92 protein-coding genes, 6 tRNA genes and 1 pseudogene (2 of these 99 cut by a window edge) are annotated in these 115343 nt (G+C 58.8%); 52 read left to right on the forward strand and 47 right to left on the reverse strand.

What is annotated here, in order from left to right:
* Window positions 1-1117, reverse strand: partial view of a hypothetical protein gene (locus ACOBR2_RS07160; RefSeq protein WP_420239345.1) — the 5' portion only. The gene continues 260 nt to the left of window position 1, outside the view; 1117 of the gene's 1377 nt are visible here — the first part of the coding sequence; it begins with the start codon at window positions 1115-1117; its stop codon lies off the left edge, out of view.
* A gap of 128 nt (window positions 1118-1245) precedes the next feature.
* Here ACOBR2_RS07160 and ACOBR2_RS07165 point away from each other — a divergent pair, with 128 nt between their 5' ends.
* The 3 genes from ACOBR2_RS07165 (at window position 1246) to ACOBR2_RS07175 (ending at window position 3067) form a co-directional block, all read left to right on the forward strand.
* Entirely contained in the window at window positions 1246-1461 is a 216-nt protein-coding gene (locus ACOBR2_RS07165) for a helix-turn-helix domain-containing protein (RefSeq protein WP_420239346.1), read from the forward strand.
* Window positions 1462-1613: 152 nt separating this feature from the next.
* On the forward strand, window positions 1614-1865 hold the full coding sequence (locus ACOBR2_RS07170; RefSeq protein ID WP_420239347.1) for a helix-turn-helix domain-containing protein: 252 nt from the start codon (window positions 1614-1616) through the stop codon (window positions 1863-1865).
* 125 nt (window positions 1866-1990) lie between these two features.
* Entirely contained in the window at window positions 1991-3067 is a 1077-nt protein-coding gene (locus ACOBR2_RS07175) for a tyrosine-type recombinase/integrase (protein WP_420239348.1), read from the forward strand.
* A gap of 63 nt (window positions 3068-3130) precedes the next feature.
* Here the strand turns inward: ACOBR2_RS07175 and ACOBR2_RS07180 are convergent.
* Window positions 3131-3205 (reverse strand) — tRNA-Asn (locus ACOBR2_RS07180).
* 272 nt (window positions 3206-3477) lie between these two features.
* On the opposite strand from ACOBR2_RS07180, the gene ACOBR2_RS07185 reads away from it, so the two are divergent.
* Window positions 3478-4080, forward strand: a complete 603-nt coding sequence (locus ACOBR2_RS07185; protein WP_420239349.1) for an HAD family hydrolase — start codon at window positions 3478-3480, stop codon at window positions 4078-4080.
* A 110-nt stretch (window positions 4081-4190) separates the two neighbouring features.
* On the opposite strand, the gene ACOBR2_RS07190 is transcribed toward ACOBR2_RS07185, so the two are convergent.
* Both ACOBR2_RS07190 and ACOBR2_RS07195 read right to left on the reverse strand, forming a co-directional pair.
* Window positions 4191-5150 (reverse strand): L-lactate dehydrogenase, encoded by a 960-nt coding sequence (locus ACOBR2_RS07190; RefSeq protein WP_420239350.1) that lies wholly within the window; start codon window positions 5148-5150, stop codon window positions 4191-4193.
* 87 nt (window positions 5151-5237) lie between these two features.
* A complete protein-coding gene (locus ACOBR2_RS07195; protein ID WP_420239351.1) occupies window positions 5238-6029 on the reverse strand; it encodes a CAP domain-containing protein in 792 nt (263 codons plus the stop codon).
* Window positions 6030-6081: 52 nt separating this feature from the next.
* Here ACOBR2_RS07195 and ACOBR2_RS07200 point away from each other — a divergent pair, with 52 nt between their 5' ends.
* Entirely contained in the window at window positions 6082-6948 is an 867-nt protein-coding gene (locus ACOBR2_RS07200; RefSeq protein WP_420239352.1) for an ABC transporter permease, read from the forward strand.
* Window positions 6945-7421 carry a metallophosphoesterase family protein gene (locus tag ACOBR2_RS07205; protein ID WP_420239353.1) on the forward strand — a complete coding sequence of 159 codons (477 nt, stop codon included), beginning with the start codon at window positions 6945-6947 and terminating at the stop codon, window positions 7419-7421. Before ACOBR2_RS07200 ends, ACOBR2_RS07205 begins: the two co-directional genes overlap by 4 nt.
* Before the next feature lie 142 nt (window positions 7422-7563).
* On the opposite strand, the gene ACOBR2_RS07210 is transcribed toward ACOBR2_RS07205, so the two are convergent.
* The 3 genes from ACOBR2_RS07210 to ACOBR2_RS07220 form a co-directional block, all read right to left on the reverse strand.
* Window positions 7564-8499, reverse strand: coding sequence for an ABC transporter permease (locus tag ACOBR2_RS07210; RefSeq protein ID WP_420239354.1), 936 nt, complete (start codon window positions 8497-8499; stop codon window positions 7564-7566).
* Window positions 8500-8861: 362 nt separating this feature from the next.
* Window positions 8862-9836, reverse strand: a complete 975-nt coding sequence (gene ppk2 / locus ACOBR2_RS07215) for a polyphosphate kinase 2 (RefSeq protein ID WP_420239355.1) — start codon at window positions 9834-9836, stop codon at window positions 8862-8864.
* Window positions 9837-10035: 199 nt separating this feature from the next.
* Window positions 10036-11388, reverse strand: coding sequence for a hemolysin family protein (locus tag ACOBR2_RS07220; protein WP_420239356.1), 1353 nt, complete (start codon window positions 11386-11388; stop codon window positions 10036-10038).
* A 119-nt stretch (window positions 11389-11507) separates the two neighbouring features.
* Between ACOBR2_RS07220 and ACOBR2_RS07225 the strand changes: the two genes are divergently transcribed.
* The gene (locus ACOBR2_RS07225; RefSeq protein WP_420239357.1) at window positions 11508-12356 is read left to right on the forward strand and encodes a DUF4097 family beta strand repeat-containing protein; all 849 of its coding nucleotides are present in this window, start codon (window positions 11508-11510) and stop codon (window positions 12354-12356) included.
* A gap of 207 nt (window positions 12357-12563) precedes the next feature.
* Here ACOBR2_RS07225 and ACOBR2_RS07230 read toward each other — a convergent pair.
* Window positions 12564-13307 (reverse strand): annotated as a pseudogene (locus ACOBR2_RS07230) (HAD family acid phosphatase).
* 125 nt (window positions 13308-13432) lie between these two features.
* Here ACOBR2_RS07230 and ACOBR2_RS07235 point away from each other — a divergent pair.
* The gene (locus ACOBR2_RS07235; RefSeq protein WP_420239358.1) at window positions 13433-14161 is read left to right on the forward strand and encodes an HAD-IA family hydrolase; all 729 of its coding nucleotides are present in this window, start codon (window positions 13433-13435) and stop codon (window positions 14159-14161) included.
* Window positions 14162-14223: 62 nt separating this feature from the next.
* Window positions 14224-14772: a hypothetical protein gene (locus tag ACOBR2_RS07240; protein WP_420239359.1), complete on the forward strand. Its 549-nt coding sequence runs from the start codon at window positions 14224-14226 to the stop codon at window positions 14770-14772.
* Between the two features lie 155 nt (window positions 14773-14927).
* Here ACOBR2_RS07240 and ACOBR2_RS07245 read toward each other — a convergent pair whose 3' ends face one another.
* A complete protein-coding gene (locus tag ACOBR2_RS07245; RefSeq protein ID WP_420239360.1) occupies window positions 14928-15389 on the reverse strand; it encodes a hypothetical protein in 462 nt (153 codons plus the stop codon).
* 159 nt (window positions 15390-15548) lie between these two features.
* Between ACOBR2_RS07245 and ACOBR2_RS07250 the strand changes: the two genes are divergently transcribed.
* From ACOBR2_RS07250 to ACOBR2_RS07265, 4 genes are all read left to right on the forward strand, one after another.
* A complete protein-coding gene (locus ACOBR2_RS07250) occupies window positions 15549-16664 on the forward strand; it encodes a hypothetical protein (RefSeq protein ID WP_420239361.1) in 1116 nt (371 codons plus the stop codon).
* A 221-nt stretch (window positions 16665-16885) separates the two neighbouring features.
* A complete protein-coding gene (locus tag ACOBR2_RS07255) occupies window positions 16886-17629 on the forward strand; it encodes a hypothetical protein (RefSeq protein ID WP_420239362.1) in 744 nt (247 codons plus the stop codon).
* A gap of 189 nt (window positions 17630-17818) precedes the next feature.
* Window positions 17819-18157, forward strand: coding sequence for a hypothetical protein (locus ACOBR2_RS07260; RefSeq protein WP_420239363.1), 339 nt, complete (start codon window positions 17819-17821; stop codon window positions 18155-18157).
* Between the two features lie 68 nt (window positions 18158-18225).
* Window positions 18226-19290: a TIGR00730 family Rossman fold protein gene (locus ACOBR2_RS07265; RefSeq protein WP_420239364.1), complete on the forward strand. Its 1065-nt coding sequence runs from the start codon at window positions 18226-18228 to the stop codon at window positions 19288-19290.
* Between the two features lie 66 nt (window positions 19291-19356).
* Here ACOBR2_RS07265 and ACOBR2_RS07270 read toward each other — a convergent pair whose 3' ends face one another.
* Window positions 19357-20325 (reverse strand): M23 family metallopeptidase, encoded by a 969-nt coding sequence (locus ACOBR2_RS07270; RefSeq protein WP_420239365.1) that lies wholly within the window; start codon window positions 20323-20325, stop codon window positions 19357-19359.
* 448 nt (window positions 20326-20773) lie between these two features.
* Here ACOBR2_RS07270 and thiL point away from each other — a divergent pair, with 448 nt between their 5' ends.
* On the forward strand, window positions 20774-21799 hold the full coding sequence (gene thiL, locus ACOBR2_RS07275) for a thiamine-phosphate kinase (RefSeq protein WP_420239366.1): 1026 nt from the start codon (window positions 20774-20776) through the stop codon (window positions 21797-21799).
* Window positions 21800-21881: 82 nt separating this feature from the next.
* Entirely contained in the window at window positions 21882-23426 is a 1545-nt protein-coding gene (gene gltX, locus ACOBR2_RS07280) for a glutamate--tRNA ligase (RefSeq protein WP_420239367.1), read from the forward strand.
* 146 nt (window positions 23427-23572) lie between these two features.
* Here the strand turns inward: gltX and ACOBR2_RS07285 are convergent, their stop codons facing one another.
* The 7 genes from ACOBR2_RS07285 to ACOBR2_RS07315 form a co-directional block, all read right to left on the reverse strand.
* On the reverse strand, window positions 23573-24508 hold the full coding sequence (locus ACOBR2_RS07285; RefSeq protein ID WP_420239368.1) for a hypothetical protein: 936 nt from the start codon (window positions 24506-24508) through the stop codon (window positions 23573-23575).
* A gap of 59 nt (window positions 24509-24567) precedes the next feature.
* On the reverse strand, window positions 24568-25122 hold the full coding sequence (locus ACOBR2_RS07290) for a hypothetical protein (protein ID WP_420239369.1): 555 nt from the start codon (window positions 25120-25122) through the stop codon (window positions 24568-24570).
* Window positions 25123-25131: 9 nt separating this feature from the next.
* The gene (locus ACOBR2_RS07295) at window positions 25132-25611 is read right to left on the reverse strand and encodes a hypothetical protein (protein WP_420239370.1); all 480 of its coding nucleotides are present in this window, start codon (window positions 25609-25611) and stop codon (window positions 25132-25134) included.
* Window positions 25595-26131 (reverse strand): RNA polymerase sigma factor, encoded by a 537-nt coding sequence (locus ACOBR2_RS07300; protein ID WP_420239371.1) that lies wholly within the window; start codon window positions 26129-26131, stop codon window positions 25595-25597. Before ACOBR2_RS07300 ends, ACOBR2_RS07295 begins: the two co-directional genes overlap by 17 nt.
* Before the next feature lie 154 nt (window positions 26132-26285).
* Window positions 26286-27563 (reverse strand): glycosyltransferase, encoded by a 1278-nt coding sequence (locus ACOBR2_RS07305; RefSeq protein ID WP_420239372.1) that lies wholly within the window; start codon window positions 27561-27563, stop codon window positions 26286-26288.
* Window positions 27564-27713: 150 nt separating this feature from the next.
* Entirely contained in the window at window positions 27714-28868 is a 1155-nt protein-coding gene (locus ACOBR2_RS07310) for a hypothetical protein (RefSeq protein WP_420239373.1), read from the reverse strand.
* A 263-nt stretch (window positions 28869-29131) separates the two neighbouring features.
* Entirely contained in the window at window positions 29132-30085 is a 954-nt protein-coding gene (locus ACOBR2_RS07315; RefSeq protein ID WP_420239374.1) for a hypothetical protein, read from the reverse strand.
* Window positions 30086-30414: 329 nt separating this feature from the next.
* Here ACOBR2_RS07315 and ACOBR2_RS07320 point away from each other — a divergent pair.
* The 12 genes from ACOBR2_RS07320 (at window position 30415) to ACOBR2_RS07375 (ending at window position 36091) form a co-directional block, all read left to right on the forward strand.
* A tRNA-Thr gene (locus ACOBR2_RS07320) sits at window positions 30415-30490 on the forward strand.
* A 174-nt stretch (window positions 30491-30664) separates the two neighbouring features.
* A tRNA-Tyr gene (locus ACOBR2_RS07325) sits at window positions 30665-30751 on the forward strand.
* A 16-nt stretch (window positions 30752-30767) separates the two neighbouring features.
* Window positions 30768-31049: a hypothetical protein gene (locus ACOBR2_RS07330; RefSeq protein ID WP_420239375.1), complete on the forward strand. Its 282-nt coding sequence runs from the start codon at window positions 30768-30770 to the stop codon at window positions 31047-31049.
* 39 nt (window positions 31050-31088) lie between these two features.
* Window positions 31089-31164, forward strand: a tRNA-Thr gene (locus tag ACOBR2_RS07335).
* 126 nt (window positions 31165-31290) lie between these two features.
* Window positions 31291-31365 (forward strand) — tRNA-Gly (locus ACOBR2_RS07340).
* 60 nt (window positions 31366-31425) lie between these two features.
* Complete coding sequence (gene tuf / locus ACOBR2_RS07345; protein ID WP_420237592.1) at window positions 31426-32613, forward strand: elongation factor Tu; 1188 nt, start codon at window positions 31426-31428, stop codon at window positions 32611-32613.
* Between the two features lie 85 nt (window positions 32614-32698).
* A complete protein-coding gene (rpmG, locus tag ACOBR2_RS07350) occupies window positions 32699-32848 on the forward strand; it encodes a 50S ribosomal protein L33 (RefSeq protein ID WP_420239376.1) in 150 nt (49 codons plus the stop codon).
* Window positions 32849-32962: 114 nt separating this feature from the next.
* A tRNA-Trp gene (locus ACOBR2_RS07355) sits at window positions 32963-33038 on the forward strand.
* Between the two features lie 50 nt (window positions 33039-33088).
* Window positions 33089-33385, forward strand: a complete 297-nt coding sequence (gene secE / locus ACOBR2_RS07360; protein WP_420239377.1) for a preprotein translocase subunit SecE — start codon at window positions 33089-33091, stop codon at window positions 33383-33385.
* Between the two features lie 28 nt (window positions 33386-33413).
* The gene (gene nusG / locus ACOBR2_RS07365) at window positions 33414-34040 is read left to right on the forward strand and encodes a transcription termination/antitermination protein NusG (protein WP_420239378.1); all 627 of its coding nucleotides are present in this window, start codon (window positions 33414-33416) and stop codon (window positions 34038-34040) included.
* A 160-nt stretch (window positions 34041-34200) separates the two neighbouring features.
* Window positions 34201-34638, forward strand: coding sequence for a 50S ribosomal protein L11 (rplK, locus tag ACOBR2_RS07370; RefSeq protein WP_420239379.1), 438 nt, complete (start codon window positions 34201-34203; stop codon window positions 34636-34638).
* 250 nt (window positions 34639-34888) lie between these two features.
* On the forward strand, window positions 34889-36091 hold the full coding sequence (locus tag ACOBR2_RS07375; RefSeq protein WP_420239380.1) for an acyltransferase family protein: 1203 nt from the start codon (window positions 34889-34891) through the stop codon (window positions 36089-36091).
* A 9-nt stretch (window positions 36092-36100) separates the two neighbouring features.
* Here the strand turns inward: ACOBR2_RS07375 and ACOBR2_RS07380 are convergent, their stop codons facing one another.
* Both ACOBR2_RS07380 and ACOBR2_RS07385 read right to left on the reverse strand, forming a co-directional pair.
* Complete coding sequence (locus ACOBR2_RS07380; protein ID WP_420239381.1) at window positions 36101-36385, reverse strand: helix-hairpin-helix domain-containing protein; 285 nt, start codon at window positions 36383-36385, stop codon at window positions 36101-36103.
* Window positions 36386-36470: 85 nt separating this feature from the next.
* The gene (locus ACOBR2_RS07385; protein WP_420239382.1) at window positions 36471-38771 is read right to left on the reverse strand and encodes a patatin-like phospholipase family protein; all 2301 of its coding nucleotides are present in this window, start codon (window positions 38769-38771) and stop codon (window positions 36471-36473) included.
* 648 nt (window positions 38772-39419) lie between these two features.
* Here ACOBR2_RS07385 and rplA point away from each other — a divergent pair.
* The 6 genes from rplA to rocF all read left to right on the forward strand — a co-directional run bounded on the left by rplA (window position 39420) and on the right by rocF (window position 52224).
* Window positions 39420-40127: a 50S ribosomal protein L1 gene (rplA, locus tag ACOBR2_RS07390; RefSeq protein WP_420239990.1), complete on the forward strand. Its 708-nt coding sequence runs from the start codon at window positions 39420-39422 to the stop codon at window positions 40125-40127.
* Window positions 40128-40288: 161 nt separating this feature from the next.
* A complete protein-coding gene (rplJ, locus tag ACOBR2_RS07395; RefSeq protein ID WP_420239383.1) occupies window positions 40289-40822 on the forward strand; it encodes a 50S ribosomal protein L10 in 534 nt (177 codons plus the stop codon).
* Between the two features lie 231 nt (window positions 40823-41053).
* On the forward strand, window positions 41054-41425 hold the full coding sequence (gene rplL / locus ACOBR2_RS07400) for a 50S ribosomal protein L7/L12 (protein ID WP_420239384.1): 372 nt from the start codon (window positions 41054-41056) through the stop codon (window positions 41423-41425).
* 781 nt (window positions 41426-42206) lie between these two features.
* Entirely contained in the window at window positions 42207-46691 is a 4485-nt protein-coding gene (rpoB, locus tag ACOBR2_RS07405; RefSeq protein ID WP_420239385.1) for a DNA-directed RNA polymerase subunit beta, read from the forward strand.
* 222 nt (window positions 46692-46913) lie between these two features.
* On the forward strand, window positions 46914-51104 hold the full coding sequence (gene rpoC, locus ACOBR2_RS07410) for a DNA-directed RNA polymerase subunit beta' (protein WP_420239386.1): 4191 nt from the start codon (window positions 46914-46916) through the stop codon (window positions 51102-51104).
* Window positions 51105-51267: 163 nt separating this feature from the next.
* Entirely contained in the window at window positions 51268-52224 is a 957-nt protein-coding gene (gene rocF, locus ACOBR2_RS07415) for an arginase (RefSeq protein ID WP_420239387.1), read from the forward strand.
* Window positions 52225-52363: 139 nt separating this feature from the next.
* On the opposite strand, the gene ACOBR2_RS07420 is transcribed toward rocF, so the two are convergent.
* Window positions 52364-53560 carry a M1 family aminopeptidase gene (locus tag ACOBR2_RS07420; protein WP_420239388.1) on the reverse strand — a complete coding sequence of 399 codons (1197 nt, stop codon included), beginning with the start codon at window positions 53558-53560 and terminating at the stop codon, window positions 52364-52366.
* Window positions 53561-53739: 179 nt separating this feature from the next.
* On the opposite strand from ACOBR2_RS07420, the gene ACOBR2_RS07425 reads away from it, so the two are divergent.
* Together ACOBR2_RS07425 and ACOBR2_RS07430 are read left to right on the forward strand one after the other, a co-directional pair.
* Window positions 53740-54843, forward strand: coding sequence for a D-alanine--D-alanine ligase family protein (locus ACOBR2_RS07425; RefSeq protein ID WP_420239389.1), 1104 nt, complete (start codon window positions 53740-53742; stop codon window positions 54841-54843).
* A gap of 234 nt (window positions 54844-55077) precedes the next feature.
* Window positions 55078-55593 carry a hypothetical protein gene (locus ACOBR2_RS07430; RefSeq protein ID WP_420239390.1) on the forward strand — a complete coding sequence of 172 codons (516 nt, stop codon included), beginning with the start codon at window positions 55078-55080 and terminating at the stop codon, window positions 55591-55593.
* A gap of 509 nt (window positions 55594-56102) precedes the next feature.
* Here ACOBR2_RS07430 and ACOBR2_RS07435 read toward each other — a convergent pair.
* The 4 genes from ACOBR2_RS07435 to ACOBR2_RS07450 all read right to left on the reverse strand — a co-directional run bounded on the left by ACOBR2_RS07435 (window position 56103) and on the right by ACOBR2_RS07450 (window position 61192).
* Complete coding sequence (locus tag ACOBR2_RS07435) at window positions 56103-57323, reverse strand: beta-propeller fold lactonase family protein (RefSeq protein ID WP_420239391.1); 1221 nt, start codon at window positions 57321-57323, stop codon at window positions 56103-56105.
* A gap of 129 nt (window positions 57324-57452) precedes the next feature.
* Window positions 57453-58688, reverse strand: coding sequence for a lactonase family protein (locus tag ACOBR2_RS07440; RefSeq protein ID WP_420239392.1), 1236 nt, complete (start codon window positions 58686-58688; stop codon window positions 57453-57455).
* 187 nt (window positions 58689-58875) lie between these two features.
* Window positions 58876-60249 (reverse strand): beta-propeller fold lactonase family protein, encoded by a 1374-nt coding sequence (locus tag ACOBR2_RS07445; protein ID WP_420239393.1) that lies wholly within the window; start codon window positions 60247-60249, stop codon window positions 58876-58878.
* Between the two features lie 673 nt (window positions 60250-60922).
* Window positions 60923-61192, reverse strand: coding sequence for a hypothetical protein (locus ACOBR2_RS07450; RefSeq protein ID WP_420239394.1), 270 nt, complete (start codon window positions 61190-61192; stop codon window positions 60923-60925).
* Between ACOBR2_RS07450 and ACOBR2_RS07455 the strand changes: the two genes are divergently transcribed.
* Complete coding sequence (locus tag ACOBR2_RS07455; protein ID WP_420239395.1) at window positions 61186-64449, forward strand: carboxypeptidase regulatory-like domain-containing protein; 3264 nt, start codon at window positions 61186-61188, stop codon at window positions 64447-64449. The two genes, ACOBR2_RS07450 and ACOBR2_RS07455, sit on opposite strands and share 7 nt — an antisense overlap.
* Window positions 64450-64665: 216 nt before the next feature.
* Here the strand turns inward: ACOBR2_RS07455 and ACOBR2_RS07460 are convergent, their stop codons facing one another.
* Window positions 64666-65406 carry an AAA family ATPase gene (locus tag ACOBR2_RS07460; RefSeq protein WP_420239396.1) on the reverse strand — a complete coding sequence of 247 codons (741 nt, stop codon included), beginning with the start codon at window positions 65404-65406 and terminating at the stop codon, window positions 64666-64668.
* A 282-nt stretch (window positions 65407-65688) separates the two neighbouring features.
* Here ACOBR2_RS07460 and gap point away from each other — a divergent pair, with 282 nt between their 5' ends.
* The 4 genes from gap (at window position 65689) to ACOBR2_RS07480 (ending at window position 68897) form a co-directional block, all read left to right on the forward strand.
* Window positions 65689-66693 carry a type I glyceraldehyde-3-phosphate dehydrogenase gene (gene gap, locus ACOBR2_RS07465; protein ID WP_420239397.1) on the forward strand — a complete coding sequence of 335 codons (1005 nt, stop codon included), beginning with the start codon at window positions 65689-65691 and terminating at the stop codon, window positions 66691-66693.
* Between the two features lie 146 nt (window positions 66694-66839).
* Window positions 66840-68054 (forward strand): phosphoglycerate kinase, encoded by a 1215-nt coding sequence (locus ACOBR2_RS07470; protein ID WP_420239398.1) that lies wholly within the window; start codon window positions 66840-66842, stop codon window positions 68052-68054.
* A gap of 398 nt (window positions 68055-68452) precedes the next feature.
* On the forward strand, window positions 68453-68725 hold the full coding sequence (locus ACOBR2_RS07475) for a BrnT family toxin (protein ID WP_420239399.1): 273 nt from the start codon (window positions 68453-68455) through the stop codon (window positions 68723-68725).
* On the forward strand, window positions 68706-68897 hold the full coding sequence (locus ACOBR2_RS07480; RefSeq protein ID WP_420239400.1) for a hypothetical protein: 192 nt from the start codon (window positions 68706-68708) through the stop codon (window positions 68895-68897). Before ACOBR2_RS07475 ends, ACOBR2_RS07480 begins: the two co-directional genes overlap by 20 nt.
* A gap of 62 nt (window positions 68898-68959) precedes the next feature.
* Here the strand turns inward: ACOBR2_RS07480 and ACOBR2_RS07485 are convergent, their stop codons facing one another.
* From ACOBR2_RS07485 to ACOBR2_RS07500, 4 genes are all read right to left on the reverse strand, one after another.
* On the reverse strand, window positions 68960-69400 hold the full coding sequence (locus ACOBR2_RS07485; RefSeq protein ID WP_420239401.1) for a type II toxin-antitoxin system VapC family toxin: 441 nt from the start codon (window positions 69398-69400) through the stop codon (window positions 68960-68962).
* Window positions 69397-69624: a type II toxin-antitoxin system Phd/YefM family antitoxin gene (locus tag ACOBR2_RS07490; RefSeq protein WP_420239402.1), complete on the reverse strand. Its 228-nt coding sequence runs from the start codon at window positions 69622-69624 to the stop codon at window positions 69397-69399. The genes ACOBR2_RS07485 and ACOBR2_RS07490 overlap by 4 nt, the downstream gene beginning before the upstream one ends.
* A gap of 144 nt (window positions 69625-69768) precedes the next feature.
* Window positions 69769-71850 carry a M13 family metallopeptidase gene (locus ACOBR2_RS07495; RefSeq protein WP_420239403.1) on the reverse strand — a complete coding sequence of 694 codons (2082 nt, stop codon included), beginning with the start codon at window positions 71848-71850 and terminating at the stop codon, window positions 69769-69771.
* A 278-nt stretch (window positions 71851-72128) separates the two neighbouring features.
* Complete coding sequence (locus tag ACOBR2_RS07500; protein ID WP_420239404.1) at window positions 72129-73295, reverse strand: PDZ domain-containing protein; 1167 nt, start codon at window positions 73293-73295, stop codon at window positions 72129-72131.
* A gap of 249 nt (window positions 73296-73544) precedes the next feature.
* On the opposite strand from ACOBR2_RS07500, the gene guaA reads away from it, so the two are divergent.
* A complete protein-coding gene (guaA, locus tag ACOBR2_RS07505) occupies window positions 73545-75095 on the forward strand; it encodes a glutamine-hydrolyzing GMP synthase (RefSeq protein ID WP_420239405.1) in 1551 nt (516 codons plus the stop codon).
* Window positions 75096-75311: 216 nt separating this feature from the next.
* Here the strand turns inward: guaA and ACOBR2_RS07510 are convergent, their stop codons facing one another.
* Window positions 75312-75569 carry a hypothetical protein gene (locus ACOBR2_RS07510; RefSeq protein ID WP_420239406.1) on the reverse strand — a complete coding sequence of 86 codons (258 nt, stop codon included), beginning with the start codon at window positions 75567-75569 and terminating at the stop codon, window positions 75312-75314.
* 139 nt (window positions 75570-75708) lie between these two features.
* Window positions 75709-75927, reverse strand: coding sequence for a hypothetical protein (locus ACOBR2_RS07515; protein WP_420239407.1), 219 nt, complete (start codon window positions 75925-75927; stop codon window positions 75709-75711).
* Between the two features lie 584 nt (window positions 75928-76511).
* On the opposite strand from ACOBR2_RS07515, the gene ACOBR2_RS07520 reads away from it, so the two are divergent.
* Window positions 76512-77798 (forward strand): homoserine dehydrogenase, encoded by a 1287-nt coding sequence (locus tag ACOBR2_RS07520; RefSeq protein ID WP_420239408.1) that lies wholly within the window; start codon window positions 76512-76514, stop codon window positions 77796-77798.
* A gap of 199 nt (window positions 77799-77997) precedes the next feature.
* Here ACOBR2_RS07520 and ACOBR2_RS07525 read toward each other — a convergent pair whose 3' ends face one another.
* The 3 genes from ACOBR2_RS07525 to truA all read right to left on the reverse strand — a co-directional run bounded on the left by ACOBR2_RS07525 (window position 77998) and on the right by truA (window position 81785).
* Window positions 77998-79248 carry a M20/M25/M40 family metallo-hydrolase gene (locus ACOBR2_RS07525; RefSeq protein ID WP_420239409.1) on the reverse strand — a complete coding sequence of 417 codons (1251 nt, stop codon included), beginning with the start codon at window positions 79246-79248 and terminating at the stop codon, window positions 77998-78000.
* A gap of 120 nt (window positions 79249-79368) precedes the next feature.
* Entirely contained in the window at window positions 79369-80385 is a 1017-nt protein-coding gene (locus ACOBR2_RS07530; protein ID WP_420239410.1) for a pectinesterase family protein, read from the reverse strand.
* A 521-nt stretch (window positions 80386-80906) separates the two neighbouring features.
* Window positions 80907-81785 carry a tRNA pseudouridine(38-40) synthase TruA gene (gene truA, locus ACOBR2_RS07535; protein WP_420239411.1) on the reverse strand — a complete coding sequence of 293 codons (879 nt, stop codon included), beginning with the start codon at window positions 81783-81785 and terminating at the stop codon, window positions 80907-80909.
* Between the two features lie 279 nt (window positions 81786-82064).
* Between truA and ACOBR2_RS07540 the strand changes: the two genes are divergently transcribed.
* Window positions 82065-84167 carry a TolC family protein gene (locus tag ACOBR2_RS07540; RefSeq protein ID WP_420239412.1) on the forward strand — a complete coding sequence of 701 codons (2103 nt, stop codon included), beginning with the start codon at window positions 82065-82067 and terminating at the stop codon, window positions 84165-84167.
* A gap of 382 nt (window positions 84168-84549) precedes the next feature.
* On the opposite strand, the gene aroA is transcribed toward ACOBR2_RS07540, so the two are convergent.
* Window positions 84550-85851: a 3-phosphoshikimate 1-carboxyvinyltransferase gene (gene aroA / locus ACOBR2_RS07545; protein WP_420239413.1), complete on the reverse strand. Its 1302-nt coding sequence runs from the start codon at window positions 85849-85851 to the stop codon at window positions 84550-84552.
* Between the two features lie 426 nt (window positions 85852-86277).
* On the opposite strand from aroA, the gene ACOBR2_RS07550 reads away from it, so the two are divergent.
* Complete coding sequence (locus tag ACOBR2_RS07550; protein ID WP_420239414.1) at window positions 86278-87849, forward strand: hypothetical protein; 1572 nt, start codon at window positions 86278-86280, stop codon at window positions 87847-87849.
* Window positions 87850-87851: 2 nt separating this feature from the next.
* On the opposite strand, the gene ACOBR2_RS07555 is transcribed toward ACOBR2_RS07550, so the two are convergent.
* The 3 genes from ACOBR2_RS07555 to ACOBR2_RS07565 all read right to left on the reverse strand — a co-directional run bounded on the left by ACOBR2_RS07555 (window position 87852) and on the right by ACOBR2_RS07565 (window position 92059).
* Window positions 87852-89663 (reverse strand): SpoIIE family protein phosphatase, encoded by a 1812-nt coding sequence (locus ACOBR2_RS07555; RefSeq protein ID WP_420239415.1) that lies wholly within the window; start codon window positions 89661-89663, stop codon window positions 87852-87854.
* 99 nt (window positions 89664-89762) lie between these two features.
* Entirely contained in the window at window positions 89763-90518 is a 756-nt protein-coding gene (deoC, locus tag ACOBR2_RS07560) for a deoxyribose-phosphate aldolase (RefSeq protein WP_420239416.1), read from the reverse strand.
* 272 nt (window positions 90519-90790) lie between these two features.
* Window positions 90791-92059, reverse strand: a complete 1269-nt coding sequence (locus ACOBR2_RS07565) for an MFS transporter (RefSeq protein ID WP_420239417.1) — start codon at window positions 92057-92059, stop codon at window positions 90791-90793.
* Between the two features lie 70 nt (window positions 92060-92129).
* On the opposite strand from ACOBR2_RS07565, the gene ACOBR2_RS07570 reads away from it, so the two are divergent.
* The 4 genes from ACOBR2_RS07570 (at window position 92130) to ACOBR2_RS07585 (ending at window position 103658) form a co-directional block, all read left to right on the forward strand.
* On the forward strand, window positions 92130-93044 hold the full coding sequence (locus tag ACOBR2_RS07570) for a LysR family transcriptional regulator (RefSeq protein WP_420239418.1): 915 nt from the start codon (window positions 92130-92132) through the stop codon (window positions 93042-93044).
* A gap of 399 nt (window positions 93045-93443) precedes the next feature.
* Window positions 93444-93683, forward strand: coding sequence for a hypothetical protein (locus ACOBR2_RS07575; RefSeq protein ID WP_420239419.1), 240 nt, complete (start codon window positions 93444-93446; stop codon window positions 93681-93683).
* A gap of 258 nt (window positions 93684-93941) precedes the next feature.
* Entirely contained in the window at window positions 93942-103010 is a 9069-nt protein-coding gene (locus ACOBR2_RS07580) for a pectinesterase family protein (RefSeq protein WP_420239420.1), read from the forward strand.
* A 48-nt stretch (window positions 103011-103058) separates the two neighbouring features.
* Window positions 103059-103658, forward strand: coding sequence for a hypothetical protein (locus ACOBR2_RS07585; RefSeq protein ID WP_420239421.1), 600 nt, complete (start codon window positions 103059-103061; stop codon window positions 103656-103658).
* A 296-nt stretch (window positions 103659-103954) separates the two neighbouring features.
* Here ACOBR2_RS07585 and hpt read toward each other — a convergent pair whose 3' ends face one another.
* Complete coding sequence (gene hpt, locus ACOBR2_RS07590) at window positions 103955-104500, reverse strand: hypoxanthine phosphoribosyltransferase (protein ID WP_420239422.1); 546 nt, start codon at window positions 104498-104500, stop codon at window positions 103955-103957.
* Window positions 104501-104617: 117 nt separating this feature from the next.
* Between hpt and ACOBR2_RS07595 the strand changes: the two genes are divergently transcribed.
* On the forward strand, window positions 104618-105415 hold the full coding sequence (locus ACOBR2_RS07595) for a prolipoprotein diacylglyceryl transferase (protein WP_420239423.1): 798 nt from the start codon (window positions 104618-104620) through the stop codon (window positions 105413-105415).
* A gap of 101 nt (window positions 105416-105516) precedes the next feature.
* Here ACOBR2_RS07595 and ACOBR2_RS07600 read toward each other — a convergent pair whose 3' ends face one another.
* Window positions 105517-106965, reverse strand: coding sequence for a catalase (locus ACOBR2_RS07600; protein ID WP_420239424.1), 1449 nt, complete (start codon window positions 106963-106965; stop codon window positions 105517-105519).
* A 124-nt stretch (window positions 106966-107089) separates the two neighbouring features.
* Between ACOBR2_RS07600 and ACOBR2_RS07605 the strand changes: the two genes are divergently transcribed.
* On the forward strand, window positions 107090-108004 hold the full coding sequence (locus ACOBR2_RS07605) for a LysR substrate-binding domain-containing protein (RefSeq protein ID WP_420239425.1): 915 nt from the start codon (window positions 107090-107092) through the stop codon (window positions 108002-108004).
* Window positions 108005-108016: 12 nt separating this feature from the next.
* Here the strand turns inward: ACOBR2_RS07605 and ACOBR2_RS07610 are convergent, their stop codons facing one another.
* Window positions 108017-108703 carry a M48 family peptidase gene (locus ACOBR2_RS07610; protein WP_420239426.1) on the reverse strand — a complete coding sequence of 229 codons (687 nt, stop codon included), beginning with the start codon at window positions 108701-108703 and terminating at the stop codon, window positions 108017-108019.
* Between the two features lie 332 nt (window positions 108704-109035).
* Between ACOBR2_RS07610 and ACOBR2_RS07615 the strand changes: the two genes are divergently transcribed.
* Window positions 109036-109842: a TIGR03435 family protein gene (locus ACOBR2_RS07615; protein WP_420239427.1), complete on the forward strand. Its 807-nt coding sequence runs from the start codon at window positions 109036-109038 to the stop codon at window positions 109840-109842.
* A gap of 76 nt (window positions 109843-109918) precedes the next feature.
* On the opposite strand, the gene ACOBR2_RS07620 is transcribed toward ACOBR2_RS07615, so the two are convergent.
* The 5 genes from ACOBR2_RS07620 to ACOBR2_RS07640 all read right to left on the reverse strand — a co-directional run bounded on the left by ACOBR2_RS07620 (window position 109919) and on the right by ACOBR2_RS07640 (window position 114478).
* Window positions 109919-111517 (reverse strand): ABC-F family ATP-binding cassette domain-containing protein, encoded by a 1599-nt coding sequence (locus tag ACOBR2_RS07620; RefSeq protein ID WP_420239428.1) that lies wholly within the window; start codon window positions 111515-111517, stop codon window positions 109919-109921.
* 173 nt (window positions 111518-111690) lie between these two features.
* On the reverse strand, window positions 111691-112080 hold the full coding sequence (locus ACOBR2_RS07625; protein WP_420239429.1) for a TA system VapC family ribonuclease toxin: 390 nt from the start codon (window positions 112078-112080) through the stop codon (window positions 111691-111693).
* On the reverse strand, window positions 112077-112334 hold the full coding sequence (locus tag ACOBR2_RS07630; protein ID WP_420239430.1) for an AbrB/MazE/SpoVT family DNA-binding domain-containing protein: 258 nt from the start codon (window positions 112332-112334) through the stop codon (window positions 112077-112079). Before ACOBR2_RS07630 ends, ACOBR2_RS07625 begins: the two co-directional genes overlap by 4 nt.
* Window positions 112335-112406: 72 nt before the next feature.
* The gene (locus ACOBR2_RS07635; RefSeq protein WP_420239431.1) at window positions 112407-113111 is read right to left on the reverse strand and encodes an HAD family hydrolase; all 705 of its coding nucleotides are present in this window, start codon (window positions 113109-113111) and stop codon (window positions 112407-112409) included.
* Window positions 113112-113398: 287 nt separating this feature from the next.
* Complete coding sequence (locus ACOBR2_RS07640; RefSeq protein ID WP_420239432.1) at window positions 113399-114478, reverse strand: 4Fe-4S binding protein; 1080 nt, start codon at window positions 114476-114478, stop codon at window positions 113399-113401.
* 121 nt (window positions 114479-114599) lie between these two features.
* Between ACOBR2_RS07640 and ACOBR2_RS07645 the strand changes: the two genes are divergently transcribed.
* Window positions 114600-114938 carry a type II toxin-antitoxin system RelE/ParE family toxin gene (locus ACOBR2_RS07645; protein WP_420239433.1) on the forward strand — a complete coding sequence of 113 codons (339 nt, stop codon included), beginning with the start codon at window positions 114600-114602 and terminating at the stop codon, window positions 114936-114938.
* 242 nt (window positions 114939-115180) lie between these two features.
* Here ACOBR2_RS07645 and ACOBR2_RS07650 read toward each other — a convergent pair whose 3' ends face one another.
* Window positions 115181-115343, reverse strand: partial view of an IS1182 family transposase gene (locus ACOBR2_RS07650; protein WP_420236173.1) — the 3' end only. It continues 1235 nt past the right edge of the window; only the last 163 of its 1398 coding nucleotides appear in the window; its start codon lies off the right edge, out of view; the stop codon is at window positions 115181-115183.

Genomic DNA, 115343 nt, shown 5'->3' on the forward strand with positions numbered 1-115343 from the left:
TCTGCATACTGGAGTTGGTCGTTCCATTCCCCCATGTCGTATTGCCCGCCGTATTTGCCGTAGCAAACGTGTTTGCTGTACCGGAAATGCTGCAATTTGTATTGGCGCTATTGCCGAGTTGTTGCGTGTAAGGAACTGATTGCGACTGCAAGACTCGGATGGTTAACAGGTCAGCCGGTAAGTCACCGGGGCGGTCAAAAAGCGCAGCATCTATCGCCGGGTTAACTGCATAATCAGTTATTGTTATGTCGGATGTGACGCCTTGCGCTGTAACGTGTCTCTTGAACGGGTAGACCAGACCACTCACAGTCCGAAAGTCCGAGAATTCGGCTACTGCATCCCCCGAACGCGAATGATCGACGGCAGACAAGATTCTGCCTGTTTGCGGGTCAATTTTCCAGACTGTATCTCTTTGAGTTCCGGTAAGTGTGAGCCTGATTGCCCTGACTGCGACGTTGCCTAACTGTTCTTCACCCGCATATGTAACGCTGAATTGGTCGCTGTGCATGGCAATATAGGCAAGATCGAATTTCATTCCCTCGCGGATAGAAGCGAGATCGTCTCCAGTCACCAGCGAAGTGTTCTTTCCTATCCGCCTATAGCTAGTGTCATGCGTGACGACCTGAATGTAAGGCTCTGCGCCCGGTGTATTCCCGCTCATGTAGGAATCGTTGGGAAACACTCGTATTTTTTCCCATTCAAGAGTCGCGGTTTTTCCTTGAGTGGTACGGACTTCGCTGCTCTTGCTGCGAATGGCGCTTATGGATGCGATTGTCTCGCGTGAGCCAAAGGCGTTAATCGCTTTCTGTAGAAGCGACCTTGCCTCTGTGTCCGGCGAAACCGCCACGGTTGGATGTTCGCCTGCCCCCATCGCAGCAATCATGGCATCTAGGACCGATTCTCCGACGCCTGCCTTTTTCAACTCAATCAGCGATTGCGGGGACGTGTCGAACTTCACGCTCCCCTGCTTAATGGTGAGCACGATTGTTTGCTCTCCAATGCCCGACTTGACCATATCGAGCACGTCAGAATTGGTCATCAAGCGGCGAGAGTCTTGTCCAAGGGCCATCATCGAGGAGACCGCGAACAGCACAAAAGCTAGGACAGTTCTTTTCATGGCATTCCTTTCTTGCCAGTGCCTCGTATTTGCCTCAGACGCGCGCGGAGACGTGCGCCGTTTGGCTCATATTGATCGACTTAGCCTAAAGGCAAACTTAGCCGTTAGGATAAACCGACACTTGAGGAGTGGCAATAGATGTGTCCGTGCGGCTGGGCCGACGAATCCGGGAACTGAGGACTGCGCGGGGATGGCATCAGGCGTATCTGGCTGAATTGTCTGGGCTTGGGAAGATTTTCATCAGCCAGCTTGAGAACGGACGCAAGCAAGCCTCCATCGGGACAATCGACGTTCTGGCCCAGAGCTTTGAACTGACCATCTCCGACTTTTTACAGGGCGTATAGCGCCTCTGATTCACCCTCCCACCAGGCCCCAAAACCCCTCCCAACCTATTTCAAACGTGCTCAAGCTGGCAAACGCCAACAGAGAACCGTAGCCGCGCGGTCGCTACCGCCCTGCGTTCCGGCAAGCCTTGCTTGGGTGCATGGGGCAATTCATGGATAAACACATTACATTTGGCTCCGCCGATTCTCACCGCGATAATCTGCCGGAGTTTGAACCACTCCTGACCGCTGAAGAGGCCGCAATTCATCTGCGCATTCACGTCAAGACGCTGCAAAAGCTGGCCCGCGAACGGCGGGTGCCGGGAATCCGGCTGGGCAAATACTGGCGCTTTCACCTCTCCGCGCTTGACCAATGGGTGCGGGCACAGCAAAATCTATGCAGCCAGCCGCTTCGCGTGGAGTAGAGGAGAACGCCTTGACCTTTACGCGAACACGGTATCAGAACGGAAGCATACGGAGGGTCTCTCGCACGTCTGGCGCGGATGTTTGGGAATACCGCTACCGCAACCACGCGGAACCGGGAAGCCCCATGCGGCAGATAACGCTCAGCACCTTGGAGTATCCAACCGAGAGAAAGGCTCTGGTCCATTTGCAGGAAATGGTTCTGCGCATCAATGGGCCGGAAGCCTACCGGGCACAGAACACGCCCACGCTTGGACTGGTAATTGACCGATTCATCAAGGATGAGCGCATCGAGGAGATTCTGAAACAGAAACCAGGGGAAACGACCATCAAGGACGGATTCTCCTACAGCACGGCGTCCGGTTATCGCAGCTACCTCAACAACCACATCAAGCCGCGTTGGAGTAGTAAACCGCTGGCCGTCGTCAAGCCGTTGGAAGTCTCCGAATGGCTGAAGGCTTTGCCCCTATCGCCCAAAACACGCGGACAGGTACGGGCGCTGATGCACTTGCTGTTTGAAAAGGCCATGCTGTGGGGATTGATCGACCTACAGCGCAACCCGATTGAACTGGTCAAACTGAAAAGCACGAGCCGACGGCAGAGAAAACCGCAGATCATCGCGCCAGAAAAGTTTCAGGAACTGGTGGCCGTTCTGCGAGAGCCGTACAAGACGATGGTGATTGTAGCGATGTGTACCGGACTGAGGGTTTCGGAACTTCTGGCCCTGCGCTGGGAACACATCGACTTCAATACCGGCGTGATGGCGATTCAGCAGGGTGTCGTCAATGGGCGTATCGGCAAAGTAAAAACCGAAGCGTCTCAAGACGAGGTTCCGCTTGATCCTGCATTTGCCGCTGTATTGAACGACTGGAAAGGCAACCGGACGGAGGGGCTGGTGTTTCCCTCGCACGTCACGGGAGGCTGCTACTACGCGGGCATCATTCAGCGCCAGATTCTCAGGCCCAGAGGTAAGGATGTGGGGATTGAGGGGCTGGGCTGGCACACCTTTCGGCACACGTACCGTTCGCTACTGGACGAGACAGGCGCTCCGATTGGCGTACAGCAGAAGCTGATGCGGCACAGCAACGTCGCAACGACCATGAACGTATACGGCAACAGCACCCTGCAAGCCAAGAAGGACGCCAATTCCAAGGTTGTTCAGATGGTGATGAAGCAGGAAACGCCTTTGGCAGTTGCAGTGTAGGTGTTAGCGTGGGGTTTTGTGGGGATTGTGAATCTGAGGAAATGCTCTAAGTTATTGATTTATTGGCTCCTCAGGTAGGACTCGAACCTACAACCCTTCGGTTAACAGCCGAATGCTCTGCCATTGAGCTACTGAGGAGTGATTGGCAACAACTTGTCTTAATCAAAAGTATCAAACCACGAGCCTGGAGTCAAAACCCTGGAGGGCTGAAATGAGAAAAGTTGTGAAAATCTCTGAAAAAACTTGAGATGCAGCCAGGAAGGACGGAGGGAAAGTCGCTGGGGGTGGTCTGCGATACCCTGAAGGAAAGGCTTGTGCGTCCTGGTTGCAGCTTCTGAACGTGGGCTGGCTATCGTGCGCCGCCCGTTCCATCGAATCTTACCCCTTTGCGAAGGAGTTTTCTCATTCCCATGAAGCTGCAACTGCCTGCGGGTGATTTCCGCGCCTATCTGTTTGACTGCGACGGCACCATCGTCGATTCGATGCCTCTGCACTACCGCGCCTGGAGCCGTGCGCTTGGCATGTGGGGCTGCACCTTTGACGAGGCTCTGTTCTACGCCTGGGGCGGCAAGCCGGCTTCCGAGATCATTGCCGACCTGAACCAGATGCAGGGGCTGAAGATGCCCGTCGAGCAGGTGGCTGAAGACAAGGAAGAGATGTACTTTGAGATGTTGCCGTCGCTCGAAGTGATTCCGGAGACGCTGGAGCCCATCGAGGCACAGTACGGAAAGCTGCCTTTTGCGGTGGTCTCGGGGGGACGGCGCAAGTCGGTGATCAATGCGCTGACGGCGGTGGGGCTGCTCGACAAGTTTCCGGTGATTGTGGGCGCTGAGGATTACACGCGCAGCAAGCCTGCGCCGGATCCCTATTTGACCGGAGCCGCGCGACTGGGTGTTGCCCCGGAGCATTGCCTGGTCTTTGAAGACACGCTGCTCGGCATCGAAGGCGCGAAGGCTGCAGGGATGGCATCTGTGTTGATTCCCAGCCCGCAGGAGCGCGCAGCGGAAAAGTAGCGCAAGGGCTAGAGCGAAGCAGAGCTGCTGTGTTTTTTGCTCAAAAAACTACGCAAAAAGGCCGCACGTCAGGGAAGTAATCCCGGCGTGCGGCCTTTTTGGATTACGGTTTACTGTGTGCTGCGCACTTGCTGTACAACGGAGCGGATGCTGTTGGCGCTGGCGATCAGGCCGGCCTCTTCGTCGACCGTGATGGGGATGGGCAATGGTGGCTCGATGCCCGAGCGGCCCACGATGCGCGGCAGGCTGAGGCAGACGTCCTCGATGCCGTGAAAACCCTGCAGACGGCCACTGACCGGCAGCACGCGGCGCTCGTCGTGGAGGATGGCTTCCAGAATGTTGGTGACGGCCAGTCCCACGGCGTAGTTGGTTGCGCCCTTGCCCAGAATCACCTGATAGGCGGCGTCGCGCACGTTGCGGAAGATGGTTTCCTTTTCCTGCGCGGCCAGCCGTCCGTGTCCTTCCACTGCCCACTGGCTGAGCGGAATGGAGCCGATAGAGGCGCTGGACCAGAGGGGAATCTCGGAGTCGCCGTGTTCGCCGGCAATGTAGGCATGCACGTTTTGCACGGCCACGCCGCAGGAGCGCGCAATCAGAAAGCGGAAACGCGAGCTGTCGAGCACGGTGCCGGAGCCGATTACACGTTGCCAGGGCAAGCCAGTCATTTGCAGGGTCAGTTCCGTAATCACATCGACTGGATTGGTGACCATCAGCAGCAGGGCACTGGGTGCAACGCGCACAATCTCGGGCAGCAGCTTTTCCAGAATGCGCGTGTTGGCGGCCACCAGATCCATGCGCGTTTGGCCTGGATTCTGTCGTGCGCCAGCGGTGACCACGACCACGTCGGATTCGGCAAGAGACTCGGTGCTGTCGGAGCCGTCGATGGTGGCTTGCGGAGCAAACTGCTGACCATGATTCAGGTCGAGTACTTCGGCCTGCACCTTGCTCTGATTGATGTCGAACAGGCTGATTTGCCGCGCTACGCCACGAATCATTGCTGCATAGGCAATGGTGGCTCCTACACTGCCCGCGCCCACAATGCCGATTTTGGCAGGTCGTTCCCGGTCCATGAATCCTCCTTGCGGATTTTCTGCTTAGGATTTCCTGCTTGATAGATGCGCCGGGTACGGCCAGGGTTCCTTCTTGCAGACGGAATCTCAGTACAGCAGCACGGCCAGCCGGTAGACGGTGAATCCGCCTTCCGCCTGTTGGGCCGGGCAACTGGCCACCTCGGCGCGGCGATAGCGGCTTTGCTCAATCTTTTGGTGGAGTTGCTGGGGTAACTGATTCAGGTCGGGGCTTTCCCAGCGCATTACGAAGGTTGAGCCGGTGGCGGCTGCGGGCTGCATCGGAATGCCATGGTCGGTGCGGCAGGCGGCGCGGGCGGCTGTGGTGCCTGCCGTGGCCTTCACGCCCAGACGCTCAAGCTGGCCGGCCACTTTGTCTTCGGCCGTGCTGCTGCTGACGGCCTCGGAGGCGTGTTCGTAGTCGGCTACGGCGTAAAGCATGCCGTCGGCGGCCACCACTGCAATCCCCACGTGATCCACGGCGGGGTTCAGCAGGTTCTGCCGGTGGCCGGGGGAATGCATCCAACTGGTGTGAATGATGGAAGCCGTCGGGCCCTCGGCCACATTTTCTTCGATCAGGCTGAAGTGCGCGCCTGCTGCCGCAGTGCGTTCGTCCAGAGCGGCTTCGTCGGGGTAGCGGTGGGCAATGGCGTGTTCGGCGGCCATGCGCTGGCAGTGGGCCAGAGCGGCGGCGTTCAGCCCGGCATCCATCCGCAGGGGGCGCGCACCGGCCTGGGAGCGCGACTGATTGGCCATGGCCAGCAGCTGCTCCACTTCAGCAGGCATGTTGGCCGGCGCGGAATACCTTTGCGCATGGGTCTGTTGCAGAGCAGTGCAGGGAAGGATTCCACAGAGGAGCAACGCAAGAAACAATCGGTTCATAGGATCTTGAACCCGACGCCGCGCGCCAAGTCGCTGTATTCTTTCCTTGTCGATGTTTATCACGTCTATTACTCTACGCGCCCTTGTGCAGCGCGGCAGGCGTCAGCCGCTGGCCGTGGTTGGTGTGCTGTTGCTGGCTGCTTTTGTGCTGAGCGGCCTGGCCGCGCCGCTGCTTGCCCACTACAATCCTTCGTCGATTGACCTTGTGCACCGGCTGGAAGGCCCCTCGGCGGCGCACTGGGCCGGCACCGATGAGCTGGGCCGCGACACGCTCAGCCGCCTGCTCTACGGGGCGCGGCTCTCGCTGGCCATTTCGCTCACGGTGGTGGCGTTTTCTCTTGGTCTGGGGCTGGCCGTGGGTGGCATGGCTGGCTACATGGGCGGCTGGGTGGATACCGTGCTGACCACCTTCGCCATGAACACCTTTCAGGCTCTGCCCGGCATTCTGCTGGCCATTGCCTTTGCTGCGTTTCTGGGGCCCGGCTTTCTGAATCTGGTGCTGGCGCTGGCTATTGGCGGATGGGCGGGGTATGCGCGTCTGGTTCGGGCGCAGGTGATGGCTGCCCGCGAACGCGAGTATGTGGATGCGGCTCGCGCGCTGGGTGCATCGGGGCTGCGCATCTTCTTTCGCCATATTCTGCCGAATATCGTTCAGCCGGTGCTGGTGCAGGCGGCCATCGGCATGGCGGGCGTGATTCTGGCCGAGGCCACGCTCTCGTTTCTGGGCCTGGGTATTCCCGCGCCCGCGCCCAGTTGGGGAGCCATGCTGAACGACGCGCGTTCGCACCTCTTCGATTCGCCGCATCTGGTGCTGTTTCCTGCGGCAGCCGTGGCTGGAGCGGTGCTCGGCTTTAACTTTCTGGGTGACGCGTTGCGCGACCAACTGGACCCGCGTACGCGGCTGGAGCTGGGACTGTGAGCAAGGTCGTCAAACTGGGCATTGTCAGTGACACGCATGGGCTGGTGCGCCCCGAAGTTTTTTCGGCGCTTGCTGGTGTGGAGCACATTCTGCACATGGGCGACGTGGGCAAGGCCTCGGTGCTCAAGGAACTGGCCCGCATTGCCACGGTGACCGCCGTGCGTGGCAATGTTGACCGCGAAGGCTCCACAGGCGAGCTGCCCGAGACCGAAGTCTATCTGGCCGGTGAGCAGTACATCTACATGCTGCACGACCTGTACACGCTGCATCTGGACCCGGCTGCGGGCAAGTTTGCCGCCGTGCTCTTCGGCCACTCGCATGTGCCCAATTTCTATCACCGCAAGGGCGTGCTCTACTTTAATCCCGGCTCTTGCGGTCCCCGGCGCTTTGAGCTGCCCATTACCGTGGGGCTGCTGACGATTGCCGCAGACGGCGAGTTGAAGCCGGAGATCGTGCACCTGTGCGAGGAGTAGATCCACGGCTGTTTGTCGCACATTCTTGGCGAAGTCACGCGAAGCAGTCAGCCCCACCGCAGGTGGTCAGTCCCACTGCAGGTGGTTAGCCCCACCGCAGGTGGTTAGCCCCACCGCAGGTGGTTAGCCCCACCGCAGGTGGTTAGCCCCGCATGCGCGGATTCACCACGTGGTAGACGAGGTCGGTGAGGAAGTTCACCAGCACGTAGGTCAATCCGATGGCCAGCAGGCAGCCCTGCACCAGTGCGTAATCGCGGTTGGAGATGGCGCTGACGGTCAGGCGACCGAGGCCGGGCCAGCTGAAGATCGTCTCCGTGACGATGGCGCCCGCCAGTAAGGCTCCGAACTGCAAACCTACCACGGTAACAATGGGAACCAGTGCGTTCGGCAGTGCATGCCGCCAGAGGACGGCGGCTTCGCTCAGACCCTTGGCGCGGGCGGTGCGTACATAATCCTGACCAAGTTCCTCCAGCATGGAGGTGCGTACGATGCGGGTCAGGATCGCCGCCAGCGACGCGCCCATGGCCACGGTGGGCAGCACCAGATAGCGCCAGTCGATGGTGGCTGAGCCGCCGGCATTTGCGCCCGAGACGGGCAGCCAGCCAAGGCTGATCGAGAAGATGAGAATCAGCATGGGCCCCAGCGCAATGCCGGGCACCGAAAGCCCAAAGAGCGAGACAAACGAGAGCAGATGATCGGCTGCCTTGCCGCGATAGACGGCGGCCCATACGCCTGCGGGTAGGGCCAGCAGCAGGGCCAGCAGTAGCGAGGTGAGCGTGAGCACCAGCGTGTAGGGATAGCGCTGGGCAACCAGATGGCCGACGCTATCCTTCATGCGGATGGAGCGGCCCAGGTCGCCATGGGCTACGCCTGCCCAGTAATCCACGTACTGCACATGCAGCGGCTCATCGAGGTGCAGTGCGTGGCGCAGGACCGCGGTGTCGGCCACGCTGGCACCCTCGCCCAGAATCATTGCCACCGGATCGCCCGGCACCATATGAATGAGGAAAAAGACCAGCGACACTACCAGCCAGACGACGGGCAGCGTAAGGGCAAGGCGTGTGAGTGTCTGTTTCATGGGCTTCCTCCACCATAAACGACCCCGCCCCGGAGCGGGAATGGTCTGTGCTGGACGTGGAGGGCTGATTACGGTGATCTACGATTCCGGGGCTATAGCAAAATCAGGGATACTATACCCGCAAGCCACAGGTCCAAAGTTGCCGTGACCATCAGGGAACGGCAACCTTGGACGATTTTCCTGGGGCTACCTTTCCTGATTTTGCTCTAAATTTTGGTTGGGAGTGTTGCGTCTTCCCAGCGCGAATAGACCTGCGCCCATCTATCGCGAACAGCCGGTTCCTCCGCTTTGGTAGCGGCAGGAATGCAGAAATGCAAAGGGCGTGTTTCAGTGAATGAAACACGCCCTTTGGGCATTTGGAATCAGTCTTCCGTATCTTTTTCTTTGTGTTTTCCGGGCTTGGGGACGGCTTCTTCCTGATAGATCTGTGGAATGAAGTTCTGCTCGTGGATGGGCGGGCGGACGTACTTGGTTTTGACCAGCGGCGGCAGTTCCAGATGCTCGGGCGTCAGGTCGTGGTAGGAAATCTTCGACAGCAGGTGGCGGATGACGTTGAGCCGGGCGGCTTCCTTGTCTTCGGCGTTCACCACGTACCAGGGTGACTGCTTGGTATCGGTAATGGCGAACATCTCGTCCTTGGCGCGGGAGTAGTCGGCCCAGTGCTTGCGCGATTCCAGATCCATGGGGCTGATCTTCCAGCGCTTGGTGGGCTTGTTCATGCGGTCCTGGAAGCGCTTTTCCTGCTCGGCGTCGCTCACTGAGAACCAGTACTTGATCAGTAGAATGCCGGAGCGGATGAGCATGCGCTCGAACTCCGGGCAGCTCTGCATGAACTCCTGGTACTGCTCTTCGGTGCAGAAGCCCATCACGCGTTCCACGCCGGCGCGGTTATACCAGCTGCGGTCAAACAGAATCATCTCGCCAGCGGCGGGCAGGTGGTTCACGTAGCGCTGAAAGTACCACTGGGTCTTTTCGCGCTCGGTGGGCGTGCCGAGTGCCACCACGCGGCAGACGCGCGGATTCAGGCTCTCGGTGATGCGCTTGATGGCGCCACCCTTGCCGGCGGCGTCACGGCCTTCGAAGAGAACAACCACGCGCAGGCCTTCGTGCTTGATCCATTCCTGCAGCTTGACGAGCTCGATTTGCAGCTTTTTGAGCTCACCCATGTACTTGCAGTCCTGGCCCAGAACCAGGGCAGGAACCTGCTCGGCGGCCTCTACGGATTCAGGGGCAGCGGCGGCAGCCTTTTTGTTTTTTGGGGCCTTCTTGTCGTGCGGTTTCTTTCCCGTGAGTTTTTCTGTTTTATGGGTGTGTTTTTTGGCTGATTTTTCGGCCATGGGTCTTCCTCCAGAGCGCGTCAGCAACAGGCAAACGCCACTCGATGCCGGAATGGGTTGAGTGCAGAAAGAGTATTAGGCTGCTCCGGCGCATAATCGATCATTCTGCACCTGCCGAGGGGTAAAGTACACGGGAAAACATGGTCGCGTATCCGGAAAGATAGCGACATGACCCGCTTTGGGCCTGTACCGATGAATCTCAATCCGCAGGGGTGGCTTCGGTGGAGTCAAGTTTTTCCACCCGGATTCTGGCGATGCGGCGCTGTTCCATCTCGACCACGGTCAGACGGCGGTCCTCGAAGACAACCGACTCGCCAACCTCGGGAATGTGGCCGAGGCGGCTGAGCAGAAAGCCGGCCAGTGTTTCCACACCGCCATCGCGGGGCAGGTTCCACTGCATCTGGGTCTCCAGGTCGCGCAGGTTCACGCCGCCCTCCATCAGCAGTGCGCCGCTGGCGGTGGTCAGGGCCGGAACGGCGGGCGCGTCGAACTCGTCGTCCAGCTCGCCGATCAGCTGCTCGATGGCGTCTTCGGCGGTGGCCAGGCCCACAATGGAGCCATACTCGTCGGCCACAATGGCGATCTGGCGGCGGCGCTGCTGGAACTCCTGCAGCAGGTCGAGAACTGATTTGGTTTCGGGCACGATCAGCACATCGCGCATGATGTGGCGCACGGTGAGGGCGGCAAACGGGTCATTGGCAGGACCGCTCGGGCGGAAGCAGAAGAGCCGCGCCAAATCGCGTGCGTAGAGTACGCCCACAATGTGCTCGGGGCCGCGTTCGTCGTCGTAGACGGGCACACGCGAGTGGTGGCGGGCCATCAGGCGGGTCCAGGCTTCGCCCACCGGCATGGTGTCGGCCAGCGAGAAGATCTTCTGGCGCGGGGTCATGATCTCGCGCACCGGCACGTCGTCCAGTTCGAGCGAGCGGTGGATGAGTTTTTCTTCCAACTCGGGCAGAAGACCCACCCGACGGGCCGAGGTGGCTATCAGCTTGAGCTCTTCGGTGGAGTGCAGCTGCGTGCGTTCGCTCATCTCAATGCCGAAGGCGCGCAGCACAATGCCCGCGCCACCCTTGAGCAGGTGTACGGCCGGTCTGGCTGCAGCCATGAAGGCCAGCATGGGCGGAGCCACGGCCAGCGCCAGAGCCTCGGCGCGGCGCAGGGCCAACGACTTGGGCACCAGTTCGCCTGCCACCACATGGCAGTAGGTGATGAGCGCAAAGCCGAGCACCATGGATGTAACACCGGCCCACACCTGCGCGTGGGGCAGTGCTGACAGCGGTTGCAACAGCAGTCTGGCGGCCAACGGCTCACCCAGCCAGCCCAGCGCCAGAGAACAGAGCGTAACGCCCAGCTGCACGGCGGGCAAAAGCTCGTCGAGCCCCTGCTGGAGCTTTTCAACAGCGCGAGCGCCAGAGACGCGTGCCGACAGCAGCTGCTCCACGCGGGTTTCGCGGATGGAAACCAGAGCAAACTCGGCGGCCACAAAGAAAGCATTGGCCAAAATCAGCAGAACAACGGCGACAATCTGAAGCAGCAGAAGGCTTTCCATCTGTTTTCAGAGCATAGCATTGGTCGCAGTTGCAGGAAATGAAGAAAACCGGCAGAAAAGGGAACCAATCTGCCGGAGGGTGCGTAGGTTGAATCAAGATGGCTGGGAGGAAGGGAACAATGCAGAGATTTGTGAATCTTGCGGCGGTGCTGGCCGTGGCTCTGGGCTTGGGGTTGGCAGCGCATGCCGCGTATGCCGCCGAGGCCAGCTTTGATCGTACGCTGGGCGTGAATGGCAAGGTGGATCTGACCGTGACCACTGGCTCGGGTTCGATTCATCTAACCCGTGGCAACTTCAACTCGATTCACATTGTGGGGCGCGTGCGCGGCGGGTGGGGTGCAAGCGATGACCGTGTGAAGCAGATTGCCGCTGAGCCGCCTATCAAGCAGACAGGCAACATTGTGCGCGTGGGCCTGGAGCACGAAAACCTGCACAATATCAGCATCGATTACGAGATTCAAGCGCCGGAAAACGCTGCGCTGGACGTAGCCACCGGCTCGGGCGAGATCAACGACGATGGTGTGGGGCAGGGCGCCAAGCTCGGCACGGGTTCCGGCTCGATTCACGCCAGCGGGCTCAAGGGCGGCTTCAAGGTGGAAACCGGTTCGGGCAACATCTCGGCCGAGGCCGCCGACGCCGGGGATGTGAAGGCTGAAACCGGCTCAGGTTCGATGGATCTGCATCATCTGCGCGGCGGGCTCAAGGCCGAGACTGGCTCGGGCTCGATCAAGGTGGAGGGTGTGCCTACCTCCGATTGGAAGGTGGAAACTGGCTCAGGCAGCGTGGAGTTCTGGAGCAGCAACAGCAGCTTTATGCTCGATGCCGAGAGCGGTTCAGGCAGTGTGCACTCCGACCGCGAGGTGCTGGCGCAGGGCGAACTGGAGCACCATCACCTGCGCGGCAAGCTGGGCAGCGGCGGTCCACTCGTACGCCTGGAAACCGGCTCTGGCTCCATCCATATCCACTAACCACCTGCGGTGGGGCCAATCGCTTCGCGTGCCACCTGCGGTGGGGCCAACTGCTTCGCGTGGCTTTGAGTAAGAACGGTGGCAGTACAGATTCAAGCCAATCTGTCGGCAAGAAACCCTTTTCAGCCCGGTTCGTAGTCCATTGCTAAAAAACGACAGCCTCGTTCCGCACGATGAGTTGGAAGCTAGCGGCTAGTAGCTGAAGATCTACGGCAGCAGATAAAAGGGATTGGGTAGCTTGACGGAGAGTTCGGCTTGCGGTGTGCCGCGCAGGTCGCTCCACTGATCGCCCACATTCACTGCCAGCGTGTAGCCCTGTGCAACGATCTTCTGCCGTGCAGCGGACTTGTAGTCGCTGGAGTTCTCCGAGGCCGGGTGCGGCGCACGCAGAATCAACTGCTGCTAGCCTTCGTAGCCCTGCTGCTTCAGGTTTAGCGTGGTGGCTTCGCGCTCGTTTTCGGGCCGTCCGGTAAGGAAGAAGACGCTCACGCCCAACCGCTCGGCTTCATGAAAGAGCTTGAGTGTGCCGGGCAGTGCTGTGGCCTTTGCCGAGAGCTCCCACGCCTTGTAGGTGTTGGCGTGATAGCTGAAGTCTTCGCGCTGCATCTCCTCCCAGTTGGAGAGGCTGGTTTCGTCAATATCCAGCACCAACGCCAGCTTTTCGCCGGGCTTCTTCTGCGCGGCGCGGCTTTGCAGAAAGGCGATGGCGCGGTCGGTCTCAGCCTCCAGATCCGTTGCATAGCAGCCACACGTGCAGGTGCAGGCGTGGTAGGCGAGCAACTGTTCTTTCAGCGGGGCGCGCTCCGTCCATGCACCCATATTCGGGATCAGCTCAGCGCGGTCGCTCACCAGCGCTGTGGTGGTGGATGCGGAATTTTGCTGCGCGTGCAGTGGAAAGCAGGGAAGCGCGAACGTAACTGCCGCAAGCAGCAGACGGAACAGATTCTTCATGGGGATCTTCTCCTGGTCTATCTTGCAGAGGGCTTCAGCAAGGCAGACGCAGAAACATCATCGCACCTCCTCCGGCGCGAAGAAACTCCGCCCGAAGAAAACCGCTCTCGTTTTACACTGGAAGCATGGTGCGTGTCCTTCGTCCTATCCCCGTGGAGAAGCTCAAGCTTCTGGTTTTCGATCTTGATGGAACCCTGATTGATTCAGCGCAGGATCTGTGCAACAGCGTGAATGCGGCGCTGGCGGAGTTTGGCCGCGCCTGCCTGCCCGATCCGCAGATTGCCAGCTATGTAGGCAATGGCGCTCTGATGCTGGTGCGCCGTGCTCTGGCTGCCGCTGACGGCATTGCGCCCGAAGCCCTGCCCGAGGCCGAACTGAAGCCCGCCTTCGACTTTTTTCTGCGCTACTATCGCGAACACAAGTTGGACTTCACCTACGCCTACGAGGGCGTGTTGGAGGCGCTGGCCGCGCTGAAGGCCTTGCATGACGCGCCGGGCGATCCAGAGCGCCAGATGGCCGTGCTAACCAACAAACCCGTAGGCCCGGCGCGGGGAATCTGCGCTGGCCTGGGCTTGGCCGAATCTTTCTTCCGCATCTATGGCGGTGACAGCTTTGCTATCAAGAAGCCTGACCCCATGGGCCTGCGCCAGCTAATGGATGAGGCCGGCGCGCAGCCGGAACAGACGCTGATGATTGGCGACAGTCAGGTGGACGTGCAGACGGCGCGCAATGCCGGTGCCTGGGCGCTGGGCTGCTCCTTCGGCTATGGCCCACAGAACCTGATGAATGTGCCGCCCGACGTGGTAGTGGACCGGGCCGCCGAGTGGATCACTGTTCTGATTCCAAAGCCATGATTTTTCTCTTATTTAGGGAACATTTCAGGCTTTCAGTGCGTAGGTTGAGGGCAGGGAAAATTATGAAACTGCGCGGCGTATGGATTGCACTTCTTCTGGCGTTTTTTGTCTATGGCCCGGCAAGGCAGGCTTGTGCCGAGGGTGATGTTGTGCGCTTCGGACAGCGTATTCATGTGGCGGAAAACGATGCGGTAGGCGATGTGGTCTGCTTCTTCTGCAGTGTGCAGGTGGATGGCCGCGTGACCGGTGACGTAGTGGCCTTCTTCGGCGATGTGCATGTGAAGGGCCAGGCGCAGCACGATCTGGTGGACTTTTTCGGTCGCGTCCATGTAGAAAAAGACGCTCTGGTCGGCGAGGATCTGGTGAGCGTCTTCGGTTCAGTGCTACTGAGCGAAAACGCCTCAGTAGGGCAGGATCTGGTGGCGCTCTTTGGCTTTCTCAACGTGGCCGAAAGCGCCAGTGTGGGCGGCGATCGCGTGACTCTTTCCGGCTGGTTGATCGGCATACCGTTGCTGATTGTGGCGCTGATCATCTTTGTGCTGGTTCGCGAGTATCGCACGTACCGCAGGCGGCTGGCCGTGCAAGGCTACCCATTTCCTCCACGGAAATAGGGGCACTGTCGCAAACTGCGTAGGTTCTATTTTGTGTCAGGGCATGACTTTAGTCGGACCGTAATTGCTGCAAAATAAGTGCGGGCTTCAGCCCCTGTATGTATTGCTCCAACTGCTTCCCCGGTCCCGCATATGGGACCAGGGAAGCAGTTGGATTATTTTGCGGCGGGAGTTATATCGGTGACGGGTAGATCCCAGTGCCCGGCAAGAATCTCAAAGCGCCGCTGTTCTTCCTTCTTATAGGTTTCCTGATCGGGCCACAACTCTTTGATCAGCGCGGGCTCGTCTGGGTTGGGCGTGGTGGCAATGGTCGAGTTTTTGTAGACGATGGTTACGCGATAGTCCCAGCGGCCATCCTCGGTGGTGTGGTAGGTGGGAGACTCGATCTTGACCGACAGAAAACGTCCGGCGGCCAGTTCACGCTTGAGCATCGGATAGTGATTCTTCAGGAATAAATCCAGAAACTCCTGCTGATGGCCCCACTGTAGTTTGTAGTAGTACTCCACGGTGTAAGGCTGGCCGGCTGCGGTTTGCACGGGCGCGCCCTGTGCCCGCAGCGCGGTGGTGGAAGCAAAAACCAGAACGGCGAAGAGGAACAAGAGAAGTAGTCTGCGCATCGAAACCTCCGGAGATTGGCTTCTCCGCATCGTACCATTCCCGCATGCGGTTTTTTACGGCATATCTCCGGTGCCGGTGTTAGAGTGTTGCCAGACCACCACAAACCTTTTTTAAGTTATCTATTCCGCATGTGCGGCCTTTGCCGCGCTGGAGGATCCGTGAAGCGTTTGCCCGGAGTGATTGTTTCAGCCATTGTGTTGATTCTGGTTTCACTGTTGCCCATGCTGCTGGCTTTGGGCATCGCGTTTGCCGGCTTTGGTGTCCACCATATGCCGGTGGGCCGAAGTACGACCCTGCCGCCCTGGATCGATGGGGTGTTTCTGGCCGAAGGCGCGGTTTTACTGCTCATCGGCCTGTGGGGCTGGATCACGGTCTACGGGCTGCTTATGATGCGGCGTTGGGCACGTATCTCCATGCTGGTGATTGGTGGCGGGCAGGCATTTTTTAGTCTGATCAGCGCTCTGATTACGCTGTTGCTCTGCTTTGTGCCGCTACCGAGCACATCTGCCCACGGCGCAGATCCGGCGTCCGTGCAGAGGATTGTGCATGGTGTCTTTATAGGAATGGCGCTGTTTGAGCTTGTGCTGGCGGGCATCGGCGTCTGGTGGCTAGTGTATTTTCTGCGCCGCTCTGTGGTGGAATCCTTCGCCGCCGGGACGGCCGATCTGCAGCCCAGTCGCCGTCCCTTGCCGATTGCGGTGCTGGCGGTGCTGAAGGCTATCAGCGTGCTCGGCTGCCTTGCCTTGGCTTTTCTGCCGTTCCCGGCGTTTGCGGCGGGCGTGCTGCTCTCTGGCTGGTCGAAGACGCTGTTACTACTGGCGTACGTAATTGCCTACGCGTTGGCCGCCTACGGACTCTGGACCCTGCGCGAGTGGGGCAGGCGACTGGCCATGGCGCTGCTGGGCTTCGGTGTGGTGAATACTGCAATCTGGCTTATTCATCCCGGCAATATGCTTGACTATAACCGCCAAATCAATCGCTCAATGGGGCTGGGGGATCTGCCTGTACAGCCCGGCTTCGGCCCATGGCAGACGGGGTTTTCGGCAGTTGTGTTCACGCTGTCGCTGTTGGTGCTTGGGGGCATGTTCTGGGTACTGCATTCCTACCGCGCTGCTTTTCAGCCGGTGGTTGAGCTGGCAGCTGAGCCTGTTTCTGAGCCAGTTGCGGAATTGGTTGTTCCTGAGGTGGCGGAACTGCCTGCAGGCGAAGCCTCCGCGCCCGTCGTCAGCGACGAAGAAAATCCGCCGGATTCCAGCGGAGGAGCCAAGGAGTAAGCCCGCAGCAGGGGTGCGGAGTGTGCTCTAGAGCAAAACCAGAGTCCCTGTGCCCTTGTTCAGTTCATGTCAGGTTGCCGCTCCCTGGTGGTCGCGTCAACTTGAGTGGACTGCTTTCGGGATATACCAACTCTGGTTTTGCTCTAAAAACAGTGCAAAATTCGCAGGATTCAAACCACAGCTTCATCCCCCGTTGAACGAAGCCGCATTACGCTGGGCGCATGAGAACCCCAAAGGCGCTCTTCTTGGTCCTGCTGGCTTTTCTGCTGGCAGTGGCAAGCGCGACGGCCCGGGCGGGGCAGCCGCAGACCGCGGAACAGATTGTCGAGCAAATGCAGCAGCATAATCGTTTGCGTAGCGAGCATCTGGAGCGTTACCGCACGGTGCGTCACTATCGGGTGGAGTACCAGGGCTTTCCGAAGCATCTGGATGCCGAGATGGCCGTTGAGGTCAGCTATGATCGTCGCTCCGGCAAGAGCTTTCGCATTCTGAGCCAGAGTGGATCGCATGCGCTCTGCGAAAAGGTACTGCGCAAAGCAGTGGAAACCGAAGAGGAGGCGGCGGGCGATCCGGCGGCTACAGCACTGAGTCTGGCCAACTATAGCTTCACGCTTTTGGGTAGCGATCCGGTGGACGGCCGTCCAGCCTATCTGCTGCAGGTTGAGCCGCGCACGGGCAACAGGTTCCTCTATCGCGGCAAGGTGTGGGTGGATGCGGCGGATTACGCCGTGGCCAAGATGGAGGCGCAGCCGGCCAAGAATCCCTCCTTCTGGATCAGCCGCACCATCATCCATCAGCGCTCGGTGCGTGAGGGCGAGTTCTGGCTGCCGGGACGTAACCAGAGCGAGACCCATGTGCGTGTGGGCGGCACAGCGGTTTTCACCATCGATTTTGGTGACTATCAGCTGCAGACTACGGGCGAAGCGCTGGCCAGTGCGGCGCCGCCCAACCCTGCACGGCATTGATTCTTTTCGTATAAAAATACGAAAAATTCAGTGGCAGGCTGATATGGAAGCCGTTGTATTTCGTCCAACATAGAACGCCTGGCTGTGTTACCGTTTGAATACGGTCTTCTTGCACAAAGGCTCCGGGCAATGAGGCTGATTGTCGCTTCTTCCGGAGTTGAAAACGCACAGACCCCAGGCGATTTCAGCATGAATCAACAGCCGGTACGGACGACAGCAGAATATACGAATAGCCCGGCTCCATCGCCTGCAGTTTTGGTGGAATCAAAGCCGCATCTTCATCCCATCCCCCGCTGGCTGGAGCGCTGTGAGCTGTTTTTGCGTGTCCTGCTGCGCATGTATGTGGGCCTGGCGCTGTGTTATGCGCCGTGGTCGCATATGTTCTGGGACCAGAATCCTCTTTTTGTCCGCTTTCCCCTGCTGTCGATTCTTGCGGCCAATGGCGCCGTGCGCGGCATTGTAAGCGGACTTGGCCTGCTGAACCTCTGGATAGCCTTCCGTGACGTGGTCCGCCGCCGTCAGGATTAAAAGCAAATTCAGATTCCACGAGTATTCTGAATCTTCTCTAGACGTTCTTCTGCTAAAGGAAAGCGCATATGGACGAAAGCAAGAACCTGCAGGAATCCCACCCCCAAGACAATCCCGAAGCTCACGGAAAGGCCGTGATTCCTGGTAATGGACGGCCGCCGCGTTTGGAAGCGGCTCCACTGGCCTACGAGAATCCGCATTTTCTGAACAGCCCCGACGGGCGTCTGATCCGCATTGTGGCCGAGTACATTGAGCCGCTAGCTCGCTTCCGCCGCGAGCAGATTCAGGACACCATCGTCTTCTTCGGCTCGGCCCGCTTTCGTGGCCGCGAAGAGGCCGATCATGCATTGGAGTTGTTGGAAAACACTGGGTCGACCCAGGCAGCGCCCAGCCATGAGCAGCCTGCCAGCGAGCCCGGATCCAGCGAACTGCAGCTGAAGCGCGCCACCGCTGCCGTTGAGATGGCCCGCTTTTACGAGGACGCTCGCAAACTTGCCGCCCTGCTTACCCGTTGGTCCATGCAGTTGCCCTCGTCCAAGAACCGCTTCGTGGTTACCTCGGGCGGCGGACCGGGCATTATGGAAGCCGCTAATCGCGGCGCGCATGAGGCAGGCGGCAAGACCCTCGGCCTGAATATCAAGCTGCCCTTTGAGCAGTTTCCGAACCCTTGGATCACGCCCGCGCTGAACTTCGAATTCCACTACTTCTTCATGCGCAAGCTGTGGTTTGCCTACCTGTCGAAGGCGCTGGTCGTCTTTCCCGGCGGCTTTGGCACGCTCGACGAGATGTTCGAGATTCTTACCCTGGCGCAAACCAACAAGCTGGCCAAAAAGATCACCGTGGTGATCTATGGCAGCCAGTACTGGAAGAACGTCTTCAACCTGGAGACGCTGGTCAACACCGGGGCCATTTCACCCAAGGATCTTGAGCTCTTTGAGTTTGCCGATACGCCCGAGCGGGCCTTTGAGATTCTCAAGCGTGGGCTGACGGAAAACTATCTGGTGCCCGAGGCGCAGGCTGCCACCTTGGCCGCACAGGCCGATCCGGCTTCGCCCGACAGCGACGACGACCTGATGGCCGGCTGGAGCTTCGAGGATTTTCTGAATCCGGAGCAGGCCCGTACCCGACGTTAACGCAAAGGCAGAAGCAAGAAAAACGGCTCCCGCGTGGGAGCCGTTTTTCTTTTGCAGGACTGTTTTTTAGTGCTTCTGCGAGCTGGTCGCTTCAAAGCTGGCCATATCGTTGAAGGTGGTACGCAGGTACTTGTATGGATTCACCGGTGCGCCGTGGACGCGTACTTCGTAGTGAAGGTGCGGTCCCGTGGCGCGGCCCGTCATGCCCACGTAGCCGATGATCTGGCCACGGCTCACATGCTGCCCGGGCAGGGCGGCGATGGCGGAAAGATGGCCGTACACCGTCTTCACATCGTGGCCGTGGTTGATGACCACCTGACGGCCGTAGCCTGCGCCCATCTCTTCGCCGGTTACTTCACCATCGGCAGTTGCACGCACCGGAGTGCCCATGGCGGCTTCAATGTCAATGCCGGAATGGAATGCGCCCTCGCCGTTGATGGGATCTTCACGGGAGCCAAAGCCGGAACCCAGACGGCCTATAACCGGCCAGAGTGTGGGAGCGTCGGCCAGTGCTGTCCAGTCGCCGGAGAAGTCAGGCGAAAGGCCACCTTCAAGTGCCCGCGAGATGCGACCCGAAAGAGCTTCGGAACGCAGGGCATAGAAGCGGTCAATGGAGTTGCTGATCTGCTGCTGGCTGGGATCTGCATCGCTCTGCACCAGCGCGGAAGGCGTAGTTGCCGCAGCGGCTGCCGCAGAAGATTTGGCCGTCATGTGGGTCTGGCGCAGTCCGTAAAGGGCCGTCACTTCATTGGCCAGTGCGCCCAGCGAGGCCACCTGCACATCGCGTTCATGCACCATTTGTGCCATCTGGTTGTAGTCGTGGCGCAGTGACTCACGCTCCTGACGGACCTGATTGTAGCTTTCGGTCTTCATCAGCATGCGCGTGTAGGAGCCGGCCAGACCCACGATAGTGAAAGTGCCCACCAGAGCTGCCGCCACAAAGCCGTAGGCATAGTGGAGCGGGAGCGGAATCTTGCGGATTCTTCCGTCTTCGTCGCGGGCAACAAACAGGATGTAATAGCGCTTGCGTAGCATTCTTTGCCTTTCCACCCAACAATCTGCAGGAGCGCGATTCACCGCTTCTGTTCGAAAAAAAGTGCAGACAGCAAAATCTGTCCGGCACGCAGGATGCTCGTACAAGACAGAGAGATGGCCCTAAATCTAGCATTAAGGCTATCAAATGACTGGGGCAGGGTCAATTAAATCCAGACGCACAAGGACTCTGGTGCTCGCCGAGGGGGTTCGGCCGCACATTTCCGGCGCAGAGCCAGGAAAATCCGAGGAAAATGCCCGTTTTTCGGGCCGCCAGACGGACTTACTTCCTTCCCGTCGGCAAATTCTGTTCTCCTGCGTCTTCAAAAAAAGACAGGCCCTGGAAATCGGGGTCCGACCTTTCGTATTCTCTATCGGCTGGGGAGAGAAATTCTTGAGAAATCGTGGTGATAAACTGCGGCTTTCCGGAATGCTGTCCTATGCTCGGAATATGGTGCAGAAACGGGAAGCCCAAAAACGGAGCAGCAAAGCCAAAACCATCAGCGAACTGGAGTTAATCGAACGGATCCGGCAGCGGGCAGGCAGCCTGTACGCTCCGCAATTGCGGCTGGGCATTGGCGACGATTGCGCCCTGCTGGGCTTGCGCCGGGGCGAGGAAGCCGCCGTTACCACCGACCTTTCGCTCGATGGCCGCCACTTCCGGCTGGACTGGCACCCGGCCCGCTCGGTGGGCCATCGCACTCTGGCCCGAGGACTTAGCGATCTGGCTGCCATGGGAGCCCGTCCGCTGGCCGTCTTCCTCTCGCTTGGGCTGCCGCGTCCGCTGACCCAGCCGCGAGGAAAGAAGCAATCCTGGATCGACGGTTTTTACGACGGTCTGTTGGCTTTGGCGGAGCAGGAAAAAACGCCGCTGGCGGGGGGCGATCTCTCGGAGTCGCCGCTGGCTCTGGCTGACGTTGTGCTGGTGGGTGCAATCGAGCAGGGGCAGGCACTGCGGCGCAGTGGGGCGCGGCCTGGCGATCTGCTCTATGTGACCGGCGAATTGGGCGCGGCTGCTTTGGGCCTGCAGATGCTTGTGGATACCGAGGGCCGGGCAGAAAAATCCAGAAAAGTGTCTATACAAAAGCAACTCGAACGCCACCTCTACCCCCAGCCACGGCTGGTGCAAGGCAGGAAGTTGCGCGGGCTGGCCACGGCCGCCATGGACCTGAGCGACGGGCTCTCGATCGATCTGGCCCGACTTTGCGCCGCTTCCGGCGTTGCGGCTGAGGTGGATGCGGCACGGCTGCCGATTGCCCCCGGCGCAAGTATTTCGCAGGCTCTTGATGGCGGCGAGGATTACGAACTGCTCTTCACGGCCCGGCCCACCACGCGGCTGCCCCGGGCGATTGCCGGCGTGCCGCTCACCTGCATTGGCCGGATCCTGGCGCCCCGGAAGCATCAGCCCCCCTGCACGGTCCTCATCCAAAACGAGAAAAAAACGCTGGCTGCTGCTGGCTGGGAGCACTTTTCCTAGCTTCTCCAAGATGCTATGGCGGCTCACCCGTTGGCCGGTGGCTTCGAATCGCAGCGGGAAAGCGACTATCATCATTCTTGTCATGGATAAGAATGTTCGCGTACGTTTTGCACCCTCGCCGACCGGCATGCTGCATGTGGGCAATGCCCGCACCGCCCTCTACAACTGGCTGGTAGCCCGCCGCAGTGGGGGCGACTTCCTGTTGCGCATTGAAGACACAGATCTGGAGCGCAGCGAGGCCCGCTATGAGGCTCAACTGCTCGAAGATCTGGTCTGGCTCGGTCTTGGTTGGGACGAAGGTCCCTGCCGTCCTGGTGGTCCTGGCCGGACGGGCAATGTTTTGGATGAGAGTGTGGGTGAAGTTGGGCCATATCGCCAGAGCGAGCGGTTGGGAATCTACGCGGAACACACTGAAAAGCTTTTGAACGAGGGCAAAGCTTATCGCTGCTTCTGCACGCCGGAAGAGCTGGAGGCCGAGCGGGCTCAGGCCATTGCCGAGCACCGTCCGCAGATCTACTCCGGTCGCTGCCGTGCGCTTGCGCCGGAGGTGATTGAAAAAAATCTGGCCGAGGGCAAGCCGTTCGCGGTTCGTCTCAAGATTCTGCCGCACCCGTTACGCTTTCACGATCTGGTGCGTGGCGAGGTGGAGTTTGCGCCCGAGACGGTCAGCGATCCGATTCTGGTGCGTTCGGCTACCGGCCAGTCGGCGGGTGTGCCGGTCTACAACTACGTGGTGGTGGTGGACGATGCGCTGATGGGCATTACCCACGTGATTCGCGGCGACGATCATCTGTCGAATACGCCCAAGCAAGTGGCCATCTACGAGGCTTTTGGCTGGACGGTGCCGGAATTTGCGCATCTTTCTACGATTCTGGGTGCGGACCGCGAGCGGCTTTCGAAGCGCCACGGTGCGACCTCGATTGCCAGCTTCCGCCAGATGGGCTACCTGCCCGAGGCGTTGGGCAACTACCTTGCACTGCTCGGCTGGGGCGCGGAAGACGGCAAGACCGAGACCTTCACGCTGGAAGAGCTGACGCAGGTGTTTACGCTTGAGCGCGTCACGCCCAGCCCTGCCGTTTTTGACTTTGACAAGCTGAACTGGCTGAATCGTCACTGGCTGAAGCTGGCGGCGCAGGAGCGGGTTGTGGAGCTGAGCAGGCAGTATTTCCCGCAGTTGGCCCTCGAAAGCGATTCATCTGAACCAAGAAAAAACTGGTTCGCCAAGCTGGTGGCGCTGCTGGTGCCATCGGTCGATCATCTGGATCAGTTGCCGGCAAAGGCCGCGATGGTCTTCGGTGTGGATGTGGCAGCAACTCGCGCTGATGCCGAGAACGCCGCCGTGCTGGCCGCTCCGTCGGCGGCAAAGGTGATTGCGGAGCTGGCGGCACGTGCGCAGGCGCAGGCGGGCCCGGTCACGCCCGAGGCATTCAAGGCGTGGATGAACGAGGTGAAGGCGGCCGCGGGCGTGAAGGGCAAGGACCTCTTCCATCCGGTGCGCATTGTCCTCACCGGAGCGCACTCCGGACCGGAATTCGACAAGTTGATTCCGCTGATTGAAGAGGGTGCGACGCTGGGGCTGGGCATTGCCAGCGTACGAGAGCGGCTGGAGAAGTTTCTGCAGGCGTAATTTGAAGATAAAAGCACAACGGGCGCGCTCCGCAAGGGAAGCGCGCCCGTTGTGTTTTCTGGCGATAGTATGCGCACCATCCTGGGTGCCCCGGGTCCCGCTTCTGGGACCTGGGAAAGCACGAATGTAGTGCCGCGCAATGTGCTCTAGCGAGCGGCAGCGTCGCTCTGCACGGGCAGTTCCTTGCCGTGCTCGGGATCGTATTGCGTTTTATCCATCCATACCTTGAACTGTGTGGCTGGTTGCAGGTCTACTGCGCCGTTCTGGCTGCTGTAGGCCAGCTGTCCCTTGAGGGCTACAGTCATCGCGCAGGTTTTGTCGCTGGCGGGCAGCAGAATCTCCAACTGGCGGCCGGGCGTGAGCCAGCGTGCCTTGTAGGTGTCGTAGCTAAGCGAGTCGAGCAGGCGCGACGGGCATTTGTAGCTGAAGTCGAAGGCCTGCGGCTGGCTGTTCTCGTACAGATTGGCGCGGCCCTCGCCCTCCACCACATTCGGTTCTAACTGCCCCGGCTGTGCGTAGTGCGAGATGCCGGTGTGCTGGAAGATGTGCACACGTAGCGCAAACGTGGCTGGATCAAGGCTGCTGGCGCTGGGTTCTTCGGGCTTGATGGGAATGTTTTTGCCGTGCTCCGGGTCGTACTGATACTTGTCCATCCACGCCTTGAATTTGTCGGCAGGGCCTTCCTGAACTTCGCCGTCGTGCTTGCGGTAGACGACGCCGTCCTTCATGGCTACGTGGAATTTGCAGGTTTTGTTGGCGTCTGTCAGCAACACTTCGAGTTCGGCATTGGGCTTCTTCCAGCGGGCGGGCAGAGTGTCATAGCCGACGCTGTTCATCAGCCGCGATTCGCACTCGTAGCGGAAGTCAAAGCCGCGTGGCTGGCCGTTTTCATACAGGTTGGCGCGGCCTTCGCCATCCACATCGCTGAGTGTGTCGCTCCAGTTATAGTGCGAAACACCGCTGTGTCTGAAGATGTGTACACGCAGTGGATAGTCGGCCGGATTATGCGCGGCCCACAGACTGCCGGGTGCAATCGTCAGGGTGAGAAGCAGGAACAGCCCAAGGATGGTACGAATACGCATTGTTTGCTCCTTCTACAATTGTTAAAAATCGTTTCGGTCAGAAACTCTTTTGCTCATCGTTAGTGGATAACTTCGCCGCGGACTGGATCAAAGGGGGTGATCATCAACTGCACTTCGACCGTAGTGTTTGCAAGGGCGTCGTAGGAATGGTAGACCGTGATTTGTTTGCCCAACGGAATGGTTGGAGTAATCAAATACTGATGGGTCCCCTGCTCGGGGAGTTTGGGCAAAAAAACGGGCGCATCAATGCCGAGTGTCTTCATCGAGATCTTCAGTCCAACGCAGATGGACTTTCCGCGTGACTTGAGGCTGAGAATGTCTACATCCGTCGCGCCTTCGATGGTGTGGGTCGCATCGTCCACTGTTGTATCGGTGCGGAAACGTGCGTCATCGCGGATGGCAGGCAATGCCTCGCCAACCGTGGCCAGCAGCGTGTAGCTTTTGTCGGCGTGTGGCTTGCCGTGATAAATGCGCTTGAAGTGAATGGTGATTTCATAGGTGGGCGTGATGTGCGTGTGCGGATGAGGGGCTGCAACTTTGCCCGTGGGTGTTTGCGCCATGGCCAGCGTGGCAGCGAAGAGAAGTGCGGCAAGTGCGATCAGTTTGCGCGTCATGGCAACGTCCTAGTTCAAGGTTGCAATGTGGATGGGGGCAAAGACGATGGGAGCAAAGCCCGCCGACTCGGCGTGGGTGTTGGAGCGGGATTCCGCCGTGCGCCGGTGCGCTCTTTTTTCGCCAGGATTGGCCGTGCTCAGTTGCTGCTGCGCGAGTTGCAAGGGCTGCGGCTGCGGTTGGGCAAGATGTGAGGTCAGAGTGGCTGGACGCGTGGGCGGCAGACGCGTGCTGGAAAACCAGAGCAGCGCCATGGCTGCAGCGGCGATCCAACCCGCCGTCGCCCAGTTCCAAGGATGCAGACTCTGGCGCGGGCGCGAAGCTTGCTCGGCTTGCAGGGAAGCGAGCAGACGTTCTTCCATTCCTGGCCGCGACTCAACGCGAGAGTAGCTGCGGAGCGCCTGATCAATCTGCGTGTCCAAAGCGTCCATCTCATCCGTCGCCTGAGATCCTTCGTCTTCTCTTTTTTTCAGCTCAAACCATTTGTCCACGGTGCTCTCCTTCCCGTGTTTCAAGTTGTTCGCGCAGACGCAGGCGCGCTTCATGCACTCTGCGCCGCACCGTGCCCTCGGGCAGGTCAAGCAGGCGGGCAATCTCCACCAGTTTCAGGTCGCCTGTGGCCAGCAGCGCCAGTGGCAGACGCAGTGTTTCTGGCAGCGCATCGATCTGTTTGTGCAGCCAATCGTTCCTCTGCTGGTCAATGAGCTGTTTTTCCGGCCCGGGGCGAGGACTGCGAATCTCCACAGGGAGCTCGGTGTTGCGCTGGTGGCGTTTGTGCTCGCGGATAGCTGTACGCCAGACGATCTGGGCTAAATAGGCCCGCGCATCGTCCAGTTGTTGCCAGCGTTGGTTGCGGCAGAGTTCAAGAAATGCCTGCTGCACGGCGTCTTCCGCAGCGTCTGGACGGCGCAGCACGGAATAGGCAATGCGATAGAGCACACGTCCATGGGCGGCAACAAGATCGGCCAGAGAACCGGATTCCGGTGGCACAGTGTTCTCTGCGTCCGTCATCGGTTCCTCCCATGGAACGAGTTGAATTGCGCTTCGCATGACGTTCTACCAGTAAAGAGCAGCACAATGCAAAAACGTTCGCAAAAAATAAGATATATCGAAAAAAAAGAAGACGCGGTGGTTAGCCGCGTCAATGGTTGTGCAGGAGGAAACTTTAGAGGTTGGACTGCGTAAGGTCGTGCGCTGGAAGAATCGTCTGATAGACCGAGTAAACGCCCTCGAAGACCGAGTCCCAGCTGGCGGTGAGCGCATGGGTGCGGGCGGCCTGGCTCATTGTGGCAAGCTGCGGGCGGTCCGCGTACAGTTGCAGAATCCTGGTGGCAAAGTCTTCGTCGTTGGCCACAAATCCGGTCTGGCCGTCGCGCACGATGGTGCAGGGGCCGCCGTCGGGCGTAACGATGGCGGGAACGCCTGAAGAGAGTGCCTCCAGCACCACATTGCCGAAGGTGTCGGTGTGCGACGGAAAGACGAACAGGTCCATGCCGGCATAGGCGCGGGCCAGCTCTTCTCCGTGCAAAACGCCGGTGAATTCCGCCCGTGGCAGCCGCTCGCGCAGCCACTCCAGCTCGCCGCCATGGCCAATGATGCGGAAGCGGAAGTTTTTCTGGTGCTGGTCAAGAGTTTTTTGAATATCAACCAGCAAGGCTACATTTTTTTCTACCGAAAGCCGTCCGCAGAAGCCCAGTACAAATTCGTCGTCGTCCTCTGTTCGCTGACGTTTGGCGGCATTGAAGAGAATCGAGTCCACGCCGCGCGGCATAATGTGGCAGGGCTTGCCGGTGGCCTCGGTCAGGCGACCGCAGAGTGCGGGGTTGGGCGCAAAGAGCACCTTGGCGGTGCCGTAAAAAAGCGCGGCCGCAGCCATGGTCACATCTTCAATTTTCTTGGCCGTGTGCGCGGACTGTTTTTCCGGTAGCAGACGCAGAAACCACTCCGAGCGGCGGGCCAGATACTCATGCACATTGGTGTGCCAACTGGCGGCCAGCGGTAGCTTCAGGTTATGTGCCAGCCCCGCGCCCAGCATGCCCAGCTCCGAGGGGCCGGTAATGTGAATCAGCTCGGGCTGAAAGCGTTCGAGCGCCTCCTTGACCTGAGGCAGATGGCGCAGAAAGGCCGGGTCAAAGCGCAGATCCTTTTCGAGTGCAAAGGAAAGAAAACCGCGAGGCAGTTCCAGCGTCCACACATTGCCATCCTGCTCGAAGGCCTGAGCGCGGTCACCTGCGCGAATGCAAAGGAAGGGCAGATTGCGGCGGCGGGCAAAGGCCTCAAAATGGCGGCTGGTGTGGGCTACGCCGTTGATCTCGTGAAAGGAATCAGGAAAGTAGACCACGCGCGGCGGACGTGCTGCCTGCGGTGTGTCGGGCACGTGCTCTGTGCCCGACCGGTGTTCCGATTCTGTCTGTTCGAGTGTGTGCGCCAAGGTTGCGTTCATCCTTGCTTGGTTTGTGGCTTGGTTTGTGCAGCTATAGCAAATTCAGAGTTGGTGTAGTGCGAGTCGATGCTTTCCAGTGCAGTTTTCCTCAAGAAAACTGCACCTGGCACCTTCTTCGCGCCCCCACGGAAACTCTGGATTTGCTCTGCTCTATTCCTGATCGCCGAGGGCCAGGCGTAGTTGGTGTTGTTCGCTCCAGGCCAACCGCAGACCACCACCCACCGGTCCCTTGCCCATCAACTGCACCAAGGCAATGACGGCGCGCAGGGGCAGCGGACCCCTGCCGCTCGGCCACAATTCGCTCAGTGGGCGAACCACGCCGTTGGCATCGGGATGGTAGACGCGCTCATCCCAGTTGCGTGAGCCCTGCGGGAACTCGGGATAGTTGCGGATGGCGTCGATGGTTGACTGCAGAATGCGATGCTTCCACGGTTCAGCATACTGCGGCATGAACAGCACGTGGCTGCGGCGTTCGCGGCGGATTTCGTGCACAAACTCGGTAAAGCTTTCGGCATTGGTCAGGTTGATGTTGGCGTTCGGCTCCACGCCATGGCGGTCGCCACCCGAGAGCAGCAGCATGTTCCACTTTTCGGCCAGACGGCGCACTACGCGGTTTTCTTCCCAGTGGCGCAGGCCGTTCAGCTCCAGCGCGTGCATGTAAGCGCCGTTCTTCTGCAGAAATTCGTTTACCAGGAACTGATGCTTTTCCTCGCCGACGATGTACAGATCCCACATCGGATGGTTGAAGACGACCAGCACATTGGGCTCGTCGTTCAGGGCCACCAGAATCTCGGTTAGCCGCGCGTCCGACGGATGGGCTGTGTACTCGGCCAGAGTGTCCATCCACTCCTGGGCGTGGGCGCTGGGCAGGTTGTGGACACCCAGATGAAAGGACTGTTGGCCGTAGGGGGCCGACCACTCCAGCGAGACCGGAATCTGGCGGGCACTGGGGACAGTGCGCAGCAGCATTGGGGCGGAGATGGAGTCGTGGTCGGTGATGGAAACCATCGAATTGAGGCCAAGTTTTTCGATCTGAGAGCTTTCCAGATCGAAGGCCAGCTTGGGCGTCATGGGGGGAACCCAGTAGCTGGCCGCGTAGTTCACGCGTATGCCGCGGTTTCGTTCCGCACGACACTCCAGGCGGTTCATCACGGGGCGCATTACAGGATACTGGTTTCCAAAATTGGCGAGGAAATCCAGCGTTTCATGCGACTGATTGGTGTGACTGTGCAGAGAAACGCCCGTGCGAAAACCGTTGGACGCGCTCTTGTCACGCCACAGGTAGGAGATGGTGGAAGTGGGCATTGGAGCTCCTTGATCGACTCGTCGGCCACTGGCCTGATTCTCTTCCGTTTCCGGCTCCGGCTTGCAACTTTGCTTACCCCGACCCCGGGAGCCAGTTCAACGCCATCAGTATCGCCAAAGGGCCATGAAAGGAGAGTTAACGGAGGGCGAATAGGTCTTCAATTTCGCACACAAAATAGGGCAGCCGGGCGGTCAGGGACCGTCCGGCTCCATTTTGGGCACGATGGCCCCGCAAAGGGCCTTGGAAGGAGGTGGATCTGCTCCTATTCGAGCCCGGTCAGAAAACTGGGCGGCAGGTTGGCCGTAATCACCACATGATCGTGTTTTTGCTCCACGTCGGCGGTGGAAAGCAGCTCTTTCAGGCTGTTGTTGGCAGAGTTGCCACCGAGCGGCAGTGTAATGCCGCGGGCCAGCGTGACCAGCGTGGCCATACTGGCTGCCTGGCTGGCGGCCTTGTTCTCGCTGGGTGCAATTTCCTCCACTCGCAGGTGCAGGCTGCCGGTCCAGCGCAGACTGGCAATGATGGTCGAGTCGGCCTCCAGCGGCAGACGGAAGCCGAAGATGCTGATGGCCCCGCTTTCACTGAAGGGCAGACCGATTTGGCCCACGCCCCAGGCCAGCGACAGCAGCGGAACATCGCGGTAGTGGCGTTCCAGTAGCGTGGAGCCGGAGAAGGGCAGCGCCGCCGCCCGATGGCGGTCGATGATCGAGTGAATCATCTCGGCCGTCGGATAGTTGCTGACCGCCAGCATGTCGTAGCCAATCTGGGCCACCCGCACGGTACGGTTTTCGCTCGGCACACTATAGATGGTCTTGCCGGCATAGCCTTCGCGGGCCGTGGCGTGCGCTTCCAGCCACTGGTTCAGGCGTTGCCCGGTCAGCCGACCCACCAGCACCATGGAGTAGGCCACCGGGCCATTGGGTCCGTCTGCAGGCTGCATACGGTGCAGGGCAATGGCCGCCTGATCCAGATCGCGCTCCGGGTCAATACCTACAGCATTGATGAACTGTTGATACTCGGCCGCGCGCTGGGGCGGCTTCAGATCCTTGTGATAGAAGGCGCGAATGGGCTTGAAGTCAATGTAGACAATGCCGTCGGATTCCGGCAGTAGTCGTGCCGCCTCGGGCGGAGCCTTGGAACGCAGGAAAATGGCCACGGCCAGCAGAATCAGGACTGCGGCCACAATAAGGAGCGTTCTACGCGTACGTTTGTTCATCGGTTGAGCTCGGGGAGCTTTCAGAAACTACCCTAACACCCGGGCGAGAGTTTCGCAGCCCGGATGTTGGGGTTTGGGGCGGCAAAGAAAAGGGGACAGTTCGGCGGTCTATCTGATAAACGAACCTAGCCAAATCTGGCACGGACCAGGGGCAAGAAAAATCTTGGAAGTTTTCCACGGTTTTTTTCTGGATCAGCCCGTTTTGGGCCTCCTGCGATTTGCTCCGGGGCAGGCGCTGTGCTAATCTAAGTTTCGTTGCCGTGGTTGTGCAAAACACTTATGTGCAAGCACATCCGACTGCATACCGGGAAGGCTTCCGGTGGTTGAGGGCTGGCGTAGCTCAGCTGGTAGAGCATCTGATTTGTAATCAGAGGGTCGGGGGTTCAAATCCCTTCGCCAGCTCCACAAATGAAGCCCACAACGGGTGCAAAAAACGGCTAAAATGGTCTGGTGGCCGGTTTGGTTGGCCAGCCCATCGTCGGCAGTCAATCCTGTTTAGTGCATGCTCCGAAATGCCGGAGAAGCTCCGGACGGAGTAGATTGTGCCAAAAACGGCATCGAACGACGAAAACAATATGGGCACAGGTGGCCGAGTGGTTAATGGCAGCAGACTGTAAATCTGCCACTCAACGAGTTACGGAGGTTCGAATCCTCCCCTGTGCACCATCTAAGGATTAGTCGTATGGGCGGGCGCGAGAACGGAAATTCTTCTGGCCCCACCCCAGCGACGGGAAGCCTGAAAAGCACCGGCGAGAAGCTGGATCGCAAGTTCAAGGTAGCCCTTGTGTTGTATGCTGTACTGGCCGCGCTGGCCTGGTTCACGATGGATGCTGGAACGGTCCTGGTGAACGGCAAGCCGGTTGATCTGAGGCTTTTACCGCTGATTGTGATCGGTGGCTTGGTACTCAGAACCGTTTTAGCCCATCAGGCGGATAGAATTCGCCGAAACGGTGGAAAAAGCTGAAGGCCGGATGTTGTAAAATGGTCTAAAGCTTTGTGAAGGGCTGATGTAGCTCAGTTGGTAGAGCACTCCCTTGGTAAGGGAGAGGTCACCAGTTCAATCCTGGTCATCAGCTCCAGATTTTAGGCAGCCGGCAGTGAACAGCAGGCGGAGAACAGTAGAGCGTGTGCGTGAGCGCACGCTATCGTTGTGAAGCAAGCAAGTGCGCTGTTCGCCGGAGACTGATCACTGTTTTGTTGTTTCGGCGGGAGTAACTCAGTGGTAGAGTCACAGCCTTCCAAGCTGTTGGTCGCGGGTTCGAATCCCGTCTCCCGCTCCAGAGTTTGCCCGGCCGAAGCCGGAAGAAGTTTGAAAGTCTAACGGAAGGATTACGAAGGTTATGGCGAAGGAAAAATTTGATCGTTCGAAGCCGCACGTAAACGTGGGCACGATTGGACACATCGATCACGGCAAGACGACCCTGACGGCAGCGATCACGAAGGTGTTGGCCAAGCACAACCCGAAGAACTCCTTCCGTTCTTTCGACTCGATTGATAACGCTCCTGAAGAGCGCGAGCGCGGCATCACGATCGCCACGGCGCACGTCGAGTACGAGACGGCCAACCGTCACTACGCGCACGTCGACTGCCCTGGTCACGCCGATTACATCAAGAACATGATCACCGGCGCAGCCCAGATGGACGGCGGCATCCTGGTGGTGGCAGCGACCGATGGTCCGATGCCCCAGACCAAGGAGCACGTTCTGTTGGCCCGCCAGGTAGGCGTTCCCTACATCGTGGTCTTCCTGAACAAGTGCGATGCGGTGGAAGATGCCGAGCTGATCGACCTGGTCGAGATGGAAGTCCGCGAGCTGCTGAGCAAGTACCAGTTCCCCGGCGACGACGTACCGGTGATCCGTGGTTCGGCCCTGGGCGCGCTCAACGGCGAAGCGCAGTGGGAGGCCAAGATCGACGAGCTGATGGAGAACGTGGACAAGTATGTTCCGCGTCCTGACCGCGCGGTGGATCTGCCCTTCCTGATGCCGATCGAAGATATCTTCTCGATCTCTGGCCGTGGCACGGTTGTGACCGGTCGTATCGAGCGCGGCAAGATCAAGGTGGGCGAAGCCTGCGAGATCGTTGGTTTCCGCGAGACCCGTCCGACGGTTTGTACGGGCGTTGAAATGTTCAAGAAGCAGCTGGATGAAGGCATGGCAGGCGACAACGCCGGCATTCTTCTGCGCGGCATTCCGAAGGAAGACGTCGAACGCGGCATGGTTCTGGCCAAGCCCGGTTCGATCACTCCTCACACCAACTTCACGGGCTCGGTGTACGTACTGAGCAAGGAAGAGGGTGGCCGTCACACTCCGTTCTTCAAGGGCTATCGTCCCCAGTTCTACTTCCGTACGACGGACGTGACGGGTGTGGCCGAGCTTCCTGAAGGCGTGGAGATGGTGATGCCTGGCGATAACGTGACGCTGACGATCGAGCTGATCACGCCCGTAGCCCTCGAAAAGGGTCTGCGCTTTGCGATCCGCGAAGGCGGCCGCACGGTGGGCGCCGGCACGGTCTCGGAGATCATCAAGTAATAGGTGCTAGATGCTAGGTTTTAGGGGCTAGTGAAAACTAGAACTTGGAACCTAGCCACTGGAACCTCATTTGGAAGGATTTGAAATGCGCGAAATCATTACCCTGCAGTGCTCTGAATGCAAAGAGCGGAACTATTCGACGACCAAGAACAAGAAGACGACCACTGGCCGTCTTGAGTTCAGCAAGTTCTGCCCGCGTTGCCGCAAGCATCAGATGCACAAGGAAACGAAGTAATCAGCTTTCAGTAATCAGCTTTCAGCTATCAGCTCATGAGTGGCATGGTCAAGAAACTATAACTTGCCAAATATCAAGCTGAAAGCTGAAAGCTGAGGGCTGAAAGTTGTACACAGGGGCGTAAGCTCAATGGCTAAACTGCGGGTCTCCAAAACCTGACTTGGGGGTTCGAATCCCTCCGCCCCTGCCAGTTAAGCAAGAAGCGGCCGGCCATAGTGCCGGCCGTAAAGGAATTCAAGGATGGCGACGAAGATGGCAATCGAGAAGGGCGAAGAGCGCGGCAAGTCGATGAATGCAGCGGCTCTAAGCGAATTCTCCGGCAACGTTAGCAATGCCTGGAGCGGATTTACCCGCTTTCTGAGCGATGTGCGTTCCGAGATGCGCAAGGTTGTGACGCCCTCGACCCGGGAAGTGAAGACGACCACCACGGTTGTCATCATCACAGTGTTCGTCTTCGGCGTTTTCTTTATGGTTTCCGACTGGGTCTTCCGCGCTGGCGTAAATGCGCTGCTGAACAAGCTCGGCGGCATGCAGTAGGCGATCCTGTACGAATCGAGAGCGGACAATGGCAGAAGAACTAGAACAACCCGAGCAGCAGGAACCAGTAGCCGAGGGCGTGGCTGAGGCTGCGGCAGAACCCGCTGTCGAGCAACCCAATGCGCGTTTCAAGTGGTACATCCTGCACGCCTACTCCGGATTTGAGCGCAAGGTGCGCGAATCAATCCAGAGCCGTATTCAGGCCTTTGGCCTGACTGATCGGGTTGGCCGCGTGATGATCCCCACCGAGCCGGTGACCGAGATCGTCAATGGCAAAAAGCGTACGGTTGAACGTGTCTTTCTGCCCGGCTATGTGATGGTCGAGATGGAACTCGACAATGACCTCTGGCATGTCCTGAAGGACACGCCGAAGGTGACCGGCTTCCTGGGTACGGGTGACAAGCCTGTAGCGCTGAGCGAAGAAGAGGTTGGATCGATTCTCTTTCGCAGCGAAACCACCAAGGACAAGCCGCGGTTGAAGATCAAGTTTGAGAAGAACGAGCAGGTTCGCATCAACGATGGCCCGTTCGCCAACTTCAACGGTGTGGTAGACGAGATCAACGAAGATCGCGAGACGCTCAAGGTCATGGTGACCATCTTCGGCCGTTCCACCCCGGTTGAGCTTGAGTTTGGCAAAGTCGAAAAGATTGAGTAGTTGCAGCTTTCAGCTACTAGCTTCCAGCTTCTAGCCAGCTTGTTTCCTAGCGCAACTGGTTGGACGCAAACGCTGAAACTGTGACACCAAAATTTGTTGAGCATGACCGGCTGGTAGCTGAAAGCTAGGAGCTAAAAGCCGGTTCCGAAGGAACAACACCATGGCACCTCCGAAGAAAATTACCGGTTACGTTAAGCTGCAGATTGTTGCAGGCAAAGCCACTCCCGCTCCCCCGGTTGGCCCCGCGCTCGGTCAGGCTCAGGTCAACATCATGGAGTTCTGCAAGCAGTTCAACGCTCGCACCTCCAACAAGGAGATGGAAGGCCTCGTCATCCCGGTGGTTATCACCGTGTACGGCGACCGCACCTTCAGCTTCGTCACCAAGACCCCTCCGGCCGCTGTCCTTCTGAAGAAGGCTGCTGGCATTGAGAAGGGTTCGGGCACGCCGAACAAGGAAAAGAAGGGTAAGGTAACCGAAGCGCAGGTGCGTGAGATTGCCACCCAGAAGATGCCTGACCTGAACGCCGCCAGCGTCGAATCCGCCATCAAGAGCATCAAGGGCACGGCCCGCTCGATGGGCATCGATGTGGTTGCCTAGTTCAAGTCTGCTTCTGTCAATGAGAAGGTCCTCCCTTAGGGGAGGGCCTTTTTTTTATGCAGGTTTGATCAACTTTCGCTAGAATGTACGAAAGCTGTTCTGCTTCCTTTTATTTATTGTCCACACTACCTGAAGAAAATCGTAGAATTTCTAACTTCAAAACGTAACAGGGTACAGCCATTCCTATCCGCAATACATTCAGCAGAACTTTTCTGTAAGTGCAAAGCCAATAGCTAGAAAGTTGGAATCAATGCATATTCAAAAACCTGTAAACGAATCCTCGTCTGCGCATTTGGATGCGCTGCGTGGTCTGGCGGCCATCTCCGTTTTCTTCTGCCACAGCACAGAACTATTTCCCGCACTCAGATTGCCACACTCCACTCTGGCAGTAGTTTTGGGCAGCATATTTACACTGGGGCACGAGTGGGTCATTGTCTTCTTTGTCCTAAGCGGTTATTTTGTGGGCGGCGGCGTTCTGCGCAGCAGGAACAGGGGAAGCTGGAGTTGGAAAAACTACCTCATCCAACGCCTGGCGCGCCTCTATGTGGTGTTGATTCCGGCCCTGATTTTAGGTGCGCTGTTTGATGGCGGCGGGGCCTATATCTTGGGTAAGGGTGCAGCTTATCCAGGCGATGGACGGATTTCGTTTTCTCCCTCCGACGTAAGAACTACACTTACCGCAAAAGTATTTCTGGCCAATCTCTTTTTTCAGCAGCACTTCCGCATACCGTATCTTGGTTCCAACGGACCCTTATGGAGTCTGTCAAATGAGTTCTGGTATTACATCTTCTTTCCGATCTTCCTGATCATTTTTAACCGGAAGACAGGACCGAACATGAAGGGGCTTCTGACAGGAGCATTTCTGCTCTGGTGCTGGTATGTGCGGCTGGCGAATGTACTTTTGTTTATTCCCTGGCTGCTGGGAGTTGCGCTGGCAATCCTGCCGGAGTGGAAAATCCGCACGGAGCGCATGCGTAGAACGTTGCTGACGCTTTCAGTGGCGCAGTTTGTCGGCGTAATGGCGATGGTTGGAAAGTACAACGTGACGGGTACTCCCTTGCATTCATTTTTCGGTCACCATCTGCGCTCATTGCCGACCAGCCTGCTCGTCGTTACGGTGAGTTCGGTATTTTTGATCAGTACGATATTGCTGGCTGCGCATGGACAAGTGCCCAGCTTCTATAAACGCTGTGCTAAGCGGGCAGCGGGGAGTTCGTACACGTTATATCTGGTCCATGCTCCGGCATTGGTCTTGCTGGAAATGATCTTTCACTTGCCGATGGCGGAATCCGTGACGCAAAGCGTGCTGGCAGGTATCGCAGTGATGCTCGTGGTCTGGCTGTATGCACAACTTGTGTATGAGTGCTTTGAAAAGCGCACTCCCGAGATGCGGCGCTGGGTAGAAGCCAGAATTGGATCTATAAAGGTCAGGCCGGTTACAGTTTCGTCCTGATTCTGGGACTCACTTCTGCATGGATTTTCGACCTTTTGTGTACTCCCACCAGGATCTGGGATCGTTGCCAGCCAGAAAGTCGGTGATGGAGAGGAAGACGTCGAGCACGCAGGGGTCGTGCCGCTGGCCGGCGCGTTGGCAGAGGGCTTCATAGAGAGTCACGGGATCGGCGCCAACCAGTTCGTGTGGTGTCTTGTAGCCGAGCAGGCGCAGATTACCGGCCAGTGACGGACCTACATTCGGCAGGTCCGTCAGTTGAATGAGGTGAGCGCGGTCGACTTTGGCCGGATTCATGACATCCCCTCTGAAAACACTTGGAGCAAGTGTAGAGCGCCTGCGGCGCATTGGCATGGCCTGAACGACGAATGCGGCACAAGTATTAGAAGAGGCGGCCAAAGGTGAGGAAGAGCTTGCGATGGCCGGCATCGCCGACCGATGCGCCAAAGGTGATCAGGCCGAGCGGTGTGCTGCCGACCAGGCCCACCAGGCCGTCCTCGCGCAGGGTGGCGTGCTGCTCAGGGCTCCAGAACTCGCCTGCCTCATAGCCGATGGTGCCGTACAGTCCCTGGCCAAGCCCGGTGGGCAGGGCTGCAAGCTGCCGCAGATAGCCAGCGCGGGTCAGGTACTGGTCCGTGGAGCGGTACTCGTCAATGGAGGCGGCAGAGAGGTGCATCGGCCCGCCCAGGGTAAAGCGATAAGGTTCAGCCACGTTGGCGCGGAAGTAGGTGCTTGCGTCCCCACTGAAGCCGAGGAGGTTCTTTTCGCCCAAGGTTTGCATGTGGCTGAAGGTAAGGTGCGCCATGGGAGCGTTGACGCTTTGCTGGGCATGATAGAGCGCACCCAGGGAGGCATTGATGCGCCAGCCGTTGGGGCTGAGGGCGCTTGCTTGCTCATGGTCCAGTGAGAAGCGCAGCTGGCCCGACTGCGAGCCTCCATTGAGGAACGGACCGCCCCCCGTGCCATCCACCAGCGACCAATGCGTATTTTCGGCGCGCCAAAGGGCGGAAACCTGCGCGGAGTTCGACAGTGTACGGCCGACTTCGACGCCGCTGGAGATGCGCTGCAGGGTGCGCTCGGCCACGCGCTTCTGATTCTGCCAGATGTAGACCGGTTCACGGCTGGCTGCGCCGAGCGGCTGTACAAAATAGCCTCGGTGCGAAAGCAGCTTGTAATACTCAAGGGAAATGCTGCTTGAGGTGCCAACGCGGGCTGTACCACGCAACTCGGATCCATAGCCGCCCAGATTCTGATCAATGAGGCGAAAGTTCATCAGAATATGGATGGGGTTGGAGGTGGTGGCGTTCAGCTCCGGGCCGATGAGCAGGAAGGGCGGGCCTAACGAGCTTGGTTGCAGGTGGATCAGCAGGCCGGAGTCGGGTTGGAGGTGGCCTGCGTCCGACGGGGAGTTTTTACTGTTAGGCGCGGTCGTGCCTTTGTAAGACAGAGCCGGACTGCCGTCGGACGCAGAAATACTGCCCTGCGGACGGAATATTTGGTAGGTTGCCTCATAACCGCCGGCTGAGGTGACGGGTTTGAGCGCGGCATTGGTACTGGCGGGCAGGATGGGTTTGCCCATCAGCGGCTTCAGACTGTTGCGGACGCTGGCCTGGGCATCGGTATCGCCACCCTCCACTTGCACGGCCTGTAATATGCCGGGGTGCGGAAGCTTGCGACGGTTGCGGTCGGTCTTGTACGCGGCCCAGGCCTGATCGTCGAGCGCGTACTTCAACAGTGCATCCCGATCGACCTCGGCTGCAAGGTAGCCGGCGTGGACCAATGCTTCGCCCTTGTCATAATCGGTCCCGGAAAAGCTGCCGAGTGGAATATTCACGACGAGGTCGGCCGAGCGCATGGCCTGGGCGACGTTCAGAGCAATGCCGGCGGAGAAGGCACGGTTGAGCACACCGGCAATCGAGCTGGTGTCGCTGGCGCTCAGCTTGCTGTCTTCAATGTGGATGGCAATGACCACGTCCGCATGCAGATCGCGGCGGACGACATCGGCAGGCAGGTTGTCGACGATGCCGCCATCAACGAGCATGTGTCCGTTTTCGGCCTGCACGGGCGGAAAGACGCCAGGAATAGAGATGGAAGCCCGCACGGCGGAAGGCAGTGGTCCATGATCGAAGACGATGGGGGCCAGGGAATTCAGATCGGTGGCCACGCAGCGAAAGGGAATCGGCAGGTGGTCGAAGTCAAGCTGGGTGGTGTTTTCGTCGGCCAATATGGTGGCCAGAAAGTTGTTGACGCCGCGGTCCGCCAGTAGGGCATTGCGCAGATGGACGCCATGGCGCAGGCCAACGGAAAGGGCCTGGGGCAGTTCGCGGCGGTCCTGGCGACGACGGAAGTTCAGGTCCGCATAGGGCGACTGCAGGGCAAAGACCGCCTGGAAGGGATTGCCGGTGGCGGTAGCGCGCATTTCCTCGGGCGTCATGCCGCTGGCATAGCTGGCACCCACCAGTGAACCCATGCTGGTGCCAGCCAGACGGTCAACGGGGATGTGATGCTCCTCCATCCACTCGATGATGCCGATGTGCGCCAGACCGAGCGCTCCACCGCCTTCGAGGGCCAGTCCAATGGCCGGGCGGCCCGCTGGCACAACCGGAGGCAGATGCGCGGCACTTTGGGCTACAAGATGTGCGGCCAACAGAAAACCGGAGAGAAGGACAGCGGAACGGCGCATCAGAAACCTCGGAACTGGATATGTGGGTGCTATGAATGAGTACGTACGAGCAGAGTGTTGAGTTCAGTGCAGCTTGGGGCCCGCACGGACTGCCTGAAGAGAGACCGTCCGCAGGGAGCGAGCAATTTCTCCTTCTTTGCCGGAGAGGTGCAGGCAAAGCCGGAAGCCACAACAAAAAACCTTCCCGCAAGGAAGGCTTTTTGTTCCGCACGAGGGCGGCTGTGATGTTCCGGGCGAACCGCACTATTTTGACGGTGCGGGAACGAACAGGGGTTCGGGTCTGCGCCCGAGCTCAGGCTTGGGCTTGGGCTTGGGCTTGGGCGTCTTTTTGGTCTCTTTACGGCCTTTGTCCTTGTTTCCCATGGTTGAAAGAATGACACAAACCAGTGCCGGATGGCGAATGAATCTGCAGGGAGAGAGAAAAATGAAAAAAATTACCCTGTTTTTGCACCGCTTCTTGCAATCCCCGAGCCACTTCGATACGATGAATAAGTGCGTTCGGAGCAGGACTCCGAACTGTCAACAGTACCACGGTTGCCGGACTCGTTCCGATGTCGCTTTTTGGGCAGGCTGAAAGGCATGTCTGATACAGGTGGCAGCGAATTCCCCGCCAAGGGGCATGCGGCAACGGTGGGAGACGAGGAAAGAATGGCAAAGATCAGCAAGAATATTGCGAAGTCGCGTGCGGCGATTGTTAAGCCGTCGTATCTTCTGGATGAGGCAGTTGAGCTGCTTAAGCAGGTCAAGTTCGCCAAGTTTGACGAGACCGTCGACCTGACCATGCGTCTGGGCGTGGATACCCGTCATGCCGACCAGATGGTGCGTGGAACCGTGGTTCTGCCCCATGGCCTTGGTAAGACCAAGACCGTAGCTGTGATCGCCTCCGGTGATCGCCAGAAGGAAGCGCAGGAAGCTGGCGCTGACTTTGTGGGCGGCGAAGAGATGGTCGAGAAGATCCAGAAGGAAAACTGGACCAACTTTGATGCCCTGATTGCTACCCCCGACATGATGAAGGTGGTGGGTCGTCTGGGTAAGGTGCTCGGCCCCAAGGGCCTGATGCCCAACCCGAAGACCGGTACCGTCACGCTCGATGTGGCCTCGGCGGTCAAGGAAATCAAGGCTGGTAAGGTGGAGTATCGCGCCGACAAAACCAGTCTGGTACACGTTCCGGTGGGCAAGCTGAGCTTTGACAGCCAGAAGCTGATCGACAACGCCAGCGTTGTGGTTGCCGCCGTGGTGCGCAGCCGCCCTTCGGCGACCAAGGGCAAGTACATCAAGAGCATGACGTTGAGCTCGACGATGGGCCCGGGCGTGCCGCTTGATGCGGCCGTGGCCGACGCAGCAGCCAAGCACTAAGAGGCAGTGGACAGTGAACAGCAGCCAGCGAACAGTGGCGGCGGGTTCAGCGTATGTCCCTGACGGTAGGCTTAAGCAGGATTTGGAAGAAGGAACAAGGGTCGAGGGCAGTATGAACTGCCCACTGTTCACTGACCTCTGTTCCCCGTGCGGAGCACATAATGGCGATTTCAAAGCAGAAAAAGAATGAGAAAGTCGAGCTTCTGGCCCATGAGCTGGAAGGTTCGACGACGGCAATCATTGGCACCTTTGCCAAGCTGACCGTGGCCAAGGATTTTGAGCTGCGCAAGACTATCCGCGAAGCGGGTGGCCGTTACCGCGTACTCAAGAACAAGTTGGCCCCGATCGCCGGCAAGGGTACGCAGATTGAAGCGGCTCTGAAGGGTCTGAAGGGCGTCAACTCGGTAGCCTTCACTTCGGGCGATCCCGTGGCTCTGGCCAAGGCGTTCGCAAAGTGGGCGTCGGACAACGCGGAGTTCCAGTTCAAGCTGGGCATCGTGGACGGCAAGCTGCTGGATGTCGAAGAGGTAAAGGCTCTGGCCACCATGCCGGGCAAGGAAGAGATCTTCTCGAAGCTGCTCTTCCTCATCAACTCTCCGGCGCAGCGTTTGGCGACGGTTATTGGTGCCACCGGTCGCGATCTGGCCGTGGTTATCAACCAGGGCGTCGAGAAGGAAAAGTTCACCGCGGCATAGCTGCGGTAGCTCCCAGCTTCCAGTCTCTAGCTTTCAGCTCTTCCGTGCTGAATGAAAGGCTAGTTACTTGGGGTTGAAGGGTGAAGTTAGTAGCTAGAAGCTGATAGCTGCTTTCAACGGTTTTGGCTGAAGGACCTCCGGAAAGTGCGCAGGTCTGGCGCATCGGAAACTTTCCGGGTTGGAAGCTCGGCCCAGTAACACAAATTCACAGATTCTGATTGGAGAATAATCATGGCGGATATCGCTCAGTTGAAGGAACAGATTGTTGGCCTTAGCCTCCTCGAGGCTGCTGCTCTCGTGAAGGAACTCGAAGAGACCCTCGGCGTTTCGGCTGCAGCCGCTGCCCCGGTGGTTGTGGCTGGCGGCGCTGCTGCTGCTCCGGCTGCCGAAGAGAAGACCGAGTTCCAGGTCATCCTGAAGGATGCCGGCGCGAACAAGATCAGCACCATTAAGGCAGTTCGCGAAGTCACCGCGCTCGGTCTGAAGGAAGCCAAGGATCTGGTTGACGGCGCTCCCAAGGCTCTGAAGGAGAACGCGACCAAGGAAGAGGCCGAGACCATCAAGAAGAAGTTTGATGGCATCGCCACCATCGAAATCAAGTAGTTTCGGTTTCGAAGACTTGCATGTCCGTTCGGGACGCGCTACGATAATCGTTGCGCGTCCCTTCGGCTTGTCTTGACAGTTTTGTGTGCTGGACGGCACGCATTGGTTTGCATCTCGGGGTTCGTGGAGTGGCACGTTCAATCCGTCGGCGCGAGGCAGACTGGCTCGCACCCGGGCGGTTGAATCCGGTAGTTAAGTGCCTTGTTGTCAATAAGTTTCCTGTAGACCAGGCGGGTGGCTTTTGACGAAGGACAAGTGGCTGACTGGCAATCGGCAGAAGCGGGTATCGGGATCGGCGACGAAAGGTCAAACGAATTTGATTGGGAGCTGGGGCTATAGGCCACGCTCGTGAGGCATCGCGTCCTTACGGGCTTTTCGTGTCTCCCATCCGTAGCTTGGAAATAATTTTTCCCGTTTTTGACCAGAACGCATAGAAATTCCCACCGTCTGGAGCCCGTAGCGCAGGAAGAGGGCTTCCTTTGGACTGCTGGAGCGTGTTGTTGAGCGCAGTCTAGCGCAGAGTGTGCCAGTGCGGCAATGGGGACCGCCGGAAATTTACGAGGCTCTTTACAGGAGCCCGAGAGCATTTGAGGGAATTCGGCCGGCAGTTGGGTGAAGGTGTGCCCGATGGCCGGCTCATGCATGCAGCAGGGCCTTCTGGACGGGCCTGAACGCAAGCGGCTTTGGACGACTTTACCGTAATCAGCCGGCGCGATTGAGACTCGGGCGCCGGCGCGAAGCTCCAAACAGGGCTTCGCAAAGAAGGGTCTTAGGAGTGGACATGCCCAACGAGAAGCGCGCGATTCGCAGCCGGCTCGATTTTTCCAAGATTCCCACCGCAACCCAGATTCCCAACCTGATTGAAGTGCAGAGGCGCAGCTACGAGCGTTTTCTGCAGATGGACAAGCTACCCAACGAGCGTGATGACAACGGTCTGCAGTCCGTGTTCGTGTCGGTTTTCCCGATCACCGACTTCCGCGGCATCTCGCAGCTGGATTTTGTCGACTTCTCGATTGGCAACTGGGAGTGCAAGTGCGGCCACCTCAAGGGCCTCCACCACCTACGCACGGCCTGCTGCCATTGCGGCGCCATGGTCATCACCGACCCGTTCCTTCCGGGCGAGGTGCTTTGCCAGAAGTGCGGAACGTACAACAAGAACACGCCTGATTTTTGTAACAAGTGCGGTGACCCTGTCAGCCTGCAGTTGAAGTATGACCAGCAGGAGTGCGAGGAGCGCGGCATGACCTTCTCGGCTCCGCTCAAGGTCACGGTGCGTCTGACCATCTACGACAAGGATCCCGAGACCGGCAACAAGACGGTACGCGACATCAAGGAGCAGGAAGTCTTCTTCGGCGATATTCCGCTGATGACGCCGAACGGCACCTTCATCGTGAACGGCACCGAGCGTGTGATTGTTTCGCAGTTGCACCGCTCGCCGGGCGTCTTCTTTGAGACGGCCAACAACCGCACTTACTTCCTCGGCAAGATCATCCCTTACCGCGGTTCGTGGGTGGAGTTCGAGTACGACCAGAAGAACACGCTCTACGTGCGTATTGACCGCAAGCGCAAGTTCCTGGGCACCATCTTCCTGCGCGCTCTTGGTCTGCGCTCGGATGAAGAGATTCTGAAGAGCTTCTACACGATTGATCGCATCCAGATCGAAGACAACAAGCTGCAGTGGATTGTTCCGCAGGAACCCAAGCAGCACACGCACCTGCTCGGCTCCAAGCCGGCCGTGGCTGTGGTGGCGAATGGTGAAGAGCTGGCGCATGCCGGCCGCAAGATCACCGCGCACACGCTCAAGGCACTGCGCGCCGCAGCGGTTGAAAAGATCGAAGTGGATGCCACCGAAATCGATGGCGCGATGACCGCCTCCGATGTGGTGGATACCGAGACGGGCGAAGTGGTGGTCGAGGCCAACGTCGAGTTGACGGCGGATCGTCTGCACAAGATTGCTGCCAGCAAGGCGACCTCGCTCGAAGTCTTCTTCCCGGATCGCGACGATTGCGGCAACATCATCACCAACACGCTCAAGCGCGACTCTATTCACAAGCCCGAAGAGGCCCTGATCGAGATTTACCGCAAGCTGCGTCCCGGTGACCCGCCGACTCTCGATACGGCGACCGCTCTGTTCGAAGGCATGTTCTTCGACGCGCGCAAGTACGACTTCTCGCGCGTGGGTCGTCTGAAGTTCAACATCAAGCTGTATGAGAACCAGGACGCAACCTCGCTCGATCACCGTACGCTGACGCCCGAGGATTTTTACGCGACCATCAAGTACCTGCTGAAGCTGCGCAAGAACATCGGCGTGGTGGACGACATCGATCACCTGGGCAACCGCCGTGTGCGCGCCGTGGGCGAGCTGATGGAAAATCAGTTCCGCATCGGCCTGGTACGCATGGAGCGCGCCATCAAGGAAAAGATGAGCGTCTATCAGGAACTGAATACGGCCATGCCGCATGACCTGATCAACGCCAAGCCGGTAATGGCTGCCATCCGCGAGTTCTTTGGTTCGTCCCAGCTCTCGCAGTTCATGGATCAGACCAACCCGCTGTCGGAAATCACCCACAAGCGCCGTCTGTCGGCCCTTGGACCTGGTGGTTTGTCGCGTGAACGCGCTGGTTTTGAAGTTCGCGACGTGCACCCGACGCACTACGGCCGCATCTGCCCGATTGAAACGCCGGAAGGTCCGAACATCGGTCTGATCAGCTCGCTCAGCTGCTTTGCCCGCATCAACGAGTACGGTTTCATCGAGTCGCCTTACCGCAAGGTGAAGGACTCGAAGATTCAGGACTACGTGGAAGTGGTCAATGCCGGCGAGAGCGGTCTGCGTGTGGGCGATCATCTGGAAAAGGATGAGGCGATCCGCCTGAACGATGAGCTGAAGAAGGCTGGCAAGCGCACCATCGATACGATTGCTTACAGCTTCTATCTTTCCGCATGGGAAGAGGACAAGCACACCATCGCGCAGGCCAACATCGAGTTCAACGCCGACGGCTTCATCACCGAAGATCTGGTGAATGCCCGCCGTCAGGGCAACTTCGTTCTGGTGAACAAGACCGAAGTGGACTACATCGACGTCAGCCCCAAGCAGCTGGTTTCGGTGGCTGCATCGCTGGTTCCGTTCCTGGAGCACGATGACGCCAACCGCGCCCTGATGGGAGCCAACATGCAGCGCCAGTCGGTGCCGCTGTTGGTGGCCGAGGCTCCGCTGGTGGGTACCGGTATGGAAGGCGTGACGGCGCGCGATTCGGGCGCGGTCATTCTGGCCAAGCGTAACGGCATCATCGATTCGGTTGACTCCGAGCGCATCATTGTCCGCGTTGAAGGCGAGCACCATCCCACGCAGCTTTCGCGTGAGGTTGGCAGCGACATCTACACGCTGATCAAGTTCAAGCGTTCGAACCAGAACACCTGCATCAACCAGAAGCCCGTGGTGCGCGAAGGCGACCGCGTGCTGAAGGGGCAGGTACTGGCCGATGGTCCTTGCACGGAGCAGGGCGAACTGGGCCTTGGCCGTAACGTCATGGTGGCCTTTATGCCGTGGCGCGGTTACAACTTTGAGGACGCCATCCTGATCAGCGAAAAGCTGGTCCGCGAAGACTACTACACCTCGGTTCACATCGAGGAGTACGAGATCGAAGCGCGCGACACCAAGCTCGGACCGGAGGAAATCACTCGTGATATTCCGAACGTCAGCGAGCACGCACTGCGCGACCTGGACGAGAGCGGCGTAATCCGCATCGGCGCCCAGATCAAGCATGGCGACATCATGGTGGGCAAGGTAACTCCGAAGGGTGAAACGCAGTTGACCCCGGAAGAGAAGCTGCTGCGCGCCATCTTCGGTGAAAAGGCCGGCGACGTGCGTGACGCTTCGCTGACCTGCCCTCCGGGCGTGGAAGGCACGATTGTTGATGTGCGCATCTTCAGCCGCAAGGGCCAGGAGAAGGACGAGCGCGCCAAGCAGATTGAAGCGGAGTACGTGGCCAAGCTCGAAAAGAACCTGGGCGACGAAATCCGTATTCTGACCGACGAGCGTCTGAAGCGTCTGGAAGGCATTCTGGGCGCCAAGGAAGTGCTGGCCGATCTGCATGACGAGCGCACCAACAAGCGTCTGCTGACCAAGGGCGTGATGCTCGACCGCGACACTATCGAGCGCATCTCGACCAAGAACCTCAAGCGCATCCGCTACGCTGACAAGGATCCCCGCGTCAACGAGCAGATCGATGAGATCGAAGAGATGACTTCGCGCCAGATAGAAGTGCTGCGCAAGATCACCAACGAGAAGGTTGCCAAGCTGCAGAAGGGCGACGAGCTGCCTCCGGGCGTGATCAAGCTGGTCAAGGTCTACATCGCCATGAAGCGTAAGCTTTCGGTGGGTGACAAGATGGCCGGCCGTCACGGTAACAAGGGTGTGATTTCGCGCATTCTTCCTGAGGAAGATATGCCGTATCTGCCCGATGGTCGTCCGGTGGAGATCGTTCTGAACCCGCTCGGCGTGCCTTCCCGTATGAACGTCGGACAGATTCTGGAGACGCACCTTGGCTGGGCCGCAGCTGAGCTGGGCAAGAAGATTGCCGAGCTGGTTGAGGCTAACAGCGATGTGAACTTCATTCGCGAGACGATGCGCAAGGAGTTTGCTGGTACGGCTTGCCTGCATCAGCTTGAGGAGCTGGACGATGACATGCTGGTGCGGGTGGCGCGTGGTATGAAGCGCGGCATCTGGCTGGGCACGAACGTCTTCGACGGCGCACAGGAAAGCGAAATCAAGGCGTTGCTAGCCGCAGCGGGTCTGCCTTCTTCGGGCAAGACCATGCTCTATGACGGCATGACCGGCGATCAGTTCGAGCAGCCCGTGACGGTGGGCATGATCTACATGCTTAAACTGTCGCACTTGGTGGACGACAAGATCCACGCCCGTTCGATCGGACCGTACTCGTTGATCACCCAGCAGCCGCTGGGCGGCAAGGCGCAGTTCGGTGGCCAGCGTTTTGGCGAAATGGAAGTCTGGGCGCTGGAGGCTTATGGCGCGGCTTACATTCTGCAGGAACTGCTGACCTCGAAGTCGGATGACGTGTTTGGCCGTACCAAGATTTACGAGGCCATTGTGAAGGGCGAGACGGCGATGGAGCCGGGTGTGCCTGAGTCGTTCAACGTGTTGATCCGCGAATTGCAGTCGCTTTGCCTTGATGTGGAACTGATCAAGCGCGGCGATCTGGTGCCAAAGACGATTGAAGCTGAGCCGGAACCGGCTGTCGCTGATTAGCTGCTAGCTACTAGCTTCCAGCCTCTAGCTTGAAAGGCCTGCCGCAAGGCGTATGAGCCCAGTCAAGCAAGAAGAGCTGGAAGCTGGAAGCCAGTAGCTAGAAGCTGTTTTTAGGATCCTTTCTCATAGCGGTAAACGCCGCTTCCCGGGAAGAAAGGATCTGAAGAGAATCCCGGGAGTAGCCGCGGCGCGTGCCGTAAAGGCCCGCCAAGGAGGGTCGCCTTGTTTCGTTCGAACCCGTTTGAGCTTACCAGCCCGATTACTGATTTCGATGCCATCCGCATCATGCTGGCATCGCCTGAAAAGATCCGTTCCTGGTCGCACGGCGAAGTCACCAAGCCGGAGACCATCAATTACCGTACCTTCAAGCCGGAGCGCGATGGCCTGTTCTGCGCCCGCATCTTTGGACCTGTAACCGATTGGGAGTGCTTGTGCGGCAAGTACAAGCGCATGAAGCACCGCGGAGTGATCTGCGACAAGTGCGGCGTCGAAGTTACGGTTAGCAAGGTGCGTCGCGAGCGCATGGGCCACATTGAGCTGGCTTCGCCCTGCTCGCATGTGTGGTTCTTCAAGGGCCTGCCTTCGCGTATTGGCCACTTGCTGGATATTTCGCTGCGCGACCTCGAAAGCATTCTCTACTTCGAGTCGTACGTGGTGGTTGATCCGGGTGATTCGCCGACTAAGGAACGCGAAATCATCAAGGACGAGACCAAGTTCCGTGAGCTCGATCAGCAGTTCCGCCCCACTGGCTTCAAGGCCATGATGGGCGCCGAAGCCATTAAGGAACTGCTCAAGCGCGTCAATGTGGATGAACTCAGCATTGAGATGCGCGAGCGCATGAAGACCGAGACCTCGGCGCAGAAGAAGATCAAGTACGCCAAGCGTCTGAAGGTCGTTGAGGCCTTCCGCAAGAGCGACAACAAGCCGCAGTGGATGATTCTGGATGTGCTGCCAGTCATTCCTCCTGAGCTGCGCCCGTTGGTGCCGCTCGATGGTGGTCGCTTTGCCACATCCGATCTGAACGACCTTTATCGTCGTGTGATCAACCGCAACAACCGCTTGAAGAAGCTGATGGATCTGCACGCTCCGGAAGTGATCGTGCGGAACGAAAAGCGCATGCTGCAGGAGGCCGTCGACGCTCTGTTCGATAACGGTCGCCGTGGCCGTGTGCTGCGTGGCGCCAACAACCGCCCGCTCAAGTCGCTCTCCGATACGCTCAAGGGCAAGCAGGGCCGTTTCCGTCAGAACCTGCTCGGCAAGCGCGTGGATTACTCCGGTCGTTCGGTGATCGTCGTCGGTCCTGACCTCAAGCTGCACCAGTGTGGTCTGCCGAAGAAGATGGCGCTCGAACTCTTCAAGCCCTTCATCTATCACCGTCTGGAGCAGACCGGCCAGTGCACCACCATCAAGCAGGCTAAGGAAATGGTGGAGATGCAGGAGCCGGTGGTCTGGGACATTCTGGAAGAGGTCATCAAGGACCATCCAGTGATGCTCAACCGCGCTCCTACGTTGCACCGTTTGGGCATTCAGGCCTTTGAGCCGGTTCTGGTCGAAGGCAAGGCCATCAAGCTGCATCCGCTCTGCTGCACCGCCTTTAACGCCGACTTCGACGGCGATCAGATGGCTGTGCACATTCCTCTGTCGCCTGAAGCGCAGATTGAAGCCAGTGTCTTGATGCTTGCTTCGCACAACATTCTTTCGCCTGCCAGCGGCCAGCCGATCACGGTGCCGACGCAGGATATGGTTCTTGGTCTCTACTACTTGACCAAGGCCAAGAAGGGTGCCAAGGGCGAAGGTCGCGTCTTCTCGAATATCGAAGAAGTGCTGATGGCGCTCGAAGCCAAGGAACTGGAGACGCTCTCGCCGATCCGTCTGCGCTACACCGGCAAGGTGATGGATCTGACGACGGCCTATGACGACCAGGATCTGACTCACACGGAACCGGTCGAGTTCAATCGTCAGTACGTCAACACCACTGTTGGTCGCGTCATTTTGAACGATGCACTTCCGGCCGGCATGCCTTTCATCAACGGCCTGCTGAAGAAGAAGGGCATTGGCCAGCTGGTGAACTATTGCAACCACAATCTCGGACTCGAGACGACGGTGAGCATGCTGGACAAGATCAAGGCGCTGGGCTACCTCTTTGCGACCCGTTCGGGTCTGTCGGTGGGCCTGGACGACATGGTCATTCCGGCCAGCAAGTACACCGTGGTAGACGAAGCTGACCAGAAGGTGATCGAAGTCCAGAAGCAGTACATGGACGGTGCCATCACCAACGGTGAGCGTTCGAACAAGGTCATCCAGATGTGGTCGACGGTGACGGATCGCGTGGCCGATGAGATGTTCGGCAACATGAAGAAGGCCGACGAAGACGGCGCCTTCAACCCGATCTACATCATGGCCGACTCCGGCGCTCGTGGTTCGAAGCAGCAGATTCGTCAGCTCAGCGGTATGCGTGGTTTGATGGCCAAGCCCTCGGGCGAAGTTATCGAAACCCCCATTACCTCGAACTTCCGCGAAGGCCTCACGGTTCTCGAGTACTTCATTTCGACGCACGGCGCACGTAAGGGGCTGGCTGATACGGCACTGAAGACCGCTGACTCGGGCTATCTGACTCGTCGTCTGGTGGACGTGGCGCAGGACGTGATCGTGACCGAGTTCGATTGCGGCACGAGCGAAGGCATCTACGTCGGTTCGATCGTGGAGTCGGGCGAAATCATTGAAGCGCTGCGTGACCGCATCATTGGTCGCGTATCGCTTGAGCGCATCAAGGATTACGACGGCAACGTGGTAATCGACGTGAACCATCAGATCGACGAAGAAACCGCTGTGGCGATTCAGGGTGCGGGCGTGGAGCGGGTCAAGATCCGTTCGGTGCTCACCTGCGAATCCCGGCGCGGCGTCTGCGCTCTCTGCTACGGCCGTAACCTTGGTTCTGGCCGCATGGTGGAGCTTGGCGAGACCTGCGGCGTCATTGCCGCACAGTCCATCGGCGAACCTGGAACACAGTTGACCATGCGTACCTTCCACGTGGGTGGTACGGCTAGCCGCGTGGCCGATAAGTCGCGCCTGGATGCCAAGAACAACGGTACCGTCCGCTTCATCAACCTGAACACGGTTGAGGGTCGCGACGGCCTGATGGTGGCCATGAACCGTTCCGGTTCGATCGCCATCGTTGACGACCGCAACCGTGAGAAGGAGCGCTACCAGGTTGTGTACGGCGCCCGTCTGCGGGTGAAGGAAGACGAGAAGGTCAAGATCGGCACCCTGCTGGCGGAATGGGATCCTTACACCTATTCGGTTCTTACCGAAATTGGTGGTACGGTCCAGTTCAAGGATCTGCAGGAAGGCATTACGCTGAACGAGGAAGTGGACGAAGTCACGGGTCTGTCGCGCCTGGTTGTGGGCGATTCACCCGATGAAAAGCGTCAGCCGATGTTCCTCATCAAGAGCGCGAAGGGCAACAAGCGTTATCTGCTGCCGCGTGGCGCTCACTTGATGGTGGAAGACGGCGCCGAGGTTGGTCCTGGCGATGTGCTGGCCAAGATCCCCAAGGAATCGACTCGTACCAAGGACATCACCGGCGGTCTGCCGCGCGTTGTGGAACTTTTCGAAGCCCGCAAGCCGCGTGAGACAGCCACCATCAGCGAAATCGATGGCGTGGTTCGCTTTGGTGAAATCTCCAAGGGACAGCGCAAGATCTACGTTACGGCTGACAACGGTGAAGAGCGCGAGTACAGTGTGCCGCGTGGCATCTACGTCAACGTTCAGGAAGGCGAGCGTCTGCGTGCAGGCGATCCCCTCATGGACGGCCCGCTCAACCCGCACGACATTTTGGCCGTGCTCGGTGAGAAGGAACTGCAGTCTTACCTGGTGAACGAAATTCAGGAAGTCTACCGTCTGCAGGGCGTGGCCATCAGCGATAAGCACATCGAAGTGATCGTGCGTCAGATGCTGCGCTGGGTTCGCATTGATGAAGTGGGTGATACGAACTTCCTGCTCGAGCAGCAGGTGGATCGCTTCCGCTTCCGCGAGGAGAATGATCGAGTGTTGGCAAAGGGTGGCCGTCCGGCCATCGGCCGTCCGTTGCTGCTGGGTATCACCAAGGCGTCGCTGTCCACGGATAGCTTCATCTCGGCGGCCAGCTTCCAGGAGACGACCCGCGTGCTCACTGAGGCCTCGATCAACGGCGCAATCGACAATCTGCGCGGCCTGAAGGAGAACGTGATTGTGGGCCGTCTGATTCCGGCCGGCACCGGTCTCGAGTACTATCGCAACGTTCAGCTTTCTCCGGAACTCGAGGAAGCTGCGGCCAAGGTCCAGCAGGAAGTTTCTGCCGAGATCGAAGCTGCCGAGCGCGAACTCGAAATGATGCGTCAGGAAGGCGAAGCCGAAGAGATGGCAGCCGAATAGCACCTGCGGTGCGGCCAATATTCCATTGGCTCAACCCAACTGAAAGGCCCGGTCAAAAGCCGGGCCTTTTCTTTTTGATCTTCTGTTGACTGGCATTTTTCCTGTATTTACGGAAAGATGGTTGAATACTCTGAGGCAAAGCAACAGGCAAGGGAGGCGTAAGGTGAGTGAGCAGCAGAAACAGACCGGCAAAATTCAGGGGGTGAGCCCGCGCCAGATTCGCGTGCTGGGGGTTCCTCTGGATATGGGCGCAAGCCGTCGCGGCGTGGATATGGGGCCCTCGGCGATTCGCGTGGCCGGTCTGGAAGTCAAACTGAAAGCGCTCGGCCATCAGGTAGTCGATGGCGGCAATGTGCGTGTGGAACTGCCAGAGACCCGCCTTTCCGGTGAGCAGAACGCCCGTTACCTGAGCGAGATTGCGGAAACCTGCACTCGCACCGCAGAGCGCGTGCTGGAGGCCATGGAAGAAGGTCTGACGCCGCTGGTGCTGGGGGGCGATCATTCGCAAGCGGCAGGCACTGTCTCTGGCGTTTCGCGCTACTTTCAGCGCCGCGCGCAAAAGCTTGGTCTGCTCTGGTTCGATGCGCATTCCGACATCAACACGCCGGAGACTTCTCCTTCCGGCAATGTGCACGGCATGCCGCTGGCGGCGTTGCTCGGCCTGGGCCCGGATCCGATGGCGCGCCTCTTCGGCTACACGCCCAAGGTGAGCCCGGAGCACACGGTGCTGATTGGCGTGCGCGACATTGACGCCGGTGAGCGCGAGAACATCCGCCGCGTGGGACTGAAGCATGTGTACACCATGCGCGAGATCGATGAGCGTGGCATGCGGGCGGTGATGGAAGAGGCCATGAAGGTGGTGCGCACTGGCACGGCTGGCTATCACGTCTCGCTGGACATGGACTGGATTGATCCTGAGGATGCGCCGGGCGTGGGCACTCCGGTGCGGGGCGGCGCAACCTATCGTGAAGCGCACCTGGCCATGGAGATTCTGGCAGATTATCCAGGCCTGACCTCGTTTGAGATCGTCGAAGTGAATCCGATTCTGGATGAAAAGAACCGCACGGCAGAGCTGGCGGTGGAGTTGACCTGCTCGGCCTTTGGCAAGAAGATTCTGTAGCGTGCTGGTGTGGCACGGTGTTGCCACAGAACCTTCGCGCAACCTATAAAACCGGCAGACCCCACCAAGAACATGGACGAGGTCTGCCGGTTTTACATTGATTCAAATGCGGCCAGTTCTTTGTAAAGAAGAAGGGCAGCTATTTTCCGAAGACCCATTCGGCAAAGAGTGCGGAAAGATCGCGACCGCTGGCCTTTTCCATGGCATGCTCCAGATCGATGCTGGTGACGGTGCCGCCAGCGTGTTCGCGTGTGTAGCAACGAAGCCCTGCCCAGAATGCCTGATCGCCGAGTTCGCTGCGCAGACGTTCCATGAAGAGTGCGCCCTTGCTGTATTGAACGGATCGCCTAACACCGATGGATGGATATTCGCCGTCGAAGGCAAGAGGCTTGTCCCAGCCTATTTTGCGTACTTTTGCAACGCGGCGGCGCGCCACATCTAATTCCGCTTCATAGGCGGCGTGTCCGTACTGGTGTTCTTTCCAGGCCGCGGTCATGTACACGGTAATGCCTTCGTTGAGCCAGAAATCTTTCCAGGTTGCGCATGTGACCAGATTTCCCCACCACTGGTGAGCAAGTTCATGCACTATGGCCCAGTCGTCCTTGGGGTCGATGTTCTCTTTGCCGAGGATTGAGTAGGAAGAAGCTTCCTGGGCTTCGTCGCCGGCGACAAGCAGTTGTGTGTAACTTCGAGAAGGCAGATCGAGCCCGGCTTTCTGCGAAAGAAATTGCACCATTGCGCCCGTGTTCGTGAAGTCCTGCGCCATTTCCTGCGGGGATGCGACATTGCTAAGATAAAGCAGTTTCGCATGGTACTGATGACTTTGAGCCGCGACAAATTTTCCAATCGCAAAGTCATAAAGATAGGCGGAATAGGGGCGCGTGTTCCTCCAATGATCGATTGTGCCGCCATCCGTGGTCTTCGATCTTTTCGTAAGTCGCCCGCTGGCCAGCGAGAACATTCCGGCAGGGACATGAAGGTCAAGAGAGAAGACCGCCTTATCTCCAGGAGTATTTTCGGAGCAGATCATCCAACTGCATGCATCGTAGCTCGTATAGACGGAGTCGGCTGCGAACGTGACGCCTTGGCGCGGAGTACCGTGATAGACAATCCGCAGTGTGGCCGTGTGGTGCAGATCGAGCGCGGCGGGCAGTGCAAATGTGAGGGCGTCTTTTTCCGTAGCGTAGGAGACAGGAAGGCCATCGAGGGTAGCGCTATCGATGGTCAGCGCATTTGCAGTGAATGCAATTGTGCGTAGATCGTTTGCTGTGCTTTGAACAAGAATTGTCTCGCTTCCGCTGACGGTTTGATCGGCCAGATGGGGCGTTAGATCCAATGCGTAACGGAGGACATGAATGCCTGCTCCGGGAACGGATGCAGAACATGACACTGCGAATGCTGCTGACAAAAGCATGATGGCAATGAAGCTGAATCCTCGAAAGGTCATCCCTTATGGTAACGAGTGCAATTCCGTCAAAAGGGTGGTCGAGTTTACGGCGTTAGACTAAATACAACATGAGCACGAAAAAGAGCAAGAAGTTGAGTGTAGGCGTTCTGTTTGGTGGCCGCTCGGGTGAGCATGAAGTCTCGCTGCAGTCGGCTGCCTCCATCCTCAAGGCGATTGATCGGGAAAAGTTCGACGTGAGCCCCATCGGCATCACCAAGGACGGCCGCTGGCTGACCGGGTCCGAGGCTCTGGCGTTGATCGAGGGCGAAAAGCCTGCCGCAGCAACCAAGTCCAATGGCGTGCTGAATCTGGCAGCCGGGCTTGCCGCGCTGAATGGAATTGACGTGGTTTTCCCGGTGCTGCATGGCACCTTTGGCGAGGACGGCACGATTCAGGGCTTGTTCGAACTGGCGGGCGTGGCCTATGTGGGCTCGGGCGTTCTGGGCTCCTCGGCTGGCATGGACAAGGATGCGATGAAGCGCATGTTTGCTCAGGTGAAGCTGCCCCTCGTCAAGCATGTGACCGTACTGCGTGCGGAGTTCGAAAAGAGCCCACGCAAGGTGGTGACGAAGATCGAAGCGGCGCTCAAGTACCCGGTTTTTGTAAAGCCGGCGAATCTGGGCTCGTCGGTGGGCATCAGCAAGGTGCATGACCACAAGGAACTGAGTCCGGCGCTGAAGCTGGCCGCCAAGTACGACCGCAAGCTGGTGATCGAGCAGGGTGTGGGCGGCAAAAAGAGCCGCGCCCGCGAGCTGGAAGTGGCCGTGCTCGGCAACGACGCCTCCGTGGCCAGCGTGATTGGCGAGATTGTGCCCGGCAAGGAGTTCTACGACTACGAGGCCAAGTACCTGAGCGAGGCTTCGGTGCCGACGATTCCTGCCAAGCTGACCAAGGCCGAGGCCAAGCAGATTCGTGAAATGGCCGTGGAAGCTTTCCGCGCCTGCGATCTGGCCGGCATGGCCCGGGTGGACTTCCTGATGGAGCCAGACGGCCGCAAGCGTATCTACCTGAACGAAGTGAACACTCTGCCAGGTTTCACGCGCATCAGCATGTACCCCAAGCTGTGGGATGCGACCGGAATCACCTACCGCAGCCTGATTACAAAGCTGATTGAGCTGGCCGCCGAGCGCCACGCCGACAAGGCCCGGACGGTTTACAGCAGGGAAGAGTAGACGCTGGGAAGTAGAGAACGAAGGGAGAAGGGCTGAGTGGCGGCAAGTCACTTAGCCTTTTCTCATCTTTATGGAACTTGTTGGGGGGCTGCGGTGTCTAATGGGTAGAGGTGGCCTCCATGCAGACCGCACTTTTCTACCTTACGGGTTTTCTTCTTCTGTTTTCCTATTCCAGCGCTGTGTTCTTTCCACGGCTGCAGCCATCCCGTATTCTAAGCAAGAGGATAGAACGCGATGACCTTGCTCGACGCACCCAAATTTGATGAAGCCCGCGAGCGCCGCAACCAGAAGCTGATCCTGGGCGGCGTGGGCGCAGTTGTTCTTCTTGTGGTTGGATTCTGGCTGGGCTCAGGCAGGCCTGTGGACTGGCCCTGGAACTGGTATAGCCATCTGTGCGGACGGGTTACGGTCAATCACTTCTTTGCGGAAGTGGAAAAGAACGATCTGCAGTCGGCCTATGGCATCTGGGTACACGACAAGAACTGGCAGCAGCACCCCAAGGCACACACCTACACCTTTGAGCGTTTCCAGCAGGACTGGTCCTCCGACAGCCCCGACAACGAGTACGGCGCTATCAAGAGCCACCGCGTTGCCGCTACCCACATCCATGGCAATGTGCTGATGGTGGGAGTTTTCGTGAATGATCGCAAGTCGAAGGCGATCAATCTGGACTACGATCCGAAGACCCATGAGCTGAACTTTTCGCCGGATTTCGTTCAGTTTTTTGAAGGTGCGGGCGGAATTTCGTAGCTAATTTCTGAATATGCTTGATTCGAAGGCCGCTTCCCGTGAGGGGAGTGGCCTTTTTTAGCGCTGTAGACCGTGCTGGCGCGATTGCTGCGGGAAGGACGGAGCTATGCGCCCAAAACGCGGAAAAGGCTGCAGTGCGGGCTCCCGTGGAGATTTGTGCTGCATTGTTCTGGCTTCTTGAGCGGAGTTTGACCGTTTTTGGCCATATGAAGTCGAAAGATCTGCGGTTGTTCTTCAAGGATCTTCTGCGGAAGTGGATGTGCCTTTGGAGTTGAAGTTCATGGAGGCAAAGGCAAAAAACTACCGCAGATCCTTCGACTCCCTGTGGTCGCTCAGGAGGACAGGCTGGAGTTTGATGAGAATTTCAGGGGCGGGAGCCCTAACCGCAAAAACAAAAACGTGGCGAGAAGGGGAGGAATTGCTCTGAGAGCTGGTCACCATTTCCGACGTTGTCGGAACGCAAAAAAGCCCGGCCGAGTGGCCGGGCTTTTTTGCGTGTTGCAGTCGGCTTACTTGGTCACCGTCTGGATCGAGTGGTTGCCGTGAGGAACCATGGCGATCGAGGTGGGAGCGTAACCGGTGGAGTACGGCGAGGCCTGATTGGTGCTCATCGCGCCGGTGTCGGCGGACAGACGGAAGCCCGTAGCATCATTGCCAAGCTCGTTGGTGGTGTAGACGAAGCGGCCCAGCGCAGGATCAACGACGATGCTGGACGGTTCGGTGTCGGTGGTGTAAACCGACGAGGTGCTGTTGACGATGGTCGACGGCGCGCCGCTGGACTGGGTGATGGTGTAGGCCGAGACGTCGTTGTCGAGGAAGTTGGCCACATAGATGTACTCGCCACGCGGATCAACAACCACCGAAATAGGCTCGTTGCCGGTCTTGAACGGACCGCTGGCCATCACGGTCAGGGTGTACACGGAATTGGTGCTATTGATGCCAAAACCAACCAGTTCGGCATCGGCGTAGTCCGTGACATAGACGAAGCGGGAGGTCGGATCGATGGCGATGGCCGAAGGCTTGACGCCAGCCTGGTAAGGCGAGTTGGCGACGGCCGTCAGAGCACCGCTGGAACCGATGGTGAATCCGTAGATCCAGCCGGGATGGGCGCTGGAGCTGGTGGAGCCGCTGGGGTTGTAAGCAGACTCGTCGTATACCGTGGCGTAAACCGCGCCGCCATCCGGACTGACGGCCAGGGCCGTGGGCAGAATGGTGTCGCCAGTATAGGAGGAGAGGGTGAGCGACTTGGTGACCGTGGCCGAGCTGGCAATGGCGCCGCTCGACAGGGCATACTCGCTCAGAGTGGCCGAGCTGCTGCCGGTCAGCACGTAAAGAAATGTGCTGCCTGCATTCACGGCCAGAGCCACCGGCGTATCGGTCAGGGTGATCTCGCCCTGCTTCGTCAGGGTGCCATTCGAAGCGATGGTGAAGTGCACCACGGTCTTGCTGGTTTTGTTGGCGACGTACAGGTTGGCGTAGTCGCTGGTGACGGTCAGGGCAATGGGGCCAATACCACCGGAGTCAACCGTGGCGGCGCCAGAGCGCAGCGCTCCCGACTCGGAGTCAACCGCGAAGACCTGGATCTGTCCTTCGCTGCTGGAGCCGTTGCTCGACGAGCTCGCAACAAACGCATAGTCAATCGTCGTAATTGAGCAGGCGGACAACAGGGTGGCCACGAGAAGGCCAATCGAAGAAACCAGAAAGAGCTGGCTCGGTTTGTTGAACTTCATGCGCTTCCTTCGTTGCGGGTCTTGCTTTTGAAGCCCCGAAAAATCGTGAATTGGTTTACCGAATACCATTGTAAAAGGTCAATCGGGAGAACGGTGAACAGGTCCGGAACTGCTTCCGGACCCAGTGAGCTACTTGTGCGGAATAGCGGCTACGGCAGTCGGCAGAGCGTTGGAAGAAAAGGGCGAACCCTGCGATGTGACAAGGGTGCCGTCACTTGCGCTCAGCTGCCAGCTGGAAACCGTGCTGCCAAGGTAGTTGGCGGTATAGAGGAAACGGTTGGTCGAGGGATCGATGCCGAGGGCTATCGGTTCCAGACCCGCTGCATAGGTTTCCTGGAGCGTCAGAACGCCCGAGGACATCGAGTACAGGTTTACGGTCGAGTCCGTCTCGTTGGTCACATACACAAAGTTGTAGGCCGGGTTGACGATGATGGCCGAAGGAGCATTGCCTGCGGTATATGGGCTGCCGCTGAGGGCCGTCAGAGTGCCGCTGCTGATCGAGTAGCCGCGCACATCGTTGCCGGTGTAGTCGGTGGCGTACAGGTACTTGTCACTGGCATCCGTGGCCAGAGCCGAGGGCATGACGCCCGCGCTGAGCACGGCAACCGGCGTTAGAGCGCCATTCGAACCAACCGAGAAGCTGAAGATGTAACCAGCTGTGGGCGAAACTGTCGAGTCATAGGCGGTGACGTACACGTAGGAGCCGCTCTTCGAGGCAATGATCGAAGTGGGCACCAGGACGTCGGTATCGCTGGAAGGCGTTTTGCAGCTGTAACCGCTGCTGGCCGAGCCGGTGTAGCCGGTCTTGCACAGAGGCCAGTAGGCCAGCGAGCCGTTGCTGGTGGTCGAAGAGATCGTCAGCGGATTCGCGCTGGTGGCGGCGGTAATCGGGAAGACGCCAATCGAACCGGAGCAGGGAGAAAGACTGGTGCAGCTGGAAGCCTGCTTATAGAGATCGAGAACGAAGACGTTGGAACTGGTGACGGCTATGCCCATCGGGTAGATGCCCGGGGTGTTGACCGTGGTGTAGGGGTAGAGCTTGCCGTCTGTACCGATGCTGAACTGCACGATGGTGTTGTCGTCTTTGTTGACGACAAAAAGATTCGAATCATCGGTGGAAACAGCTTCGGCCACGGGATTACGGCCTTCGGAAGACATGGGCGAGGCTGGAATCTGGCGCATGGCTCCCGATTCCGAGTTGATCTCGTAGATGTTAATTTCGCCGTAGCTGTTGGTGCCGGCAGCCTTTGCGCTGGTCACGTAAACGAAATCGGTGGTGAGCGTGCTGCAGGCGGAGAGCAGGCCGGCCGTCAGGATGCTGGCCGCGCTGACCAGCAAAAGCTGGCTCGTTTTGTTCAACTTCATGCGCATCTTTCGTCACGGAGCCTGAACCGCAGGCTCAAAGGAATCGGGTTGGAGGTCAAAGGCCAGCTCAAAATCTTTTTACTGCGGGCTGACTGTGGTTCAACACAGAAAGAAAACCATAAACTGCGAGCCGGAAACCATCCGGCCGGCGAGTATCCGCCGGCCGGTAGGTCGTCTTGATGATCGGCTAGTCGGTACGTCCATCCACCAGGCACCAGGCCGGCTGGCCTGTCAGCTTGAAGGAGCTGTTGCCGCGCAGATCGTTCAACATACCGGAGTTCGGGTCGAGTATGCGTCCCGTAATCGTCGAGTCGTTGTAGTTGGCCGTGTAGATGAACTGATCCGAAGGATCTTCGACGATGCACTGCGGACCAGAGCCGATGCCGAAGTAATCCGGAGTGGTTCCAGTCAGTTCAAATGCCGGCGAGGTGGTAATGAAGTAGGAGCCGATGCCGCTGTCTGCCGTGGCGGTAGCCGTGGCGTTGTTGCCCTGGTTGGCGATGTAGAGGTATTTGCTCTTGGACTCAACCAGCAGATAGCTCGGATTGCCTACTTCGGTGTCTTCGTCGATGGTACCCACCGTCTCAGCCGAAAGCGCGCCTGCCGTACCCACGGTGTAAGGGGTAACCGAGCTGGCGGTGCAAGTCATCGAGGGGTTAGTGCCCGTGCAGGCGCCATTGTCCATCACGTAGAGCACGCCACCGGCCAGAACGATGCCGGTTGTATGGTACAAGCCGAGCGTCTGGGTGCTGTTCTGGTTCACCGTCAACTGACCAGTGGTCGCGTTGTAGGTGTACGGGAAGACCGAGGCCAAACCCGTGCCCGGCGCGCTGGAGGTGTTGCTGGTGGTGCTGTTAGAGAGCGTTTCAACGTAACCGCTGTCCAGGGTAAAGTCGATCGGATTGGCCGGCACCGGGAAATAAGCCAAGCTGGTTCCGCTGATGCTGACGTTTACGTTGCTGACCAGAGACAGGCGACCGGTGGTCGAGTCGATCTTGAAGACCGTGATGTCACCGCAGCCGCTGCCGCCCAGGGTGGAACCCAGAGCCGTCGTGCAGGCCGAGGTCGACGGAGCGTCGTGATCGAGCACCATCAGGAAGTTGCCTGAGGAGTCCGTGGTCATGCGGAACGGGTTGTCGCCCTGCGAGTAGTAGGTTGCCTGGGGGGTCAGAATGCCATTGCCGCCCACGGCAAAAAGCTCGATGTTGGAGCCGGTACAGAGCGTCGAACCGGAGGTGCCGGCGCAGCTGGCCGTGCCCGCAGTGTTTACTCCGCGATTAAGCACGTACAGAAAGCGGCTGCCCTGAACCAGCACGGCGCGGCCCGGATTGGCACCACCGGAGGAAACCGGCAAACCATTGATCTGGGTCAGATTGCCCGTGTTGTGGTCGATCTTGTAGCCGCTGATGATGCCGTTGCTGCCCGATGCTCCACCCGTTACGTTGCCGGTGATGTACAGGTAGCCAACCGAATAACTACGCACGCAAGACGATAAGCCTAGAGCAACGCCAGCCGAGAGGGCGCTAATCAGAAGTGCCTTGCTGAATTTCATGAACTTCATGCGATTCCTTCATCCTGGTCAGGCGTATGCCGCCAAGTTTAGATCGTTCCACAGCAGAGCTGGGCTGGGACGGGTCCCTGATGCATTGTAAAAGCCGAAGGCGGGTTATGCCTAGTTTCCCGTACTGATCGGCTCCGTGGCTTGAATTTTCTGGCAAAAACAAGGTTTCGAAACAGTTGCAGCCAGGAAAAGACTCCTTGGAACCCCACGGAATCCTCTGCCGGGCCGGGATTCTCCTCCGGGCAGGATTTCCGCTCGGAACTTCCTGTCCTGTGAATGAATTCCGGGCCTGCATCCCTAGGCCTGGGCCGTACTGGTCTGCTTTGGAACACGGTTGAAGATTGGACGACCCTTAGACCGTAAGGTTACCCGTTGCACAGGGCTGTGTGCAAAAAATTTGCCCGTCGCCGGTTCTTCCCCCGCAGACTGGTTGCCCACAGGAGGGCCGTAGGAGTGTTCACCCCTTTTCTGGGGAGGAATCTTGCCGCGTCGCACATAGTGGTAGATTGACTTCCTGCAGGCGTATCGATAAATTGAACCCATGAGCACTTTTCTCAACCCGCAGGTCTGTTGTCTGTGCTGTACGACGGCCATGCGGTCTTGTGGATAGTCTCAGCCCTTTTTCCACTCCAAACGACCGCGAACGGCAAATGCCGGCGCGGTTTTTCTATTTTTATGCTTCAGAATCCTCTTTTCTGACCCCTTTTCGGAAAGGTTCAGCCAACTGCATGCGGTCTAGCCAGTCTTCAATTCGGCTCGCCCCATCCTGCTCCTCGCAGGCTTGTTGTTGTTGTCGCTGATCTGTCCTTTCCTGCTCCCGTACAACTTGATCCGCCTGGAAACGCACGCAGGAATTCTGCTCACGATCTGTTTCCCGGCTTTGCTGTAGCCCGCCTTTGATTGCAAGGCGGCTGCAACTTCTTTCAGGAGGCTTTTTTGACACGTTCTCAGCTATTTCACATCCTGCTCGTGATTCTGTTGCTGGCTCCGGTGGAGTTTTTCACTGTCGGGCCGCGCTTGGCGCATGCTCAGGTGGTTGGCGGCACCATCGGTGGTACCATCCGGGACGCCAGCGGTGCCATTGTCAGTGGTGCAGCCGTGGTTGTCCGTCAGGACGAGACAGGCGCAACCCGCGTGCTGGCAACCGACGCCGCGGGCCGCTATCGCGCTCCCAGCGTTCCCGTCGGCACCTTCACCGTTACGGCCACGCATGAGGGCTTTGAGGTGCAGAAGCGTACCGGCATCAAGCTGGCCGTGGGGCAGAGCCTTGAGCTCGATTTTCAGCTCGGCATCGACACCGTCCGCCAAAATGTGGTGGTGGAAGCGGTCGAACCCAGCGTGAATACCACCGCACAGCAGACTTCGGGGCTGATCGACGAGCGGGCGGTGAAGGAACTGCCTCTGAATGGCCGCAGCTACGACGGCCTGCTTACGCTGAATCCGGCCACGGTGAACTACACGGGCCAGCGCTCGGGCGGCATTGGCACGTCGAACTCCTCGGTGGGCAACATGTTTTCCGTCTCCGGCCGTCGTCCCCAGGACAATCTTTTCCTGCTGAACGGCATTGAGTACACGGGCGCATCGCTGATCAACGTAACGCCGGGCGGCACCAGTGGTGAGTTGCTGGGTGTGGATGCGGTGCGCGAGTTCAACGTGGCTACAGACACCTATGGCGCCAGTTACGGCAAGCGCGATGGTGCGCAGGTTTCCATTGTGACCACCTCCGGCAGCAACGAGTTGCATGGCACGGCCTTCGAGTTCCTGCGCAACAGTGTCTTCGATTCCCGCAATTACTTCGACCAGAACGCCATTCCCGAGTTTCAGCGCAATCAGTTCGGCGCAGCTCTGGGCGGTCCCATCCGCAAGGACAAGCAGTTTCTCTTCGGCTCGTATGAAGGTTTTCGCCAGTTCTGGGACCTGAGCGCCGTCACCCTGGTGCCGGACAACGAAGCTCGTCTTGGTTATGTGCCCAACAGTTCGGGCGTGGAGCAGCATGTGGGCGTGAATTCCGCCGCTGCGGCTCTGCTGGCGCTTTGGCCGGTGCAGAATGGCCCTGACCTGGGCAGCGGCATTGCCGAGGCCTACAGCAATCCTCCGCAGCATATTCGCGAGGACTTCGGCACGCTCCGTTACGACAACAACCTCAGTGACAAGGATCTGCTCTTTGGCGTCTACACGGTGGACGACAGCACGGCCAACACGCCTTCGGCCAATCCCCTGAGTTTTGTGAACGAAAGCCTGCGGGAACAGGTGGTCAGCATTCAGGAGCAGCACGTATTCAGCGCCTCGCTGCTGAATACGGCCCGCATTGGCTATTCCCGCGCCAGTTTCTACTTCAATGGCTACACCCCGGTCAGCGTGCCCGGCTGGGTGACCGGCGAGCAGATTGGCGCCATCGTCATCAGCGGCTCCACGGCCTCCAACGGTGCCTCGCAGATTACCCAGGCTGGCACTAATGTGGGCAGCAACAACAAGACGGCCCGCAATCTTTTCACTTTGGACGATCACCTCTACTGGACGCATGGCCGCCATCAGATCGAGACCGGTGGCTGGCTGCAAGAGGTCCAGTCCAATGACCAGTTGGCCCAGTACCAGTACGGTCAGGCGTCGTTCTCTACGCTGACCACCTTCCTGCAGGGCACCGTCGCCACTTTCACCGTGGTTCCCGCTCCCACAGAGCTGGGTTGGCGCTCACTGGAGGGCGCTGCCTTCGTGGAAGACACGGTCAAGATTCTGCCGCGCCTGGAACTTCGCCTCGGCTTCCGCTCCGAATCCACCAACGGCTGGAACGAGTCACAGAATCGCGCCTCCAACTATGCCATCGTCAACGGCGTGCTGGCCACCAATCCAACCGTGGGCCACTCTGCGCTCTCTGACAACCGCGCCAAGTTCCTGCCATCGCCGCGCGCGGGATTTGCCTGGGACCTCTTCGGCAACGGTAAAATCGCTCTGCGCGGCGGTGCTGGCCTTTACTACGGCCTGCTTGACACGCTTGATTACCGCCTCGACTTGACCGCGCCCTACAACACCGCCGAGTCGCTCAAGAACGTTGCGCTCTCTTCCATTTCCATCGCTCCCGGTTCGGCTGTTTCCTCCAGCGCCAAGATCTCGCCCTCCAACGTGCAGCCTGACCTGGCCACGCCCGCGGTCTTCAGCTGGAGCCTGCGTCTGGAGCAGGAGCTTGCACCGCGCACCTCGCTCACCATTGGCTACATAGGCTCGCACAGCTACCACCAGATCCTCTCCGAAGACATGAACGAGCCTGTGCCCATCTACACTGCCAGCGGGCAGGTCTACTACCCCTACGCTGCGACGGCCACGGCTCCCACGCTGGCGAATGCGGCATTGGCCAACACTACTTCGTGGGTTTCCAGCGGCGTAGCTCTCTACAACGCGCTGGAGGTCGACGTCCGCCACAGCTACGCGAATGGCCTGCAATTCCGTGGCAACTACACGTGGTCAAAGAATCTGGACAACGGCTCGGCCTGGAATACCTCGGTCAGTGGCAACACTCCGGCCTACGTCTCTTTTCCGCTCAATGCCAAGTCCGACTGGGGGCCGGCCGCGACCGACGCACGCCAGATCGCCTCGCTCAACGGCAGCTATGAACTGCCCGTGGGCCGTGGTCGCCACTTTTTGAACCAGATCTCCCGTCCGGTCGATTTGCTGCTTGGAAGCTGGACAGCCAGCGCCATCTTTACCGCGCAGAGCGGTTTTCCCTTCAGCCCGCAGCTGGGCTACAACCCCACCGGCAATGGCGATACGCGCAATCCCATCCGTCCCAGCTGGAACCCCAACTTTACCGGCAGCGTGTACAAGCGCACGTCCACCGAGTGGTTTGACCCGACGGCCTTCATTCGCCCCGTGGTGCCCATCGTCAGCCCTTCGGGCAGCTACTACGGCACCTATGGCAACGTTGCCCGCGATAGCCTGATTGGTCCGGGGCTCTACAATCTGGATTTTTCCGTCGCCAAGCGCGCCCATATTACCGAGCGCCTCGGCTTTGAGTTCCGCGCCGAGTTCTTCAACATCCTCAACCACACCAACTTCTCCACGCCCAATGAAGTGGCCTACAACGCAGCGGCAGCCTCTTCGCTCGGCACCACCACCACGTCCGGCACATCATCCACGGCGGGCGTGATTACCGCCACTTCAACCACCTCGCGCCAGATTCAGTTCGGCGCAAAGTTTCAGTTTTAAAAAACAGCTTCTAGCCTCCAGCTTCCAGCTCATTTTGCAATGCGAGGCTGTATCGGCTTTTTCTCCGGCTGGTACAGTCTTTTTCTTGCAGCAAAAAGCAGCTGTCGGCTTTTAGCCGTCAGCTGCTTTTTGTGGGAACGAGCCCCTTCGATTCAGCCAATATTCCATCCCAGGTACAATGAGCCAGGAACTGGAAGCTAGAGGCTAAAAGCTGTTCTACCCAGCATTCTTCACGCGCACCACGGTGATCTTCTCAAAGCCTTCCTCAAAGACCGGCGGCTTGAGTTTTTCAGCCATCTTGCGCATGATGTCTTCGCTTACTGAGCGGTCACGCTGGCGATTGCGCTCCAGGCAAACCTCCAGTGGTACGTCGAAGAAGACGGCCTGCACCTCGTAGCCGAAGCTCTTGGCCATCTTGATCCACTGGCGGCGCTCATGCACGCTCAGGTTGGTTGCGTCCACGTAGTTCATGGGCATGTGGGCGATAAGGCGGGCGCGCAGCAGCGAGCGCAGGGTGGAAAACACCAGTCCCTGAAAGCGCTGCTCTTCCACGTCGTCGAACAGGATGTTGCGCAGCATGTCGCTGGAGAGCGGGGTCACGCCGCGTCGGCCAAACCAGGTGGTTTTGCCTGATCCGGGCATGCCGATGGCCAGCACCACCGAGCCCTTGGGCGCTTGCGGATTGCTAGAGCCCGCCGCCGGTGCGGCAGGCATCTCGGGCTGGGTTTCCACTTCGAGCTTGCCGGCCTTGGCCTGTTCGTTCCAGTCGGGCCGGGCAGGTTTGCGGGGTTCGGTTTTCGGCGCCGTTGGCTTGGGGGCCGGGGGCGCACTCTCTCGCGCCGGCAGATCGTCTGCATAGCTGGGCACCAGCGGAGCTGGTTGATTCACAGGGATTTCCTGGCCAATCTTGCCGGTCGATTCACTATTATTGGGACCGCGTTTGGAACGTCTTCTCATGGGGAGCTTACCTTTACTTCCTTACCCGAATAACATATTCATGCCTGCTGCTGCAAATGATGTGCATCTCGTCACATACAGTCGTTCTGGGTGGCAGGCATCCTTGCTGTGAGCCGTACAGTAGGCGTAGAACATTTTGCCCAGAGAATTCACAGGGCAGAAGCAGCGCCGGATGGTAGCATGAAGGGTTTGGTAGACAGCCCTCGGGCACGCCGCCAGACGCTTTGAGTTCACGCTCATAAAATTCACAAGCCTCACCGAAACACGAAGGAGACAACAACAATGGCAGTAAAGGTTGGCATCAACGGCTTCGGCCGTATCGGCCGCAACGTGTTGCGCGCCGCTCTTGGCAATCCTGAGATCGAGTTCGTAGCCGTCAACGACCTGACCAGCCCCAAGGTCCTGGCTCACCTGCTCAAGTACGATTCGATTCTTGGCAACCTGAAGAACGAGATCGTCGCCGGCGAAGACTCCATCTCCATCGATGGCAAGAAGATCAAGGTCTTCAGCGAACGCGACCCTGCCAAGCTCGATTGGGCTTCCGTCGGTGCGCAGGTTGTCGTCGAGTCGACTGGCTTCTTCACCGATGGTGAGAAGGCTAAGGCCCACCTCGGTTCGACCGTGAAGAAGGTCATCATCTCGGCTCCGGCCAAGAACGAAGACATCACCATCGTGCTCGGCGTTAACGAAGGAAAGTACGACGCCTCGAAGCACAATGTCATCTCCAACGCCAGCTGCACCACCAACTGCCTCGCTCCGGTCGTCAAGGTGATCCTGGAGACATGCGGTCTGGTCAGCGGCGTAATGACCACCATCCACAGCTATACCAACGATCAGGTCATCCTCGACACGCCGCACAAGGACATCCGTCGCGCCCGTGCTGCAGCTCTGTCGATGATTCCGACCTCGACCGGTGCCGCCAAGGCCCTCAAGCTGGTCATCCCTGAGACCTCGGGCAAGCTGGATGGCTTTGCCATCCGCGTTCCCACACCGAACGTCTCGGTCGTTGATCTGACCTTCGTTCCCGAGAAGCCCATCACCGCCGAACAGCTGAACGCCGCCGTCAAGAAGGCTTCGGAAGGCGAACTGAAGGGCATCCTCGCCTATGACGATAACGAACTCGTCAGCAGCGACTTCAAGGGCAACCCCAACAGCTCGATCTTTGATGCTCCCCTGACCAAGACGGTCGGTGGCCAGGTCAAGGTCATCAGCTGGTACGACAACGAGTGGGGCTACTCCAACCGTGTGGTTGACCTGATCAGCTTCCTCGTCAAGAAGGGCCTGTAAGCCACTGCGCTTTGCGTGTGAGTGCCTGATCCGCTCGGATCGGCGCTCACCGCAGCGTTTTTATATCCCTCCGCTCTCCGCCCGCGGAGCCGCTTCACCGCCTCACGACGGGTCAAGAGCCTTCAAGATTTCCCGGAGTGAGTTATATGTCCAAGCTTTCCATTCGCGATATCGATCTGGCCGGCAAGAAGGTCTTCATCCGTGTTGATTTCAACGTGCCGCTGACCGAAGACGGCGCGACGATCACCGATGACACCCGCATCAAGGCCACCCTGCCCACGCTCAAGTTCGCTCTCGACAAGGGCGCCAAGATCATTCTGGCCTCGCACCTCGGTCGTCCCAAGGGCAAGGTCAACCCCAAGTACTCGCTCAAGCCGGTGGTTGCCCGCCTCGCTGAGTTGCTCAAGGCCACGCTCGGCAAGGACGTTGCCGTCCTCTTTGCCACCGACTGCATCGGTGCCGAGGCTGAAGCCGCTGCCGCTAAACTCCAGGCTGGTCAGGTGCTGATCCTTGAGAACCTCCGCTACCACGCTGAGGAAGAAGCCAACGACGCCGCATTCAGCAAGCAGCTGGCCTCGCTGGCCGACGTTTATGTGAACGACGCCTTCGGCTCCGCCCATCGCGCCCACGCCTCCACGGAAGGCATTACCCACTTCCTGAAGCCCGCCGTTGCCGGCCTGCTGATGGAAAAGGAAATCACCTACCTCGGCAAGGCTCTGGAGAATCCCGAAAAGCCCTTCGTGGCCATCATCGGCGGCTCCAAGATCTCGGGCAAGATCGACGTGATTTCGAACCTGCTCGACAAGGTCGACACTCTGATCATCGTGGGCGGCATGGCCTACACCTTCCAGCGCGCCCTCGGCGTGGCCACTGGCAAGTCGCTGGTGGAAGAAGACAAGATCGACATGGCCAAGGATGCGCTCACCAAGGCCAAGGCCAAGGGCGTGAACCTGCTGCTTCCGGTCGACAACGTTTTGGCCGACGCCTTCGACGCCAACGCCAATACCCAGCCGTGGGATTGCGACAAGGACTTCCCCGCCGATTGGCAGGGTCTGGACATCGGTCCCAAGTCGATTGCGGCCATCGAGAAGATTGTCGCTTCGGCCAAGACCATCGTCTGGAACGGCCCCGCTGGTGTCTTCGAGTTCGAGAAGTTCGCCATCGGCACCAACGCCATCGCCAAGGCTGTGGCCGCCAACAAGGCAGCCATCTCCATCATCGGCGGCGGTGACTCGGTGAGCGCCATCAACAAGACCGGCCTCGCCGATCAGATCACCCACATCAGCACCGGCGGCGGCGCCAGCCTCGAGTTCCTCGAAGGCAAAAAGCTCCCCGGCGTGGTCGCCCTGACGGAAAAGTAGCCACCACCTGCGGTGGGGCCAACTGCGCGCTTTGCGCGCCCTCCCCGCTGCTGGAAACAGAAAACGGCCGCATCCAGTTCCTCTGGATGCGGCCGCTTTCTGTTGATGCCTGTCATCTTGAGAGAAGTTTGGCCGGTTTTTTGGCCAAACGCAGTCGAAAGATCCGCGGTTGCTTTTCGCATGGATTGGCTGCACCACAGATGCCCTGGACTGCTAGAGCATTTTCGGAATACATGTAGACTTTTTAAGGGGTTTGCAAGGTGCCTTTTTCTTGAGGAAAAAGGCACTTAACATCCTGCTTTCGGTCTACAGCAATTCCGAAAATGCTATAACTTGCTGCCAAGCTGACTTTCTGGATTTCTCAAGCATCCTGGTTGCTTTCCGGCTACAATGGCCGCGTGGAAATTACGTATGATCCACGGAAGAGCGAACGGAATCAGCTGGAGCGCGGCTTCGGTTTTGAAGTCGTTGAGGGCTTTCATTTTGTTACTGCCGACTATGCTGAAGACCGTCGCCGCGACTACGGGGAAGTGCGCATACGGGCAATCGGGTTCATTGAAAATACCCTCTACGCATTGGTTTTCACCATGCGCGGCGGTACACTGAGGGTGATCAGCCTGCGCCGGGCTAACCGCAAAGAAAGGACACAGTATGCCAGTTCCAGATCCTGAGTTGCTTGATGACGACAACCCGGAATGGACCGCCGAAGACTTTGCGCGCGCCGTGCCCTTTTCCGCGCTACCGGAAGGGTTGCAGGCCATTCTTTCTGATCCGCATCGCGTTGTGGTGCCGGAGGTTGTTCCCGCTGCCAAGCGCCCTGGGAAGAAGCGCTCTGCCGTCTGATTGCTGCGCAATAAGCCCGCAAAAGATCAAAGCCTCTGGAGTCTTTCCAGAGGCTTTTTCTTTTACTGCTCCGCGTTGAGTGCCCGGTAGTTTCCAGCCTCGCCCAGGGCCAGTAGCGCCCGGTCGGCGGTGACAAGCGTTGCTCCCAACTGGCGGGCGGTGGCCACCAGAATGCGGTCGGCAGGGTCGGAGTGCATCTCGAAGGGGAGGCGAGTGCTGGAAACCGCGATTGCGGGGGCGAGCGGAATGAGTGTCAGGCCCGGTTTGGAGAGCGCCAGATCCATCCAGTCCATCACATCGCGGCTCAAATTCAGCCGCCCTTTTGAAACCAAAAGTGCAATCTCCCAGGGCGTAATCGCGCTGAGGACCAGCTTGTTCTGGTGAGCAGCTTGATTAATCAACTGTTTGCACGCCATGCCTAGTCGCGGTCCCTCTTCCAGCGACCAGACAAGAACATGCGTATCTAGTAGAAGAATGGAGGATCGGGCAATTTCTGCCGTCACTTCATCGCCTCCCACTCCACATCGAGCGGCGAGATAATGTCGCCCATGTAGAGCACGCTGCCACGCATGGAACCGACAAAACTGGTTTCTTCCTTGATGGGCACGATCTGGGCCACGGGCTTGCCATGCTTGGTGATGGTGAGCGGCTGGCGGTTTTCGGCCACCTGATCGAGCAGTTTCAGACACTTGGCCTTGAATTCACCGGCGGGGATGGTAGTCGCCATAAAATTCCTCCCATGGTCACTGACCATGGTCATGTTAGCACGATTCGGGGTTTTCGCTGATTTTGGGGGCTTGATCGGATAAAAAACGGCCGCATCCAAAAGAACAGGATGCGGCCGTTTTGTGGTGCTGTATTGCAAGTTGTTTTACCAGACGCGGCAGCTCTTGACGGGCATCATGGGCTGGCCGACCTTGCAGCCGAAGGCCTTTCCGAAGCTGTCAAAGTTCTGCACCGTGCCGTTTACGCGCCACTGACCGGGCGAATGCGGATCGGTGAGTGCGGACTGGCGGGCCGACTGCTCGGTCTGATTCTGGCACCATACCTGGGCGAAGCCGATGAAGTAGCGCTGCGCCTCGGTGTAGCCGTCGATCTTGTCGTCGATGGTCTTGCCTTCGGCGGCGAGGGTGTCCAGCAGGGCCAGGTAGGCGATGCGCAGACCGCCGTTGTCGGCCGTGTTTTCGCCAAGCGTCAGCTTGCCGTTCAGCTTCTGGGCGGGCGTATCAGCGCGGGCCGGAGCAGCCTCAAAGCCGGAGTACTCGTCCACTTCGCACTGGGTGCGCTCTTCAAAGGCCTTGCGGTCGGCGGGCGTCTGCCACTCGCGCAGGTTGCCGTGGCCGTCGAACTGCGAACCCTCGTCATCGAAGCCGTGGGTCATTTCGTGGCCAATCACCACGCCAATGCCGCCAAAGTTGACCGCCGGATCGACCTTGAAGTCGAAGAAGGGCGGCTGCAGAATGCCGGCCGGGAAGTTGATGTCGTTGAAAGAGGGATCATAGTAGGCGTTGACGGTGGGAGGCGTCATGCCCCATTCCTTCTCGTCCACCGGCGTGCCCAGCTTGGCGTAGTTGTAGTTGCGTTCGTAGATGGCGGACTGGTGCGTGTTCCCCACCAGATCGTTACGGCTGACCTTGACGCTGGAGTAGTCGCGCCACTTTTCGGGGTAGCCGATCTTCTGGCGGAAGAGGGAGAGCTTTTCGAGCGCGGCCTTCTTGGTTTCATCGCTCATCCAGGGCAGCGTTTTGAGGTCGTCGCCGAGCGACTTTTCGAGCGCGGCCACCAGCTTTTCCATGCTGTCCTTGGCGGCGGGCGGGAAGTTCTGCTTGACCCAGTCCTGGCCCACGGCCTCGCCGAGAGCGCCGTCGGTCATCGACGAGCACATCTTCCAGCGGTCTTCGGGCTGCTTCTGGCCAGCCAGAGTGCGGGAGAAGAAGTCGAAGTTTTCGTCAAAGATGGCCTTTGAAAGCAGGCGGGCCTGTCCGTGCAGGGCCTGCCAGCGCAGATAGCTCTTCCAAGCATCGACCGGCTCGCTCTTCAGCAGACCGTCCAGCGACTTGAAGAAGTCAGGCGTGCCCACGTTGAGCGAGTCAAAGCCGCCAATGCCGATGGACTTGAAGTAGATGCTCCAGTCGAACTCCGGCGTCAGCTTGGCCAGATCGGCGGTGGTGTAAATGTGATAGGTGGCGACGGGGTCGCGCATCTCGGTGCGGCTCATCGAAGCCTTGGCGAGGGCGGTTTCAACCTCCAGGACAGCGGTGGCGTCCTTGGCTGCCTGCGACTGGCTTTCGCCAGCCAGCACAAACATTTTGGTGACGTGCTCCACGTACTTGGCGCGGATAGTCTTGAAGCGCTCGGTGTCTACCAGATAGTAGTCGCGATCAGGCAGCGTCAGGCCGCCCTGGGAGAGCTGGGCAATCTGTTTGCTGGAGTCCTTTTCGTCCTGTCCGACGCCAAACTCGAAGAAGCCGTCGGGGGTTCCGGTGTTCTCCAGTTCGCTGAGCAGGGCGGGCAACTGCTTGACGCTGGTGAGCTTGTCGATGCGGCTCCAGGAGGGCTTGATGGGCTCGGCACCCAGCTTGTCGGCTGCGGTGGTGTCCATGCAGGCGGCGTAAAAGTCACCGTATTGCTTCTGCAGCGGCGACGTGGGGGCCTTGGAGGCGGCATCCAACTCTTGCCAAAGCAGGTAGCGGTTGCGCTCACCTACCAGCGAAAAGGAGCGGCTCCAGCGCGTTTTGTCCGACGGGATGGGGTTGTTCTTCTTCCAGTTGCCGCAGGTGTACTGGTAGAAGTCCGTGCAGGGGTCCGCCGTGGTGTCGATGGCCGTGGCGTCGAAGCTGGTGACATTGGCTGGCGGCTGAGGCACACTAGCCCCGCTGGGCTGCTGCGCCATCGCTATACCGGCCGGGATCAGACCAAGCGAAAGCAGGCAGAGAGTCTTGAAGGTTTTCATCGTTGCTCCTGGTCCAGAGATTTGAGGCGGGGAGACGGGTGAACTCCCGAAGGCGCTGTCATGCTGCTCTAGACTATTCCGCCATTGTAGTGCTCCGGCGATTAAAAACAACCAGATAGAGGGCAAAATCATCCCGGAGAATGAGAAAAGAAAAAGGCGGACTGAAGCCCGTCTTGCCTGAATGCGTGTTTGTTGAGAAGGCTGAGCAGAAAAGCCAATTCCATGGGCAGTAGGAATGAATCATCCCTCTGGAGTTGAAGCCCTCACTCATTTGCCGATCAGAAGCTTTCCGGTACCTGTAGCTTGATGCTTGCTCCCGCCCGCCAGATGGTCAGCGTGGAGAAGGGGGTGGCCAAGCGCTTGCGGAAATCATCCATGGAGACGATTTTAACGCCGTCTATTTCCAAAAGAATATCGCTGGCCTGTAGCTTGATGCTGTCGGCTAGTCCTCCGGCATCGACACTCTGCACGAAGATTCCGCGGGTTTCAGCCAGTAGGGCGGCATGGGCATCTTCGTCGGTGGCGGCCCGGACGCGAATACCCAGTTTGACGCCGCCCTGCGGTGGGGATGTCGGGGTGGCAGGGGCTGGATGTCCGCTGTCGATTTGCGCGGCCAGAGCAGCCGCCCGGGCCTGCAGATCCTGTGCGGCGGCAGGGCTGAAGGCTGGTTTGACGGCCACTTCAAACTTGATCGGAGCGCCGTTCCGCAGCGCATCCATGTGTACGGTGCAGCCCTCGGGGTGGGCGTTCAGGCATTTCACGGCCATCTGGCCATAAATGTCCCCGTGGTAGGGTACGCCCTCCATGGCGGTCAGAATGTCACCGGGTTGAATGCCCGCCAGCGCGCCGGGCGAGTTCGCATCCACGGCCGTGATTCGGCGCGCGTCTCCCAGCTTCAGCTTTTTCAGTTCTTTAGGGGAAGGACTTTCCCAGGCGAGGTCGGCCACGGCCACATGGGTGTTGCCGCTGGCCACGGCCAGGGTCAGAAGAGCGTCCATCAGCATGTGATCCTGCGGCACGTCGGGGGTGCTCAGCATGTCGCACGAGTTGTTGGTCGCGCAGACGTAGACATTTCCGTCGGCGTAGCGCAGCGAGTCCAGTTCAGCGTACTGCAGGCTGAAGGTGGCGCTGTACTGGTAGGGAACCGAGACGGGGGCGTTGTAGCCGCCGCCCCAGGACCAGAAATATTGCGTTCGCTGCACCACGCCCGACTGGGAAAAGAACATTTGCACGCCGGTACGGGAGACGTTCACGCGGTCAGCCCCGCCGTAGCTCCCGTAACTTACATGGGGGGCCAAAAACTGGAGTTTGTCGGCCGCGTCGGTGACCGAAGGCAGCAGATGCGGCAGGTAGTACGTGGGCGGGTGGGGGTGAGGAGCGGAAGGTTTTTTCTCGGCCAGGGCTGAGGGTGCGAGGAGGAGGAAAAGCGAAAATGCGAAAGGCATGAAACACAGAGGAGTTTTCATGAGAGTTCCTTTCAGGCGGAAGGGCCATCCCGAGTTGCCCGGTTCCGGCCGCAATTTGGCAGGAGCCGGGCTTTGGAATCCATGGAAATTTGCAAGCGAGTATATTCCCGGACAAACTCTTTGGCCAAGTGGATTTGTGGTTTTTGCTTGTTCCTCCCTGGACTTTTCCAGCTTAGCTGACCACTGGAGCAGCTTTACAGCCCGGCTCAGGCCTGACACACTCAATATGTGGCCACACAAACCATTGTCATCCTCGATTTCGGTTCGCAATACACGCAGCTGATCGCCCGCCGCATCCGCGAACAGAACGTCTTTTCGGTCGTTCTGCCCTGTACGGCTCCGCTGGCGGAGATTCAGTCTTATAGCCCGCTCGGCATTGTTTTGTCGGGCGGTCCCTCGTCGGTGTACGACGCCGATGCCCCGGCCGCTGACCCCAAGGTGCTGGAACTGGGCCTGCCCGTGCTGGGCATTTGCTACGGCCTGCAGTTCATCGTGCACAATTTGGGCGGCAAGGTTCGTCCGGCTCCCAAGCGCGAGTACGGGCACGCGGAAGTCACGCTCGAAGATCGCTCCACGCAGCTGTTTGCCGGCCTGCCGGAAACCATTGCCGTGTGGATGAGCCATGGCGACGAAGCCATCGCACTGCCGGAGGGCTTCCATCGCACTGCCGTCACCAACAACGCTCTGGCTGGCATTGCCAACGAGCAGCGCCGCATCTGGGCCGTGCAGTTCCACCCGGAAGTGCATCACACCCCGCTTGGCTCTGAGCTGATCAAGAACTTCGTCTTCAAGGTCTGCCAGGCAGCGGGTGATTGGACCCCGGCTCACTTCATCGAGAGCTCCGTGCAGCAGATCCGGCAGAAGGTCGGCGACGGCCACGTGATCTGCGGCCTCTCCGGTGGCGTGGATTCATCGGTAGCCGCCATGCTGGTGCACAAGGCCATCGGTACGCAGCTCACCTGCATCTTTGTGAACAACGGTGTTCTGCGCAAGAACGAGTTCCAGAGCGTGCAGGACAATCTGCGCGACAAACTCGGCCTGAACATTGTGGCCGTGGACGCCAGCGAACGCTTCCTGTCGAAGCTGGCCGGTGTTACGGATCCCGAGAAGAAGCGCAAAATCATTGGCGCGGAGTTCATCGCCGTGTTTGATGATGAGGCCAACCGCATCGCCAAGCAGACCGGCGGCGTGGACTGGCTGGTGCAGGGTACGCTTTACCCCGACGTGATTGAATCGTCGAGCGTAAAGGGCCCCAGCCAGACCATCAAGAGCCACCATAACGTGGGCGGCTTGCCGGATCACATGAAGCTCAAGCTGATTGAGCCTCTGCGCGATCTGTTCAAGGACGAAGTGCGCCGCATTGGCCGTGACATGGAGATGCCGGAAGACGTGCTCGGCCGCCAACCCTTTCCGGGTCCGGGCTTGGCCGTGCGCATCCTTGGCGAAGTTACGTCCGACCGCGTAACCCTGCTGCAGAACGCCGATGAGATTGTGGTGGCTGAAATCAAGGCTGCCGGACTCTACTCGTCGATTTGGCAGAGCTTTGCCGTGCTGTTGCCGGTAATGAGCGTGGGCGTGATGGGTGACCAGCGCACTTATGCCTACACCTGCGCGGTGCGCGCCGTGAACTCGGAAGATGGCATGACCGCTGACTGGTCGCCGATCCCCTACGAGGTGCTCAAGCGCATCAGCAGCCGCATCGTCAACGAAGTGCGCGGCATCAACCGCGTAGTCTACGACATCACCAGCAAACCCCCCGGCACCATCGAGTGGGAATAGGGGTGTTTCTGTAAACTGTTGAATTTAAAATGACAGAAAACTTGCGCGGAAATTGCGCAAAAAATGCGCCGAATCCTTGGATTTCGGCGCATTTTTTGTAACTTACAGAGCGATTCACGCAGAAAACGAATTATCGGAGGTCGTAGTGCTGAAGAGAAACTCTAGTAGTAAAAGCCTCGGCACGAAGCCGGGGCTTTTACTGCGCTGGTAGCGATGCTACTTGTTCTGTGCTGCTTCTGGAACAAGTGCTGCCGGTTCGGTTGCTACCGAATCAGTTTTTTCCACTTTCGTTCGTTTACCACGCTTGGTTGTCGTAGGTTCGCCGTTAATCTCTGCCAGTTGTGCCTTCGCTTCTGTGAGTTTGAATTCGAGTTCTGCAATGTTTGCAGTCAACTCTTCGACTGCTTTGGTTTTCAATTCGTCCATCCTTTTAGTTAACGATTTCAATTCTTCGATTGCACTTGCATCGGTCATGGGTCTCTCCTTTTAACAATCGTTTCGCCAAACTACGAGAAAAAGTTTCCGGTATTGGCCGCCGTTTTCGACTGCATGCCGCAATAGGCACTTGTCTACGGACATGTGCTAGAGCATTTTCGGAATACATATAGACTTTTTAAGGGGCTTGCAAGGTGCCTTTTTCTTGATGAAAAAGGCACTTAGCATCCTGCTTTCGGTCTACAGCAATTCCGAAAATGCTATAGGGGTGCGCATAATAACGTGTAGAGCTTGTCAGCGCTGGAGCGCTCTGGTAGTGTTCGTGTTCATCGGTAAACTCGTCGTGCCAGCACGCCAGACGGCTGGCAAAGCGCATATATACGCGGCGGGAATGCATACCGGCAGTATAGCGCAAAAAGCGAAAGCAAAGCGAAACCGTCAAACTGTTCTCGACGGTAAAACTTACATATCATTTAGAACATATCGCAATGCGCTCATACTAAAAGGTTTGCATCGATAGTTTTGTTGGGCTTTATCGTGTAGGCGTGATTTGCCATCAAGGCAGAGCGCGGCCTTTGGCTCCGGAAGAAGTGCTTCTCCGCAAAGAATTCCGTGCTTTACCACGAAGCAGGACGGATCGGCGCAAGCGGTCCTTGCAGCCTTGAAGGGATTGCTACAATTACGGCGAAGGCAGTGGGTGGATTTTCAGATGCGCAAAGGCACATAGCATTCTGTGCCTGTCTGTTCCCGATCCTGCCGCGGGATGGCGCAAACGCGCCTCGATGCAGCGCAGCCGGGCCAAGAACGATTGCTGCGCTTCCGACAAAAGGGGCCACCTTCAGCGGAGGGTTGCCCCTTTTGCTGTATCTGCCGCAGGAAGTGCGCTGTAGCGCGGTGCTACAGGAACGGCTTCGGGTATCATCGTAACAACGCACCATCGATTCTCTATTTTTCGCAAACCTCCGAACAAAGGATAGTCCCGTGTCAGACGCCAAGATCGCCTCCGCCGCCTCCATCTCGCAGCCCGATCGTCCGCTGCGCATTGCCTTGTTTGGTTTTGGCACCGTGGGCAGCTCGGTGGCCCGGATTCTGGTTGAGGCCAAGCCTGCGGGAATGGAACTGGTGCGTATTTACAACCGCAACGTGGCGCGCAAGCGTGTGGACTGGATTCCGGAGAGCGTGGAGTGGACAGAAGACGCCGCCGCCGTGCTCCGGGCCGACGATGTGGATGTGATTGTGGAGCTGATGGGCGGGCTTGATCCGGCCGGACGCTGGGTGCGTACGGCGCTTGATGCGGGCAAGAGCGTGGTGACGGCCAACAAGAAGCTGATCGCGCTGGAAGGCGTGTCGCTTGAAAAGCTGGCCGCTGAAAAGGGTGGACAGCTGAAGTTTGGCGCGGCTGTGGCCGGCGGCATTCCGGTGATTCCCGGCATTGAGCAGGGCTTGGCTGGCGACCGCATCCAGAGCATTCTGGGCATTTTGAACGGTACCTGCAACTTCATTCTGAGCAGCATGGAAAAGGGCGCGGACTACGCTCCGGTGCTGGCCGATGCGCAGGCCAAGGGCTATGCCGAGGCTGATCCGACGGAGGACGTGGGCGGCTTTGACGCCCGCTCCAAGCTGGCCATTCTGATGCGGCTGGCGATGCGCGTCATCATCAACCCGGAAGAGATTGCGCCGCAGGCCATCACCGCGGTTTCAGCGGTGGACTTCAGCTATGCCGCTGATCTCGGCTGTACCATCCGTCAGGTGGCGCGGGCGCAGGTGAAGAACGGCACGATTGCCGCCACCGTTGGCCCAATGCTGGTGGATCGTCGTTCGCCGCTGGCCTGGTCGCGTGGCACGGAGAACATGGTTGTGCTCAACGGCCGTTATGGTGGCGATGTGGTCTTCAGCGGCCATGGCGCGGGCGGCCATCCTACGGCTGTTGCCGTGGTCAGCGATCTGGTGGCACTGGCGCACGGTTCTCTGCGGGTGCAGATTCCGGCGGAAAAGGCCCAGGTGGACGCGGAGTTTGAAGTGCCACACTATGTCCGCTTCAAGGTGGCCGATCGTCCCGGCATCGTGGCTGAAATTACCGGCGCACTGGCCAAGGAAAAGATCAACATCCGCGCCATTGTGCAGAAGGCTGGCTACCCGGAGCAGGCGCTGCCCTTCGTGGTGACGGTGGAACCCTGCAAGAGCTCCACGCTCAGGCGCGCGCTGGAGGCGATCCGTACCATGGACTGCCTGATCGATCCGCCGCTTGATCTGCAGATGCTGGAGTAGTCGGCGAGCAAATTTCAGAACCAAAGAAAAGCCCCGCGTTGGATTCACTCCAGCGCGGGTTTTTCTCTTTTTACAGGCAGATTGGTTTTATAGCAAATCCAGAGTTTCCGTGGGGGCGCGAAGAAGGTGCCAGGTGCAGTTTTCTTGAGGAAAACTGCACTGGAAAGCATCGACTCGCACTACACCAACTCTGAATTTTCTATAATTCGGCGGCCCATTCCACCATGGAAAGCGTAAGCAGCAACACGCGTTTCAGGCCGGTTTCGCGGTCGCGGTCGGAGTACCATTCGCTGACCGTGTGGGCTCCGCCGCCTTCGCCGCCCGCGCCCATGGAAAGCGCCGGAATGCCGAGCGAAAGCGGAATGTTGGCGTCGGTGGAACCCAGCCTTTGTTCGCTGCGCAGGCCCAGATGGCGGTCCACAGCCAGCAATGCGGCCAGCAGGGGAGAGCCTTCGGGCAGAAATGCGGCGGGACGGTCGCCGATGCGGGCAATCTGGAAGGTGAGCGGCTTGCGCTTGATCGCCATGGCCTTCTGGTTGGTCTGTCCCACGGCGTTCTCCACGGCGCGGAAGAGCGCCACTTCCAGCCGCAGCAGTTGGTCGGGACTGGTGGAGCGCATGTCCACCGAGGCTTGCACCGACTCGGGAATGGCGTTCACGCTGGTGCCGCCCCGGATGGTGCCCAGATTGATGGTGGTGACGGGATCGGCGGGCAGGGGCGTATCGGCAAAGTGTGCCAGTGCCGAAGAGAGCGTGGCAATGGGGTTGGGATTGCCCGCATCGGTAAAGCTGTGGCCGCCGGGGCCCTGAATCGTTACCTGAAAACGCCGGCTGCCGAGCGCGCGGGTGACGGCCGTGTCAGTGCCTGCGCCATCCAGAATAACGTGCGCTGCAATGCGTCCGGCCAGCGGATGGCTCTGGTAGAGATAGCGCACACCACGCAGATCGCCTTCGCCCTCTTCGCCCACATTGCCCATGAAGATGAGCGGCGCGGCCAGTGCGATTCCTGACTGCTTGAGCGCGTGGGCGATGGCCAGAATGCCAATAACGCCCGCGCCGTTGTCGCAGACGCCGGGAGCACGCAGTGTATCGCCTTCCAGCTGTGGCTTGAGCGGAGTGCTGGCTGGGAAAACAGTGTCCAGATGTGCCGACAGCACCACCACTGGCCCCGTGCTTTCGGGCGGCAGGGCGGGCGCGGGCAGCCAGCCGTACACATTGCCCACCGCGTCGGTTTCAATCCGCTCCAGACTTGCCTCGGCAAAGCGCTCGGCCATCCATATGGAGCGGGCCTGTTCGCCGAAGGGCGGCGCGGGAATGGAGGTCACTTCGGCCTGCCAGTCCATCATGGTTTTGGGGTTCTGGTGCAGCCACTGAAAGGCCGCATGCACTGGCCTGAGCGCGGCCAGCGCGGTTACGCGTGCAAATGCTGCGGTGCGCTTCTGCAGATTCATCAAGACGCATCCAGAGTAACAGGATTGACGTATTTTAGCGCGGGGGCGTGAGAACATACCCTGCGTCGACTCTGGATGCGGACGGTCTGGCCGGAGATGTGCGTCCCCGGCCAAATGAAATTAGTCCACCGTGGTCGGTTCCCAGCTATCGGAGCCGGCCAGGAAGGTGTTGGCTGCGTACTGCGAAGTCTCGGAGGAGGTGAGGTAGACGGCATACGACTCGCGCTTCTTGCTGGTGTAGCCAGAGGCGCCGGTGCCGGTCGAGCCGTACTCGGCATAGTCGGCAGTGTCCAGATAGGCCGTGCTGGAGGACCACTCGATCCAGCCGGCCGTGGCAATGGGCGCGGTCATGGCGGTGTCGATGAAGATGACCTTGGAATACTTGTTCCAGGGGCGGCCCAGATAGTCGTTGGTCTGGCTCGATGAGGCTGCTTCAACGGTGCAATTCAGAAAGACGAAGCCGCTCAGGTAGTTGGTGAACAGACGCCGCTGCGCGGTGATCGTCGTTTCGCCACTGGTGCTGCTGTTTTCGTCGATCATGATGGTGCTGTCGGAAAAGACCGCCGCACTGTCGCCAAAGATGAAGTCCACATTGCCCTCAATGTAGGATCCATAGACGTACTGGCGGCTGGCAGTGCAGGTCGTGCTGCTGCAGCCCTGGCTACCCAGGTAAAGCGTGTCCTGGCGGCCGATCAGGCGCACATCGCGCATCACCACGCGGTCAGCAACCACATACATGGCCAGCGCCGGCACACGCGTGTTGCCTTCGGTCGTGTTGGTGTTTTCCACCTCGATGTTTTCCATAAAGAAGTTGGTGGCGGCCGTGGTCACGATGAGCGTGGAAGAGGCCTCGTCGGTGGAGTTCGAGCTAGACAGATCGTCATAGAGGATGGTGGAGGCGGCGCTGCTGCCTTCGCCGATCAGTCGCACATCGGGCTTGCTGATGGTGACTTGCTCCTTGTACGTACCGGCGGTCACTTCAATGGTTCCACCGGTGGAGGGCAGGGCATTCACAGCGGTCTGAATGGTGCTGTAATGGCTGGTTCCCGAGCCGCCAACGTAGACGGTGGTGGCATAGGCGGGGGTGATGGCCGCAGCTGCCAGAAGCAGGATTCCGCGGAGGGTAGAGCTACACATGTGAATCTCCTTTTGCGTGTGGGTCAGTGTTTCAAGGCCACAAAGGTCTGACCATCGCGCGAGTGCATGACTCGGGATGGGGGACGTTCGCCGTCTTGTGCATGAGCAGCGCCCCATACAGAGGGAGGGGAATGGAGCTCTGCGTAAGTTGTCGAAAAATTAACACATGGAAGAGAGAGTTGGGAATGGAAAAATAACTCAGGAGTTATTGCTGAGTATTTGCAGGGAAACTGTGGAGATAGTTTTTAGGGAGGGAAAATTGTGTCCGAGAAGGTGGAGAGGTAGGACCTTTAGGAGGGTGGTAAATCAGTACTATTACAGCTCGGGTGCTCCACCCTTTTTTCAGCCAGCTCTCCTGAGCGAGCGCAGGGAGTCGAAGGATCGGCGGTTGTTTTTTCCTCTGCATCCATGAAGGTTGGCTCCAAGGACACACAGCTTCCGCGAAAGATCCGCAGCCAGTTCTGGTCCATAAAAAGGGGAGACAGAAGAGGCTTCAAGCTCGGATGGAGCGTGGGCTGGTCCTACTCTAGCGCTTCGTCCTGGGGACGGTACTCGACCGAGTGCAGGAAGAGCCCGCGGGCCGGGGCCGTGGGTCCGGCTGCCGAGCGGCTGCGGGCGGCCAGAATTCGCGGTATGTCTTCGGTCTTGAACTTGCCCCGACCGATCTCCAGCATGGTTCCAACCAGATTGCGGACCATGTGGTGCAGGAATCCGTTACCACGCACGCGATAAATCAGCAGCGGACCGTCGGAAGATTCGGCCTGGCTCCAGGTGGAAGAGAAGATCGTTTTGATGGTGCTCTTCTGCTTGCCGTCGTTGATCTGGCTGCCGGGGTTTTCACGCGTGCCCAGGTCAGGATCGCTGGCGGCAAAGCTCAGAAAGTCGTGCTGGCCTACGAAGGCCTGCGCGGCCTGCTGGAGGGCGTCAAAGTCCATGGGCCAGCGGCTGGCGTAAACGTAGCGGGCCAGAAACGGCGGGCAGAGTGCGGCGCGAAAGATGCGGTACTCATACGTTTTGGCCTGCGAGCTGTGGCGCGCATGGAATGTGTTGCGTACGATTTTGGTTTCGATCACGCGGATGGACGGGGGGAGCTTCCCATTCAGTGCCCGGTGCAGGTTGGAGGCGGGAATGTGGGTGGAGAGCGGGAAGCTGGCCACCTGGGCGAGGGCGTGCACACCGGCGTCGGTGCGACCCGAGCCCTGAGGCAGAGGAGCTTCGCCTACGATGCGGCCAAGAGTGGCCTGCAGTTCGCCCTGTACGGTGCGTTCGCCGGGCTGCACCTGCCAGCCCTTGAAGTCGGTTCCGTCGTAGCTGAGGGTAAGCTTCCAGTTCTGCTGGCCAGGGGCGACGGTGGGGGTAAACTCAGGCTGAGCGGCGGCGTTCTGAATCGGGTCGGTCATTGAATGGTTCCGTTCCTCAGGTTAAACGATCCAGCTCCTGGCTGGAACCCGTGCCCGGCTGGGATATACTCAAGCATTCGCAGGGTAGATCCGCATGGGCCAAAACAGAATTTGCCTGGAATCGGGAACCGGCAGCCTGGTGGGCGCGTATAGGTGAGTGAGCCAACGGACGGATCTGGAAGTGATCCTGTAAATTCGAAACTCAATGCGTCTTAATCAGTCCGGCGGACGTCAGGAAGAGTGGCACCCTGTTTGCCCGAAACATTCGTGGAGAAAAGCATGCAATTGGATCGTAGAGGTGTGTTGGCAGAGCAGGAGTCCGGGACGGTGAGCCCGGCCCGGATGCGGAAGCAGAGCGGAGGGCGTTTGCGCGCCGTAGCCGCGATTTTGCTGACCGCTTCATCTTGTATGCCTGGTGGTTTCGCTCAGAGTCCGGCTGGAACCACGGGCCCCGACAAGGCGGCTTCCGACCTGCCGGTTGCGCCTGCGCCGCAGGCCAGCGAGCCGTTTTCGTTGCGCACCACGCAGCGGGATTTTTCGCGGCCTTTCGTGGGCTGGCGCGGTAATCCCATCCGGCGCTTTACGCCGACCTCCATTGAGAAGGCCAGCTTTGTGAACTCCGTCCGCCTGAACGATATGGTGCGGGACGGCAAGATCTATCTGAGCCTTTCAGATGCGCTGGCGCTGGCACTCGAAAACAACTACGACATTGCCATTGCCCGCTATGATCTGGACATTGCCGACACCGACATTCTGCGCGCCAAGACCGGCGCCACGTTATTGGGCGTTTCCACCGGCATTGTTTCGAATACGCTGGGCGGCGCTTCATCGACCTCGTCGACGGGCGGCGGTCCGGGCGGCACCACGGTAGGTTCGGGCGGAGCCGGTTCAGGCTCCAGTGGTCTGACCCTGACCACGGCCGGAGCTGGCCCCGCGCCGGAGAGTCTGGACCCCGTCGCGACGGCGGCCATCTCTTTCGATCGCGATCATGCGCCTTCCACCAGTTTTTATACTGGTGGCACCAGCTCGACCAACCAGTATAACTTCACGCTGAATCAGGGTTTTGTGACTGGTACCAACCTGGCGGTGGCCTTCAACAACGAGTATGCTTCTTCGTCGAATGCCGTGAATCTGTTCAGTCCCGAGCTGTCTTCTACCTTCAAGGTGACCGTGACCCAGCACCTGCTGCAGGGAGCTGGCATCTGGGTGAACAAGCGCTTCATCTATACGGCGCAGAACAACCGCCGCATTACCGACAGCTCCTTCCGTCAGCAGATTCTGTACACCGTCAACCAGGTGGAATCGATCTACTGGGGACTGGTGCAGGCCTATGAGGATGTGCAGTCCAAGGAACGCGCTCTGGCGCAGAGCGGCAAGCTGCTGGACGACGACAAGAAGCAGTTGGAGATAGGCACCATGGCTCCGCTGGATGTGGTCAACGCCGAGTCGACCGTGGCCAGCGACAAGCAGGCTTTGATCAGCGCTCAGAGCTCGCTGAACTATCAGCAGCAGATCATCAAGCAGGCCATCGCCCGCAATCTGAATGATCAAGCTCTGTCGACCGCGCCGGTGATCCCCACCGACCGGGTGAGCCTGGAGCCGATTCCAGAAGAGAATCAACCGCTGGAGGATCTGGTGCAGACGGCCTTCCAGCAGCGTCCCGAGCTGGAGCAGGCGATTCTGACCCTGCGTAATGACGAAATCACGCTGAAGGGCGCGCGCAATGCCTTGCTGCCCACCTTCGACGTCAATGCCTACTATCAGGGGCAGGGCGTAGCGGGAAAGATCAACCCCTATTGCGCCAGCAGCGGTTATTACACGGCCAGCGAATGCGCGCAGGCTTCCTCGGGCTATGGCTCTGACTTCAAGGGAACCTTCAACGATTCGGCTCCCGACAAGGGGATCGGCTTCAACATCAGCATTCCGCTGCGCAACCGCGAGGCGCAGTCGGTGCAGGCACGTTCGCTGATGGAGTATCGTCAGGCCGAGCTGCGGCTGGAACAGCTCTACACGCAGATACGCATGCAGGTGGTAAACGCCCGTTTTGCTCTGTCGAATGACCGTGCGCAGGTAGAGTCGGCGCAGGCCGCCCGCGACTACGATCAGCAGAGTCTGGATGCTGAGATCAAGAAGCTGCATCTGGGCGCTTCGACTACGGCCAATGTGCTTATGCAGCAGCGTAATCTGGCCACGGCCGAGGCCAACCTGATTGCAGCCCATGCCTCTTACGCTAAGGATCGCGCTGGCCTGTACCAGTTGCTGGCCACTACGCTCAAGCACTATGGCATCAACATGGAGGACGCCGCCACCGCTCAGGTGAAGGCGGCTCCGCTGGTACCGGGTGTGCAGGCGGTCAAGGCGGAAGCTCCCGCTGCCAAGTAATTTAAACCAAAACCAGAAAAACCCCCGGCCAACGCTGCCGGGGTTTTTCTGTTGCAGGCAAAGGGATGTTTTGAAAGGCCCGGATTGATCCGGGCCGCAAAGTGAACCAAAGAGGATTGGCGAAAGTCCTCATTTATTTTGCGGTAATTACGGCACGACTAAAGTCATGCCCTGACACAATGCCCTCAGGGAAAGAGTTTTCCCGCAGCCTGTAAAACCGGGACCTTTCAAAACAGGTTCAAGAAAAAACCGTGCCGTAGACAGAACATTGGCTGACGCAAAGCGTCTTGCTTTAGCAAGAAAAAGGCTGTACCGGCCTGAGTAAAGGTCGATACAGCCTCGATTCGCATAACATAATTAGCTAGAAGCTAGAAGCAGCTTTCTACCGTTCTGCGATTCTGTCGAGCAGGTCGAAGAATTCGGGGAAGCTGATGTTGGCCGACTCCGCGCCCTGAATCAGCGTTTCACCCTCGGCCCGCAGAGCCGCCACGCTGAAGGCCATGGCGATGCGATGATCGCTGCCCGAGTCAATGGTGGCGCCGTGCAGCGTCTGGCCGCCGGGTACGTCCATGCCGTCCTCGTACTCCTCCACCTGAGCGCCCATGGCACGCAGATTTTTGACCGTGAGGGCGATCCGGTCCGATTCCTTGACGCGCAGTTCCTTGGCGTCGCGGATGCGAATGCCGCCGCGGGTGAAGGGCGCGATGGCGGCCAGTACCGGCAGTTCGTCAATGATCTGGGCGGCGACTGCGCCACTGATTTCGGTGCTGCCCAGGCCCTCGGCCGGAGCCGAAGCCTGCACTACGCCTACCAGTTCGGCGTTCTTCTCTTCCAGGTTCAGCACGTTGATCTTCAGGCCGAGCGAGGTGAGCACGTCCAGCAGCGAGGCGCGGGTCGGGTTCAGACCAAGCGAATCGAGTACCAGATTGGAGCCCGGAAAAAGGGCGGCGGCGCACAGGAAGAAGGCGGCCGACGAAATGTCGCCGGGAACCGCCGCATCAATGGCGTGTAGCTTCTGCGGACCGCTGACGGAGACCGAATTCTGCGAGCGCTCCACGGTTGCGCCAAAGGCGCGCAGAGCCAGTTCGCTGTGGTCGCGTGTACGCAAGGCCTCGCGTACGGTGGTGGTTCCGACGGTCTGCAGGCCGGCCAGCATGACGCAGCTTTTTACCTGGGCGCTGGGCACCGGCGTGGTGTAGTCGATGGCCTTCAGGTTGCCGCCCACAATGGTCAGCGGCGCATGGCCGTCGGTCAGGGTGAGCTTGGCGCCCATCGCCTCCAGGGGCTTGCGGATGCGCTCCATGGGACGGCGGCTGAGCGATTCGTCGCCGATCAGCGTAAAGGTGCCTTCCTGGGCCGCCAGCAGGCCACTCATCATGCGCATGGTGGAGCCGGAGTTGCCGCAATCGAGCGGCTCGGCGGAGGGCGTTACACGACCACCAATGCCGGTCACTTCCACCGAGTTTTCGCCGGTTTTGACGACCTTCGCTCCGAGCGCCTGCATGCAGGCCAGCGTCGAGGCGCAGTCCGCGCCCGAGGAAAAGTTGGTAAAGCGCGAGGTGCCCTCGGCAAATGCGCCGAGCATGCCGTAACGATGGCTGATGGACTTGTCGCCGGGCAGACGTACGCTGCCTGCAATGTTGCGCGCCGGGCGGATGAGGCGTTCCTGAACCGTAGTATGCAAGGGAGCTCCATGGATGAACCGGTGGCAGAACTTCTGTTTCTTCGGCTGGATGGCTTTAGCTAGCATTTTCTCTGGAAAACACTGCCTGAAGCATGCGTTTCGGGCACAGAAACTCTGGAATCGGTGTAGACGATCTTTTCCAGTGTAACGAATCGGGGAGGAGAAAATCTTCCTGTCTGTTCAGGAAGCGATTCTTCCTGCATTTTTAGCCGTGATGTGAGGGCATTTTCTTGAGGAAAATCCTTCCAAAGCGTATCGTTTTCAAGGAAGGCTATTCTGAAATTTGTGCTCTAAAAGGGTCGGAAATTCACTGGCTTGCTGGCCGTCGGCATACATCCGGCTGCCGCTGGTTTGGATCTTGTCCCGATGGCATGAAATTTCAGGTCTTCGAGAGAAAAATATCCAGGAAGGCGTTGAAAGCGGCAGATGAAAGCAGGAAAGCGTACGGGACGGATTGGGTTGTATCTGACAGCAGTTTTCATTCTGGGGTACAGCGCCGCTCTGGCTGCTCCGCGTCACGCCACAACCGCCACGCTCAGTGCGAACAGCCGCGCGCTTTTTGCCACGGCCATGCAGTGGGGCGATCAGTACTACGATCCGCAGACCAGCCTGTGTGCGGAGCCAAAGGCTCCGGGGCCGTTGCCTGCCAATCCGCATTCCCTAGAGAACGACGGCACAAAGTTTTTCATGGTGCGTGAGTCCAGTTGGTATGCCGCGGGTCTGCTGTTGCGGGATGCTGCGGGGGATCGGGAACGCGCGGCCCAGGTGCTCAGCGCGGTACTGGACCAGCAGTTTCATGCGCCGGGCAAGGTGTGGGATGGGACTTTCCGCCGCTCGCCCAACGAGCCCGACCCGGCGGATCATCCCAGCCGCTGGAGAGGCTACGATCCTAACTGGCGCGTCTTTATTGGCACAACGTTTGCGCTGATCCTGAATGAGTACCCGGATCGTGTGCCGGCAGCCTTGCGCACACGCATGGTGGAGTCGATTGACTACGCGCTGCAGGGTGAGATGCATGAAGGCCGTTTGGAGCCTTCCTACACCAACATCGCGCTGATGTACGGCTACCTGCTCAGTTATGCGGCCGAGTATGGCGGCAAGCCGGAGTGGAAGTCGTTGGCCGAGCAGTGGCAGCACACTGTATACAAGCTCTACAAACAGCATGAGGCATTCAACGAGTACAACTCGCCGACCTATGCGGGGGTGGATTTGTACGCGCTGGCCCTGTGGCGCGATTACGGACTGACGGAAGAGACTCGCACCATGGGCCGCACCATGGAAGATGGCCTGTGGCGCACCACGGCGGCTTTTTACAATGCCAATCTGCGCAACATCGGCGGGCCTTACGATCGCTCCTACGGCATGGACATGCAGAGCTATGTGAGCGTCGAGGGGTTGTGGCTGCGTTTGGAGCTCAACGCGCAGAGTGCGCCGCTCGCGCGCTTCGATCCTCCGGTGGACCACAGCGCCGATGTGTGGATTGTGCCATTGCTGGTGGTGCTGGACGCGCGCATTCCCGAGGATGCGTTGCAGAGCTTTCGCAGTTTTTCCGGAGAGCACGCGGTACGGCGGCTGATCGAAGGAAAACGCGTGGCCACGGCCTGGATTGGCAAAACACTGATCTACGGCGGAGAAATCACCGGCCAGACGCGGCTGGTGGATGCGGAGAGCCAGTTTCATCCGGTAACCGCGCAGTGGCTCACTCCCACGGGGCGCATCGGCTGGTTAAACATTACGCGCACGCCGCCCATCGATGCTGAGGCAACCAAGCAGGGAATCGAGATTGCGACTCATCCGGGCAATGTGACCTATCGCATTATGGCTCCAGGAGTACGGGCTGGGGATCTGAGCGCTGGCCAGTGGAAGCTTGCCGGGCTCGATGTGAAGCTGGAGAGCGATGCGAAGGGCTTCAAGACCGAAGCAGGCGATGACTACGTGGACGTGACCTATGTGGGCGTGACGAAGATCCGCATGAGATTTACGCAGACACTGCAGTAATCTCAGCGGACCTTGAGCACGATGATGGTTTCGTCGTCGAAGCGTTCCTTGTTTCCCTGAAAGCGGGAGACGTCGGCCAGGATGGCGTCGGCGATGGCGCTGGCTGAGCCCATCGAGCGGGAGCAGAGAACTTCGGCCAGACGATCGGGGCCGTACATCTCATCCTTTTCGTTCTCGGCGTCGAGAATGCCGTCGCTGGCAAAGACGATCACGTCGCCGGGCGCGGCCTGTACGCTGAGCTGGTCATAGCTGACGTCGGGGAAGAGCCCCAGCGGAAAACCTTCTGCCTTGATGGTCTGCGCGTTGCAATGGCTGTAAAGAACAGGCTGCACGGCACCGGAGTTGGAGACGCTGAGTGTGCGGTTGTCGTCGTCCCACAGCGCAAAGAGCATGGTGACGTACTGCGATTCGAGCTTGCGCTCCTGCAGAGAGTTATTCAACTGAGTCAGCATCAGGGCCGGTTCGGGATGTTGCGCGGCAGCGGCCCGCATAATGCCGCTGACCATGGCGGCATAAAGCGCCGCCGGTGCTGCTTTGCCGCTTACATCGCCCAGAACGATAGCGGTGCGGTTCTGGCCGTATTCCACAAAGTCATAAAGGTCGCCGCCGATGGAGCGGGCCGGTAGAAAACGTACTGCCATCTCGGCGTTGTTCATCTGCGGAGCCACGGAGGGTAGCAGGCGCAACTGCACCTCGCGGGCCATGGTGATGTCGCGCTCCAGTTGCTGCTCCTGCAGGCGCACGGCCTGATAGAGCTTGGCGTTTTCAATGGCGATGGCCACCTGCGCGGCCAGTGTGGTCAGCAGCTTCTGGTGTTCGCCGGTGAAGTAGTTGGGGCGCGTGTGCTCCAGATCGAGTACGCCGATGATGCGTCCCTTGTAAAAGAGCGGCGCGGCCAGAATCGAGCGGGTTTCCGGATTGATGTAGAGAAAACGCGGATCCTGTGTCACATCGCCCACGTTGATCACACGCCACTCGCGTACGGCTGCGCCCACCACGCCGCTGTTGACGGGGATGCTGCGTTGCGGCGCGTCGGTTGTGCCAAAGCGCCAGGCATAGCGCGTTACCAGCGTTTCGCCCTTTTCGTCGAGCAGCATTACGCTGAACATCTGGTAGTCGATCAGGCGGCGCAGCAGTTGGCCCACGCGTTCAAGCAGCGGACCAAGATCGAGAATCGAAGCTACCTCAATTGAAATTTCATTCAGCACTTCCAGCGTCTGCGCCTGACGGGAGACGCGCGTGTACAGGCGGGCGTTTTCAATGGCCGTGGCAATGCGCGAGGCGGTCAGCGTGAGCAGCCGCAGATGCTCGGGCTGGAAGTAGCCAGCCACTTCGCTTTCAATGTCGATGACGCCGATCAGCCGGTTTTTGGCGATCAGCGGCACGGCCAGTTCGGAGCGCACTTCAGGGTTGGCCTCAATGTAGTTTTCTTCGGCCAATACATCGTTGACCAGCATTGCCTTGCGGGTGATGGCCACTTGCCCCACGATGCCCCTGCCAACCGGAAAGCGCATCCGCTCGATCTGCGGCGTATGGCCAATCTGAAAGCGCATGCGCAACTCGTTGGTGCGGTCGTTTAGCAGCATGATGGCGAAGATGCGGTAGTGAATGACGGCGCGCACCAGCTCGGAGGTGCGGGTCAGCAGGGTCTGCAGATCGAGCGTGGTGTTCAACGTCTCGGCCAGCCGCATCAGGTAGGCCTGATCGGCACTTTCGACCACAGCGTTGACCGGATCCAGCGACGTGGTGGCCGCGGGTCTGTAATCGCCCTCGTAGTCTGAGCCTTCCGGAGTTTTAGGAGACGTTGTTTTCATTGGCTTGATGGGAATGATAGCGCAAGCGGACGAGGGCAAACAAAAACCTTCGTCCGCGAGGTGGGTTCAATGGGAAGATCAGCGGAAAACAGGCGGCGTTTACTTTGCGCCAAGTTCGCGGACGATGGCCACCGAGGCGGAAGCGCCAATGCGGCTTGCACCGGCTTCCAGCATGGTGCGCACGTCGGCCAGGGTGCGAATGCCGCCCGAGGCCTTGACGCCGCAACGCGCTCCGGCTACACCGCGCATCAGCGAAACGTCTTCTGGTGTTGCGCCGCTCTTGGCAAAGCCGGTGGAAGTCTTTACAAAGTTGGCTCCGCAGGCAATAGCGATTTCGGTCGAGCGCAGCTTTTCCTCGGTGTTCAGCAGGGCGGTTTCCAGAATCACCTTGAGCAGGGATCCTCGCGCATGCGCCACCTGCGCGGTGGAGCGGATGGCGTTTTCCACGGTCTGATAGTCGCCGCTCTTCAGGTGCCCGACGGGCAGAACCATGTCGAGTTCCTTGACTCCCAGGCGGCTGAGCATTTCGGCCTCCTGGCGCAGGGTGCTTGCCAGCGACGCGCCCAGCGGGAAGCCGATGACCACGCCGACGGGAACACCGGTTCCGGCCAGCAGGCTGACGGCGGTCGCGGCCCAGGCCGGATTTACCATGGCGCAGGCAAAGCGATATGTGGCGGCCTCGCTGCACAGGGTTTCCACCTGGCTGCGGGGGGCCTCGGGCTTCAGCAGCGTGTGGTCAATGACGGCGGCCAGATTCTGCCAGCTGCTGAGGGTGTGTGCGGCAAAGGCGGCCACGTCAAAGCTGCCGTGGTCAAATTCAAGATCAGAGGCGGAGATGGGGGTAATCGCTGCCATGGAACGAGAAAGCTCCTTCTTGTGTTGCGGTCAAAGCGGAACGCGGAAGGGCCAACGCCGGTGCGTCCCAATATTTAAGTATAGTCGGGGAGCAGGCTGGAAAGCGTAAAACCTGCGCGCAGAAAAGAGCCTCTCCTGTAGTAGAGAAGAAGCTCTTGGAATCAAAATCGTTTGTCAAAGAGAGAGGAAAGTGTTGCCTCTGAGATCTGTTCTTGAGTATGTACGGAATTTTTAGCTCGGCGTGAATTTTTTCTGCGGAACCGGTACTCGCCTCAGCGACGCATCTCCAGGGTGAGCGCAAAGACGCCGTATTCGAAGCGGTAGCGCCTCGGCTTACGGGAGTTTTGTTGCGCGGAATCCAGTGCCTGACTCTTCCAGAAGAGAAGCGCATTGACGGCTGAGGCCAGCAGAACCAGGGCGATCAGCAGTACGCAGCCCGTCCAGCCAAAACGACTCCAGAAGATTCCGGGAACGGCCGCGCCAAAGCTGCCGCCCAGGTAGTAGGCGGCGACATAAAGTCCGACGGCGGCGGCTTTGGAGTGGCTGGCGGCCACGCCAATGTAGGAGCTGGCGGATGATTGCCCCACAAAAATCCCGGTGCAGAAGAGAGCCAGTCCCACAAAAATGGCGGGTACAGAGGGAAGCAGCGTAAGCAGTACGCCCAGCAACGCCGTCAGCATGGAGAGGGCGAAGGTCTTGCGCTGGCCCAGGCGGTCAATCACGCGGCCGGAAACCGGGCTGAAGGCCACGCTCAGCAGATAGACCACAAAGATGCGGCCGAGTGCGGCGGGGCGCATGTGAAACGGCGCTCCAGCCAGACGGAAGTTTACGTAAGTGAAGATGCCCAGCAGAGCAAACAGCACGCAGAAGCCGGCTGCGCAGGTTGAGAGCAGGGCTCGGTTGCGCAGATGGCCCAGCATGGCGCGGGAGAGGCTTGCCTCGCTCTTCTCCTGATGTTGTTCGACGGGCAGCAGACGCCAAAGCAGCAGAGCGCCGATCAGATTGCAGAGGCCGAGGACGAGAAACGTCTTGCGCCAATCGCCGTAATCGGCAATCAGGGCGGCCAGCGTGCGGCCCACAAAGCCTCCGCTGACGGTTCCACCCACGTAATAGGCCATCGCTGAGCCGGCGCCCTTGCGCCATTCCTCGTTGATGTACGTGACGGTGAGCGCGAAAACTCCGGGCGTGAACAGGCCGACGAGAAAGCGCCAGACCATCAGTTGAGAAAAACTGGTTGCCGTGGCGGCCATCGCAGTGGGAAACGCCAGCAGCAGAGCGGAAAGTACGATCAGACGCTTGCGTCCCCAGCGGTCAGAAAGTGTGCCCACCAGAGGCGCGATCAGCGCCACGGCGATGGTGGAAATGCTGATCAACTGGCTGATCTGGCCGGCCGTTTTGCTGAAGTGGGTCGCCAGCTCAGGTAGCATCGGCTGTGGAGCATAAAGGCCCAGAAACGCACAAAAACCAGCAATCACAACGGCTGCAAGTCGGCGTCTTTCCAGGGGCTGAGTTGGATGAGTATTTCCACCTGCAGGGAACATGCACCCATTGTGCGCCGAAGCGAATGATCTGTAAAATATATGAAACTCTATTGAGTGATATCTTTTATATATGGTTGAGATTCGTCTTTACCGCTACTTTGTGACGCTTGCGGAAACCTTGCACTTTGGCCGGGCGGCGGCAATTCATCATATTGCGCAGCCTCCATTCAGCCAGCAAATTCAGAAGCTGGAGCGCGATCTGGGCGTGGAACTCTTCCGGCGCAATAATCGCCGTGTAGAGCTGACGGCGGTGGGCGCGATCTTTCTGGTGGAGGCTCGGCGTACGCTGGAGGCCGCGGAACGGGCCGAGCAGGCTGCCCGTCTGGCCAGTCAGGGACGCATTGGGCGCATCGCCATCGGGATGATCAGCTCGGCCTCTTACGAGGACATGATTTCCGCCATTGTGCGGCGCATGATGCAGCGCTATCCCGGCGTGGACATTGCCTTGTTTGAGATGACGACGCCCCAGCAACTGCGTGCGCTGGAAAGCGGCGAAGTGCAGATTGGTTTTGTGCGGCCTCCCGTGGTGGAGTCGGTTTTTGCCACCTGCACGGTGCGGCGTGAGCCGTTGCTGCTGGCTCTGCCCACCTCGCATCGACTGGCAGGATCCAAACGAGTGCCGCTGCAGCTACTGGCCAACGATCCCTGGGTGATGCTGCCCTCCGACATGGGACTGGGCTTTTACGAGCAGGTGTTGGGCGAGTGTCTGAAGGCTGGATTCACGCCGGAAGCGCATCAGGTGGCCACGCAGATTCACACTGTGATTTCGCTGGTGGCGGCAGGACTTGGCGTTACGCTGGTGCCGGCCTCGGTCAGCAGCCTGCGCCGCTCCGGTGTGGTCTATCTGCCGCTGCAGGAGGATCCGGATCCAGTGGAAACTATTGCCGTGTGGATGCCCTCGCGGGTGTCGCCGCTCTTGCGGAATTTGTTGAACGTGATCAATGAAGTGGCGGCGGAATACAGGACAGACGATCACGTGTACTAGAGACCTGGGGAACGTCAATAGGCCCTAGACAATCCAGACTGCTAACCCCGGTGTTTTCCTGCGCGTTAGGTGGGGTATTTCCCGGGCGATCTCATGTCATTTCGTAAAAGATTTCCTGCATTGAATGTTTCAATAAAGAAAAAATTTATCCGCGATTTTTCTTCCTGTAACTAAAATTGTTCATGCCGTGAAAAATAGAAAGTCCCTCAAAAACGGATTTTTAAGTGGCGAATAGAGAGATGTTTGCAAAATGTGAATTTTAAATTTGACAACCGTTGCAAGCAGCAGCTAAAAATATCGTCGCCATAGTGGTAATACCACTCGGTGATTTAGAAGACAGGAAAAACCGTCGTGCAGGTGTGGCTTTTACGCTAGAATGACGGTTCACTCATTGATTGGATGAATCAAGTTGGTAGGGAATTCGAGCGGAAGATATTCGCCCAGATTCTGCCCTATTTAATGATTTTTCCTTTAAATCAAGAGAAAAACGTCCTCTGGCGGGGAAGGCCCGGGGTCGTTACGGCGAAATTCAATGGATTTCGTCAGGTTGCGTCAAGTGCGGGCTGGAGCCGTACCGCGCAACTGCTTCCCGGAGGTAAGACCACAAACCATATTCTCGGCGAGCTTATCGCGGAATAAAGGTAGATGTGGTCAGACCGAACGCGCAGAGGTTGAAGCGTTTTTGGAACGGATTTAGACCGAAAAATGGCGGACAAATGCCATTTTTATCAAGAAAAAGGCACTTTGCAGGCTTCTTGAAAAGTCTAGGTGTATTCCGAAAATGCTCTAAAGCGGCTGGAAATATATCCAGTCGGCTGGCGGGGCCCTGGACTGGAGGGCTCCGCCAAGACCGAATGCAAAGAACCGAATTGTAGGACTTGTTTTGGGGGAGGAACCATGAAGTTTTGTACTCGGGCAATGGCCCGCATTCTGTATGTGGTGCTGTGTGTACTGATGTTGCATGCAGCTTTGATCTTGTCCGCGCAGACGCCTGTAGCTCTTCCCAAAACCATGACAACGCTGGTAGGTTTGCAGCCTGTTGCGACGACGATAGGCAGTGCGTGTCCGACGCTCTCTTCGGCCACGGCGACCACCGCCGTTGGCGATGGCTGTCCGGCCATCAATGCCACGATTGGGGCGGCGGCGCGCGGTGGCGTGGTGGTGGATCCGTATGGCTATGTGTTTATTGCCGACGACATCAACAAGATTGTGCACATGGTGGATCCCAACACTGGTCTGATGAGCGTGGCGGCTGGCAGTGTCACCTCATCCTCGTCGTTGTGTAGCGGCAAGAAGGATCTGTCGGGCGACGGCTGTCTGGCTTCCACGGCAACGTATGCCTATGCCTATCGTGGCATCGGTGTTGATCCATATGGCAACGTGCTGCTGGCTGGTTATGGCGATAGCATGATCCATGTGATCTGCCGGGCGGCCTCACCGCTCTGCACCGCATCGCAGATTGGCTACATGGAAGCGGTCGCCGGTTGTTCATCTGCAACGACAGCGGCTGGCACTTCGGGCGCAGGTACGGATGGAAAGGCCGGGTTGACGCTGAGTGCGGGAACCTGCTCGGCCGCATTGGGCGAGGTGTACCAACCCCGTGGCGTGACTGCAGATATTTATGGAAACGTCTATTTTGCGGATACGGGGAGTTATCGCTATCGCGTGATTCTGGGTCCGCAGACTTCCAACTACTTTAGCGGGAACAATCCGCTGTATACGGCTTTGGCAGTGCATTATGCAAGCGTGACCGCCGGGTATGCCTATACGATTGCCGGTGTCACAACCACCGCCACGACGCTGGCCGCAACCTGCTCCGATGCCAACAGCGGAACCAGCTATAGCGGCACAGCGACGGACACCTATGGCGATGGTTGCCCGTTTGCGCTGACATCGGTCGCGCAGAATACTTCGTATGTGACTGGCGTGGCCGCGGACGCGGCCGGAAACCTGATTTTTGCCGACCCATCGCATGGGTTGCGCGTTTTTTATGTGAGTGACGGAACCAACTTTACCAGCGGTACGGCAGGTTACATTGCTGGCCAGTACATGAAGGCGGCCATTCTAGCCAACGGCAATAGCTATGTTACGACGCCGCATGTTGGTTATAACTACATGCTGGCGGGCGGCGGAAGTTATGCTCCTTCTTCTTATCCTGGAATTCCAATTCTGGGCGCAAAGGCAGCATTGACGGACACTTCAGCCAGCCGCCTTACTGTGAGCCCGCAGGGAAACATCTATCTGAGCGGTGCTGGCGTTGTGTACTTCTACGATATAGCCAGCGGCTATATCCGGACGATTTTGGCTTCCGGCACGAATACGGCTGCGGGAAGCAGTTGCGGCGTGGGCACATCGCTGAGCACGGAGAGCGATGGATGCCCCTTGTCGGCGACCGCGGCGTCGTCGTATGGCACTTTTGCGAACTCGTCAGGCATGGGGTTGGCGGTGGATGGGCAGGGCAACCTGTACATGTTTGACACCACGACGGCCTCCTATACCTATTCGAGCAAGAGCGGCACCAGCATGATGGTGCGAAAGGTCCTGGCGCAGGGTTTTGCGGCGCCCTCTCTGGGCACTAAGCAGACGCAGTCTTTTGTGATGCACTTTCCGGTGGGCGCGGCTGCCGCGGGCACGCTGACGCACTCCGTCAATAGTGACGTCAGTAGTTGGGGAACGCCCTCTTGCACTTGGTATGACACTGCATCGGTGGCCACCGGGGAAGATGACTCTGCAGACTGTACGGTGACTCTGACGGCAACGCCTTCTCAGGCGGGCATGCGTTCAGCGACGATGACGGTGACCAACACGGGCGGCGAGAGCGCGACGGTGAACGTTGCCGGATCGGTGACGGGTTCTGTTCTGGCCGCGGATGGCGTGTCACTGGGGGGCACAAGCGCTACGCTGACAACTGCCTCCTTGCTGAGTGGCGCTGCACCGGCGGCAATTGCGACGGACGCGGAAGGCAATCTGTATGCGGCAAGCGGCAGCAGCATTCTGGAGTCGCTGGCCGCGTCGTCATCGAGCACGGTGACGCTGACATCGAGCCTGAGCGCGAATCCGACGCAGATTGCTGTGGATCACAGCGGCGATATCTACTATCTGGATGGCTCGTCTACCATCAAGGAACTGGTGGTTTCAGCGGCGGGAAGTCCGAACAGCTACAGCAGCACGGTAAAGACGATCAGCTATACACCCTCGGGATTGGGCACGGCGACGCCTGTGGCGTTGGCCATTGATCCGCAGGGCAATCTGCTGGTGGCGGATAACCAAAGCGGCACCGATACGCTCTACAAGATTTCTCCCACGGCGCTGGTGGCGAATTCAGCGGCGACATGCGCTTATCCGCTTTCGGCCAGTACTTCCACTCTGCCGTCCTTGTGCCAATCCACGGTGCAGACGGTTTCCTCTTCGGCGTTGAGCATGCTGACGTTTGGCGTGGTTTCCGGATTGACGGTGAGCGCAACGGGAAATATATACGTTGCGGACAAGACCAACGCAAAGGTCTACAAGCTGACCCCGGGAGTGTCGAGCGGTTTGTATGCCTATACCGAATCGACGAGTGCGTCGAGCGTGGTGGCCACCGGACTTGTTACCGACGCGGCGGGCGATCTGTATGTGCAGAGCAGCAGCGGCGTCACGATGTATCCGGTCAGCGGTCTGAGCTCGGTTGCGGTGTACAGTACGGCTTCGAGTCCGACAGGCGTTGCGGTGGATGGCGTCGGCAATGTGTACGATGCCGACAGCAGCAACAGCTATGTAACGCAGATTGCGCGCGGAGCGCAGGCAGAGAATTTTGGCACCAGCACGACGGCGCAAGTGATTGCCACGCTGACCAACGTGGGCAATCAGGCATCTGCGGCACAGAGCGGCACGGATGCGGTTTTTGTCACGTCGGGCTATAGCAGCGGCACCAGCGAATGCAGCTTTACCTCTTATATGTTGCAGGCCATGACGGCGGGAGAATCCTGCCAGATGAGCGCCTACTTTACGGCCGAGGGCGACAGCACGGTGAGCGATGCGATCGCCTTCACTGCGGTATCTCCCTCGACCTCTACGTATGGCTCTTTAACGCTGAGTGGCACGGAAGATATTCAGACGTGGTCCTCGGCGGTCATCCTTGAAGCCACTACGACCAGTTCGCCGACCTTTGCTTCCAGCGGCACGGAGATCAGCTATCCGATTACCGTGGCGACCAGCACGACCGGAAGCTTGGGTTCACTGATCAACTATGGCGCAACCACATCGCAGGATGTGAGCGTGCAGATAGATTCAACCTCCGCTACGGCCACGGAATACCTGCTGACGAGCGCGAATCAGAGCTGCACGGACAGCGGCTATACCGGCACGAACTCGTCGGATTCAAGCTATCCGGCCTACTATTGCGCCACGCTCACGCTGCCGCTTTCAGGGCTGACGGCGGGCACGCATACGCTGTATGTGAGCTTCCCGGCGCAGGGTGTTTTCGCGACGTCTACCACGGTGAGTGCCAGCTTTACTCTGGCGCAGGCCAGCACGTCGTTGAGCTGGTCTCCGAGTGCGACCACGCAGCAGGTGAGCGCGCCGCTGGGCACGGGCGTGCTGGATGCGGTTGCAACTCCCAGCGTGGCGGGCAACATGGCATATGCGTATGGCGCGGCACCGTCATGCACGTCGAATGCAACCGCTTCGGGTGCGACCCCTGTGGATGCCTCAACCTATCTTCCGATTGGCAGCTATACCATCTATGCGACGTTCTGCCCGACCGACACAACAGATTACGAAAGCATCAGCAATAGCATCAGCTACACCGTAACCCAGGCATCGACGACGGCCGCCATTGGCGCATCGACCATGGTGCTTGCGCCCAGCGGCGGCAACTATTCCAGCCTGACCACGGCGCTGCAGGCGTTGTCGAGCACGGGTGGCACCATCTACATTGCTCCCGGTATCTACTCCGGCCAGAACGTGATCAGCTACCCGAACGTGGCGCTGCGCGGGCTGGGCGGTGATCCCACCAAGGTGATTCTGACCGGCGAAAATGGAGATTTCAGCAGCACTACGTATACGCTGGATTCCAAATTTTCTCTGGGCATTGCAGGCAAGGGAAGCGATGAGGGATCGGCGACGCTCGATGTGAGCAAGAATACTTATCAAGGGCAGACGGCTGTCTCGGCGACATATACTCCGAACAATTTCTATGCGGAATATCTGACGATTCAGAACACCTTCAATACGGATCCGAATACCACCAGCACGGTGACGGCAACCAGTAACGGAGGAACCTGTTCGTCGGGTTCGACGGCTCACACCTATCAGTATCTGTACAACAACAACCTGGAGTGCGGCGCGCAGGCGATGGCGCTGTTCCTCAATTCGGATGGTGCGATTCTGAACAACGTGAATCTGGTTAGCCAGCAGGACACGTTGTATGCCTCGGGGATTGGGTGCGGTACATACTGCACGGTGGCGCGAGAGTACATGTGGCAGGGTCTGGTGGTTGGCAACGTCGATTACACCTTCGGCGACGCCGCGCTGGTTTTTGACCATACGAACTTTTTCACTACCTGGCATGGCCTGACGGCTACCGGACAGGACACGATTACCGCGCAGAACAAGCGTTACGCAACAACGTTGATTGGTTACAGCACGGGCGGGGCGGATACCTCGGCCAGCAGCTCGACCAGCACCACCAGTGATTACCTCAGCGGTTTTGTCTGCAACTCCTGCAAGTTGCTCTCGCAGAGCACTGGAATGACGGACCTGTATTTTGGACGTCCGTATCTGATCAGCTCGACGTATGGCTCTTCCTATTCGACCTGGATCATGTTGAACAACGATGTTGATCAGGTCGCGCCCAAGGGATGGATCGGCTGGGATGGCGCCAGCGAATATCTATCGACCTCCACTTACGGCGAGTTCAACACCGCAGAGTATTCGGATCCAACGCCGGGCACCTCGCCCTATCCGTATGCCTTGTTTAACTATTCCACCAGTGAGCCGTCGATTCTGTACACATCGGATGAGTCGGATCTGGCGGGCACGTCGGCCTATTACTATGGCAATACGACCACCGGCTTCAATCTGGCGGGTGGCAATACCGGAAGCTATGGTGTGAACAGCAGCAGTTCGACCGTGGCCAGCCGCGAGAGCTATGCGCTCTCATTGAATGCGGGTACAGCGGCTCCCTGGTATCCGGTGGCCTTCCTGGCGACTACGGTTCCCTCGACGAAACTTTCCTCTGGTCAGTCTGCCAGTTGGAATCCGGTTTCGGCGATGGCCACACAGGTGAATGACTTTGTGCCGACCTCTAGCGTGGGCTCAATCACCAACGGCAGCAGCGTAACGATCCTGGGTCGTCCGACGACGCCGGGCGCGGGTGTGATCCCGACGGGCACGTACAGCTTCTACGACAGCATAGGCACTAACCAGACCTGCACTGCAGCCAGCACCTCCTGCACTCTGTTGCAGAGTGGTTCGCTGGACGCCAGCGGCGAGGCTTACTTGACCACCAGTTCGCTGGTGAGCGGTAAGCATTACCTGACCATGGTGTATGGCGGCGATACCAACTTCACCGGCAGCACCTCGTCGGTGTACACCGTTGAAGTGCTTGCGTCGGGGCAGACTGCCTCTACGGCAACGCTGAGCGTGGCCAACACCAGCTCCACTTCAGGCAATGCCATCACGGGAAGCGTGACGGTTGCGCCGACGGCAGCCACGGGTACTGTAACGCTCTACCTGGACGGCACTTCAAGCACGACCTGCACGCTTTCAAGCGGCACCTGCAGCTGGTCGATCAGTGCTCCCACAGTTGGTTCGCACACCCTCTACGCCTACTATCCAGGCACCAGCAGCTACGGTGACGCCACCACCAGCACCACCACCATCTATGTGGTTGCGGCAGTGGCCACGGGCGATACGCGCAGCACCACAGAGCCCAGCATCCCGTCGGTCTGCAAGCAGCTGAATGCAGCGCTGACCACGGACGTCAGCACGCAGGATCTGGATGCTTCGGTGGAGGCTACGACGACGAACATCGATGGCGCGCGCATTCAGGCAGCCCTCAACGCCTGCTCCGGTACCGGCGAGGCGGTGGAGTTGTCGATGGACAGCACCAGCACCTACAACGCCTTCCTGAGCGGACCGCTCACCATGCCGACGAACGTGACGCTGCTGGTGGATCCGGGCGTGACGCTCTACTTCTCGCGCAACGTGCAGGATTACGATTACACCTCCGGCACGCACACCTGCGGAACGATCAATGGTAACTCGGCAACTGCAAGCTGCCTGCCGCTGATCGGAATTCCCAAGACCTCAACCAACGTGGGGATCATGGGCTATGGCAAGCTGAATGGCCGTGGCAACGATACGCTGCTGAATTCCTTCACCACTTCTTCCACGTATCCCATGCCGGGTTCACCGACGTGGTGGAGTGTTTCAGCGGCGGCCAATGGCGTGGGCAACCAGCAGAACCCGCGCTTCATCCAGATGAATTCTGGAACGAGCAACGTTACACTCTACAAGATCTCGCTGCTGAACTCGCCCATGTTCCATGTGTCGACGACGGGCGCAGTCTCTGGCTTCACGGCCTGGGACATCAAGATCGTGACGCCCACCTATGCGCGTAATACCGATGGCATTGATCCGGGCAGCGTGACCAATGCGACGATTACGAAGTCGTGGATCTCGGACGGTGACGACAACATCGCGGTGGGCGCATCGAGCACGGCGTCGAAAAATATTTCCGTCACCAGCAACCACTTCTATGCCGGTCACGGAGCCTCGATTGGAAGCTATACCAACGGCGGCGTCAGCAATATTCTGTTCGATGGCAATGTGTCGGATGGCGATGGCTGGGCAACTTATGGCAGTGCCATCAGCGCAGCGGCTACAGTGAATGGGACCGCCTATGCAGCCAATTACGCCGATGGCAACTCGACAGGAATTCACATCAAGTCGGCCAATGATCGTGGTGGCTTGCTGACGGGAATTCAGTACTCGAACTCCTGCTTCTACAATCACAAAACGGATATTCAGATCACGCCGTACTACAGCAGCGGCGACTCCACCTCGGAGTTCCCTGATTACTCCCAGATTCTCTTCCAGAATCTGTATTTCGCCAACGATGACTCCAGCAACGGAACGGTGGAGCTGACGGGCGAGTACAACACCAACAGTGGTAGTGCGATCAGCTATCCGCTGGGCCTTACGCTGGACAACGTGACCTTCCCGTCAACGCTCTCCACTCTGGTCAACAGCACTACGGCAGTGGAAAGCTCGGCAGCTTCGTCGGCCTGGGGTACCAACACCAGCGGCGGCACAGGCCAGTACGTGAATCTGACGATTGGACCTGGCACGGTGTCGAGCAACTTCCTGACGGCTTACAACACCGTGGCAGCAACTACGGCCAATGAGGATACGCTGACCAGCAACGTCTCGATTACCACGCTCGATCCGCCCAGCTGCGTCCGCACGTATCTGGCACCGGAACTGGCCAGCCCCAACGGCGATGATCAGACGATCACCTATGGCAACACCGCCACGTTGTACGTCATCATGACGCCTACCGTGGGCGGAGCGGTATATCCGACCGGCACGGTTACGCTGACCGATGAGGATACTGACGCCACCTACACGGGAACCTTTGCTGGAACCAGTGACACGTTGGCCATCACCATCCCGGTTACCGATCTGACCGTTGGCACACACACTTTTGAAGCCACTGGTTACACCGGTGACAGCATCTACACGGTGCCGACGGCTTACCAGACCTTCGGTGACCAGACGGTTACGGTCAATCAGGCATCGCAGACGATTACCTTCTCGCCTTCGACGACCACGTACACTTACTCGTCGGCTCGGACCTTCGGAGTGAGTGCAACGTCAACCTCGGGCTTGGCGGTGAGCTTTGCCTCCTTGACCAGCAGCGTCTGCACGGTTAGCAGCGGAACAACAGTGTTGGCGAATGCATCAACGCTGCAAACCAATGCCACGGTTTCGGTTCTGACTGGGGGCACTTGTACCATTGCCGCCACGCAGACAGGCAATACCAACTACGCAGCCGCCACACCCGTGGATGTGAACTTTACCATCGGCACGGTAACGCCGACCGTTGGTCTTGCTCTTACCACGGGTAGCAATCCTTCGATTGTGGATGGATCGCTGAGCTTTACGGCCACCGTAACCTCCACCGTGGGTTCGCCTACCGGTAAGGTCACATTCATGGACGGCACGACGACACTCGGAAGCGCTTCGCTTTCAAGCGGCGCGGCAGTCTATACCACCACGGCGTTGCCCTCTGGCACGGATTCGATCACGGCGGTTTACTCTGGCGACACGAACTTCGGGACCGTCACCAGCAGTGCGCTGTCGCAAACCGTGGTCGCGGTGACCATCAGCACCGGTGGCAGTTCGGGCAGCAGCAGTTCGGGCTCCAGCAGTTCCAGCAGCAGTTCAGACAGCAGCAGCAGCACGACGGCCACGGTTGCGGAGGGCGAAACGGCAAGCTATACGGTGTCGATTCTGCCTAGCGCTGGAACCAGCTTCCCGGCGGCGCTGACGCTGACGCTGAGTGGTCTGCCGACGGGCGCGACAGTGACCATCACGCCCAGTTCCTGGACCCAGACCTCCAGCACCGTCTGGACGCTGGGAGCTGGCACAACCATCAGTGCGAATACGCAGATCAACATCAAGCTGCCGAGCTCATCCACGGCCAAGTCCGAGAGCAAGGGCGTACCCTTTGGCAAGGGTGGAGCTACGGCGCTTGCTTTGCTGATCCTGCTGCCCTTTGCCAGCCGCATGCGGCGTACCGGCAAGCGGTTGCGTAATATGGTTCTGTCGCTTCTGTTCCTGGGAGCTCTGGCGGCGGGGATGACAGCTTGCGGTGCGGGTGGTTACTATACTGGAACGCCCAAGAGCTACACGGTCGTTCTGACGGTTGCTTCCGGCAGCTACGCGCAGTCCACTAACTTGACGCTCAACGTGGAATAAGAGAGGATCACACGCATGCGAAAACTTTTAGTAGATGGAGTGCTCCTCGTGAGTCTAGCCGCAGTTGCAGGGGGCGTGCTGTTCGCGCAGCAGCCCTCCGCAAAGGCGCCCGCAACTGGCACCAAGGTCGTTACGCTTGATCTGGGTTTGACCGTTGCAGGTGAGCGTGGCCAGGACAGCGCGAGTTCGGCAGGCATCTGGATGCGGGGTGGGGCGGTAGATCTGACCGCCCTCCGTCCCAAAGGCTATGGTGCCAAGGTTTCCGCCAGCATCGAATACGCGCCCCATGTTGCCTCCAATGTTGGCGTCAATACGCGCCTGTTCGTGATGGGCCCCGTATACGACCGTTCACTCGACAAATTTCTTCCGTCGAAAAGACCGGAATTGAAGCAACTGCATCTGTTCGGCGAAGGATTGCTGGGCGCGGTGGAGGGCTTCAACGGTGTTTACCCTGCGCAGAGCCAGAGTAATTCCGATGCCGACGCGTTTGCGGTGATGGCGGGCGGTGGTTTGAATCTGGATATGAAACAGCGCGGTGGTTTGCGCCTTTTGCAAGTGGATTATGTGCGCACAGGATTGCCGAATAACAGCAACAATGTGCAGAACAATCTGCGTATCGGCTTCGGTGCCAACATCCGCCTGTGGTAAAGCAGGGGTTTTAGAGCGTTCTCCAATAGGTGTAGCCCTTGAGAGGCTGTGCAGGGTGGCTTTTTGTTGAGGAAAAAGCCACCCTGCATCCAGCTTTCGGTCTACAGCAATTCCGAAAATGCTATAGCCGCAAAAACAAAAACGCGGCGAGGATTGATGGGCACCCGAAGAGTTGTGGGAATGATCAGTTGTGGACATGATTTGCCGGAGTCTGGGACTGACGTACGTGCACAGAGAAAAGCGCCTCAATCTCCGCGGAGATTGAGGCGCTTGTTTTTACTGCGCTGGAGCGGTTGTTATTCCGGGTGATCGGGGCTCATCAGGCAGATGTCGGGCAGATTCCGGTAGCGCTCGGCGTAGTCCATTCCGTAGCCAATCACGAACAGGTTGGGAATGGAGAAGCCCACGTAGTCTGCTTCGATCTTTTCGATGCGGCGGGAGGGCTTGTCGAGCAGGGTGGCGATGCGCAGGCTCTTGGGCTTCTGCTGCAGCAAGAGCTTGCGCAGATAGCTCAGCGTCAGGCCGGTGTCGAGAATGTCTTCGACAACCAGCACATTGCGGCCCTCGATCGGGTGGTCCAGGTCCTTGATCATCTTGACCGCGCCCGAGGAGCGCTGTCCGTTGCCGTAGCTCGACACTGCGACGAAGTCGAAGGTGGCGTCGAGCTGGATCGTACGGGCCAGATCGGCCAGGAACGGGGCCGCGCCCTTCAGCACGCCCACCATCACCAGCTTTTCGCCGTTCAGGTCGCGGGTGATCTGCTCACCCAGCTCCAGAACGCGCTTGGCGATCTGCTCACGGGAATAAAGAATCTCAAGGCCATTAGAAAGATTGGTAGCCATACATCAAGTATCGCCTACAAAGCGGCCCCGGAGGCGGCAGGGAACTGTGAAAAACTTGTCCTTGGTATGGAACTGACTGGCATCGAGCCAGCTTCTGCCCGATATACTTGAGAGGCTATGCTTCCTTATCTGCACATCGCCCATCTGCATATTCCCACCTTCGGCCTGATGCTCTGGCTGGCGGCCGTTGCCGCCGCTTTCCTGATGGATCTTGGCTTCCGTCGCAACCATCTGGATGCTGATGCCGTCGGTATCGTCGCGGTTACCGTGGTGATGGGCATTGTGGGCGCCAAGCTCTGGCACGTGATCGATACGCCCTATGAGTTCCGCATGGAAGGCTGGCGGGTACTGTGGGATTCGGCTGGTTTTGCCTGGTTCGGCGGACTGGTGCTGGGTATTTCCGCCCTGGTATTTCAGGGCTGGTGGGCCAAAATCGGCGGTCTGCGTACGCTCGATCTGGCCGCGCCAGGGGCTGCTATAGGCTACGGAATTGGTCGGCTAGGCTGCCTGCTCTCAGGCGATGGCTGCTACGGTATTCCTACCACGTTGCCCTGGGGAATGGCCTTCCCCGACGGCATTGAACCCACTCCTTTTGGCGTGCGCGTCCATCCTACCCCGCTCTACGAGTTCGGTCTCGCTCTGCTGATCGGTCTTTGGCTCTGGCGGCGTGCAGGCAAACCGCACGGCACGGGCGCAATTGTCGGCCAGTACCTGATCCTGAGCGGCATTGCGCGCTTTTTTGTCGAGTTCCTGCGTCGCAATCCGAAGATCCTCTGTGGCCTGTCGAACGCGCAGTTGGCCAGCGTGGGATCAGTCGTTGCCGGCCTGATTCTGGTGTTCTGGGTGGCACGCCGCACGCCGCAGGCTCTTGCTGAAGCCGCACCGGGCGCTGTCGCAGGCCCGGAAAACGCGTAGATCTCAAGCTAGAGAAAAGAAAAGCCGCCGCGCATCAAGCGTGGCGGCTTTTTCTTTTCTCCGGAGAGGGAAGTTGGCAGCATTCTTTTGTCGCAAATGCTTCAGCGCTTGGCCAGCTTGTCCAGAGCCTTGCGAACGCCCGCGCCGTAGTCCGGATCGGCTTTGGCAAAGTGCTCCAGCTGCCGCTCTACGATGAACTCCGGAACACCCTGCATGGTTTCGGCAATGTTCATGAAGAGCCGCTGCTTCTCTCCCTCGTCAAAGATCCGGAAGAGGTTGCCGGCCTGCGTGTAGTCGTCATTGCAGTCGCGATGGTTGTAGCGGTCAGCGTCGCCGGAGATGTGCAGCGGCGGCTCGGCTACCGAGGGATCCTGCTGCGGGCCGCCAAAGCTGTTCGGCTCATAGTAGGCGTCCGGATTGCCGGTGTCGTTCTTGAAGAAGCGCATTGCGCCATCCTTGTGGTAGTGGTGCACGGGGCACTTGGGCGCATTCACGGGCAGTGCCTCATAGTGCGTGCCCAGGCGGTAGCGGTGGGCGTCGGCGTAGCTGTAGAGGCGAGCCTGCAGCACCTTGTCGGGCGAGAAGCCAATGCCTGGAACCACATTCGACGGGCTGAATGCGGCCTGTTCGATCTCGGCAAAGTAATTCTCCGGGTTGCGGTTCAGCTCTACGATGCCCACCGGAATCAGCGGATACTGACTGTGCGGCCAGACCTTGGTCAGGTCGAAGGGGTTGTAGCTGGTCTTGGCGGCGTCCAGCTCGGGCATGATCTGCACATACATCTTCCAGCGCGGGAACTCGCCGCGATCAATGGCTCCGTACAGGTCTTCCTGATAGCTTTCGCGGGTCTTGCCAATCACCTCGGCGGCTTCGGCGTTGGTCATTGTTTTGTGGCCCTGTTCGGTTTTGAAGTGGAACTTTACCCAGTAACGTTTCCCCTTGTCATTCCACAGGCTGAAGGTGTGCGAGCCATATCCGTTCATGAAGCGCGGGCTGAGGGGAATGCCGCGGTCGCTCATCAGAATCGTCACCTGATGCAGGCTCTCGGGCGAAAGCGACCAGAAGTCCCACATGGCCGTGGCGGAGCGCAGGTTGGTTTGCGGATGGCGCTTCTGGGTGCGGATGAAGTCAGGGAACTTGAGTGGATCGCGGATGAAGAAGACCGGCGTATTGTTCCCCACCAGATCCCAGTTGCCCTCTTCGGTGTAGAACTTCATGGCAAAGCCGCGCACGTCGCGCTCGGCATCGGCCGCGCCCTGTTCGCCAGCCACGGTGGAAAAGCGGATCAGCATGGGCGTCTCTTTGCCGATGGTGTTGAAGAGCTTGGCGCGGGTGTACTGGCTGATGTCGTGGGTGATTTTGAGGGTGCCGAATGCGCCCCAGCCCTTGGCGTGTACCACGCGCTCAGGAATGCGCTCGCGGTTCTGGTGGGCCAGCTTTTCAAGCAGTTGATAATCCTGCAGCAGAACCGGCCCCTGCTCTCCGGCGGTCAGGCTGTTCTGGTTGTCGGCAATGGGTGCTCCAGCGGTGGTTGTCAGGCGGTCGGCCATGGTGTTTTCTCCTCGGATCAGGCGGGAAGGCCTGCTCACAAGACCGAGAATAGCTTGCTCTTTATCATAGATAAAGGCGATTGTTTCTATGTTTGTGATAGGTATGGTCTATTATTTATAGAGGATGAACCTGCAGGATCTGAAATACTTTGTTACTGCCGCTGCCGAGCGCCACTTTGGCCGCGCCGCCGCGCTTTGCCACGTAAGCCAGCCCACCCTGAGCGCGCAGATTCGCAAGCTGGAAGAAGATTTGGGCGTGCAGCTCTTTGAGCGAACCAATCGCAAGGTGATGCTGACGGAAACCGGTGGACGGATGCTTGTGCATGCGCAGCGCGCGCTGGCCGAAGCGGCTGCACTTGAAGAAGTGGCCCAAAGTGCGCGCGATCCCTTGAGTGGACCGCTGAAGCTGGGCGTGATTCCGACGCTTTCGCCCTACCTGATGCCGCTGCTGCTGGCTCCCATGCGTCGCGAACACCCACGCATGCCGCTGGTGCTGCGGGAGGAACCCACGCAGATGCTGTTGCAGGCCCTGCGCGCGCACGAACTGGATGCCGCGTTGTTGGCTACGCCGGTTGAGGGCGGGGAACTGAGCGAGCTGCGGCTCTTTGATGAGCCTCTGGTGGCCACGCTGCCGCCGCGTCATCCGCTGGCCGGGCAAAAGGAGATTCCCGAGGCTGCGCTGGCGACGGAGCTGATGGTGCTCAGCGAGGGGCATTGCCTGGCCACGCAGGCGCTTACCGCCTGTTCCACGCAGATGCCTGCCATGCAGCATGGGCTGCGCGCCGCTACGTTGGAGACGCTGGTGCAGTTGGTGGCGGCGGGCTATGGCTGCACGTTGATTCCCGCGCTGGCCGTACCGTCGCTGAAGCAGCGCGGTCTGGTGCTGCGGCCCCTGCAGGGCGCAAGTGTGCGCACCATCCGGCTGGTGAGCCGCCCGGGCTTTGCGCGGCCGCGTGCTCTGCGGGCCTTGGAAAAGACGCTGCTGGCCGCTGTTTCTCCTGCGCTGGTGCAGATTACAGAGGGGCTGAAGCGCGGATAAAAATGAAATGGATTACAGCCGCTTGATGAAGGCCATGGCCTCTTCGAGCCGGGGGAAGAGCGCCTCATCGGCCTTGAAGGCGCGCGAGTGAACGCAGCGACGCAGGCCGTGCATGGTCACTGGATGCTTCAGGTGCAGCATCTCGTGGTAGAGCAGGTATTCGATGGCGTAGCGCGGGCTCGATGGCCGGTCAAAGACGCGACTGACGACGATGGTGTTCATGGCGGCGTCGTAGTGGCCGAGGGAGCGCTTGGCAAAGTGCTCGCTCCAGGTGAGCTGGGGCCGACCGAGCAGGCCGCCGAAGAAGCGCTCGTTGAGCGAGTCAAAGACCTCTTCCAGATGGTAGAAGCGACCTTCGGGGCCGAAGAAGCGCTTGGCGGCGCGGGCTGAGCGGATGCGTTCGGTCTGGCGGGTGACTGGAGCCGACGAGGCAAAGCGCTTGTAGCGCGTGTTGTGCAGCGCCTCGATAGGCTTGCGGTAGAGCTTGGCCAGCAGAATGTGGGCAATGGAGTGCAGAACCGGCTCGGGCGCGCCTTCCAGCAGATCGGAGAGATTGGCGTGGATCTGGCCTTCGCGCAGGCGGATGGTCGTGTTCAGCGAGACAAAACGGCGGAAGCGCACGTGGATGGGCGGCATCGGCGCCCGTGGCCGCAACTCCCTGTACTCCTGCTGAAAGATGGAAACAACTTCTGGATTCACCAGCTTCAGAATATCAGGCTGGGGGTGGGCGGCAGGCAACAGCAAGGGCCGCACCCAGGGCAGAAGGCGGCTGTTTCGCCATCGGGCAGGAGATAGATTTATGATTCTGGCATTGAAAAAGAGCATGAATTCCAAGGGATGTGTCGCAAATGAATCCTGATCAAGGTTTATACAAGCTGCCTGCGGGGAAGAGAACTTTTCAAAATCCGTTCACAGCATTGCTGATTCTGGGCATTGTTGGAATGCTGGCGATTCCGGGAAATGCTGTGAGTCAGGTGGCTTCAACGCCTGATGATAAACCATCGGGCATGCAAATTCCTGCAGCCGATAGTATGCGGTTTGAAGTCGCTTCTCTGCGGTTGAGCGCACCCGACACCAAGCCGTATACCAACTTTGGACTGGATTCCGCCGACGATACCGGGCGGCTGAATGGCATCTTTCGTGCGAACACGTCTCTAAAGGCCTATATCGAATTCGCCTATCGCCTGCCGGAGTTTGAAGATCAGGAAGAGGAGCTTCTCAAGGCCTTTCCCGCGTGGGCAAGATCGACCCAAGTGGCGATTGAGGCGCGCGCGGAAGGCAGTCCGGCCAAGGCCGAGGTGCGGCAGATGATGCAAAACCTGTTGGCCGAGCGGCTGCAGTTGAAGACACATTATGAGACGCGAACGCTGCCTGTTTATGCGGTTATTCCGGTAGAACCAGGGAAGTTTGGACCCGGTTTGCAAATCCACGCCGAGGGAGATTCTTGCGAAGAGCGTAGTACGCCTCAGTTGGGAGATTCACCCAAAGAAAAATCGAAATTCTGTGGGGATTCCGCGTGGGTGGAAAACGATCAGTTACATCTGCGCATGACCGATACGACCATGGAGCACTTTGTAGTGATGTTGACCGATCTGGGTTCCTTGCAGGGCGATACCGAGTTTAGAGCTCTGGTGGATGGAACAGGGTTTACGGGGAAATACGATATTCAGTTGGCCTTTCGCTTGAAAGCCAGAGCCAGCGTGGATGGCGGGCCCGATTCCGGTGGGCTGACAGCGGTAGAAGCCATGAAGAAGCAACTCGGCTTGAAGCTGGTTAAGAAGAATGCTCCGGTAAAAGTGCTGGTGCTTGATCACGTGGAAAAGCCGTCGGAGAACTGAAGCCTTCCGCGAAAAAACAATGGCCGCATCCAGACTGGATGCGGCCATTGTTTTTACTGAGGGCTGAGGGCTGCTTTTAGCTGTGCTTTCCCTTCCACTCCACATAGGGGCCCTGGAAGTCTTCGATTTCGCCGTCCTTGAAGACCCACAGGCGGGTGGCCACTTCGTCGATCAGGTCATGATCGTGGGTGACCAGCAGGACCGTGCCCTCGTAGCGCTGCAGCGCGATGTTCAGGGCGTTGATCGACTCCAGATCAAGGTGGTTGGTGGGCTCGTCAAAGATCAGAATGTTGGGCTTGGTGAGCATCAGCTTGCAGAAGAGCAAGCGGGCTTGTTCGCCGCCCGACAGAGCCTTGGTCTGCTTGCCGCCTTCTTCGCCGCGGAAGAGCATCTGGCCGAGAATGCCGCGAATTTCTTCCACGTGCGCGCCCGGATCCCAGCGATGCAGCCAGTCGGCCACGGTCAGGCCGTGCTCGATGCAGCCGCTGACGTCCTGCGGGAAGTAGCCCACGTGGGTTTCATGGCCCCACTGGGTTTCGCCGGCGTCCAGGGTGTATTCCTTGTCGGCCAGGCCCGGATAGTTGGCCAGAATGCTCTTGATCATGGTGGTTTTGCCTGAGCCGTTGCGGCCCATCAGGCAGATTTTTTCACCACGCATGATGTTGGCGCTGAAGCCGGTAAGCACCTTCTGGTCTTCGTAGGCCTTGGTCAGATCCTTGAACTCGATGGCGTGCTTGCCGGAGGGACGGATCTGCTCGAACTTGATGAAGGGGCGCTGAATGTTGGAGCGCGAGAGTTCATTCGTCTGCAGGCGTTCCACTTCCTTGCGGCGGCTGGTCACCTGGGTGGAGCGGGTGCCGGCGGCAAAACGCGCAATGAACTCGTTCAGCTGGTCGATCTTCTTTTCGCGCTGGGCATTCTGCGATTCCAGCGTGGAGCGGATCTGCGTCTTCTGCATCACCATGTCGTCGTAGCCGCCCGAGTAGACGATGATCGTCTCGTAGTCGATGTCGGCCGTGTGGGTGGTCACCGAGTTCAGGAAGTGACGATCGTGCGAGATGACGATCAGGGTGCCGCTGTAGTTGAGCAGGAAGTCCTGCAGCCAGTGGATCGACTCCAGATCAAGGTGGTTGGTCGGTTCGTCCAGTAGTAGAGCTTCGGGCTTACCGAAGAGAGCCTGCGCCAGCAGTACACGGACCTTCTGGCCGCCCTGCAACTCGCTCATTTTGCGCTCGTGCAGGTCGTCGGTAATGTCCAGACCCTGGAGCAGGATGGCGGCGTCGGTTTCGGCGGTGTAACCGTCTTCGTCGCCGACCACGCCTTCGAGCTCGCCCAGACGCATGCCGTCTTCGTCGCTCATCTCGGGCTTTTCATAGATGGCGTCGCGCTCACTGAGGGCAGCCCACAGAGGCTTGTTGCCCATGATGACGGTGTCGATGACGCGGTAGGCGTCAAAGGCAAACTGGTCCTGACGGAGCACGCCAAACTTGCGCGGGCGCACGACGGTTCCCTTTTGGGCGTCGATCTCGTTGGTGAGGACCTTCATGAAGGTGGATTTTCCGGCTCCGTTGGGGCCGGTCAGGCCGTAGCGGCGGCCGGGAACGAAGTTTACGCTGACTTCATCGAAGAGCACCTTCGAGCCGTAGCGCATGCTGACGTTGCTGACGCTGAGCATTCTGTTTCCTATCTTTTAATAGCCGCACAGACGCGATGGCGCGGCGGCCGGAATCAAGCTGAAGATTGAATCTTGGGTGGGGCGCGTGCCGCTGCCCCGGGGATCTTCCTGTTCTAGTTTCTCATAGATGGGAATTGTCGTGTTATAGGGGCGAGAATACGATGGTACGGAAGCTACGGAATCAGGAATGCGCCGGGCAGACGGGCGTCGAGGGTGGCAAGTTGCGCATCGTGGGACTCAGCCAGCGCCAGCAGGTGGCCGTCGGTGGTTTGCGCCGAAAACTGAACCCAGGCAGGAAGATGGGTGATGTCATGGGCGTCTTCAAGGAAAGTAAACAGGCCGGGGGTACTTTTTAGATCAAGCAACTGTGTGCGGGCCTGATCGACTGTAAACCCGTATACCGAGGGGTTGCTGATGATTCGGACGAAGCCTAATTCAGTAATGGAGCAGGTCAGAAAAGACAGATTCTGCTGGGCATCGATCCAGCGGGTGACTCGGGGATGCGCTTGATGCTGATGCAACCCGAGAGCTATCAGTGCATTGACGTCGAGCAAATATCTCATGGAAATTCTGTAAGCAGTTCAGCAACTTTTTCGCTGGTCAGTATTGGAGCGTTCGGGCCGAGGTCAAGGACTGGAATTCCATATTTTGTTTCTTTCACGATGCGCGGCTCAAAGGAAGGCTGGGCCTGAGGCGCGAGCACGATCCGGTCGTTCTCGATGTGTACATCGAGATGGTCGCCGGGCTGAATGCCCAGGCGGCGGCGAATCGGGCCGGGCAGAACGATCTGCCCTTTGGTGGAAACACGGGCCTGCATGGTAAGACGATCTTACCTCGAACCAGATTGCGGTACAAGAAGATTCCCCGTCGCTCGGCGCAGGGTGGGCTCTCAGAAGTACTCGCCTAACTGGGCAAAGGTTTCCAGTTCCAGCAGTTGGCGGCCTGCGGGGGCCGAGGCCAGCTCCGCGTGCTCCAGCACCCAGGTGTCTTTATGGAAGAGGAAGACGGCGTTCAGGCCTGCAGCCAGCGCCGGGTTTACGTCGCTTTTGGGGCTGTTGCCGATCATCCACGTCGCGGCCGGAGTGAGCTTATGGTGGGCCACGACGGCGCGGTAGGTGGGGTCATCCTTTTCGGCAACGATTTCGACTGCCGAAAAGTGCACCTTGAGCCCGGAACGGATGAACTTGTCGGCCTGCTCGGAGTGGTCGCCTTTGGTCATCAGGATGAGCTTGTGGCGGGTGGCCAGCTCGGCGAGCGTTTCTGCCACGTTGGGTAGTAGCTCGATCTCCTGCTCGGCAATCGAGCGGGCAAAGCCGCGAATTTTCTTCTTGTTTTCTTCGGTCAGGGGCGTGGGGCTGAGTTTTTCATAGCAGGCCAGCAGCGAACGGGCAAAACTGGCCAATCCGTAGCCGTGGGCCCGAATCGACTCATGCTCGCAGAGGTTCAGCGTCTCGCGCACCTGGGCGGGCGAATACTCGCGATGATTCAGGAATCCGATGAAGGCGGCAATGGCGCGCTCAAAGTAGATATTGTTCTGCCAGAGCGTGTCGTCGGCATCAATCAGCAGCGTCTGGCCGGGGGCGATGGAGGGCATAGCTGGATTTTAGCAAGGCCACGAGTCAGCAGCCTTTGTGACGCTATGCGTCAGATTATAGAGCCAGCGAATAAAACGTGTTTGCGTGCTTCCCCACCCTAGCCGCAAAAACAAAGACGCGGCCAGGGTGGGGCATCCGAAGGGGAGTGCGATTGATTCACCGAATCCATAGGGAGCTCTTGGGCCTCACTGCTCACTCTTTCTTCCTGTTCCGCTGAGGGACGCTGCGAGAACGCCGCTGACTTGCTTTCTTGCTGACCTGCTGACTCGCTTTCTTGCCGCCCGCCCTACTCTATCCCCGGATGGCCAGCTTGATCTGCGTTGGGGATCAGGCGCAGGTAGACCGCGTCGGGGATGGGCGACTGCCAGTGGTTGGTGGCCCGGGCGTAGAGCACAAAGCCGAAGAAGAGCACAGCCAGCAGTGTGACGAATCCTGCGGGTGTCATGGCCTGGCGATAGCGTGGCAAGGGCTTGGTTGCGTCTTTGGCCAGCGGCAGCGAAAACTGCAGCGCGCCTTCGACGGGGCAGTTGGAGACGCAAATCATGCAGGCCGTGCACTCCACTGAGCGGACTTGCACCAGCTTGTCCACCTTGAGCTGCGCGGGGCAGACGCGGGCGCACTTGCCGCAGGCCGTGCAGGCTGTGGCGTTGCGGCGAACCTTGAGCGGGCTCAGCAGAGAAACCAGCCCCATGAGCGCGCCGTAGGGGCAAAGGTAGCGGCACCAGACGTGCTCCACCGCAGATGAGAGCAGCCCCAGCACGGCCACTACGCCGAGCGCCATGATGCTCATGTGGCGGAAGAAGTTCAGCATCTTCACGTCGGCAATCAGGCCGTAGGGCGCTTGCAGGAACTGGTTCAATGCCTCGGCCGACATGCGGACGATGATGAACAGAAAGAAGCTTAGCAGAAGGTATTTGAGCCCGCGCAGGGGAAGGTCGAGCCAGCGCGGCAGACGCAGATTTTTGCCGAGGATTCTGCGGCCAAACAGGGCCAGATGCTCACTCAATGTGCCGACGGGGCAGAGCCACGCGCAGAAGGATTTTTTCGCAATCAGGCTCATAGCCACAAAGGCCATGAAGAGGAAGAGCGCCGCCGGATGAATGAGCGGAATGCTGCCCGTCGAGAGAAAGAGCTTGAAGTTCATCAGCCCTGCAATGGGCAGCCAGCCTTCGGCTCCGGGGGGGCGGGGAACTGCCAAGCCCTGACTGCCGCGCTCAAAGTGCCGCACCCAAAGGTAGAACTGCGCCCCCAGCCATGCGTTTAGGGCAACAAAGCCATACTGCACCATGCGGCGGGTGCGCTGAAAGCGGTGAGGCGCAGTGCGGCGGGCATTTTTCTCAACGGGGGAAGCGGGGAATGTGCTCATCGAAGTTCCTTCTGCGGATGAGCCTACGGGGCGTGGCTTGCAGTGGGCTATGACTTAGGTCACGGCAAATGGCCTTCAAATGGCCGTTGACAAGTGTAACCTTACAGGCTACAGGGATGCTGTGAAGATTCGCAGCTTCGCGCATAAGGGGCTGAAAAAGCGCTATAAAGAGGAAGCGACCAAGGGGATTTCTGCCGAAGTGGCTGACAAACTTCGGAAGATGATGGCGTTTCTGGATGAGATGGAAGATGCGGAAGAGCTGCGCGGGATGCCTTCCTGGAAGGCGCATCAGCTTACCGGCGGGCGCAAGGGCGAATGGAGCCTGAGTGTGAATGCGAGTGTGAATGCGAGTGTGAATGCGAGTGTGAATGCGAGTGTGAATGCGAATCGCAGGCTGACCTTTTGGGTGGATGCAGCGCGGCAGGAAATACACGACATGAATCTGGAAGACTACCACTAGTACCGTGACCGCGTAGATTTGTGCTTTCCCAGGTCCCAAAGGCGGGACTTGGGGCACCCAGAGTGGGTACAAATTCAAACGGTCAGAGACCTAGGAGTCTGTCGCTCATAGCGTTTGCGATTTTTGCAGGAGATGTCGGCCTGGCTGCGCAGTACTGGATTTGTCTGTTGCTGTCAGTTTTTCTCTACCGCACCGTATCTTTGAGGCGCGACTCTGATTCGGATTCTGATCTTTCGTTGTTTTTACGCGTTTTGCAGTGCCCATCCGGAGCGAAAGAGCTTCAACAGATTGCTGACCGCGCACACCAGCCTCCACTCTCCGCTCACATTCTGTTTGCCGCGCATGCTGAAGCGACGAAAACCGCGGCACTCCTTGATTTGTCCAAAGACCGGTTCCACGATCGCC

The organism is Telmatobacter bradus (genome assembly GCF_048629425.1).
Taxonomy (GTDB): Bacteria; Acidobacteriota; Terriglobia; order Terriglobales; family Acidobacteriaceae; genus Telmatobacter; species Telmatobacter bradus.

Bases quoted from the DNA above. Each gene is read 5' to 3' on its own strand.
- rplK (WP_420239379.1), top strand. From the start codon at position 34,201: ATGGCACCTCCGAAGAAAATTACCGGTTACGTTAAGCTGCAGATTGTT.
- ACOBR2_RS07565 (WP_420239417.1), bottom strand. From the start codon at position 92,059: ATGTTCCCTGCAGGTGGAAATACTCATCCAACTCAGCCCCTGGAAAGA.
- ACOBR2_RS07170 (WP_420239347.1), top strand. From the start codon at position 1,614: ATGGATAAACACATTACATTTGGCTCCGCCGATTCTCACCGCGATAAT.
- rplA (WP_420239990.1), top strand. From the start codon at position 39,420: ATGGCAAAGATCAGCAAGAATATTGCGAAGTCGCGTGCGGCGATTGTT.
- ACOBR2_RS07185 (WP_420239349.1), top strand. From the start codon at position 3,478: ATGAAGCTGCAACTGCCTGCGGGTGATTTCCGCGCCTATCTGTTTGAC.
- secE (WP_420239377.1), top strand. From the start codon at position 33,089: ATGGCGACGAAGATGGCAATCGAGAAGGGCGAAGAGCGCGGCAAGTCG.
- ACOBR2_RS07385 (WP_420239382.1), bottom strand. From the start codon at position 38,771: ATGCGCCGTTCCGCTGTCCTTCTCTCCGGTTTTCTGTTGGCCGCACAT.
- ACOBR2_RS07490 (WP_420239402.1), bottom strand. From the start codon at position 69,624: ATGGCGACTACCATCCCCGCCGGTGAATTCAAGGCCAAGTGTCTGAAA.
- ACOBR2_RS07375 (WP_420239380.1), top strand. From the start codon at position 34,889: ATGCATATTCAAAAACCTGTAAACGAATCCTCGTCTGCGCATTTGGAT.
- ppk2 (WP_420239355.1), bottom strand. From the start codon at position 9,836: ATGGCCGAAAAATCAGCCAAAAAACACACCCATAAAACAGAAAAACTC.
- ACOBR2_RS07235 (WP_420239358.1), top strand. From the start codon at position 13,433: ATGGTGCGTGTCCTTCGTCCTATCCCCGTGGAGAAGCTCAAGCTTCTG.
- deoC (WP_420239416.1), bottom strand. From the start codon at position 90,518: ATGGCAGCGATTACCCCCATCTCCGCCTCTGATCTTGAATTTGACCAC.
- rpoB (WP_420239385.1), top strand. From the start codon at position 42,207: ATGCCCAACGAGAAGCGCGCGATTCGCAGCCGGCTCGATTTTTCCAAG.
- ACOBR2_RS07460 (WP_420239396.1), bottom strand. From the start codon at position 65,406: ATGAGAAGACGTTCCAAACGCGGTCCCAATAATAGTGAATCGACCGGC.
- ACOBR2_RS07555 (WP_420239415.1), bottom strand. From the start codon at position 89,663: ATGAAAACAACGTCTCCTAAAACTCCGGAAGGCTCAGACTACGAGGGC.
- ACOBR2_RS07255 (WP_420239362.1), top strand. From the start codon at position 16,886: ATGAGAACCCCAAAGGCGCTCTTCTTGGTCCTGCTGGCTTTTCTGCTG.
- ACOBR2_RS07210 (WP_420239354.1), bottom strand. From the start codon at position 8,499: ATGAAACAGACACTCACACGCCTTGCCCTTACGCTGCCCGTCGTCTGG.
- ACOBR2_RS07640 (WP_420239432.1), bottom strand. From the start codon at position 114,478: ATGAGCACATTCCCCGCTTCCCCCGTTGAGAAAAATGCCCGCCGCACT.
- ACOBR2_RS07270 (WP_420239365.1), bottom strand. From the start codon at position 20,325: ATGCTACGCAAGCGCTATTACATCCTGTTTGTTGCCCGCGACGAAGAC.
- nusG (WP_420239378.1), top strand. From the start codon at position 33,414: ATGGCAGAAGAACTAGAACAACCCGAGCAGCAGGAACCAGTAGCCGAG.
- ACOBR2_RS07190 (WP_420239350.1), bottom strand. From the start codon at position 5,150: ATGGACCGGGAACGACCTGCCAAAATCGGCATTGTGGGCGCGGGCAGT.
- ACOBR2_RS07495 (WP_420239403.1), bottom strand. From the start codon at position 71,850: ATGAAAACCTTCAAGACTCTCTGCCTGCTTTCGCTTGGTCTGATCCCG.
- ACOBR2_RS07245 (WP_420239360.1), bottom strand. From the start codon at position 15,389: ATGCGCAGACTACTTCTCTTGTTCCTCTTCGCCGTTCTGGTTTTTGCT.
- ACOBR2_RS07435 (WP_420239391.1), bottom strand. From the start codon at position 57,323: ATGAAGTTCAACAAACCGAGCCAGCTCTTTCTGGTTTCTTCGATTGGC.
- ACOBR2_RS07330 (WP_420239375.1), top strand. From the start codon at position 30,768: ATGGGCGGGCGCGAGAACGGAAATTCTTCTGGCCCCACCCCAGCGACG.
- ACOBR2_RS07530 (WP_420239410.1), bottom strand. From the start codon at position 80,385: ATGTGTAGCTCTACCCTCCGCGGAATCCTGCTTCTGGCAGCTGCGGCC.
- hpt (WP_420239422.1), bottom strand. From the start codon at position 104,500: ATGGCTACCAATCTTTCTAATGGCCTTGAGATTCTTTATTCCCGTGAG.
- ACOBR2_RS07260 (WP_420239363.1), top strand. From the start codon at position 17,819: ATGAATCAACAGCCGGTACGGACGACAGCAGAATATACGAATAGCCCG.
- ACOBR2_RS07615 (WP_420239427.1), top strand. From the start codon at position 109,036: ATGCGGTTTGAAGTCGCTTCTCTGCGGTTGAGCGCACCCGACACCAAG.
- ACOBR2_RS07605 (WP_420239425.1), top strand. From the start codon at position 107,090: ATGAACCTGCAGGATCTGAAATACTTTGTTACTGCCGCTGCCGAGCGC.
- rpmG (WP_420239376.1), top strand. From the start codon at position 32,699: ATGCGCGAAATCATTACCCTGCAGTGCTCTGAATGCAAAGAGCGGAAC.
- ACOBR2_RS07430 (WP_420239390.1), top strand. From the start codon at position 55,078: ATGACCTTGCTCGACGCACCCAAATTTGATGAAGCCCGCGAGCGCCGC.
- ACOBR2_RS07540 (WP_420239412.1), top strand. From the start codon at position 82,065: ATGCAATTGGATCGTAGAGGTGTGTTGGCAGAGCAGGAGTCCGGGACG.
- ACOBR2_RS07480 (WP_420239400.1), top strand. From the start codon at position 68,706: ATGCCAGTTCCAGATCCTGAGTTGCTTGATGACGACAACCCGGAATGG.
- ACOBR2_RS07525 (WP_420239409.1), bottom strand. From the start codon at position 79,248: ATGAATCTGCAGAAGCGCACCGCAGCATTTGCACGCGTAACCGCGCTG.
- truA (WP_420239411.1), bottom strand. From the start codon at position 81,785: ATGACCGACCCGATTCAGAACGCCGCCGCTCAGCCTGAGTTTACCCCC.
- ACOBR2_RS07285 (WP_420239368.1), bottom strand. From the start codon at position 24,508: ATGCGTATTCGTACCATCCTTGGGCTGTTCCTGCTTCTCACCCTGACG.
- ACOBR2_RS07265 (WP_420239364.1), top strand. From the start codon at position 18,226: ATGGACGAAAGCAAGAACCTGCAGGAATCCCACCCCCAAGACAATCCC.
- gltX (WP_420239367.1), top strand. From the start codon at position 21,882: ATGGATAAGAATGTTCGCGTACGTTTTGCACCCTCGCCGACCGGCATG.
- ACOBR2_RS07175 (WP_420239348.1), top strand. From the start codon at position 1,991: ATGCGGCAGATAACGCTCAGCACCTTGGAGTATCCAACCGAGAGAAAG.
- tuf (WP_420237592.1), top strand. From the start codon at position 31,426: ATGGCGAAGGAAAAATTTGATCGTTCGAAGCCGCACGTAAACGTGGGC.
- ACOBR2_RS07500 (WP_420239404.1), bottom strand. From the start codon at position 73,295: ATGCCTTTCGCATTTTCGCTTTTCCTCCTCCTCGCACCCTCAGCCCTG.
- ACOBR2_RS07575 (WP_420239419.1), top strand. From the start codon at position 93,444: ATGAATCAAGTTGGTAGGGAATTCGAGCGGAAGATATTCGCCCAGATT.
- thiL (WP_420239366.1), top strand. From the start codon at position 20,774: ATGGTGCAGAAACGGGAAGCCCAAAAACGGAGCAGCAAAGCCAAAACC.
- ACOBR2_RS07550 (WP_420239414.1), top strand. From the start codon at position 86,278: ATGAAAGCAGGAAAGCGTACGGGACGGATTGGGTTGTATCTGACAGCA.
- ACOBR2_RS07635 (WP_420239431.1), bottom strand. From the start codon at position 113,111: ATGCCCTCCATCGCCCCCGGCCAGACGCTGCTGATTGATGCCGACGAC.
- ACOBR2_RS07195 (WP_420239351.1), bottom strand. From the start codon at position 6,029: ATGAACCGATTGTTTCTTGCGTTGCTCCTCTGTGGAATCCTTCCCTGC.
- ACOBR2_RS07380 (WP_420239381.1), bottom strand. From the start codon at position 36,385: ATGAATCCGGCCAAAGTCGACCGCGCTCACCTCATTCAACTGACGGAC.
- ACOBR2_RS07220 (WP_420239356.1), bottom strand. From the start codon at position 11,388: ATGGAAAGCCTTCTGCTGCTTCAGATTGTCGCCGTTGTTCTGCTGATT.
- ACOBR2_RS07300 (WP_420239371.1), bottom strand. From the start codon at position 26,131: ATGACGGACGCAGAGAACACTGTGCCACCGGAATCCGGTTCTCTGGCC.
- ACOBR2_RS07240 (WP_420239359.1), top strand. From the start codon at position 14,224: ATGAAACTGCGCGGCGTATGGATTGCACTTCTTCTGGCGTTTTTTGTC.
- ACOBR2_RS07310 (WP_420239373.1), bottom strand. From the start codon at position 28,868: ATGCCCACTTCCACCATCTCCTACCTGTGGCGTGACAAGAGCGCGTCC.
- ACOBR2_RS07625 (WP_420239429.1), bottom strand. From the start codon at position 112,080: ATGAGATATTTGCTCGACGTCAATGCACTGATAGCTCTCGGGTTGCAT.
- ACOBR2_RS07290 (WP_420239369.1), bottom strand. From the start codon at position 25,122: ATGACGCGCAAACTGATCGCACTTGCCGCACTTCTCTTCGCTGCCACG.
- ACOBR2_RS07595 (WP_420239423.1), top strand. From the start codon at position 104,618: ATGCTTCCTTATCTGCACATCGCCCATCTGCATATTCCCACCTTCGGC.
- ACOBR2_RS07570 (WP_420239418.1), top strand. From the start codon at position 92,130: ATGGTTGAGATTCGTCTTTACCGCTACTTTGTGACGCTTGCGGAAACC.
- rplL (WP_420239384.1), top strand. From the start codon at position 41,054: ATGGCGGATATCGCTCAGTTGAAGGAACAGATTGTTGGCCTTAGCCTC.
- ACOBR2_RS07600 (WP_420239424.1), bottom strand. From the start codon at position 106,965: ATGGCCGACCGCCTGACAACCACCGCTGGAGCACCCATTGCCGACAAC.
- ACOBR2_RS07425 (WP_420239389.1), top strand. From the start codon at position 53,740: ATGAGCACGAAAAAGAGCAAGAAGTTGAGTGTAGGCGTTCTGTTTGGT.
- ACOBR2_RS07225 (WP_420239357.1), top strand. From the start codon at position 11,508: ATGCAGAGATTTGTGAATCTTGCGGCGGTGCTGGCCGTGGCTCTGGGC.
- ACOBR2_RS07580 (WP_420239420.1), top strand. From the start codon at position 93,942: ATGAAGTTTTGTACTCGGGCAATGGCCCGCATTCTGTATGTGGTGCTG.
- ACOBR2_RS07440 (WP_420239392.1), bottom strand. From the start codon at position 58,688: ATGAAGTTGAACAAAACGAGCCAGCTTTTGCTGGTCAGCGCGGCCAGC.
- ACOBR2_RS07200 (WP_420239352.1), top strand. From the start codon at position 6,082: ATGTTTATCACGTCTATTACTCTACGCGCCCTTGTGCAGCGCGGCAGG.
- ACOBR2_RS07620 (WP_420239428.1), bottom strand. From the start codon at position 111,517: ATGCTCAGCGTCAGCAACGTCAGCATGCGCTACGGCTCGAAGGTGCTC.
- rplJ (WP_420239383.1), top strand. From the start codon at position 40,289: ATGGCGATTTCAAAGCAGAAAAAGAATGAGAAAGTCGAGCTTCTGGCC.
- ACOBR2_RS07445 (WP_420239393.1), bottom strand. From the start codon at position 60,249: ATGAAGTTCATGAAATTCAGCAAGGCACTTCTGATTAGCGCCCTCTCG.
- ACOBR2_RS07305 (WP_420239372.1), bottom strand. From the start codon at position 27,563: ATGAACGCAACCTTGGCGCACACACTCGAACAGACAGAATCGGAACAC.
- ACOBR2_RS07470 (WP_420239398.1), top strand. From the start codon at position 66,840: ATGTCCAAGCTTTCCATTCGCGATATCGATCTGGCCGGCAAGAAGGTC.
- ACOBR2_RS07630 (WP_420239430.1), bottom strand. From the start codon at position 112,334: ATGCAGGCCCGTGTTTCCACCAAAGGGCAGATCGTTCTGCCCGGCCCG.
- ACOBR2_RS07515 (WP_420239407.1), bottom strand. From the start codon at position 75,927: ATGCATTCCCGCCGCGTATATATGCGCTTTGCCAGCCGTCTGGCGTGC.
- ACOBR2_RS07510 (WP_420239406.1), bottom strand. From the start codon at position 75,569: ATGACCGATGCAAGTGCAATCGAAGAATTGAAATCGTTAACTAAAAGG.
- gap (WP_420239397.1), top strand. From the start codon at position 65,689: ATGGCAGTAAAGGTTGGCATCAACGGCTTCGGCCGTATCGGCCGCAAC.
- ACOBR2_RS07315 (WP_420239374.1), bottom strand. From the start codon at position 30,085: ATGAACAAACGTACGCGTAGAACGCTCCTTATTGTGGCCGCAGTCCTG.